Here is a 109392-nt window from a genome sequence, read left to right as displayed (position 1 = left end):
TCTGCAGAGTTGTCGGGGATGCTCTCCCCGATCCAATCTGCGAGTTGTTCGACAGACGCGAGAGTGACGGGCTCAGCCATGTGGTCCTCCTTACGGTGCGAGCGCGACCGACACGGCGCGGTTGGCGTCGAGCGTGGTCGCACCGAAGAAGGTGTCGACGACGCTCTGGTCCTCGAGCTGCAGCGGGTTGTAGTGCTGGATCCAGCGCAGCGCGTAGCCGTCCTGAGCGACGGACGCGGAGAATGCGGCACCGTCAGGCTGGCGGGAGGGGCGGGTGACGTGCGCGAACGCGTCACGGTGGTACGCGACGCCGAAGTCGCTCGGGAGCGTCGGGTCGGCGACGATCGTGAAGCCGAACAGGCGACCGATCGTTGCGTTGCGAAGCACCTCGGACGAACCGGACTCGTTCACCTTCTGGAGGAGGGTGTCGGAGAGGATCGCTGCCTCGATGTCGGACCCGACTGCGAACCAGCGGTCAGCGGCCGGGATCTTGCGCTCGTTGAGCACCTGACGGGCCTTGATGAGCACCTGGCGGATGTTCGAGCCGTCCGGGGCGACCGCGGGGATCGACGCGTCGGTGACGATCGCGGTCATCTCGGAGATCAGCGGGGCGGCGAGGGCGTCCACGACCGACTCGGCCTGCGGGCGCAGCACCTGGCGGGTCATGTCCTCGAGGGTGAAGGTGGCGAAGTCGTCGGGGAGACGAACTGCGTTGTACACCTGGTCCTCGAGCGTCACGGGGAACCATGCCTGCGTGATGTCGTTGAACTGGATCGCCGCTCGAGCGTCACGGTTCGCCTTGGTGTAGACCTTGGCGTCGCCGGCGCTGATCGGGCCGAGAACGTTGACGGTCTGACCTCGACCGGCGACGAACTCGTTCGAGAAGTCCTGACGGACGGTGCGGGGCAGGTTGGTGAGGTAGCGCAGGGACGAGAGCGTTGCACGCGCCGCCTGCTGCGGGGAAAACAGAGTGATTGCCACAGTGGGCCTCCTTCATGGTGTGAACGCACCCACGGTGGTGGGGCGGGTTAGTGCTCGAAGACGCGCTGAACGACCTTCTCCACGTCGATCTCGGCATCGCCGGACGGGTCACCGGGGCTGCGCAGCTTCTCCTTCGGCTGCTGCGTCGGAGGCTTCTTGGACCCGAAAAGCTCCATGAGCTCTTCGGCGTCCTGAAGGATCTCCTCCTCGGTGGTGCCGGTCAGTCGCTTCACGAGGGACTCGGGGAGCCCGTGCTTCACGGCGACTCGAAGGCGCATGTTGTCCGCCTCCAGGGCGGTCAGCTTCTTCGCGGTCTCGTCCGCGCCCTCAGCCTTCTTCTCGGCTTCGGCGGCGCGCTGTCGCAGGTTCTTGTTCTCGGAGTTGATCTTGCGGATCTTCTCGCGAGCCTTGTCGGGGTCGAATCCAGGATCCTCAGGCTCGTTGGCCGGGTCTTCCGGCTCGTTGGGCTGTTCGGGTTCCTGGGGCTGTTCCGGCTCCTGCGGATCTTCAGTGGGGTTCTGGTCACTCATTTCGCCCTCCTGGGGCATGTCGGGCTGCCACCAGGGCAGCGAGGTGATCCCGAACGGTTCGGGAGGTCTATGTGATGGGCGAATCGCGGAAGCCGCCCTGTCGACGCATCGCAGCGAGGAGCTTCTTCGTGTCGATCGCCTTGCCGTCGCCTGCGACGAGCGCGCGAGCTTCGCCGTACGCGTCCATGTACCGCTCTTCGTCCGCGGTCGGTTCCCACGCGTTCGAGTACGCCGGCTCTGCCGTGCACCCACAGTGCGAGTGGTACTGGATTCCGTCAGCCGCTGCAGCGTCCCGGTAGACAGGACCGCGGGAAGCGAGCATCGCGCAGAACGCGCACGGGTTCCCATCTGTGACGCGGCGCCATCCGACAGCGCGCCTGTCGCGACCCGCCGTGGCCGCGATGGTGAGGCGGCCGCCCATCATGGCCTGGCGGCGGACCATGCCACCGAACTTCGTGAGCGCCGCTTCGAACGCGTCCGCTGAGTCCATGCCCGCACCGATGAGACGCTTGACCCTTGTGGGGCCAGCGAGACTCAGAGCGCGCGCTGTCTCCGTGGGGGCACCGAGAACAACAGCACCTGCAGCCCCGAGCTCAGCCAGCCGATACTCGGTCAGGTACTCGCTCGCGACCCTCTGCGATTCCGCCATACGACGGTTCACCGCGATCGTCGTGGATGCCAGCCAGTACGGCTTCGACCCGTCGAGATCGTCGATGTCGAGGCGGTCCCACAGTGCGCGCGCTTCGATCTCTGCGCGCGCACCGATCTGGATCTGTGCGTCTCGATGAGCGGTGGTGAGTTCCCGACCCTCAGCCGTTGACGCCATTGGACTGCTCATTCAGAGCCGCCGCCAGCTGCTCCTCAGCGGAGGGGTTCGCCTTCTTGTAGGCGAGCCACGCCTTCGCGATCTCCGGTGTGACTGTCGGGATGCGGTCCCACAGCAGCTCCACCGGGATCTTCAGCATCGTCGCCATCTTGCCGAGCGCATCCGCCGCCTGGTTCATCGAGCGTGACTGCAGGTCAGCCCAGTCCGTTCGGATCGAGAAGTCGGCGGCATCCTCGCGCCGTCCCTCGATATGAGCGGACAGCCGAAGCACCTGCTCGTTCGAGTCCCCGAACCCGACCTTGCGTTCGTTGACCTTCAGGTCAGCCATCGCACGGGACTCGGCGATCGCGTCGGCCGACAGGTTCACCAGGTCGCCCGTGAGGGCATGGACGGGGGTCTGCGTGACGACCGCGAGGATCTTCACATCCTCGTCAGTGGCCTTGATCAGCCCGTCAGGCGACGTCTCGTCGAGAGTGCCAAAAGTCACGCCGTCTTCGCCCGTGAGGATGTCGCCCTGACGGAGAAGCAGCTTGACCCGTTCGCGTTCCTCGGGATCGTTCGGCATGTCGAGGCCGGTTGCGGTGCGGACCTTCCACGAGTTGAAATGCTGAACCAGCATCCGGTCGTAGGTGGTCTTGTTGATCCGCTCCGCGACCTGCACGTACGGCTCGACCTCACCGGGGGTGCGCCCCTCGAGGTCGATCTGATTCGAGTACCGAACAGCCGGCGCGACGCCCGCGTTGTGGCGGCGCACCTCGATGAACTCGAGGCGACCGTTGTCGTCGCCGAGGATGTAGACCGCTTCCTCGTCCACGACGTACTTGTGGCTGCCCTTCGCGAGCAGGTAGTACATCGGGTACTCGTCTTCGACGACATCCCCGTACACCGCGTACAAGTCACGAGGAGAACGGCCCTGGAGGACTGCCCCAGTGTCGCCAGGCATGGCGGTGACGTACGCGTATCCGTAGGAGAGCGCCGCCCGGTAGACGGCCCGCTGCCGGGAGTGCATCCGGTTCCGCAACCACGGCTCCGAGATGCGCTCCGTGTCCACCGATCGTGCCGAACGGAACGCCTCAGCAACAAGCTGCTGCGCCACCGTCGTCACGACCAGGGACAGGAACGGGGTCTCGCTGATCTTCGCAAGGTTCCGGTGCTCGCTGGTCGCGTAGTTCGGGATCTTGTCCCGCAACGCGTCCGGCTCCCACCGGTGCCACTTGTCGATCAGGTCAAGACGTCGACGCTGCTCCTGCCATCCCGGGATCAGGACGTCATTGGCGAGCTCGAGCACATCACTTCGCTTCATCACCACACGCGCCCCCCTTGCTTCTTGCCGCTGTTCAACACACGACGGCGGGCCATGCGCGCACCAACCATGCACACTGCGAGATCGATCTTGTTCTTGGAGTCCGCGCGATCCTTCGCGATCGACACGAAGCCCGCCACTGGGTAGCGGCGTGCATTCAGGACGTGCCGGCGCAGACGCGGGTCACCGTCATGGGTGAACTGCCCGTCCTGGATCTCACGGAGAGTGAAGCTGACCGCCTCAGCGATCGCTTTCGAGTTCGTCCGGTCGGTCATGTCGAACTTCACCGCATGACCCTTGCCGCCCTTGGTGCCATACGCCCACACCTTCAACCGGTTCCGGTATCGGCGATGCCAGTCGTCGAACAAGAGATCCCAATACGAGTCCAACGTTTCGTCGTTGAGCGTGTGCGACGGGTCTCCGAAGAACGCGACAACGCGGTACGTCTCGAACGTGTGATCCACAACGCCGTCGACTTCTTCCCGCGGCGCCAACCAGCCCTCGCCACGCTTCCCCGGCGGCTTCTGCCACATCCCGAGCGTGAATACGTGACCGTCAGACATGCGAACACCGACGAGACCGGTCGCATCATCGGACTTGGAGCAGTCGAGGAACATGGCGATCTCCTCGCCGGGCTCCACCACAATCTCTTCGTCCTTCAGCGGATCGAACTCGTTCGGCTCCGTCCACGCATCCTCAGCCGCGGTGACCTGGTTGTACCACTTGCGACGAGACTCGGACGGCGAGTTCAGCGGGTTCAGGATCGACTTGCGGATACGACCGCCAGCATCCAGCCACACCGAGTCGCCACGCACGGCCTCCACGACCGAAGGGGCCGCATCAGCCGTCAGAGGAGCCTCGGGCGGAGCCTCGAGCGAGTCGTACAACAGGCCGTAGTCCATGGCCTTCGCGTCATCGCCCTGAGTGTCGGCCCATGCTTCGCGCTGCCGCTGGCCGACCGAATCTTCGCCCGGCCGGTACGCGTTGCAGATGTCCAAGATGCGCGCTGGAGCGCCAACCTCGGACTTCGCCGCGTTCCCCTCCATCGCGCCAGCCATGTCATGGCCACCGTTGGACGAGTTCCAGTTCTGCGTTTCTGCACGGATGACGAGCTTCGGGCGCCCACCCTCGATTGCGAGAGGTGAAGCTGTCACAGCCTCGATCTGCGCGGAGTCACCGCGAGCCCAGACGTTCTGCTTCCCGATCTGGATGCCGAAGTGACGACGCGTCTCCGCAGGGATCAACCCCGGGAAGATCTTCATCGTGTTCTTCGTCTGATCCAGCGACACCGCCGCGATCTGCACCCACGCGTCGGTGACCTGATGGCCGACCGGCTGCCCGTCCTTGGCCCAGTGATCGAACTCGAGTGGACCCACCAGTGTGTTCGTCGACTCGACGGCCGCGAACGGATCCTTACCCCAGCCCTTCAGTCGCTGCAGCACAGCCGAGTGTGACACGTGCGTGCCGTCCTCGTTCAGCGCATGGAACCACAGCACGAACCGTGCCTGCTCCATCGTGTACTTCCACGGCTTCCCGCGGTGAGTCAGCCACTGGCCGGCGAACGCCAACGCCTCCCACCCAAGCGAACGCTCAGGAAGAAGCCACCCGCCCTCGTACTGCCATGTCGGGCCGACCTTGACCGGCTCCCACTCCAACCCGATAGGGGGCAGAGTGTCCGCCAACTCAGACCGATACCAACGCTTGATCTCCTCGGCCTCATCAGACCGGTTCTTGATGAACGCCGGGGCGGCGCTAAGCAGTTGCGCCATGAGCCGAAGCCCACCGCGACTGAGCAGCCTGACGCTGCTGCGACACCTGCTCGCCGCCCTGCTCGTCAGGGAGCTTCAACTTCGCAAGGAGCGACGAGATCTGCGCCTCATGCGCCCGGATCTCCGCGATCAACGGGTGTACCACGAGCTGGCCGGTCGAACCGAAGGACGTCACGGCGTTGCCGCGCTCCTCCTCCATCGCCACAACCCGATCGGCTGCACGACAAGCCGCCTCGAGCGTCACGAGCTCGTCAGCCCGGAGCGTGTACTTCCCCGTGACCTTCGCCCACAGCGCCTCGCCGGCATCGTTCAGCCCAGTGGGAACACCCAACGTCTTCTTGCGAGTCATCATGCCCTCCTGGGGCGAATCAGCGCCCACCAGGGGCGATCAAACGTTCGGAACTCACCCAACGGGGCGCCGAAAAAACGAGGTCGAAGCGCACGCAGAATCCGAGTCGCTATCTCCAGCGACTCTTTCGGGGCGGTTGGGAGTACCCCCCACCCCTTGCGTTCGCTGGAAGGTTCGAAGGTCAGTCGGGAGTGTCTTCGGCCTTCTTGGCGCGCCCCTTGACCTCTTCTGCGTATCCTGCGTCGATGAGGTGTTCGGCGGCCTTGGGTGTGGCGGTGATGGTGTCGCCTGCCTGGTTGCCGCCTGCGTTGCGGGTCAGCTTGATCTTGACGCTCATGTCAGTCTCCCTGGGTGTTGTTCGCTCGGCTTGTACCGTGCTGTCTTGCGCTCGCGGTTGCGGGCTGCGGTCTCTCGGTTGGTCTTGGCCCAGTGGCACGCACCGCTCAGCCACTGAAGGTTGCTCATGCTGTGGTCATCGCCCGGGATGATGTGGTCTGCGTCGCTGCCCCATCCTCGGCACTTGGGTGCGTGGATGGTGGCCTGACACTTGCCCTTGGCTCTGGCCTTGACTGCGGCCCTGACCTGGGGCCAGTCGTGCGGTAGGCGTTGCTTGCGGTCTGAGGTTGACCACGCCATGTCAGTCGTCTTCCCACCCGTGCATGGGGCGCATGATGCGGGGGCTGACGTGGTTCTTCCGGGCTGCGACGTTCTCGGCGTAGCACTCGGCTTCGCAGGCCATCATCGCGGCGTATGCGTGGCGGTCGATTCCGCAGAGCTCACAGACGTAGCCGCTCATGATGCGGCCTTCCTCATCGCCTCTTGGTAGGCGTGGAGGTCTGCGGTCAGGGTTACGCGAATGGGCGGCCCTGCCTTGGGCGTGCGCGTGAGGATCAGCGCAAGCGGTACCCACGCGGCGGCGCCAAGCGTGATGCCAGCCAGGATGCAGAGAAGCAGAAGCTCGGCGCTCATGGTTCGTCCCCGTAGGCGTGGTCGATGCGTGTTGCGAGGGCGGCGAGGTCGTCCTCGATGCTCACGATGTAGTCGATGAGCTCGGGCTTGGTCATGGCGGTGAGTTCGCGGCGACGCTGCAGGCCGGTCTGCTCCTGTTGGTGGATGCGGTTCACGTCGGCTACATCGCTCACGGTTGTATCACTCCCTTGATCCATGTCCGCGTTCTGGGTGACCAGTCGGCGGGGTCTGCGGTTTCGATGCGGCTGAGGAACCATCCGAGCCAGGGCCATCCGAGGATGTGCCCGAAGATGATGAGCGTCGCGCCGGCGAGGAACGCGAGAAGGATCTTCATGCCCGCTCCCCGCATATCCGTGGGCTATAGCCGTATTGGCTATTCGTGTACGCCGATCAGCGTTCCCCGTTGGAGTGGGGTGGAGTCGAAGGAAAGGTCTGTGAGGCGAGCGGGAATCGAACCCGCAACCGGGGAGGGAGCCGGCACGTCAACCAGTCGTCTCGGCGGAACCCTTCGCGTGTTCGCTAGGTGCCGCTGTTACCGCCACAGGCCGTCGATCGCGTTCGGCCGCTCCCCGTTGTCTGCGGGTCACCTGTGGACTTGCGCGAGGTAGTGCACCGCCTCGCATGACTGATGTGTGCCCGCCGCAGCCGTACTGGCTCGGGCGTGTGTAGTTGGTGAGCTCCCGTCGTGGGGTGCTCTATGTGCCGCGTGTCATTGCGGCGTCCTGCGACCGAGCTAACCGCGACGCTGGGTCAACGATCTGCCGGGAGGAACAAGAAAGCCTCAGACGAGAGGCGTCTGAGGCTGGTTTTTCACACAGTGGTGGAAGGCATCTCCCATCGTACAGGATGAAACTACATGCGTGTAGTTCGTTCTCGCGTGTCGTTTCGCGCCGTGATCTTGGCTGCCTCTGCCTTCGGCACTTCCTCGATCACGCTGTCTCCTTGTCGTTGAGTTCGTCTCGGAGTTCTTCCATGGCGTCGCCGCCGATCCAGACGGCGTCGCAGGCGCGGCAGAGCACCTTGGAGTTCTTCCACATGTGGTCGCTGTCGGGTCGGTAGGTGAGGGCGAGGGGGTTGGTGATCCGCTCCCCCATGTCGTTGACATACTCGCCCTGTCCGCAGACGGGGCAGGGTGCGGTGATCTCGATCACCTTGGGCGGGTTCACCATGGCCCTGATCTGTGCCGCCCATGCCCGGAGTTGCCCGAGGTAGAACTCTTCGGGTTCGTCGCGGGCGAGGAAGGCGGCGTGCCAGGCTCTGAGGTCTGTCACGGCGTCTCGGGTGATCTGGTCTCCGGTCATGCCGGCCATGCGACACCAGTCTCCGATCTGGGAGGTGATGATCGCGGCCTTCTGGAGTGCGTCGCCGTCGAGGACGTTACGTGTGGAGGGTGACCCGCCGGCGCCTGACCCGGAGTTGAGGGACGACGAGACGGCTTCGCGCAGTTGCACGAGGAGCGCATCCTCGGTTGCCCACGTGTAGCCGTCGTCGGTCTGCACCTTCACGGGTTTCGGGAGGGTCAGGTCATCCACTGCGTCGAGTAGTTCGGTCATGAGTCCTCGCTCTTCACGTAGTTGTAGCCCTTTCGGAAGGACTTGATCCATGGGTAGGTGATTGCCCGCCCGTCGTCGATTCGCAGGTAGCTGTCGTAGACCCCTGTCACCTTGACTTCTCGGCCGGTACTCATCCGTTGCCAGACCTGCCCAACCTGGATCTCTTGCTGCTCGGTCATCGGGTTCTCCTTGATAGCCATGCTGCGTACGGTCCGCGGCCGATCATCAGTCGGCGGGTGACACGTGCGCTGATCGAGTAGCCGTCGCCGTAGCGTATGTCGTCGATGTGCCGCTTCTCAGCGGTGCGGATTGCTCGGAGTCGGTTGGTGATCCTCACGTCTCCTCCAGAGTGGTTGCGAGTTCCGTGCTCTCGATTCCCAGTTGCGCTGCCGCAGCACCCAGTCGGGCCATGCCGTCGACGATCTCCGACCAGATCGCTGGGTTGCTCATGGCCGCGAAAGCGGCGGTGATCTCTCGTTCGCGGCGCCGCCGCTTGCGGATCCGTCGACCCTCATGTCGCTTGGCCTTGTTCACGTCTCCTCCTTCGTGTCGTGGCATGCGCACTCACAGGCGCATGGTTGGTCGGTGGTGTTATTCCAGGCGTCGCCCGTACAGGCGGCGCACTTCCCGTCCCTGCAGTCGGGGCTGAGGATGTCGCTCATGCCGTCCACCCCATCAGCCATGCGGTGAGCGATCCGAGAAGGATCGTTGGCGGCAGTGTGATGGCGATGACGGCGAGATCCTTGGACAGGGGGCGCTTCTTGCGGTGGTCACGGTCGTAGGCGCGTATCGCGGCGCGATACTGGGTCTTCGCGAAGTGCCGAGTGCCAGGCGTTGGGGCTGTCCTGACAGCGAGACGTGCGTAGTGGATGCGGTCTGCGGAGATCTGCGGCGAGGCCAAGGATTGAGCTAGCCCCCACTCGTACAGTTCACGATCCATCGGTCTCTCCCCTCTTGATCCAGCGGTCCCACTTCGGGATGACGTAGGCGAGGAGCACGAGCCACGCGAAGAGGCCAGTCCAGACGAGATATCCCCACCATCCACCTCCAGTCAGAAGCTGCACGGTTCCGAACGTCGCCATCATGAACAGCCATCCCGCGACCCCGGATGCCCAGAGTCGAGACTTCATCGTTCGCAGCTTCACTGCTCGGCTCCTTCCTGCTTCACCGGCACCCACTCGCCAGCCCGGATAGTGCGCTGCATCGCCGTCACCCCGCCGACGGTCGCGTGAGCCCTCGCACGCTGCTCGCTCGCCACCGGCACGACGTCGGCGTCCGGGTAGGCATCGAGGCGGATGCCGTACTCGAGCTCGGTCGCTGCCTCACGGAGCACCTCGGCATCACTAGCAGCCTCGATCGCCTCGATGTGCGTGCGGGCCAGGTTGCCCTTGACCCATTCGATGTCGTGCCCGTACTTCGGGTCGTTGATCACCTGCGTGACGTACTCGCTGAGCTTCATCGCTTCTCCCCTTCCTGTCCGACGACACCGACATCGGCTGGCGTGTGAGTGCATCCCTCGGCACCGCGATCACAGATCGTGCACCAGTAGTCCGGTGCGGGCCAATCGGCGTTCATCGCACACCCCCAGCAGCACGCAGAGCGGCGCGCACTGCCATGGGTGGGATGTGGAACCCTCGCAAGTCGATCTCGCGAGATGCGGCATCCACCTGCGCGTCGGACGGTTCGCCCTGTAGCTCGGTACGACGGAAGTCAGCGGCGAGGATCTTGGAGACGATGAGATCGCGCCGGAACTGCGGAATGAGATCCCCCGGCGTGTTCGCTGAAACGTCCTTGATGATCTGGGACAGCGCCTCCTGCTCGTCGTCGGTAGGGGTGAGAGCCTTCTCGAACACGACCCCCGCGATGAAGGCGTTTCGTTCCTGCTCCCGGCTCCACCCTGTCGGGAAAGTCTCCGGGTTGGCCTCGATGTCGGGGTACCGTTGCTCGGCTTCCTTGATCAGCTTCTCGTTGCCGGAGAGGGGGAAAGCCAAACCCTCGGCCTCGTTTGGCTTGTTGTTGCCGGTCTGCTCGGTCACTTTTCGTCCTCCTGGTCTTCTTCGTGGATGCCGAACCGGGTGACCTGATCGCGCTCGGCCGGAGACAGGTGAGGCGCGTCGCCCTGCTCGTAGTAGATGCCGGCGTCTTTCGCCGCCTGGGCGATCAGTCCGAACGGGCGGTCCTCGAACCCTTCGCTCGCACCCGCGGCCGGGGTCACACTGATGGTGACGCCCATGTCCTTGAGCTTCTGCATGTGCTTGTTCAGCTCGGTGCTCATCTGAGTCTTTCCTTCGTGAGTTCGTCGACCCTTTCGGGCCGGTGGGTGATGTCGGTGACGATCAGATCGAAGTGGGCTGTGTCGTCTTCGCGTTTCTCAATGCGGGGTGCGATCTTCACGCACCATTCGGGGCTGTCGTCCGGTACGAGGTGGGCGGACACTCCCCTGTCGGATGCGAGACCATCGGCAGCAACCTTGAGGAGCGGAAACGCGTTGTCCTCGTCCCTCTTCCGGTTGTCGGTGACGACCCACACCAGTTCCACCTGCATGCGCCCCATGGTCGGGATGCCGGCATTGCGGGCGAGGGAGACGACCAGTGCACGCACCTCTGCGGTGGACTTCGCTTTCGGTGCCCAGTGGCCCCGGTAGTTCGCCGACAGCCCCCTGGGTGGTTTGGCGAGCGGCAGGCGCAGAACCCATCTACCGCTCATCAATGTGCTCGCCTCGCGACTGGCACGTACCGCTCCCTGGCGCACGTCCGGCAGACCCTTTCCTTCGCGCCAGATGAGCGGACCTTGATCCGGGTGTTGGCCTCCGTGTAGGCGTGACCGTGAGAACAGTGGGTCCGCTCCCCGAAGTGGCTGCGCCGCGCGCCATGCCGGTCCAGGTCGGCGGAGTTCTCAAGAGGCGTCCCGTATTTCAGGTTCTCCTTGCAGTTGTTCTTCTTGGCGCCGTCGAGGTGTCGCACCTGCAGACCTTTCGGCCTCGGTCCTATGAAAGCCTCGGCAACTAGCGAGTGCACCGTACGCCGCGTCCGCTCGTTCTCGCGACTCAGGGAAACGGTGAGGTAACCAAAGCCCGACGTATACGGCGAGAGGATCCTGTCGCTCCTGGCACCCTTGGTTCCTCTGAGGCGTTTGACGCTCCCCTGATCGCTTATCTCGTAGATCCCCTCGAAACCAGCAATCGGCAGCCACGCCTCGGTTGACGCGTTGGCCCCGTTCATGAAGAAGCCCCCGTGGTTGCGGGGGCTGGGTTGGGGTTGAGTCCGAGGCGTTTGCGTACACCCCAGATGGTGCGGCGGTTGATCTTCCTGACCCGGGTCTGGTTGATGCGGTCGGCGATCTGCCTGTCCGTGAGGCCGTCCGTGTGGAGGCGGAGCACATGGTCGGGGTCGACGCCGTGGTGGGGTGTGAGGCCGAGGGTGTCACGGATGTTGGTTACGGTTCGACGTCCGATTCCGATCTGCGCGGCGATCTCCTTGTCCAACATGCCCTTGCCGTGGAGCTCACGAACGTGGTTGGCATGGGCGGATCCGCTCGTGCGCTGTGACGCCTTCGGCTTCCGGGTTGGGGTCTTGGGTGCCGGGGCGGGCTTGCGGGCGCGTGCGGGCGGTTCGGGCGTCTCGGCGGCGACGATCTCGGCGGGGGTCATCCCTGCGTTGATCTGTCTCCTGAATGCGTAGTCGCCGTTGAACCGAGTGAAGACCGTCTTGCATGAGACGTCGGCGGGGCAGTGCCCAGTCGTGCAACCCTCCTGGAATCCCGCGACGGTGCCGTGCGGGCAGGTGGTGCTGGTGATGATGTCGGCATTCAATTTTCTGACCTTTCAGACTTGATCCGCTGGCGCTTCTTCGCAGCTCGATCTCGCGAGCAGGATCTGCAGTACCGCTCTCTGGGGATCCGCGGGTTGATGTACGTGTTGCTTTCGTTGAACGGGTGACCGTTTAGGCACTCGGTCTTTGCCGCATGTTTCGCTGCCGGGCCTTCGCCACGAAGCGTGTTCTCGCGGGACGTCACGGCCTCGAGGTGCGATGGGTTTACGCAGCGTCTGTTACGACAGAGGTGGTCGAGTTGCATGCCATCTGGGATCGGACCTCGCTCACGCTTGTAGAGCCAGCGGTGCGCTTTCTCGTAGATCCTCTTGCCGTTCTTCCATGCGACGTAGAACGATCCGTAGCCACTGGTGTCAGTAGAACCGGTCCACTCGATGCAGCCAGACTCCGAAGCCTTGGTTTTCTCGAAGAATCGATCCTCCGCAGTTCTCTTCACTCGCCGCGGCGCATCCATGTCAGTACCGCTCCTCGAGCGCTGGTAGTGGAGTTCGCAGAACCCCTTGGCGAAGAAGGCTCCTACGCATCCGCGGTGCTCGCAGATCTTCATGCGATGTCCTTCTCCCGTTCGCCGGCGAGGTATCGCCGCAGCTGTTCGGTCTTCTCCTGAAAGGCGACAGCGAGTGTGTCCTTCACGGGGAGGGCGACGATTCGTTCCCGGTGAAGCCTGCGTCGTCGTGTGGGCGAGCTCTGCAGGTCAGTGATGAAGTCGGTGAACCATTCGTCCGAGAGTCCCCAGTCGGTTGGTCGTCCTGGTGTTGGGGTCATGCTTCCTCCTGAAATGAGAAGAGGCCACGACCCCGGTGTGGGGTGGTGGCCTTGTGAATAGGTCAGCGGTCAGATGAGCGCTGATTCGTGGATGTACTGCTGCACCTCGGCGGGCGACTTGTCGATCGAGCCGATGATGTACCGGGTGGGTGCTCGCGGCGGTTGTGCGATCTTGTTCAGGATCCACATGGATACGTTCACCACGTCGGGCGGCTCGAGCCTCAGTCCGAGCTTGTCGTCCAGATGCCGCCCAACCTTCTCGACGTCGATGCCGTGCTGCGAAGCGAGAACGCTCTTGTACGGCTCAGCAGATTGCTCGTCAGTCGATTCGCTCGCACGTGTATCTAGTGACTGACTCTCTGAAACGTAAGTAGTAGTCATCTGACTCTGACTCTGACTCTGACTCTGCTTTGCTCCGGGTTCGGCTGGGTTACCCCTGGGTTCTTTCAAAACCTGGCTGGGTTTCTGCTGGGTTTCGCTCTTCCGGGGCCTCCCACCCTTCGCGCCGTTCGCCCTGCTCACTTCTGCGAGCCTTGCCCGTTCCGCGTTCGTGAGCTGGTGCTCGTCGAAATCACGGATGACGTAGAAGTCACCGTCGCGGACGATGAGCGGTCTGGATGGGTGGCTGCTGAGGAGCGCGTCGAGGTGTTCGACGGGCCACATGAACTCAGCGTCTGCTGACGAGAACCGGCCATCGTTGCGGGCGAGGCATGCCTCACCGTTCATCTCGAAGAACGTCCACCGCACGTCGACAGGCAGCCTCATCACCTTGGGGTGACGGTGCATGTCGATCGGGAACGTCATGAATGATCGCGGATCACGGGGCATTCCCCATCACCCCCTCCTGTTCAGGCTTGAGGAACGTGACCCAGTGCGTCTTGGCCGCCTTCCCGCTCCTGTGTCCGACGAGCGGACGGTGAGGGGTCAGTGCCAGGATCTGGCTCACGGGGATCTGCGTCTCGTTCCATTTGAAGATGAGAACCCCATTGGGCGTGAGCACCCGGAAGCACTCGGCGAATCCAAGCGCGAGGTCATGCCGCCAGTTGAGCGGATCGAGCTTCCCGTACTTCTTCCCCATCCATGCGTTGTCACCAACGCGGACGAGATGCGGCGGATCGAACACGACCACCCGGAATGACTCGTCGCCGAACGGCAGGGCGCGAAAGTCCATCTCCATGTCCGGGTGCACGCTGAGCGCGCGGCCGTCGACGAGGACGTGGTCTTCTGTGCGGATGTCTCCGAAGACCACGCGGTCGTCTGCCTTGTCGAAGTAGAACATGCGTGACCCCGAAGCGGGATCGAGAACAGGTCTGCTCATCGCAGTTCCTTTCAGTCGAGGCATCGGCATGGCCTGATGCAGAAGCAGTCCGGGCAGACAACCTCACGGGGTCCGATGTCGAACTTGGACCACTTCGGGGTGCACTGGTCGTGCCTGAGTTCGTCGCCATCGTCGTATCGGACGGCGTCGCCAGGGTGGATGCGAGATCCGCACTCCGCGGCACAGGTGCCGTCGTAGCGGGCTGGGAACACATGACCGGGAGTCATGGCGTCACCAGCCGTGCGACCGGTTCGAATGCGCACCACGGTTCACAGCCGTACGGTGTGCACGATCCGGGGCCGTGACCCCACGGCGCGACGAGATAATCATTGACGACGGCGAATTCAGTCTTGCGGAGGCCGAGAGCGCCCTTGTATGGGATCGGTTCGTCGAGTGCTCGCGGGTTGTCGAACACGAGGTGATGCCCTGCGCGCTCAGCCCACTCGGAGCAGACGAGCCAGTCGCCGTCGTGCTGCTGCTTGATGCAGGCCTCGACCGGGTGAGAGTCCACGAGGTCGACGACGCCGATGATGGCGCCGCCAATCAGCGACTCGCGTACGTCCAGCGCTCGCGAATATGCGGTGATGTTCGTCCGCCCCATCGCGCTCCACGCCTCGACGTCGTTCGCCTTCGCGGCGTGGATGAGCACGGGACCGCGGTAATCGCCCGCGATGTTCCGCACGCGGTTCTCGACGTTCTTGCCGCCGTGGATAATGGCCCAAGCCCAGGGCTGGCGAACAGTCAGGATTCTCATGGTTAGTCCTTCAGGTAGATGAGTCCCCAGTAGTGCAGGAACAGTTCTTCGGCGGGGTCGCAACGCCCAGATGGGAGCGACCACCCTTGAGGCGGGTTGGGTCCGTGAGCGAGCCCGTGACAGCCGGTGTGGTTCCCCCACCCGCACAGTGCGACGAGATTCGACAGGGTGTGCTTGCCGCCACGGGACCGGTACTTCCGGTGATGCAGTTCGAGGGGTGCGATCTTGCCGCACCCCTCGCATCTGCCCTGCGCCCGCTCATGCACTGCTGCACGGATCTTCGCGGGTATCGCACTCACGCCCGGAACCCGATGAGCTCGGCCAGGTGATCGGCTTCGCTGAGCCGCAGCGGGCGTTCACCCTTCTCGATCTGGGAGATGGTGGCCTGCGACCACTTGAACCCTCGATCGGTCATCGCGGCAGCAAGTTCCTTCTGCGACATATCTGCCTTCGCTCGCGCGACAATGACGCCAGCGGCGATCTGTCTCTCCGTTCGCGGTTCACGGATCTTGGCCGGCTTGGCGCCGTCGAGGATGCCGAGGTTGCGGAGTGCCCTGGACCGGGCGATGGTATCGGCGGATTCGAGGGGTGAACCGGCAATGATCGCGTTGTCATCCTTCGTGGACCCTTGCGCCCACGCGGTCGCATCGGGTCGCGCCGGAACACCGAGGCTGGGCCGTTCGAGGTAGGCGGCGGCGTTCATCACGTAGGTGACGTTCCCGTCTGGGTGTTCGATCACCCGGTCGATCGTCGCCTCCACATACCCGTTCGGGTGCTGCTCTCGGAATGCGGCGAACCGTTCCGCTGCGGTCACGAACTCTTCATCCATGACCTGTGCGTGAGGTTTCGGGAGACGGGATCTCCTGGTGTCCTCGGGGATGTCGATGCCGTCAGTCATCGTCGATTCCAATCGCTTCGTCGAGCTTCTTCTGGATCGCGTCGATTCGCTTCTGCCAGCCGTCCGCGTCCGCCCGCAGTTGGGCTTCTCGCTCCCGGCACGCGCGAATCGTGGAGGCACTCGGTATGCAGTTGTTCAGGTCGTTGCCCTGCTTGCGGATCAGCACGTAGCAGTGGTTCCGGTTCTCGGTGTACTCGCGCTGCAAGTCCCGCAGCTCCGCAATCTCGCTCATGCTGTCGCTCCTTCGAACTCGTCGATGTAGGCGTTCACGTTCCAGACGGGTGCCTGGAGGATGCCGATAGGCCCACCGGAGCGGGTCTTGTACCCGGGCCACTCCCCCGTCTCGATCGCACGGGCGTACCGTTCACGGGCCTCACGTGCCCGTCTGCGGGCCATGAGGAGTTCGTCGGCTCCGAGGACGTGCACGGCGGTGAGATAGGGCGCGTGCGCCTCGACCACGGCGAACAGGTACGGAAGATTGTCGCCGGTGATGAGGTTGTACGTGTGCTCGTACATGGCTTGCTGGATGTCATATCCGAACCGGAACGCATGGATCGCGAACTCCGATTCGGACGCATCCCCCGCCGTGGTCTTCAGGTCCACGATCCGCGGTCCCAGCCAGTCCAGCCGGCCCCTCAGCGCCACCCCTGTGTCGGGGTCAGTTGCGAACATCGACACCTCAGGGTCACCCGATGCGAGCAACGCCTTCACGGTCGGATTCGACAGCACCGATTCGGCCATGATGTCCACCACACGGGCTGTCACCCGCTTCACAGGGATCAACCCTTCAGCGCGCTTCTCGGACTCGAACGCCTTCGACGCCGCGGTGCGGAGACCGCCCGTCTTGTCGAGAACGTTGTCGAGCTCCTTGCCGTCGTACTCGAACCGTTCCGGTCCGGTCCCGTCCGGGTAGACCGCGATCTGCGCACCCACGCCGAGCACCTTCGAGTGCACTGCGCTTCCAGCGTCGAACGCATCCTTGGGCGCTTCGGGCTGGGTGAGGTAGTGCTGCAGATGCGCGGGCGATTGGAGGATCTTCTTCGCTCCAGTCGAGCTCAGGCCCGGCTGACGGAAATAGACCGCCTCGTCGAGTCCGTAGACCAAGCCGTTGTAGTCCGTCACGATGCGTCCTCCGGCCAGATCTTGCGACCGGTCACGATTGTGAAGTGAACGCCGAGTACAGCTTTCGCCTGTCCAGGAAGGTGCCAGCGGCTCTCAGAGGTGTCGCGCTCCCAGAGGGTTTCTCGCGTTCCGGGATCAGTGTTGAACGCCCACAGCTCTCCGGCTGCGGCCGCTTCCCACGGTTTCCGCTCCGGGTGAGCTTCGAAGTAGGCCCGAGCCGCGAGCATGTGGCCGATGCGATGATCCATCGGGGGTCCGCCCTGGTCTTCCTCGCGGACATAGCCTTTGGTCATGCCGTCGGAATCACGGAGGATCACAAGGTCGAGGTTCGGGCCGAACATGCGCTCGAACGCTTCGTCCGGGTTCGAGTAGACGACGTAGTCGGGGTTCTCAGGCCATCGCCACCGTCCGAGTTCTTCGTCACGCTCATGCTGGAAGAACTCGCGGAGTGCGCGCACCTCTTCGTGACCGAGCCAAGGCATACCTTCAAGCATGTTTTCGCCGCTTCGCGCGCTGTAGATATCGACGCGCTCCTCGGGGGAACCTTCGTGTTCGACGCGGATTATCCCGCTGCTTGATGTGAAGCTGGTCATGTCTGGTCCTTCCAGTAGGTGTGGGGGCAGTCCATCCACACGGTCGGGTGGTGGGTGACGACCACTTCTCCGTGGTCATGGCAGAGCGAGCACGGGGTCACGAGTCTCCGCCCTTCGAAACGCGGTGATCGAACGACCAGACCGCGCCGGGAACGCCAAGGATCGGCGGCACATGCCGACGCCACACGAACCGCAACCAGCGCCATCCGCGGTCATACGTCCACACGGGATGCCATGCGAACCAGCGGAACCACTCGTTGCGGCTCATGAGCAGATCTCGAGACTGACGATGCTGAGGTTCTCGTAGACGGCCTGCTCGCGGGCGTAGTTGAACGCGCGGATCCGGTCGTTGAACACGGCGATCATCACCTCACCCCGGTACACGCGCCACGACCCGTAGGATCCGCGGCGGACTCTCCAACGGTCAGTGGTCATGGTTCTGTGCTCCTATCCGAAGTGCTGCACTAGCTGACTGGAGGTGCCGCTCCAAGTACGCGATCAGAGACCGCAAGGTGGTTGCACTGTCTCGGGCGTTCCCGAGCGCGAGGTTGCATGGGCTGCAGAGGAGTCCACGCACGCTACCGGTGGCGTGATCGTGATCCACGGCGAACAGGCGCCCATCGTTCTCGTCTGTCGTCTTGCCGCATCCGCCGCAGCGCCCGTCTTGCTCGTCGAGCATGCGGTCGTACTCTTCGTGAGTGATTCCGTAGTTCTTTCGAAGCATCCGCGTGCGAGCTGTCCGCCTGAACTTCTCGGGATTGTCGATCCGCCACTGGATCGCCACCTCTTGAGTGCACGCCTTGCACCAGCTCTCACGGGAGTTCCCCGGAATCGTCCGAGATTTGGACCGTTGATAGAAGTCGGTGAGCGGCTTCTCGATGTGGCATCTTCTGCAGGGTTTGCTCTCGTCCATTGCGCTCCTAGAAACACTGCTGACATGCGCAGTGAGGTCGTTCGTCCGGCTGATACACGCACGCCGGCGAGGGGTTGTGTGGTGGCTGTCCCGGTGTTGGGTCAGCGCACTTCGGGCAGTGGGTCACTTCGCGAGCCGCGCGTACTTGGCGGCGTCGTGGAACTCGAACCCGGCATGGACAAGGCAGGCGGTGGCGGTGACAACCAGCGCACCGGACCAGAACCCGTGTCCGAGGGTGAAAAGCAGAACGGCGACCGCAATCGCGACCGCCGCACCGGTGAGGAACCCGAGACCTACGAGGCGTCTCCTCGCAGCCCACCTAGACCACATGCCAGTCATGCCCCGCTCCGAATCTCGTGGATCGCGATCGCTCGACCGGCAGCTCGACGCCGTACGGTGCCGGCCTTGTCGCGGTACGTGCGCATCGTCGCCCGGTCCAAGCAGAACGGGCACCCTTCTTCCACGCCCTCGTCGATCACGTCGTGGTCCTCGCAGAAGTCGTGGTTCTCCATACGCGACGCCAACGCCACCGCGATCGCGCGCCAAGATGCCTCAGCCATTGTTCTGTCTCCGAATCTCGACATCTGCATCTGCATCTGCGCACGGCACGTGCCACCCCTCGGGGTCGCAGTGCCCGAAGCATGCGCGCGGGTCGATCCAGGGCGGACGGGGTGGCGTCGACGGCAGGTCATCAAGGTCGATGCGATAGACCTTCACCCAGCCCTCGACCGGCTCCGTCGAGTAGCCCGAATCCGGCCACTGCTCCTCGGCGATCACGGCAGGGTCGACCCACCGGCGGATGCTCTTGGGCTGGAACTCGTGAGGGGTGAGCACGACGGGGTAGTCCCACTCGGCGAGCACCGCGTTCGCGTGGTCCGCAGCCTTCTGCAGGTCGCCGTACGCCGAGGGAACCACGAACAGCACGTTCCACTCGGTCACCCATGCGTCCGGGATCGTCAGCTTCACATCAGGCATCGTCGTGTCTCCGAATCTCGACATCTGCTGTGGTTCTGCGGATCACGGTGATCGGCGTCAGAATCGCGAGCGATGACGCGTCCATGTCCTTCGTGTTGGCACCGTCGACCGTGAGGCAAGACCACCCAGTCGACGTGAGGTGCCACTCGTCGCCGTCGCCGTCGAGGACTGCGCTGCCAACGTTGAGCGATCGGAGGTCGCGCAGGGCGTGGGCGTAGGTGAGGTCAGGCATCGTGTCTCCGAATCTCGTTATTGGTGGCCTGTCGCCCGCTGCTCTGACAGCTCAGGCATTCCTGCGCCTCTTCCCTGTCATCGGCGCCGGGGCGGATGATGTGGCCGCCCCAACCGAGGCAGTCGGAGCAGCGGGCGTTGGCCGGGATGGCCGGGTTTGGTCTTCGGTTCATCGCTCCCCCTAGGTGCAGGTGAGGCCCGGACGATTCCCCACGTCCGGGCCTCAACGGTTCGGCATCCCACATGCCGGTTCCCACCCCCAGGTGGGAAGAGAAAGGGGCTGGTGTGTGATGCACCAGCCCCTGGGGGTCTCTCGGGAGTTACGTGCGAGTTCCCGCCCGCACGATCACTCAGAACCGATCCCCGCGCGCCCTGCCCGACCACGACGTCGGCGCCGCCTCAAGCGGCCACAGGGCGAACCCACTACTCGGTGGTGGGCTGCTCGACGATCACTTCGAGATAGCCTTTCTCTCCGTCTTCCGCGAACTGCATGGACAGGTCAACTTCGTCAGACAGACTCAGCCCGAACAGGTTGCCGCCGGTCGAATAGATGAGGTTGAGCACACCGTCGATCGCTTCGCGCCGGAACGGGATCTCGGCGAACGGCAGTGCGTCCGCTTCATCGACATGTCGGATGCGGACTTCGAGGTTTGCCATGGGGCACCTTCTTTCTTTGTTGGGAGTGTCCCCGCCTGGTTCTTCGCCAGGCCGACCGATTTCAGGCTCGGGGACGGCCACTAACCCTGTGGCATGGTTCCGGGCGACCAAACCCCGGCCAACGTGACGCATCACCCTGCGTCTTGGTTCCGCCCGTGTTGCTATGGCGGCGAACTGTCGATGTTGTTTCCTTCGACTCCACCCGGTTGCGTTCCTGAGGGGCCTGGGCTGCCTGCCCTACGGTCCATTCGTCCTCGTGCACCACAGGTCACCGGTCCCCCACACGTCTTGTCGTGGGTTCTCCCTGATCCCGTAGCCCCCATCTGGGGGTGTCCGACCCCGTTGGCGTGGGGCCGGCATATCTTCACCGGTTGTGTGTATTGAGTTGTCAGCGCGCACCTGTTTTCGGGTACGCCGAGTAGCGCTACCCCCAGCGACGGGAGTAGGGCCGGATCAGATGACGGGGATCAGCCGGAGAAAGACGCCAAACGCCTCACGACTTGGAGCGCGTGGTGCTTCTGCGCGAGAGTCGCGCTTCGGAAGGTGGAATCATGTGCTACGAGTCCTGCCCAAGCCCTCAGCCAGTCGCGCGCTGCCGCTCCCACACTCGGGTAGTAGTTCCGGTCGGCGCGGAAGGCCAACAGGATCTGGTTGGTCGGGTTGGTTTGCGGGTACAGGACGGAAGCGAACTGAGCCATCAGCGCACCTCCGCGCTCTTGCATGCGTACGGACGACTGTCGCGACGGACGCCAGAACCAGTCACCACAACCGGATCCTTCGCGCGCGACGCCTTGTACTCCCGGTTCGCGGCTCGAACCTCACGGACGATGACCAGACCGGCCCACGCCCACCAGAGGAGAGCAGGGAGCCAAGCCCAGAGAGGCAGGGTGTCGTTCACGACGCCACCTCCTCGGCAACGTCCCGTGCGGGAGCGGGAACAGGAGTGGACGCCACTCCCGCACGGGTGTCAGCCGCATCGGAAGCGACCGACGCCTGTACGGTTGTTCGCAAGACGGCGTTACCAGCACCGTCCTCAACCGAACAGGAGTTCATCTCATGACCGCGAAGAGCGACATCGAGGCGATCAAGAACCAGGCAGACCTCAGCGACGCTGAGCGCATCTGGAAGGCGATCGACAAGCTTGCCGAACACGTCGACAATGCCCCCAGTGTGACCCTGAAGAGAATCAGCAGCGACATTGGGAACCGACTGTCGAGCATGTAGTTCCTCGACCACATCGCTAACGATCCCGAACGAATCAGCGATCATTTTGAACCCATCCGGCTGATCCTCTGCGTGCTCGCGGATACGTTCTCGGATCGTCAAGCCGCTCATGACGCCACCTCCAACGCGACGACGCGGCCGAGACGAACCCGGAGCCGCTCGAGACCCCGAACGGTGACGCGCACCTGAGGTGGGTCGAGCACGAGTTCACCTGTGCGCGGGTGGTGGTGAGACTGCGGCTTCTCCGTCAGATACCCGGCATCCACCGCAGACTGGCGGGCCTTCCACTTCCCGGACGGGGCACGGTAGATCCAGCCCAAACCGCTCAGCTGGCCGAACAGTCGCTGACGACCGGTTTCGACGCCGGCGCGGGCGAGCATCTTCGCCGCATCCGCGACCTCGTAGTCACCAGTCGCGGATGCGAGTTCATCCCATGCCTCAGCGCGGGGCGTGAGCTCGGCGACCTGACGGGTCGACGCTTCCAGCATCTGCTGTGCTTCGATCACCGCGAGGGCGAGGAGGTCCGTTCCGGTCGGCGCCTGGTAGGAACCGGTCTTGCGGATCGTGGGGAGCACCTCGTGCGTCACCCAGCGCTTGAATGCCCTCGCTTCTGGCTTGCGGCTGCCAAGGATGATCGAGTAGAGGCCGGCTTCGTTGACTGCGTTGACCTGGCGACCCTCATTTGAAATGAGGGTGCGTTCGTCCTCGTCCAGTCGGGTGAGTGCCTGAGTCGCGTTGTCGATGTCGAGCGCGTTGCAGACGTCAACCGCGACGAACCAGGGTTCGCCGTCGATCATTGCGACACGGAACGGGAGCTCCTGGAAGTTGAATCTCTCGAGGTCGGTCATGACGCTCTCCTCGAGTACCCGGGCTTCTCGACAGCGAGCGAGCGCAGCCAGAGAAGTCCGTCTTCACGGGCGATGATCGGCTTTGAGTTCGGGTATCTCGCGATGAGGTCGCCCGACTTGATCGCTTCCCGGATCGTGGTGACGCCGAGGTCCGTCGCCTTGGCGAAGTTCTCGATCGAGTACGACAGCTTGTCGAGTTCGGCAATCGCCGTCATGAGGTTGCTCCTTTCAAGAAGCTGTTCGGCTGCAAACGCAGAAAGCCGCCGACATTAACCAGGTCAGCGATCGTGAGTTCGTCACGACCACTGAGACGCGCATCGAGCACGTCACTGGGAATGTCGGCAGCTTGGGCCAGCTTGGGGATAGGAACACCAGAGGTGTTGACGGCGTTGCGCATGTTGGCGACCACCTGTGCAGCTCTTCTGTTTGCGTCCATATGGACAGACTACATGCCCGCACGGGCGCATGCAACCCCGTGCGGGCGGAAAGTTTTGCCAAGTGGACACATATAGCGTCACAATGGACTCATGGCTGACGAAACCTCCCCCGTGAACATCGCGACCGGAAGCGTGCTCAAGGGCGCCGCGCGGGAAGCGGGAAAGTCGCAGGCCGATATCGCCGAAGCGATCGACCAATCCCTCACCACGATCCAACGGATCTTCGCGGGCAAACGGAACATCACGATCACTCAGTTCATCCAGATCGCAGACTTCATCGGGATCGAAGCCGACGACCTACTGGACCGCGTGACGAAACGACTAGCGCAGATGTCGGAGCGTCCCGATAACGTCACAGCACTACCGATGAAGAAGCCGGCTGAGATGACCGACGATGAACTGGAAGCGATCCAGAAGAAGGCAGCGATCAATGACGAAGAGCTTGACCAGGATGAGCAGGAGCTTCCCTAGGGGACGCGCATACGACCCATGGGAACACGCCGACGCTCTCGGCATCGAGATTGTGGTCCGGCCGATCCGCACCGGCCACGAACTCTGGCTCCCCGAATACAACACCCTCATCGTCAACTCTCGCATCCGCGCAGTGCATCAGAGGTCGGCGCTCGCGCACGGAGTGGCACACGCCGAGTTCGGACACGAAGACGACCGCCCGAAACATGAAAAACAGGCCGACCAGTTCGCTGCCCGGAACTTGATCTGTCCGGACGAACTGGCCGACCTGTATCGCTGGTGCCCCGACGAGGGTCGCATCACCGCGGAACTCGGGGTTACTACGCGCCTATTTCGGGCGTACCTGTTGGCCGAGGCGAGCTGAGGAGCTCTGACATCTGAGTCATGGCGCCGCGCAGCCTATCCATGTTGCCTCGGGCCTTGTACGCACGTGTCATCGTGCGAGTCGAGTGCCCGACGATCTCCTGGATGATGTCCTCAGGTACGCCGGCGAGGTAGAGGAGATCGACGGCGGAGTGTCGAAGATCATGCAGGCGGACGTGGCGATCTTCGCCGAAAGACTTGTCGAGGACGCTGTTCCACGACTTCGTGTCCTGGTCGGGATCACGAGGCCGCCCGTTGCTATTCGTGAAGAGCAGCCCCCACGGGTTCGGAGGCGACTCCGCGATATGTCGTGCGAGGATGCTCTGCAGCGGCTCGACGAGCGGGATTACGCGCCAACCAGCTTTGGACTTGGGGCGCGTCAGATAGAGCCCACCCGTCAGATGGCGGTACTCGTAGTCCGACGGGACGATCGGCTTCCCATCGGGTGCACGGCGGATCCGCTGCAGCTGCCATGAGAGATCGATGAAGTCCGTGACTCGGTCGAGCTCGAGTCCAATCACTTCACCTCGGCGTGCACCCGTTAGCAATGAAGTCGCCCAGCGAGCGCCGTCCGGCATCGTCGCTACAGCCGCGAGCAGCTGGATCGATTCGTCGAGGTCGAGAACGTCGAGGGTGCGAGCAGCCTTCCTGGGAGCATTCACCAGCTTCGCCGGGTTGTGGCGAAGGCGACCTTCCTTCATCGCCGTCTCGAATGATGCCGACATGACGCGGTGCGCGTTCAGCGCATACGTCGATGAGAGATCCGCATCGAGAACGTGATCGTGTACCGCGCGAACGTGGCGGGCGGTGATCTTCGTCAGCTTCGTCCGTTCGCCGAGCCCGGGGATGATGTGCTGGGTGACGACAGATCGATAGCCGGTGAACGTCGATGGGCGGACTTCCTTCACGACAACCTCATTGAGCCAGTACGCGAACCACTGCTTGACACTCGTGGAATCCGCGGCGAGCTCACCGTACTGGTCGAGTTCATCGCGCACCTGATTGCGCTTGGCTATGACCTTCGCCTTGTCGACCGATCGGATGAACTTGCGCTGCCGATTGCCGCCCCGTTGAGGCAGCTCGATCACCGCCACCCACCGCCCCTGACTGTCCTTGAACAGCGAGCCTTCACCCTTGGCCCTCATGCGGTGTCACCACCGCGGGCATCTTCTTCTTCCATGAGCGCTCCACATCTGTTGATTGATCAGCCCTACGTGCATCGGTCTTCTGCGGATGTGCCTGTATCGGCTCATCGCTGCTCCCTTCCGGCCAAGGTGGTGCAACCCAAGAGTGCAACCATTGTGCGCTCCCGTGCGGCATCGTGTGACGCCGTATAGGAACGGTATCAGACCGTTCGGCTTGTTTTCAAGTCCATATGGCAACTTCCGTTCGACTGAAAATCGAAAGGTCACCGGATCGATGCCGGTCGGAGCCACACGAGTGATCGTTACAATCACTCCAGAAACCCTCGCCTAGCTTCTACATGGCGGGGGTTTTGCCTTTCCCCGGCGAACCGTCGGCTAGAGCGCGTCCTTGGCCTTCCGAGCCAGGTCCAGAGCATCGGCGGCCGCCTCCGCCCGTGCCGCCGCGTCCTCCCGACTCTGCTCCGCTTCCGGAAGATCGTGCTCCGCTCGGCTCAGTTCTGCGCGGACCCGCGCGAGTTCGTTCTCGAGTTCCGCCGTGCGCTCGGCGAGTTCGCCTTTCCTGGCGCGCAACTCCCGCAGCGCCTTGTCGCGCGTCGTGAGTTCGCGTTCGACCGATGCCTGGGCCTTCTCCGCCGTGGCGACGGCGCGTTCGGCATCCCGGCGAGCCCGCCGCGCCTGCAGCTCATCCACCGGAGGCTGTGCGACGGGTTCGAGCTCGGGCACATCCCCCGCCACGGCGTCGCGGATATCGCTCATCGTCGCCGAGGGATCGATGGTCCGTACCAGTCGTCCGGAAGCGACGGCTGCGGCGGCCGCCGGGTCGAAGAACGCAGCGGAGATGCTGCCCTCCACCGCTTCGAGCGTCGAAGGTGTGACACGCTCTCCCCTGGAGGCGGCCAACTCCCCTGCGGCCTGGGCGAGCTTCCTCGTCAGGACACGACGCTCACGGCCGAGCTTCGCCAGCGCCGGCGCATCCAGATCCTCCTGCGCCTCGCGGAGCTCTCGCGCCAGATCCAGCGCCGCCCCGAGCCGTCCGGCCCGCTCCTGCGCGAACACGTTCACCACCCAGGCCGCGATCGACGGCTTCCGCAGAGCGAGTATCCGAGCAGCGACTTCCGCATCGACTTCGCCGGCACGGGCCTTCCGCGACGAAACGAACGCCCCGGGAGGCCCGGAGTACAGCCCGGCCGCGATCTCCTCGAACGTGGGGTCGGCCATGAGCCAACGATACGCCGCGCCGACGCTGCCCCGTGGAGGATGCGGCGTGCGCTACTCGATGGCGAGATGGTCCGCCCAGTCGGCGCTGACCAGCTTGCGCGTAGGGAATCCGCCGTCTCCGTTGCCGGAGTAAAGGAAGAGCGTACCCGCCGCCGTACGTGCGAGCAGGTCGGCCTTCCCGTCGCCGTCGTAGTCGGCCCCTCCGGTCACCGCGCTGAACTCCACCCATCCGCTTCCGACGACGACGGCGGAATCAGCGAATCCGTTCGTCACCCCAGGGAAGAAGTAGAGCGTTCCGGTGTCGCTCATCCCGATGATGTCGCCGCGCCCGTCATTGTTGAAATCGCCGCCGATCACGAACTGAAACCTCTGCCATCCGCCGCCGAGGGTGATGTGCGACGTGGCGAACCCTCCCGCACCGTCTCCCCGGTAGATGACCAGAACGCCGGCGTCCGAGACGCCCAGGACATCGTGCTTCCCATCCCCGGTGTAGTCGGCACCGGAAGTGACATGTCGCAGGTCATACCACCCGGTGCCGATGTTCACCGGGGCGGCGAACCCGCCGGCGCCGTTCCCCGCATAGAACTCGAGAGTGCCGTCCGTGCGCGCCGCGAGAACATCTCCCTTGCCGTCGCCGTTGAAGTCCGTGCGGGTGACGTGCCTCCGGTCCGCGGCCCAGCCGCTGGCTACGGTCGTCGCCGGGTGAAAGCCGCCGGCGCCCGTCCCCGCGCGAAGACGCAGGTCGCCGTTCCCCGCGACCACCAGGAGATCCGACTTGCCGTCTCCCGTGTAGTCAGCGGGCGGGATCGGAGGGCCTGCTTCCGTGCGGAGGCCGGGAAAGTACAACGGGATGGTGCCCCCGCGCGCCACGTTCGAGAGGCACACGAACCCGTCGTTGACGGCGGTGTAGACCGCTCCGTTGAGACGGACCTCGAAGTGCAGGTGGTAGGCCGGGGAGTTCCCTGTGTTGCCCACGATTCCGATCTGCTGCCCGCGCTCCACACGGGTGCCCGGCGCAAAGGTCCCGGGCGAGGCCATGTGCGCGTAGCGCGTGACGTAGCCGCCCGGATGCTCGACATCCGTGTAGTTGCCGTAGCCGCTGTTCACGGTGCGCGACTTGATCACGCCGCTGTACGCCGCGAGGATCGGCGTGCCGCCCGCTGCCGAGATATCGATGCCTTCGTGCGCACGGTAGTTGCCGCGGCAGCCGTCGCCGACCTTCGACTGGATGTTGCCCGACGCCGGATACACCATCTGTCCATCGGTGGCCGCCGTCGCAGGACCGCTCGCCGACAGCGAAGGCGCAAAGGCTCCGACCGCGAGCGCGATCACGACGGCGACCCCGATGCGACCACGACGCAGACGGGACGGACCCTTCATCTCGAAGTTCCTCTTGTTCGACGGCCCCAGGAGCGCGATGCCCACCGTCGTCACCGTAGCAGTGCCCTGCGCTACACGACCGAGCGCGGCCGGGGCTCCCGCAAATCCGGCTGGGGAGCCCCTGGCCTGCGATCACAGCAGGTCGTACTCCCCGCCGTACGGCACCGCGCTGTCGCCGGTGTCGCGCGCGTCGAACTCCACCGTCTCGACGGATATCACCACCTGAGTCGTGGGCGTCATCAGGACGCTCACCGAACGATTTCCCACCACGACGAACTCGACGAATCCGCCGCCGGCGCGCATCGCTCCTTCCATCCGGCGTCTGAGTTCGGCGATGTCCTGGCCCTGCGCCAGGATGAACTCCGATTCGTTGAGCGCCATCCGCGTACGCACCATCGTCTGCACCCTGCCCTCCGCTCGTTGTCACTCGGCTGTCGTCATGCTGCGACGCTATCGAGGGGACCTCCGCTCGCAGAGGGGGTTGCGCACCGGCCGAAGAAGAGGCAGGCCCCGCCGGTGTAGCGTGCTCTCATGGGCAGACTCCGCTACGACGGGACTTCGGATCCGATCTTCATCGAGGACGCGACGCTGGCGCATCTGAAGATCGTCATCTCGACGAAGCTGCGCCGCCAGGAGAGCTTCATGATGACGTGGCGGCCCGTCAACGACGGAGTCGACAAGCGCGCCACCGTCTGGATCCACCCGGCGATCCCGCTGCAGTTCGGCTATGACGCGGCCGAGCAGCCGACGATCGATCCGCGCCTGATCGCCGAGATGATGCAGGCCCTCAACGCATCAGGCGAGCTGGTCCTCGACCACCTGATCACCCCCGTCTGACGTCGCGCCCGCCAGGGGAGGCTCTGACGAGGATCCGGATACGCTGTGCCCGTGGATGCTCTCCCCTATCTCCTGCTCGGTCTGCCGATCCTCGCGTTGATCATCGGCGGCCCGATCCTGAAGAGCCGCCTGGGGCGCCGGGCCTCCGAGGCAGGCGACAGGGCGGGCAAGAGGTTCGCCGACAAGCAGCTCGACGCAGCCCTCGGCGAGCTCGGCACCACTCTGGTCATCCACGCGGCAGAATCTCGCGTTCGCGAGATCGTGGCGTCGGCGATCGCCGGGAAGCAGCGGGAGTACGTCATCCGCAGCGATGGCGCCTACGGCATCCGGTTCGTCGAGCCCGACGACACGGTCGTCCGGCTCCACCCCGTCACCGAGGGCACCAGGATGCAGGTCGAGACCTTTCGCGAGTATCTCGGCTTTCCGCAGACGGTACAGCTTTGGACGGACCTGCGCGCGCGCGTCTCCTCGGCGGCAGAAGACCGCGAGGTCACGGTCGCCGATGGCAAGCCCGTCGGACACGTGCGCGGCGAGCCCATCGACGACAGGAACGCACGCTGGGTGCAGGACGCCTGATCCGCGGCACATCGCACTCCGACTCCGCAATGGTCCGAAGACGAGGGCGCAACATCCAGCAGACGCAACTAGGCTGGAGGGCGCGCCCTGCCCGCCGGGCCTCCGCCGGGTCATGGTGGTGGCGTGCGCCCTGACGACCTCCTCCGGTCCACACCGTCCCGTTTGTCGGGATGGAGCCGCCGCTCCCGGTGTGGCCACGCCAGAAAGGCAAGAACCCATGAGCGAATCCCCTGGAACCGCCGACCGCGACGGCGAGCGCTCGCCGGACTTCTTCGACCAGCTGATCGAGACCACGCCCCGCGACCAGCAGGGTGCGTTCACCATCGGCTTCCGCGGCTATGACAAGGGCGAGGTCGACGCCGCACTCTCGACCCTTCGCAACCAGCTCAAGCAGGCAGCCGCCGACGTCGCCGAGGCCCAGGCCCGCGAAGAGGAAGCCGTCGAGGCGGTGCGGGAAGAGGAGCGCAAGGCCCGCGAAGCGCTCGAGAGCGAGCTGACCGCCGCGACCGCCAAGGCCTCCGACGCCGAGCAGCAGGTGGCGACCCTCACCTCCGAGCTCGTCGACGCACCGCAGCCCGACGGCGAAGAGGCTCCGTCGCGCCAGCAGTTCGAGGCGATCCTGCGGGTCGCCGAGGAGCAGGCGAACGTGCTCATCCAGAACGCGGCCGTTCAGGCTGACCGTCTGATGACATCTGCGCGTGAGGAAGTGACCGCGCAGCGTGCCGAGGCAGAGGCTGACGCCGAGCGGATCACCGCCCAGGCGCAGCGCGACGCCGACCAGGTGCGTCTGAAGATGGACACCGAGTACACGGCGCACGAGGCGCGAATCGAGCGCGAGGCCGCACATGCGGCGGAGAAGGTGAACCAGGCCGCACAGGAGGCCACGGCGATCCGCACCGAGGCCGAGAAGGGCGCCGCCGCTCTGCGTTCCCTCGTCACTCGCGAGACCACCCAGCTGCGTGCTGACGCCGAGCGCGACGTCCGCGACATGAACGCCCGCGTGCTGGAGTTCGAGGAGACGCTCACCCGCCGCCAGGATGACGCGCAGCAGGAGTTCCTGGTGCTGCACAACCAGGCCGTTGCACACGCCGAGCGGATCACCAACGACGCGAACGAGCAGGTCACCGCATCGCTCGAGCACGCCCAGCGCATCTCCGCTCGCGCCGAGGACTACGAGCGCCTCACCCGTTCGCAGGCGCAGGCGATCGAAGCCGAAGCCCAGGTGCGTGCGCGCGAGACCCTCGAGCGCGCTCGCGCGAAGGCGCAGAAGATCGTCGATTCGGTCACCGGTCACACCACGGCGGTACTGCACGACGCAGAGGACCGCACCCGTCAGCTGCGGTGGCAGCAGCAGCAGCTGTCGAGCTTCATGGCCGAGGTGCGCGAGCTGATCCGCCCCGACGGCATCTTCTCCGACGACTCGCTGCCGACGGAGATCACGGGAGTCGACGCCCAGGTCACCCCCGCCCCCGCGAAGGCCGTCGTCGTCGATGAGGCGACAGAGGAGACCTTCCTCGGCGACGAGGTGCTCGAAGACGAACTCGACGACGACCGTCCCCTCGAGAAGATCACGATCGACGTGGTGGAGACCAAGAAGAAGTCGTCCAAGTAGACGCACGAACGACAGAGGCGCGAGCAGGAATTCCTGCTCGCGCCTCTGTGGTTCCCGGACTGATCGGGCCCGGTGATGTCTGGGACTACGGCCGACCGAACTGCGCCACTGCGGGGCAGTCGAAGGGGTCGGCGCCTGCGGAGAGTCCGACGCGGTTCAGGTACTCGATCACGATCATGTACGAGCGGCCGAGGCTGGTCTCCGTGTACGGCACGTCGTTCGCCGCACAGTAGTCGCGCACGATCTCTCGTGCCTTCGCCAGGTGCGGTCGCGGCATGCTCGGGAAGAGGTGGTGCTCCACCTGGTAGTTGAGACCGCCCATGAGCCAGGTCGTCCACCATCCACCGCTGATGTTGCGGGAGGTACGCACCTGCTTGGTGAAGAAGTCGAGGCGCGCGCCGGGCTCGATGATCGGCATGCCCTTGTGGTTCGGTGCGAACGCGGCTCCCATGTAGACGCCGAACACTGCGAACTGCACGCCCATGAAGGCGAAGGCCATCCCGAGCGGAAGCATCATGAACACGGGTACGAGGATGAGGGCGAACCGCAGCGCGATGATGCTCAGCTCGGTCCAGCGTCCCTTGACGTTCTTCGTCGTGGTGAGGTACTTCAGTCCGAGGAAGTGGAGGTTCAGGCCCTCGAGCGTCAGCAGCGGGAAGAAGAGCCACCCCTGCTTGCGGGTGATCAGCTTGATCAGGCCCTTCGCCTTCGCGGCGTCTTCTTCGAGGAACGAGATCGTGTCGACCTCGATGTCGGGGTCCTTGCCGACCTGGTTCGGGTTTCCGTGGTGCTTGGTGTGCTTCGAGTCCCACCACGAGTAGCTCATGCCGATGCTGGCGATCACGATGCGGGCGAGCTTGAAGTTCGCCGGCCCCGTGGTGAGGATCTGACGGTGCGCCGCCTCATGTCCGAGGAAGGCGATCTGCGTCAGGACGATGCCGAGGCCCGCCGCGATGAGCAGCTGGAACCAGCTGTCGCCGAGCAGGATGAAACCGGTGATGAGTCCACCGAGAGCGACCGCGATGCCGGCAGCCACGAAAATGTAGAACCACTGGGTCCGCTGGAGCAGGCCGGTCTCCTTGACCACCTGCGACACCTGCTTGTATGCCTTGGCCATGGGCGGGAAATCCGCGTTGCCGGAGTACGTCTGACGAATCGGACCCAGCGTTGCCGCGGTCGGTTCGATCTGTGTGATGGAGATGATCTTCTCCTGACGATCGGAGCCCTTGAGCTGTGGAAGCCCAAGGCAGCTGCCCAACGCTTACCTCACAGTAGCCCTAGCTCTATGCGCCTTCGGGAATACATCCGCACCCCTTGACGGAGCACGTTCGGTGTGCGTAATCCGCCGATTTCAGGCGCGGGCGCGGCGGTTCCGGCGGCGCCAGGCCCGCGGCAGCATCGGCGGGAAGACGGGTCCACGCCGGGTGGGGTTGTTCGCGTCTTCGAGCGCGCGGAAGGCGTCGTCGAGCGCGTCGAAGACGCCCAGCTCGGTGCCGTGGTTGTCGCGCACGAGATGCGCGCTGCCGTCGAACTCGACGAAACCGGCGAACTCGCCGCCGCGCGTCGCGACGTGCACATCAGTGTCAGCCTGCTTCCAGGTCAACGGATCGGACGGAGGAAAGGTGGTGGTGCTCATGGTCATGCTCATTGCTGTGTGGCGGACACGCGTGGGCGCTCCGCAAGATGTGAGACCGAGGGCGGATTCCGCACGCATCGATGTGCGCGGTCCGTAATGGCCCTGATCAGTGGCGACGTGGCGGCCGAGAGGGGCGATGCACACACGCTGCACCATAACTGTAGCACACCGTTCCTCCGGCTCTCGAACCACCGTTTCGGCTCAGCGCGACGGCGGCTGGCCACCACCGCCCTCACCCCCGCTCGCAGCTGGGGCGGTCGCGGTGTCGACACCGACGACGAGGGTGGCCGCATACCCGTCACGCACGGTGCCGGTGACGGCGGCCACCTGCTGTGCGCCGGAGTCATCGCCGAAGACGTTGTCGCTCGCCAGCGTGATCTGCGAGAGATTCCTCGCGGATCCGTCGTAGACCGACTCGGCATAGACGGACGTGCATGCCGCTTCCGGAAGCGCCAGTTGCGACGTGGCGACGGCTGCGGTCGAGTCGGTGATCGAGCTGACGTCCGGATACACCTCGAAGTGGATGTGCGGCCAGCGACCCGAATAGCACCCGGGGAAGACCGAGGTGAACGAGACCCTGCCGTCGGCATCCGCCACCTGCACGCCACGCAGATAGGTGACGTCCTCCAGGCCGGAGGAGTACATCGAGTACTCCCCCTGCGCCGTGCAATGCCACGCGTACACTGCGACTCCGTCGAAAGGCATTCCCCCGTTCGCGAGATCGACCACCTGCAGCTCGAACGTGAGCGGTACGCCGTCCGCCGTCGCCCCGCCATCGATCGAGGAGCGGATGTCCTGACGGACGATCCCCGCATCCTCGAGCACATCGGGGCCGTTCGACCCGTCCGCCGGGTACGGCCCCGCCGTCTCATCAGGTATCTCGCCGATGCTAATCCCATCGGCGAGAGAGGCATCCGACGACGATGCGGGAGTCGGGGTGCTGGTCGATCCCCCCGAGGCCGCGGGCGCGCAGGCCGCGAGCACGACAGCCCCGAGGCCTACCCCTGCGAGACCGAGGATCCCGCGCCGGCTCAGCAGCGTCCGGATGTCGAAGGCCGCTCCCTGATCGACGACCTCCTCGTCCGCTCGATCGAGCAGACGGCCCTCGTAGGCAGGACCATCGGGGGTCTGAGTGGGTTCCGGGATGCTCATGAACTGCCTCCTCCTCGACGGATGCCTGGCGTGTGTCCCCCAGGGTCGCGGAGCTTCCGATCAGGAGTCCCTGTTCCCGTTATGCCTTGTCTATGCGTGCGGAGTCCATGCGCGCGGAGTCCACCGGTGGACGAAGCACCAGCACCACCACGATGCCGACGAGGATCAGGGCGGTGAGCGTGACCGGAATCGGCAGGACCGGATCGAGCAGCACCAGCACCGCGCCCAGTGGGACGACCGTGTTCACGACGCGATCCGCGTTCCCCCGGATCGCGATCCACCAGATGCCGAGGAGGAAGATCGCGATCGGAATCGTGACCGTGAACGATGCCTCGATGCTCGACAGGTGGCTCTTTCCGGTCAGGACGTCGAGCTCCACCTCGATTCCTGCGGAGAAAGCGGCGGCCGCCGCGAAGACGAAGTAGTGCGCGTAGCCGTACCGAAGTGAGCGCCCGAAACTCGTGATGGCACGGTGATGCGGCGGCCAGAAGTAGATCCACCACAGCGACGCCGTGACGAGGAGCGTGAGCACCGAGATGGCGATCAACGGCCCGAGACTCTCGACCTTGTCCAGCGCATCGATGATCGCGTTGGCCGAGGCGAGCAGGCTCTCTCCGAGCACGATGAGCGTGAACAGCCCGTAGCGCTCGGTGATGTGGTGCGGATGCCACGGAGTCTGCCTGCGGTACTCGGCGAACACCGGGACGCCGATCTCGATCAGCGCGAAGAGCACGAACGCGGCGATCTGCAGCGGCCCCGCCGGGATCAGGAGGAACAGGATCCACAGCACCTGGACGGCCGCGATCCCGAAGGCGTACCGACGCGTCGCGGACCGCAGCGGGCCCGCCGACCGCGACGCCCGCAGCCATTGTGCGACCATCGCCACACGCATGACGACGTACCCGAGGACGGGGACGGTGAAATCGCCTTCGTTGAACGCCATGGGGATGCCTGCGGCGAAGACGAGGACACCACCCATCTGCACGAACGTCGTGACGCGATACAGCCAGTCATCGGTGTCGAACGACGTAGCGAACCAGGTGAAGTTCATCCAGGCCCACCAGATCGCGAAGAACAGCATCGCGTAGGAGGTGATGCCGTGCAGGAAATGACCCTCGCTGAGGGCATGGTGCAGCTGCGCGGAGGCGATGCTCACCGCCACGACGAAGACGAGATCGAAGAAGAGCTCGAGCGGGCTCGCGGTGCGGTGCGGTTGAGCGGGGTCACGCGGCAGCATCGTTCGAAGCTGGAAGCGTGCAGTCTCGGTGTTCGCGGTCACCGCGACAGGATAGCCCGCTCACGGACGCATCTCGTCGACCTCGTTCATCCAATCAACGGACTTACCTTCCGGTAGCGACGATCTTCCGCTACAGTTGTTCAAGTCTGCAGTGCCTGCTGTCAGCGATCACCGTGTGGGACGGTGAGAACGCACTCCGTGATGTGGGAATCACGGGGGGTTTCAGCAGGACCCGAGGGGTCGGGACGCAGGCGAATGCCGTGAACGTGGGGTTCATGGTCTGGGGAAACTGGGGAATCACATGTCGCACTGGGGATTTTTGCGTACATTCACGGCTCAAGGGGCCTCGGCATGACTTCCGTCGAGGATGCTCTGAGCATCGCTCGTACGGGCTTCGTGCCGGTCGCGGCTCCACGAGCCGCCAAGTCGGTCACGCGCACGGTGGTCACACCGCGCGCTTCGGCGACTCTGGAACGACGCCGTCAGTGGGAGCGTCGCTATCGGATGCGGCTGCGGACCACGGATGCGGCTGTCATCCTGTTCGCGCTCGGTCTGACGGCAGCGATCCAGCTGGCCACCGGCGTCTCCATGGCTGAGGTCCTGCGCGACGGCATCCCGCTCGCCGCGCTGTGGTACCTCATGCTCAGCGCGATGCACACGCGGGACGCCGCGTTGTTCCGCGCCAGCGCCACCGAGTACCGCGGCGTCGTGCACGCCACCGGACTCGCCTTCGGGATCATCGCCATCGTGGCGGTCCTGCTCGCATGGAAGTCGATGCAACTGACGCTGCTGCTGGGGCTGCCCGTCGGTGTACTGACGCTTCTGGTGACCAGGTGGCTGTGGCGCCACTGGCTGCAGACGCAGCGATCCCAAGGGAGGTTCGCCTCCCGAACCCTCGTCGTCGGCAACAGGGACGACGTGGAGTATGTGGTCCGGACGCTGCACCCGATCGGCGCATCCGGGTACCAGGTGGTCGGCGCGACGCTGCTCGACGGCAACGCGCGCGACATCGTGATCGACGACACGCGGTTCCCGGTTCTGGGGAACGTGAACTCCGTGTCGTCGGTCGCCGCCGAAGTCGGCGCCGACACGATCATCGTGGCGAGCCGCCCCGAAGGCGAGCCCGAGTTCGTGAAGCAGCTCAGCTGGCAGCTCGAAGGGACCGCCGCCGAGCTCGTGCTCTCGAGCCGGCTCACCGATGTCGCGGGCCCGCGCATCTCCTTCGCCCCGGTCGAGGGCCTGCCGCTGATCCAGGTGCAGATCCCGACCTACGAAGGCGGCCAGCATCTGCTGAAGCGCGCACTGGACGTCGCGGTGGCCACGCTGGCGCTGATCCCGATCGGACTGCTGGCTCCCCTGCTCGCCCTGCTCATCAAGCTGGACTCGCCTGGTCCTGTCTTCTTCTTCCAGGAGCGGGTGGGCCGCGACGGCCGCCGCTTCAAGATGGTCAAGTTCCGCTCGATGAAGACGGATGCCGAGCAGCAGCTCGCCGCGCTCAAGGAACAGAACGAGGGCGCCGGTCTCCTCTTCAAGATGAAAGACGACCCGCGTGTCACCCGGGTCGGCAAGGTGCTGCGCAAGCTCTCGCTCGATGAGCTGCCGCAGTTCTGGAACGTTCTCATCGGCGACATGAGCGTCGTCGGGCCTCGCCCACCGCTGCCCAGCGAGGTCACTGCTTACGACGGCACCGTCTTCCGCCGCCTCTACATCAAGCCCGGGATCACCGGGCTGTGGCAGGTCTCCGGGCGCAGCGACCTGTCCTGGGACGAGAGCGTCCGCCTCGACCTGCGGTACGTCGAGAACTGGTCCGTGATGAACGACCTGCAGATCATGTGGCGTACCGCCAAGGTCATGGTGCAGCCCAGCGGGGCATACTGATCGAATGAGCAATTCGAACCGCCTCACCATCGCGATGGTGGGGACCAGAGGGGTGCCCGCGGCATACGGCGGATTCGAAACCGCCATCGAAGAGGTCGGGCGACGGCTCGCGGACCGAGGACACGACGTCGTCGTGTACACCCGCGGTTCTGAGAGGCGCGAGAAGGAGTACCTCGGGATGAGGGTCGTGCACCTTCCCGCAGTTCCGGTGAAGCAGATCGAGACGCTGAGCCACACCGGCCTGTCAGCCCTTCACCTCATGTTCCGCCGGCGGCCCGATGCGACCTTCGTCTTCAATGCCGCCAACTCTCCATTCCTTCCCCTGCTCCGACTGCGCCGCGCACCGGTCGCCCTGCACATGGACGGGCTCGAATGGCGACGCTCTAAGTGGGGTCCACGGGGCAAGGCCTACTACCGCTGGGCAGAGCAGTTCGGGGTCCGCACCGCTGATGCTCTGATCGCGGATGCGCCGGGAATCGCCGACTACTACCGGCACCAGTTCGATGTTCCGACCGAGCTCATCCGTTACGGCGCCCCCATCCTCGACCAGCTCCCGCAGCGTGGCGTCACCGAGATGGACCTGACCACCGAGGGATACCACCTCGTCGTGGCCCGCTTCGAGCCTGAGAACCACGTGCTCGAGATCGTCGAGGGGTATCGCGACAGCGACGCGAGACTACCGCTCGTCGTCGTCGGCTCGGCGCCGTACAGCGCGGGATACACCCAGGAGATCCAGCGCGTGGCCGACGGCGACGACCGGATCCGGCTCGTCGGGGGCGTGTACGACCAGGAGCTGCTCGATGCGCTCTATGCGAATGCGCTCACGTACGTGCACGGGCACTCCGTCGGTGGGACCAACCCTTCGCTCCTTCGCGCCATGGGGGCGGCGACCGCCGTGATCGGTTTCGACGTCCCTTTCAACCGCGAGGTGCTCGACGGCAACGGATGGTTCTTCTCCGACGCCGCCGACGTCGCCGAGCACGTGATGGCGGCCGAGGCCGACCCGACCTCGACTGCCGCCCGCGGCACGGCGGTGCGGGAGATCGCCCGCACCCGATTCCGCTGGGACGACGTCGCAGACGAGTACGAGGCGCTCGCGCAGCGGATCTCCGAGCGTGCGACCATCCATCCCTCGGCGCGGCGAGCGAGTCGGCGGTCGGCGGACTGGTCCCCCGCTCCGGCCGAATCGGGGGCGTCATGAGCACCGGCGCGCAGCAGCGCACCGTCCTTCTCGTGCATCCGGGCGCCGAGCTGTTCGGCTCCGACCGCATGCTGCTGGAGAGCGCGATCGGCCTCGTCGAGTCCGGGGCACGCGTCGTCGTGGCCCTTCCGAGTTCCGGACTCCTCGTGAACGAGCTCCGCACCGCCGGCGCCGAGGTGGTCATCGTCCCGATGCTCGTGCTGCGCAAGGTCCTGCTGACCCCACGAGGGCTGCCCAAGCTCTTCCGCGACACGTTCCGCGGCCTCGGTGCCGCCTGGCGGCTGATCGGACGCGTGCGCCCCGATGTCGTCTACGTATCGACGATCATCATCCCGGAATGGCCGCTGGTCGCGCGACTGCGGGGCACCCGTTCCGTGAGCCATGTGCATGAAGCCGAGGCCTCGGGAAGCAAGCTTGTCAACGGCATCCTCTACTCCCCCCACCTGGCCTCTCATCGCACTCTGGTGAACAGCCGCTTCAGCCTGGACACGATCCGAGCCGCGCTGCCCGCCCTCGCCCGACGCTCGCATGTGGTCTACAACGGCGTCGCCTCTCCCCCGCATCCGGTGTCCCCCCGTCCGCGCACCGAGGGCCCGCTCCGCGTGCTGTACGTCGGACGCCTCTCCCCTCGTAAGGGGCCCGACCTCGTGATCGAGGCCGCTTCCCGGCTGCACTCCGCCGGGCGGACCGTCGACGTGACGCTCCTCGGTGCGGTCTTCGAAGGCTACGAGTGGTTCGAACGAGACCTACGTGCTCAGGCGGCAGAAGCCGGAGTATCGGTCGACTTCGCCGGATTCCACACCGACATCTGGCCGTTCCTGGAGAAGGCCGATGTGCTTCTCGTCCCGTCGCGAGTCGACGAGCCTTTCGGGAACACCGCTGTCGAAGGAGTCCTCGCCCTGCGCCCCGTGATCGCGAGCGACAGCAGCGGCCTTCGAGAGGCTGCGGGCGGATACGGCACGGCGAAGCTCGTCACTGCGGGCGACCCCGACGCGATCGCATCCGCGCTGACCGACATCGACACCCGGTGGGATGAGATGGTCTCGACCGTCGCGGACAGCCGCGCCGAGGCCCTCCGCCGTCACGCTCCCGCTGTGTACCGCTCGAGCATCACGGCGCACGTGCTGGGCTGAGGCCTCCCTCAGCCGCGCCGTCAGCCGCGCCGTCAGCCGCGCCGTCAGCCGCGCCGTCAGCCGCGCCGTCAGCCGCGCCGGCAGCACTGCGGCGAAACCGACCGCTAGACCGGCTCGAGGTCTCCCACCGTCAGCCGCTTCTTGTTCCGGACGATGTAGATCGAGAACGGGATCAGCTGGCAGACGACCAGTGCGAAGGCGACGCCGATCAGCGGTCCGGCGATCCCCAGCACGGGGGTCAGCACGAAGGAGAGTGTGATGCCGACGGCCGCCATGCTGAGCGTGGGGATCACCTGGAACCGGATGCCCGGCTTGTCCATGATGAACATGCCCAGGGGGTACACCGCCGCCGTCATCATGATCATCAGACCGAAAGCGAAGATCGTGCTCGGCCGCACCGTCAACTCGCCCTGGGTGATGAACCCGAACAGCCACGGGCCGACGAGCCAGACCATCACGGTCGCGAGCCCGATGGCGACGGCGAACAGCACCGACAGGAGGAACGGCCCCCGCCGGAGGTCACCGTCGTGGCGGCTCTTCGCGAAGTGCGGCCAGAGCGCGAGTCCGCCCGCCATCACGAGTCCGTTCAGGGCGAAGAAGACCTGCCCCGCCACTCCGTACTCGGCGACGTCGGTGGGGCCGCCGAGCTGCGCGATCACGTATCGCTGAGAGCCGACCGCGATCGGATAGGTCACCATCTGGGCGAGCATCGGCCAGCCGACGTCCATCACCCGGACCCCCGGAAAACGCCGAGGGCGCAGGACCATGCCCGCAGCCGCGGGGATCAGAGGCGACGTCGCGCGCGCCGTGATGAGGATTCCGAGCACCGATACGAGGAACGACGCCGAGAAGGAGGCGATGGCCACGAAGGAATGAAGGTTCTCGCCGCCGAACGTGAGCATCAGCCAGACACCGGTCATCGTCAGCGGCGAGATCAGTCCCTGGAGAAGGATCACGACGTGATTGCGGCGCTGCCCCAGCATGATCCGCGCCCACACCCCGAGAGGGATGCCCAGACAGAAGATCGTGACGCAGTAGAAGGCGGCGAGCGAGGCGCCCGGGCGTCCTCCCGCTTCGCCGAACACCAGCTCCCACGCTCCCGTGAGCACGAGAACGGTGTTGATGGCCATCGCCGTGGCCGCGAACATGAGCAGCACCCGGCCGACCGAAGTGAGCTGGTAGCGCAGCTTCTCGTCCGTGCGCACGTTCTCGCTGGTCGCGACGGCGTTGACCAGGACCGCCCCGCTGCCGAGGTCGGTGAAGGTCAGCAGCGAGGGGATGGTGGTCAGCAGCGTGTACAGGGCGAAGCTGTCGACGCCGGCACCGCCGATGATCATCCGGGTCGTGAGAACGCCACAGACCAGCGCGATGACCATCGTCAGCGCACGCGCGCCGACAGCAAGAAGAGAGCCCATACTTACATCGTCACCGGGGCAGGGCTCCCAGCGCCGTGCTGCTGCCGGGGAGTCGTGATACTGATGCGACATCAGACGGCACCGGAACCGCCACAGAGCCCTGGCCGGCTGCGAACGCCGGCAGCAGCGCGAAGCCTCCGTCGACCACCGGCGAGCCCTCGACGAACTGCGACCGTCGATCCTGGCCCGTGGCCGCCGTGAATGCGGCGAGCGTGTCGGTCACAGCGGGGTCCCGCGAGACCGATCCCTTCGACCAGGCGGAGAACCATCGGGGGGTTCCCGGTGCCGTGCGGTGGTAGAGGTTTCCGTTCACGCTCGACACCATCTGGGATCCTGTGTACTGCAGCGAGAAGTCCTGTACGCAGACGAGGCAGTTGCCGGCGCTCTCGGCCACGATGTTGTTCGACATCACGATGTTCCGTGTGATCCAGGATGCCTCCGGCGCGAACCGTGTCCGCGGGTCATGCCCCGGCGTGTTCGGGTCGGATGCACGGCGGGAATCCATCCCGATGCTGACGTTCCGGTTCCCGTTGCCGACCAGCGTGTTGTTCCAGATCTTGACGTTGCCGGAGTTGAGCACCCACAGCCCGAACTCGCCGTTGCGGGCGATGACGTTATCGGCGACGACCGCCCGTTCCGACAGTTCGACCATGACTCCGTGACCGGTGTTGCCGATAACATCGTTCCCGGTGAATGCGATGTCGAGGACGGATTCGTCGAACCACGGTCCGCGGCCGTCATTCCCCGTGAACGCACTGTCCGTCACGGTCACTCCTCGGGTACGGGTGACCTTGAACGCGCCGGAGACCGGTGCGTCGTTGAAGTGCTCCATGTTGTTGCCGACGGAGAGCATCTGGGTCACCCGGAGACCGTCCGCCTGCGATGCGCCTCCGCCGAGCAGGCCGTTGCCGATCAGCGACACGCGCGTCAGCGTCGTTCCCGGCGACCACGAGTAGAAGCCGGTCGTCGAGTTGTCGCGGATCGTGACATCTGTGAGGGAGACGTTGGGGGCAGCGGCGATCACCGTGCCCATCTGCGGAACGCTGGTGGCATATCGGCGCACTCCGATCCCCCGCACCTCCGTACCCGCCGAGCGGATCGAGAGCGCCTGCGTGAGCACGCTCGCCTCGACCGACTTGCCCGTCGGGTTCGTGCCGATCACCAGACGCTTTGCGGAGTCATCGACGAAGAAGGTGCCTTCCGCAACCTGGGAGGCGGAAGCCACCTCACGCAGCTGCACCCCGGCGACCCAGACCTGATCGGGGTGGGCGGCCATGGGGTGGGCTGGGTCGACGAAGCGCCAGTCCGCCTGAGTATTGTCCGGCGCACCCTTCGTGTAGGTCGGGCTCGCGTCGAGAGCCGTGTTCCAGCCGTCGACGATCCACGTGCCTCCCGAGGCCTTCCAGCCGGTGACCGACTTCGCACCGTCGAGCCAGACCGACTCGTTCGGCGCCGGCTGGATCGTGACCCGCTTCTGTGCGGGCACGATGACCTCCTCGTGATAAGAGCCCCCGCGGAGGATGATCGTCCCTCCGTTCGGAACGACGCGAAGCGCGGCAGCGATCGTCTTGACCGGCGAGCTCTTGGTTCCAGAGGCTCCGTCGAATCCTGCCGGAGCGACGTAGACGGCCGTCGCCGGAGCGTCGTAGACGAGCGTTCCCGGGGCCTTGGCACCGGGGTCGCCCCGCACACCCTCCGGCGTGACCGGGGGTACCGGCTCGGGCTCGGGCACCGGCGTCGGCTCTGGCGTCGGCGTCGGCTCTGGCGTCGGCGTCGGCTCTGGCGTCGGCGTCGGCGTCGGCGTCGGCGTCGGCTCGGGCGTCGGCGTCGGCTCGGGTGAGGGAGACGGTGACGGTGACGGCTCCGGAGTCGGGGTGGGCTCAGTCGTCGGGGTGGGCTCCGGAGCCGGGGTGGGCTCCGGAGTCGGGGTGGGCTCAGTCGTCGGGGTGGGCTCCGGAGCCGGAGTGGGTTCCGTGGAAGGCTCCGGCGTGGTGACGGGAGTGGTGACGGAGACGTCATCGATACCGACCGGTACAGCGGTTTGAGCGCCGGAGGAGGTGTAGAGCGCGAAAGCGTACCCGCCCGCGGCCTGGATGCGGCCGTCGGAGTCGTCGGAGTATGTGACCTGCCAGTCGGCAGGCTCCCCAGCACTCGATTCCCACGCCTTGGCGCCCAGCGCGACCGGACTCGTACCGGTGACGCTGAGCGCCACCGTCAACGTGGTGCCGCTCGTTACAGTGAGAGGAAGCCGGCGCTCGCTGAGGTGCTGCACGCGCATGAGGTCGGAGAGCCGGACGACCGACACATAAGCCGAGCCGTCGGGATGCACGCGCACGCGCACGCCGTAGGAGTCGGCACCGGTCACCCGCACCGCCTGGGAGAGGTACAGCGGCCCTCCGACGGGGAGCTCGGGGACCGTCAACGAGAAGCGGCTGTCCACATCTGCCGCCGCGGCTGCGTCGACGGTCGCTCTGGCAGTGATCCCGGGCTTGCGGCTGGCGAGCAAGGCCTGGTCGCCCGTGACGCTCGCCGTTCCTTCCACGACCCGCCACGCCCCCTCGGGGGAGGACCCCCATCCCGAGCCGACCGTACGGTCCATGTCGTCGACGATGACCGGATCGCCCGTCGACGCGGCGGGCTGCGAGAGGAGCACCGCATCGTCGGCCAGCGCCGACGCAGGAGCGGCCGTCAACGCAGCAGTAAGTGCAAGGGCAGCGGTCAGTGCGCCTGCGAGGACCTTTCGAGGTCGCCGCCTGGCCGGATTCGCAGGTTCGCGCGATGCGAGGTCGAGGAACGGAGTGGACACGATGTCACCGTCTTCTGGGGCAGATTCATGATCACCCCGCATCTCCGCCGCAGTTTAGACCCCGGCAGCAAAGAGCGAGTCCCCCTCGCAACTCATGAAGAGTACCTGGCTATCCGGGCAAAGACAAACGGACCACGCATCTCACCGATATACTCCGTCATCCGGCATGGCGCTCCGTATCGCGGGGGTCGTGTCAGTCGCTGTAATACTCGCTGCGGTGTCGATCCGGTCGGGCACGGTTCAGGACCGTGCCGAGGATGCGCGCACCACCGGACTCGAGCGACTTGATGCTCTTGGCGAGTGCGGCGCGACGGGTCTTGGTCGCGTCGACCACGAGGATCACGCCGTCGGTCTGGGTGGCGAAGAGGTTGGCGTCGGCCACGCTGAGGATCGGGGGCGAGTCGATCACGACGTAGTCGTATTCCGCCGCGGCGAAGTCGAGCAGCTGCGCCATGCGTGCCGACGTGAGCAGTTCAGCAGGATTCGGGGGGATGGTGCCTGCGGGCAGGATGTCGAGTGTGCTGTCTGCGACGCTGTGCTTGGCGACCTCGAACTCGACCTCGTCGAGCAGCACGCTCGTCAGACCGATCGACCCGTCGATACCGGCATGCTCGTGGGCGCGCGGACGCCGCATGTCGGCGTCGATCAGCAGCACGGAGTTGCGAAGACCCGCGAGGGTCATGGCCAGATTGACGGACACCGTCGACTTGCCCTCTGCGGGCATGCCGGACGTCACGAGCAGCACCTTCACCCGCGAGGAGACGTTCGCGTAGGCGAGCGCCGAACGGATACGACGGAACTCCTCCGACGTGTGGCCGAGCGGCTCCTGCGCGACCGCGATGCCCCGCATAGCCAGCAGCGGCGACTTGGAGACGACGCCGAGCACGGGATCGCCGCCCGCCTCCGTCAGCGTCTCCTCGTTGCGCATACGCGTGTCGAGCACGCCGATCAGCACCGCGACGGCAAGCCCGAGAACTCCACCGAGGAAGCCCCCGAGAAGAGCATCGCGCGGCTTGCTCGGTGTGAACTGGAACTCCGGCACGACCGCGTCGTCGATGACCTGGGCCGTGATCGTGGATTCGCCCTGAGGGTCCTTGGGCGCGACGTCCTTGACGACGATGATGAGCTGATCGGCCACGGCATCGGCCAGCTCGGCAGCCGCCTCGGCGTCGTCGGTGATTCCCGTGATCCGCAGCGTCACGGTGCTCTGCGGGATCGTGACCTCGATATCACGTGCGAGAGCCCGCGGAGTCGTGTCGAGACCGAGCTCCTCGATGACGGGGTCGAGCACCCGCGAACTCGTCGCGAGCTGAGCGAACGAGAGCATCTGGCTCTGGGTGTAGACCGAGCCCTGATTGAGGTCCGAGGCGCTGGTGCCCTGGTTCAGAGCGAAGTACAGCGAGGTCGTCGCCTGGAAGAGCGGAGTCTGCAGGGAGGCGTATCCGTAGGATCCTGCGGCTCCGACGACGCCGCAGAGCACGATCATCCACCAGAACTTGCGCAACGAGCTGGCGATGACGCGCAGACTGACCCGGCTCTCGCCCATGACTCCCCATTCCCCCCTGAGACTTCGATTCTAGAGGAGTGTTCGATTCCGTGACTTCATGACTGTGCAGAGCGCCGCTCGGCGCCGAGCTGCAGGCGCAGCGGGTCGAGTGATCCCCGTGCCGTCTCCGCAGGCCCCTCACGTGCCCCGCGGAGCGCATCGGCGTCACGGGCCCACGTGATCGCGAGCCCCACGCAGAACCAGAGGAACATGCTGTACTGCGTGATCAGCGCGACCACCACGAGGCTGGGCAGCTGCCCCACGACCGCGATCGACGCCGGGCTCCTGGTCGAGCGTCGCACCGTCAGGATCGCCGCGCAGACGATGGCCGCCATGATCAGCAGGGTCGGAATGTAGCCGTACCGCAGCAGCGTCAGCACGAGGGCGTTGTCGACCGAGCGCGCGAAATAGCCGAGGTAATAGTCTCCCGAGACCAGCGAGTGCCAATCCCCCGGGTTGCCGAACAGCTGCACCTGCTGGAGGAGCACGAGGAGGTCGGTCCGATAGTCCGCGCTGCCTCCGGCCTCGTCACCCGCGGCCCCGAAGACGGAGTCGATGATCGGGATCGCGATGACGGTGCCGATGACACCGGCGGTGACGACTGCCACCCGGAACCGTGTGGACACCCCGACGATCAGGAACGTGGACAGCACCAGGGTGAGCACGAGGGTGAGCTGTCCGGCGCGACTGAACGTCAAGACGGTCGCCACGGCGACGAGCACGATGCCGCCGATCTTCGGGACCAGCCGCCACTTCGTCGCCACGATGAACGCCGACGACATCGCGAGTGCCGCTCCCAGAGCGATCGAATGCCCGAAGGCCCCCTCGACCCTCAGGACCCCGCCACGCTCTTGGAGAGGGCTCCAGGTGTCGTAGATGACGCCGGATCCCGGGATCAGCACGAAGGGGTTGAACGAGGTGAAGAACTCGACGATGCCGAGGACCGCTGCGACGATCGCGACGACGGCGATCGTCGATGTGACCCATTCCGGGGCGATCCGTGCGAGCACGACGCGACCCCAGAGGTACGGGATCACCCACTCGAGCAACGCCGCGACGAGCGACGGGAGATCCACCGTGCCGAAGCCGTACAGTCCGACGATGACGATGACGAACGCCACGACCCAGGCGTCCGCCGCACGCAGAGGCACGACCGACCAGTTGACGATGATCATCAAGGCGGTGAGCAACGTGATCGCCGCCCAGTAGAAGCCCACGTTCACACCGACCCAGAGCGGCACGAAGAAGAGCACGCACGCCCAGGCCACGAATGCGGTGCGCGGCAGCAACCGGAAGACGAACACGACGATGGCCACTGCTGCGATTCCTCCGACGGCGAGGAGCGCGATCGGAACAGCAGTGGCCATGCGTCAGGATCTTACTGGGGCGCGGTGACGCGGAACGAATCGAACGAGACGTTCAGGGGCGCCGTCGAGCTACCCGACCGGTTGCCGCTGAGACCGACGGAACCCGCAGCCAACGGAGTCGCGTCCGTCGCATTGAGCTGCCAGTTCGCCGGCTCGGTGGTACCGGTCGCCCAGATCTTCGCCGAGATGGCCGTCGAGGCGGATCCGGTGACGGAGACCTTCAGGCTGTACGACGTGTTCGCCGCCCAGACGAGTCCGGGCACGGCCTGCGTCAGCAGCACCGTCCCCTCACGGTGAACCACGAGCCACACGGTTCCGTCGGGACGGAGCCATGCACGGGCGAAGTACTTCCCTGCGGCCGTCTGCCTCGCGATGACCCCGATGTAGGCGCCGCCCGCGGCGGGAGCCTGATCGACCCGGAACTGCGTCTCGAGGATCGCGTCGCCGATCGACGTCGTGTTGAGCGTGGCGTGGCGGGTGTCTCCGGCGACCAGGCTCAGCTTGCCCTGACCGTCGGCGACGGTCGCCGCCGCCTGCGATCCCCCGGCGATGCTCCAGGCGCCGCCCGCGACCGCGGTACCCCACCCAGGGCCCGCCGTACGGTCGAACTCGTCGCTCGCAAGCGCGGCGGGGTTGGGCTCAGGCTGCGGGTCGACCGGCGGGGCCGTGACCGTGACCTGCTGCGTGGCGGTGTTGGTCGCCCCCTTGTCGTCGGTCACCGTGAGGGTCACCGTGTAGGTGCCTGCAGCGGTGTAGGCGCGAGAGCTCGTCGCTCCGGTGCCCGTGGAGCCGTCTCCGAAGTTCCAGGCGTAGGAGGCGATCGTGCCGTCCGAGTCGGTCGATGCCCCGCCGTTGACGTTGACGGTCAGTCCCGTCGCGGTCGCCGTGAACGCTGCGGTCGGCGCCACGTTCGTGGGCTGCGGCTCGGGCTCGGGCTCCGGCTGCGGCGCCACCACGCCGAGGTTCTTGAGCGTGTAGTCGTCGAAGCTCACGAGGTTGGTTCCCGTCGCGCTGCCTGCACGGTACGAGAACACCGTCGGTGCTCCGGCGACCTGGAGGGCCGGCGTCGCATCCGTCGTGGAGAGCTGCCAGTTGGCGGGCTCGGCGGCGCCGGCTGCCCACACCTTCGCGCGGATCGTCGTGGTTCCGGAGCCGGTGGTCTCCATGGCCAGGTTGAACGTGCTTCCCGCGGTCCACGTGAGACCGGCGACGGCGGTGCTGGCGATGGCCGTTCCGTTGCGGTGGATCACGAGCCACGTGGTTCCGTCCGCTCGGTGCCATGCGAGTGCCCGGTAGCCGTTGGAACCGGAGCGACGTGCACCCAGTCCCTCGTAGGCGACGCCCGTCGACGGCCCCGAGGCCAGCGAATACGTGATCCGTGCCGACGTGTCGAGGAGCGATGTGCCCTGCAGCAGCATCTCGCGGGTCTCGCCCGGCGTGAGGTTCACCTTGCCGACTCCGTCTGCAACGGAGGTGACAGCGGCCGAACCGCTCATGGGCGCCCAGGTGCCGCCGACATCAGCCGCGCCCCAGCCGCTCGAGACGACTCGACCGAACGAGTCGGACGCCGCGAACACCTGCGCCTGGACGGTCACGGACTTCGTGACCGTCGCCGATCCGCCGAGGCTGTCGGTCACCGTGAGGGTGATGTCATGCGCGCCCGGCTGGGTGTAGGTGTGACCAGCGGTCGCACCGGTACCCGCCGGTGTGCCATCTCCCCAGTTCCAGGAGTAGGCCAGGGTCGCGCCGTCGGACGCGCTCGACCCGGCAGCCGAGACCTCGACGTTCATGCCTGACGCCGTCGACGTGAAGGTCGCGACCGGGTTCGCGTGCGTCGTGACGGCCTCTCGCGTGGTCGTCGCCGTGCCACCGCGGTTGTCGGTGACGGTCAGCGTGACCGTGCGCGTGCCCGCCGAGGCGTACACGTGACTGGCGACCTGTCCTGTCGAGGTCGATCCGTCGCCCCAGTTCCAGTCGTACGACGCGATCGTGCCGTCGGAGTCGGTGGAGGCGGAGGCGTCGGCCGAGACCGAGAGCCCGGTGCCGGTCACCTGGAAGGATGCCGTCGGCAGCGCGTTCGCCGCCTGGACCACGACGGGGTTCTCTGTCGTGGTCGCCAGCCCGTTGCTGTCGGTGACCGTGAGCTTGGCCGTGTAGGTGCCGGCAGCCGTGTACGTGTGCGAGACGGTCTTGCCCGAGGCGGTCGCCGAGTCGTCGCCGAAGTCCCACTTGTAGCCGGCGATCGTGGCCGAGCCGGTCGGCGCGGACGCACTGGCGTCGAACGCCACAGCGAGATCGGTCGGCGTCGCGGTGAACGCGGCGGTCGGCGGCTGGAAGCCCTTGCCGATGCCGTAGTGCGTCTGCACCTGAGCAGCGCTCAGCGCGTAGGGGTAGACGGCGACCTCGTCGAGAGATCCCTTGAAGTACTTGGAACTCGGTGCCGAGGGCCAGCTGGTGATGTTGTCGCCGCCGATGCGCCAGTACCCGACGTAGTTCTCAGCGGTCGTCGCACCGGCAGCAGACGAGACGAGCACGCCGTCGACATAGAGCTTCATGCCGTCTGCACTCTGGGTCGCCACCGCGTGATGCCAGGCGTTGTTGTTGAGAGCGGTGGTGTTCTGGATCGTCTGGGTGCCGCCGTTGTAGGTACCGAAGACGAGGCGCCCGTTGTTCGTCATGTAGAGATGACGGTCGTAGCTCGTGGAGTCACCGGAGGCGGCAGATCCGTATCCGATCAGCTTGCCACCGCTCGTGGTGTTCGTCTTGAACCAGAGCTCGGTGGAGAACTCCGCCGGGGCAGCGACCTTGTCGGTCGTCGAGACACGTCCCGTGGAGGTTCCGGTGAAGGTCGACGCTCCGGTCGCGGTGTTCTCGACACCGGACGCCGATGACGTCACACCCGTGCCGAACACGGGAGTGTTCGCGCCCGCCCAGTCCTGCGCCGCCGTGCCCAGCGGGTAGTAGAGCTGCGGAGAGTCGGCGGAGACCGCGTTGACGTAGCTCGACACGGCACCTGCCGTCACGGTCACGCTCATCGCCTGGCTGCTGACGGTGTTGCCGTTGCCGTCCTTCGCGACGACGGTGTACTCCTGCTGTGATCCCGGAGGCGCCGTCTTGTCTTCGAGGATGACCGCCGGACGGTTCCACCAGGTTCCGTTGGCCGCGGTCGTCGCGATCGGCGTGGCCGTGCCGGTACGACGCAGCTCATAGGTGAGCGTCAGGTCGTCGCGGTCCCAGTTGGCCGGGATCGAGACCCGGACGCGGCCGGGAATGAACGACTGCGCCGTCCCGGTCCAGTTGGCCGCGGAGAGACGGGGTCCGTCCTTGGCTCCGCCGGGAGGGTTCGTCGAGAAGCGTACGAGTCCTTCGAAGCGGCCGTTGTTCACGGATCGGAACTCGCCGCCGATCGAGATCATGTTGCCGGCACCGGTGATGGAGAGTCCGGCCTGGCCCATACCGGTCGTGACACCGACGGCCCAGTCGGGTGTCCAGGCATAAGGCGACGGCGCGGGGGTGCCCGCCCAGTTCTTGTAGGTGCCGCCGGCCGCGGGCTGGTTGCCGAGCGATCCGCGAGCATCGGCGGTGTACGCCTCGGAGTAGCGGTGCGTGCGCGGGCTCTGCTCCGGGTGCAGGTTCATCGTGCCGCAGGCGTGCGTGTGACTCGTCGTGTAGACGACCTTGCCGGTCGAATACACGCCGTAGTGGTCGCCGAGGCAGTCCGCGATCCAGCGGACCTGTCCGCTCCCGGCTTCCGCCGCGAATGTGCCTTCGAGGTTTCCCGTGGCGGCGTCGGCGTAGACCCAGCCGGTGCCGTAGACGGCGGTGGCGTCGGCGGCGAGGCCGAAGATACCGGCCTTGCCCGAGTTGGCACCCGTGTTCGAGCCGTTCTTGACGGTCTGCGGCAGCGCCCAGGACGAGTCCACGGCACCGGTCGTCTTGTCCAGCGCGACGGTGCCGCGCATGGTCAGGTCGCCGTTCACCTGCGAGAAGCGGCCGGCGGCGATGACGTTCTGACCCGCGGGGTCCATGACCATCGCGTCGACCTGGAGGTCGGTCTGCGGCGCCCAGCTCAGCAGGGCGCCGTTGGCGGCGTTGAAGCCGGCGAGGTTCTTGCGGGCGGTGCCGTTGCCCTGGGTGAACAGACCACCCACGTAGACACTCGATCCCGAAGTGGCGAGGGCGTAGACGCCGCTGCCGCCGATCGACGGGGAGAACCCGGGGACGAGCTGGCCGGTCACGGCATCGAGGGCCGCGAAGTTCCAGCGCGCCTGACCATTGACCGAGTTGAACGAGCCGCCGATGTAGATGCGGCTTCCATCGGGCGAGGCCGCGACGGCCTTGATGACGCCGTTCACCTGCGGGGCGAACGAGAGCAGCTGGCCCGTGTTGATGTCATAGGCGAGCACGTTGGAACGCGCGGTCAGGCTCGTGCCGGGGACGGCCAGGGGCGCACGGGCGTTGTCGAACTTGCCCACCGCGTACACGGTCGACCCGATGGTCGCCTGCGCCCAGACGTAGCCGTTGTCGATCTGCACCGTCGGTATCGGATCCGACGTGACGACGTTGTCGTCGCGCTGCAACAGGGGCGGTGGCGTCGACGGGACGTCTGCCGACGCCGCCTGCGCACCCAATGTCGTCATGCCGGCGACGAGCAATGCCGCCGTCACGACAGACGCAAGCGCGCTCAGCGCCCGCCTCGTGGTCGATGTGTTCCCCATAGTGACTCCCCAGCCGCCAGTTTTCTTCTTCGAAAATGAGTTAGTGCAATGAAAGACCGAAAGTGATGCGAGAGAACGTGCGCGTCAGGAGAGCTGGCCGGCGAACGTCGCCACCGGCTCTCCTGCGGCGTAGTTGACGCTGATCTTCACCGAGCGGCCCTGCGTCGGGTCGAGCATGAAGACGTAGGTCCCCGTTGTCTCCGCGCCGGCGGCGAGCTCGCCCTGGAGGGGCTCGTTCGGACCGGCCGTCGTGGATACTCCGATGTCGCCGTCGTCCGTGACGAGGCTGACGACCGCGGAATCGACACTCTGCGCGCGCTTCGAGTCATTGGCCACGGAGAGCGTGACGACGACCGCGGAACCGGCGTACTCGCCGGGTGTCTCGGGCTTGATCGTGGTGGTCGAGATCTTGTCGATCGTGACGACCATGTCGGTGGAGAGGGTGATCGGAGCGTCGAGCGCCCCGCTCTCTTCGGTGAGCGCCGGGCCCTCGGTGGGGCCTTCGGTCTCCGTGTCAGCGGGCGGCGTCCAGTCCGTCGTGCTGGTGCCCTCAGGAGCCGGTGTCTCAGACGCGCCAGGCGCAGCGGTGCAGCCGGCCGTCACGAGCGCGAGCGCCACCAACGGCGCGACGAGTATCGCGCGTAGTGAGCGCGAAGAGCCGTCCCCAGAACGGCATGATGAAACTTTGAACACTGCAGCTCCCCAGAACCCAGATTCCCCGTTCCCAAAGCCCCCTCGGCTTCGGGTCCCCTTCAACCGCGTAGAACGCGGCGTCGGCTAATCGTAGTGCGAGTACCGGAATATCGCAAGTGTTCACTCAGGACGAATGGCGCCGATGTCTTCCGAGCTGAGCGACGATGGTCGCGACAGAGGCCTCGACCTCCGCAACCGTCTCCAGGTGCCCGCGGCTTCCGTGGCGATCGGCGATGCTCGTCGGGTCGACGCTCGTGCGCCCTCCGAAGAGGTGCCGCAGGCGGGTGCCGACTCCTCCGGGCGGGGTCAGTGGAACAGCACGAGAGCGTGCACGGTCGAGATGCGCGACATATTCGGCCACCCGGTCGGGCGCGGACGAGGAGAAGCCTTCGCCGAGGTGGGCGGCTTCCTTGATCGTGAACATCCAGTCTCGGGAGCGGGGTGCCAGTCGCACCAGCTCGCCTCGGATGTCGCGCGACGCCGTGAGCACGATGCTCGCCTGCTCGATCTGCTCGACCGTCACCGGTCGCGCCCGGTGCGCCCGCGCCTGGGACTGCCATTCCTCGTCATCATGCAGCGAGGCCACCATGGAGCAGATCGGGTCGCCTGCGTTCGCCCGGACTCCGGCGCTGCTGACGGAGAGCGGGGAGTCCGCCCCGAGCCCGCGCCTCAGCGCCAGTTCGGCCAACGGCGATCGGCAGACGTTGGCGGCGCACACGACCAGGATCTTCTCGTCGGTCATGCGGCGGCACCGAGCCTTCCGATCTCGCGGAACCACTTGACCGCGGCGAGCGCGAGGAACAGCACGGCGGCGACGCACAGGGCGCCATAGCCGACGAGGAACGCCGGAGTCCATCCCCACAGGACGAACACGAGACACACGAGGCCGAAGTCGGTCGGGAGCAGGATGAGCGAGCGCAGCAGGGTCCCCCCACCGCGCTCGTGCGTCGATGCCACCGCGTGCTTGCCCTTGAGCAGGTCGTTGAGGAGCATGCCGGAGAAGGTGGTCGTGGCGACGATGCTGAAAACGATCGGGATCAGCAGAAGCAGAGGCGTCTCGGGAAGAACCCGGTAGAGCCCGATCAGGACGGCCAGATGCAGCGAGGCGATCTTGAGCGTGTCGATGAAGTGATCGAGCCACTCCCCCTGGGGGCTTCCCCCGCCGCGCAGACGTGCGACCTGACCGTCGGCGGAGTCCCAGGCGTAGCCGAGCACCAGCAGGAGCGCGATCAGAAGGCCCATGGGCACGTTCACCGGACCGAACGCGATGAGTCCGATCGCGACGAAGGAATGCACCGCACTGATGATCGACACCTGGTTCGGGGTGAGTCCGATCCGATACGCGACGGCGGCGAGCACCCGCCCGATGCGACGGTTGACGTACACGGAGTACGCGGGCGCCCCTCGAGCATGCCCCTTCTGCGCACGCGCGAGACGATGATAGGCGTCTACGACCATTTCCTGCCCTTCTGGACCGTTGCGTGGCTCCGCGCGATCCGACGGGCCTCGCGTACACCGCGGAGGTAGGCCCGGATCGGTGCGGCCGACTGGATCAGCTGTCGACGACCGCCTCGGAGGATGATCTCCCTGGCCGTGCGCGGGATGGACCGACGCCAGCGCTGCACGGCCGCGTCGTCGAGATGCCGGACGGCGTACAGCATCCGGTTCCGGATGTTGTAGTAGTAGTAGCCCTCGGACTTGGCACGGGAGGTCTCGGGTTCCGCGCGCTGCGTTCCCCCCTCGTCGTGCACGGCCCTGGCTTCCTCGACGAGAGCCAGGGAACCCCCGGCAGACACGACGCGACGCGAGAAGTCGACGTCTTCCCAGTACAGGAAGTAGTCGTCGTCGAAGCCGCCGCTGAGCTCCCAGACCTCGCGCGTGATCCACAGGCACGCCCCGCTCAGCCACGGTTCGAACGGCTGCCCATCACCGGCCACGCGCTTGCGGCGAGCGCGCATCGTGCCGTCGTCGAGCAGGAGGTCGATACCGGCGAACCAGGTTCTGCCGTCGGAGTCCGTGATGACCGGCGATGCGAGCGTCGTGCGCGAGGCTTCCGCGGCACTGGCGAGTCGGCGCAGCGAGTCGCGATCGATGTGCGCATCCGGGTTGATGACGAGCACGTCGGTCGCCCCCTCGACGAGCGCGCGCGTCACTCCGATGTTGACGCCTCCGCCGAAGCCCGAGTTCGATTCCGGCTCGATCAGCAGCCACTCGTGCGCGTCAGCGACTTCTCTGGCAGCACGCCGTTCATCGGCGTTCGACCAGTTGTCGACGACGACGACGGAAGCGTCCTGGTCGATCGCTCGCGCCTCGCGCTCGACCATCACCAGGTTGCGCTGCAGAAGTCGGGCCGAGGCGTAGTTGACCACGACCACGGCAAGCCGTCCGTGCTCGATTGACACGCGATCCTCCCCCCGGATCCGGATCACGGATCGCCTCGGGTCGCCGGTCGAATTCCCCAGAGTCGCGACCGACGTCGACTCCCAGGACAACGACTATACGCGAGAGCAGGCTCCGGAGACCGGTATCAGGGGTTCACGATACGATGAGCCGGCGTCGGAGTCGAGGCGCGCTACTGCCATGGGGATGGGGCGGATGACCAGGGGACCGGAATCGAACGACATGATCACCGTGACGATCGGCGTACCCACGTACCGGAGGCCGGAGCTTCTGGAGGCCCTGCTCCGCACTCTCCCGGCACGCATCGCCGAGTGCGTCGACCTCGGCATCACCGTGGACGTGCTGGTCGTCGACAACGATCCCGCAGGTTCGGCCCGAGAGGTGGCCGAAGGTGCGGATCTCCCGGTCCGCTACGTCGTCGAACCCGCACCGGGAATCGTCGCCGCCCGCAACCGCATCCTCGATGAATGCGCCGATCGTGATCTCCTCGCGTTCATCGACGACGACGAGATCCCCCGGGAGGCGTGGCTCTCCTCCCTGATCGAGATCTGGCGCGCGCACGGCGCCGACGCCGTGATGGGGCGCGTGATCTCGGTCTTCGACGAAGACGTCGACCCGTGGCTGCTCGCCTCGGGCACGTTCCGACGACCGCCCCGGCAGACGGGCACCGTGCTGCAGGTGGCCGCGGCAGGCAACCTGCTGCTCGATCTCCGTTCCATCCGCCGACTCGGCCTGCGCTTCGACCCGTCCCTCGGGCTCGGTGGCGGGGAAGACACGCTCTTCTCGCGGCAGCTCGCCCGTCACGGTGGCCTGATCGTGTGGTGCAACGAGTCCGAGACCGAAGACCTCGTCGTGGCCTCGCGCCTGAGCCGGTCCTGGGCGGCGCAGCGCGCGTTCAGCTCGGCGAACGCCGGCACACGCATCCAGCTGCAGCTGAGCGACGGGAAGATCCGTCGCGGCATCCTGCGCGTTCAGGCCCTGGTGGGCGGCATCGCCCGGATCGTCGTCGGCGGCCTGCGGAGGGCCTTCGGAGCGCTGACCTCGAACATCACCCACCACGCCAGAGGGACCCGCCTCGTGCACCGCGGCCGCGGCACGATCGCCGCCGCCCTCGGCCGCCGCTACGACGAGTACCGTCGCCCATCGGAGGATGACACCACCATGACCGATCCCGGATCGACCATCCGCGTGATGCAGTCGCTGGGCGCTCCGCGTCCGACGACGAACCCCTACAACAAGATGCTCGACGAGGCACTGGGCTCCACGGAGGGCCTCACGCGCCTGCGCTTCTCCTGGGGGACGGCGCTCTTCGGACGGTACGACGCCTTCCACTGGCACTGGCCGGAGGCGAAGCTGCACGGCTCGACCTGGTGGAAGTCCACGGGCAAGTTCCTCCTCACCGCGGCGCTCGTGTTCCGGCACCGCCTGTCCCGTCGGATCGCCGTGGTGCGCACGGTGCACAACATCGAGCTCCCCGACGACAACGCACCGCGGCTGTGGCTGCTGCGCTTCATCGATCGCCACACCGACTACCGGATCGTCATCAACGAGACGACTCCACTCGCACCCGGCACGCCCCACAGCCTGATCCTGCACGGCGACTACCGCGGCTGGTACGCGAAATTCCCCTCCGCCGAGCGGGTGCGCGGCCAGCTGGGATCGTTCGGCGGGATCCGTCGATACAAGGGGCTGGAGGGATTCATCGACGCCTACGCGGAGGCCGTCACGGTCGAGCCGGCGCTGAGCCTGCGGATCGGCGGACGCCCGTCCACCCCCGAGCTCGGGGACGATCTCCGGGCTCGGACGGCAGACCTTCCCGGAGTGGGACTGCACCTGGACTTCCTCAGCGATGCCGAGCTCGTCCAGCTCGCGACCTCGTCCGACCTCATCGTGCTGGCCTACCGCTTCATGCACAACTCGGGCAGCGTCCTCGCCGCCCTGTCGATGGACCGCCCGGTGCTCGTCCCCCGCAACGAGGCGAACGAGGCCCTCGGACGCGAGGTCGGCCAGGAGTGGGTGCTCATGTACGACGGCGACCTCGACGCACCGACGGTCGTGGAGGCCTGGCGTGCTGCGACCACGCTCACAGGCGCGCCGGATCTCTCCCGACGCGACTGGGCCGACGCCGGCCGAGCCCACGCCGACGCATTCCGTGCCGCTGTGCGGGTCAAGCGTCACCGCACGAAGCAGCGCTAGAGCCCCTTCCCGCCGGAAGCGCGCGGTCAGGCCGTGGGCAGCAGCCCGCGCACCAGCGACGCGACCATGATCTGCGTCGTGAAGTGCCGCTCCACCTCGTTCCGGCCGTTCCGCCCGAGGTCGGCGGCGTATGCCGGGTCGTCGAGCAGCCGGAGCAGCGCGAGGGCGAGCTCAGCGGGATCCTCCGGAAGAACGAGGTGGCCGGTGCGCCCCTCGCTCACGTACTGATGCATCCCCGGGGTGTCGGTGACGACGACCGGACGCGCCGTCGCAAGCGCCTCGAGTGCGACGGTCATCCCGGAGGCATGAAGGTTCGGCCTGGTCGGTATGACGACCACGGTCGCCGTCGCGTAGAGGTCGCGCAGTTCGGCGTGCGGGATGTGCCGGACGACCTGCACCCCCTCGGGCGGGTCGAGGTCCGACCGGGTCTGCACCACCACCTCGGTGTCCGGGCGGATGGCGAGCACACGTGCGAGCGCCGCGAAAAGGGTGGCCGGATCGCGATCCCTGTCGTTGCCCACGCTGACGATGCGCGGCTGTGTCGGGAAAGGCCGTGGGGCGAAGAACTCGCTGTCGATGCCGAACGGCACGGCGAAGACCCGCGTCGATCCGCGCCCCAGCATCGTACGCAGGGGCTCGACCTGCGCCTCGCTGAGCACCCACGCAGCCTCTGCCCGTTTCAGCATGCTGACCATCCGTGTCGGTGCGGCCCCGGTCTCGGCCATGTCCGTGAGCCAGATCACACCGGTGGCGAACCGGGCCCTCGGGTGGGTCGTCTGCATCCGGTACGCCGTGTTCTCATCCCAGGTGAGCGCGAGTCCGTCCACGGGTCGCGGTCCCATGGAGAATCGTGCGCGAGCCCGAGCGACGCGGCCCGGCGGGGCGAGATCGACCAGCTCGACGGCGGCATGGTCGCGCAGGGCGTCGAGGCCGTACGGCCAGATGCTGGGCACCTCTCCCCTGGCGTGACTCTGCTCCCAGGTGCGCGCCGACTGTTCGGCACGATGCGCCCAGGTGAGAGACAGGGAGGGACCGCCCTCGGATTCCACGAGCCCACTATGGACCTCGCCGGTGCATCCTGGCAAGAGAAGAGTCGCCGGGAGACACGGGGAAGCGAAACCCCGGCACGCGCCTAGAGCTCGCCCGGCTTCATCACCTCGACGTCGATGGCCCTGATCACGCGCTGCGCCGCCGTGTCGGTCGGCGGCTCGGCGCCCACCGTCTCACCCTTGCGCCGCCGCTGGGGCGCGTACACCACAAGCGAGTGGAACAGGAACCGGGCGAAGAACGCCACGATGAGCGAGAGGCCCGTCGCGACGACGCTCGAGATGTGCCACGACTCCACCATCAGAGCCATCACCGGGATCCGCAGCGCCGCCTCGACATTGTTGAAGGCGAAGGAGCTGGCGAAGCGGATGCCGAGGCCGCGGGCGTCCGTCCGCATGTCGGCGAAAACGAAGCGCTCCTGCAGCACGAAGTTGCCGATGATCGTGACCTCGGCACCGATGATCGCCGCCCAGATGTACGGCACTCCCGCGGAGGTCAGCGCCCACATGATCCCGAGGTTGGCTGCGGCGCCGATCACGCCGATCAAGGCGAACAGCGACATCTTGCCGAAACGCAGTCGTGCGAGGTGCTCGAGGAACATCGCCCCCTGACGCAGACTCGCCTTCGACGTGCCGTGACGGCGCTCGGCGAACTCCATCGGCACCTCGGCGATGCGCAGGTCGTTGCGGGCGAGGATCTCGAGCAGGATCTTGAAGCCCCGCGGTTGGAGCGTCGAGAGGTCGAGACGACCTCGGTCGACGAGGAAGAAGCCCGTCATCGGGTCGGTGCTGCGAGCGAGACGGATCGGGAACATCGCCCTGGTCAACCACGTCGCGACACGGGAGACGCCGAAGCGCACCGCCGTACCGAGACCACTCGTGTCACCCCCGCCGATGTAGCGGGAAGCGGCGACGACGTCGGCATCCCCCTGCGCGTACCGGGCGAGCAGGACGGGGAGGAGTTCGGGGGGATGCTGGAGATCGCCGTCCATCACGATGCAGACGTCGGCGGCCGCGGCCTCGAGCCCGACGACGACGGCGCCGCCCAGCCCTCCGGTGTTCTCGGAGCGATGGATCACGCGCACGGGGATCGGCGCGTCGCCCGCCACACGGTCGACCTCGGCCGCGGTGTCGTCGGAGCTGTCGTCGACGAACAGGATCTCGGCATCCCAGCCCTCGAGCGCCACCGCGGTGCGCGCGACGAGCTCGGCGACATTGTCGCGCTCGTTGAACGTCGGCACGATGACCGTGACCGGTGTCCCCACGTCCGCCCCCTGTCCCCCCACGCGCATCGCGTGCGGCCTCCATCGTTCCACGGGTTCCTATGCGGAGGGAAACCCGAACCTGCTAGACTTTCGAACCGCGGCTGTGGGAGTCGCGAAGCGGGTGGGGATCCGCTTACTGGGGAATTACTGATCTGGGGAGATCATGGGGACGCGTATCGGCTATGCCGTTGGTGCTTTCGACCTGTTTCACGTCGGGCATCTGAATCTACTTCGTCACGCCAAGCAGCACTGCGACATTCTGATCGCAGGCGTCGTCAGCGACGAGATGCTGCGTCAGGTGAAGGGCATCGAGCCCGTCATCCCGACGGCGGAACGTGCGGAGATCGTGAAGCACATCTCGTTCGTCGACGACGTCTACGTCGAGACGACGCCGTCGAAGATGGACTCATGGCGCGACGTGCAGTTCACGCACTTCTTCAAGGGCGACGACTGGCGTGGCACCGACAAGGGTCTGCGCTTGGAGCGAGAGTTCGCCGAGGTCGGGGTCGAGGTCGTGTACTTCCCGTACACGGCGCACACCTCGAGCTCGTCGTTGCGCCGCGCACTCGACGCGATCACCGCGGGCGCGAACGCTCCCGCTGTCGCCTCAGTGCGCTGAGGGCCTGAGCAGCCCGCCGTCGAGCGGGCGGTTCACCCTTCTGCCGTCGCACGGGTCAATTGGCCACGCCGAGGAGGCTGCGCGCCATGCGCGCCACGTGCGGAGGAGTGTGCGGCCCGAGCCACACCGTCCACTGCGACGGCGGTTCGCTGCAGGCCCACTCGACGCACCAGGCGTGCACGGCGTTCGCGAGCCGTTCGCCACGTGTGTGCGCCCTGGTGCCGTCGCCGCGCACCAGCCAGCGCACCGACACCCCATCGGGGACGTCGATGTGTCGGAACTGGATGCGCGCCGCAGCCTCGAGGATGACGACACCCTGCGCGTCCCACGGAAGCCGCGCGGCGATGCTCGCGATGAACCCGGCATCGGCCGCGTCACCGGCGATGAGCACGGCACCCTCGATGTCGTCCCAGTCGGGATCTTCCAGGTGCTCGCATGCGCCGCTCATGCCCCCAGTCTAAGTAAGGGCACCCTTACTTACAAGAGATGGGATCGATTCCGGGCATCGGCCCGACCGCTCCGACGGCCCTAGCCCTCTCGCCCGCACCACGTCAACGGCCTGTTCCGCGCCGACGACGAAGAAGCATCCTGCAGGGGTGAGAAGGACATCGTCACTCCGCGCCCGCCCCCGCCGCCGGACGGCATCGATCACCGCTGCGCTGCTCCTGGTGCTCTCTTTGAGCGGTTGCGGGCTCGCGGTGCCCGCAGACCCGGACGGAACTCTCGAAACGGTCTCCGGAGGCGAGCTCCGCGTCGGCACGGCACCGGACGGCGACCTCGTCCGGATCGAAGACGGCGAGCCGACCGGGAGCATCGTCGACCTCGTCGACGGGTTCGCCTCCCGCATCCATGCCGAGACCGACTGGACCGTCGCCTCGGAGGAGACTCTCGTATCGATGCTCGAAGACGGCGACCTCGACCTCGTTGCCGGCGGCATCACGAGCGAGACCCCCTGGGTGGACAAGGCCGGCGTCACCCGCGGCTACCGTGGCATCGAAGGCGCCGACGGCCGGGAGATCGTGATGCTGGTGCCTCTCGGCGAGAACGCGTTCCTCTCCTCTCTCGAACGCTTCCTCGACGAGGAGGTCGGCGGATGACCGAGACCGGGCAGTTCGGCCGCACGAGCCTGCCCCCGGAGCAGCAGCGGGCGATCCGGAGCGCGGTGCGCTGGGAGATCTTCACGATCGTCTACACGTCGATCACGATCGCCGTGATCGCCCTGGTGGTCGGTGAGTCCCAGGCCATGCGGACGGCGTGGATCGAGGACATGCTCTCCCTCATCCCGCAGTTCGCCTTCCTCGCGGCACTCCTCTTCGTGCGTCGTCGCCCCACCAGGAAGCACCCGTACGGTCTGCACAGGGCGATGGGAATCGGGCATCTCGTCGCAGGTGTCGCGCTGCTCGCCGTCGGTCTGAACCTCGCCATCGAGGCCGTCACCGGGCTGATCGCCGCCGAGCATCCCACGATCGGCACCGTGCAGCTGTTCGGCCAGACCCTCTGGCTCGGCTGGCTCATGGTCGCCGTGATGGCGGTCGTCATCGTGGGACCCGTGTTCTTCTACGGACCGGCGAAGTCGAAGCTCGCGCCTGTGTTGCACAACAAGCTGTTGTACGCCGACGCCGACATGGCGAAGGCCGACTGGCAGACGACGGTCGCCTCGATCGTCGGCGTGCTCGGCGTGGGTGTCGGCCTGTGGTGGCTCGACGGAGCGGCCGCTCTCTTCATCTCGCTGGGCATCATCTGGGACGGCTTCCGCAACACCCGGACGGCCGTGGTCGATCTCATGGATCAGCGCGCACGCACCTACGACAGCAAGGAGCCGCACCCCCTAGCCGCCGACATCGTGTCATATCTGCGGAGCCGTCCCTGGGTCGCGCAGGCTGCGGTGCGAATGCGCGACCAGGGGCAGGTGTTCCACATCGAGGCGTTCGTCGTGCCGCACCGCCGCAAGGTGAAGGTGACCGACCTCAGCGCGGCCGCCGAGGGGATCGCCGACATCGACTGGAAGATGCAGGACGTCGTCGTCATCCCGGTCGAGCAGCTTCCCGAGGAGGCGGACACCGGGCGCTGAGCACCCAGTCCACACTCAGCGCCACCTCATCCGCGCGGCCGTAGGCTGGATGCATGACTTCTCCTGCCTCCGACACCATCACGATGTTCGGCGCCGACTGGTGCCGCGACTGCATCCGCACCAAGAAGCAGCTCGACGCCCTCGGGGTCGAGTACACGTACGTCGACCTCGTCGCGGAGCCGGCCGCGGCAGACGTCGCGAAGGAGATCTCGGGGCGCACCAACATCCCCGTGGTCGTGTACCCCGACGCCTCGCATCACGTCGAGCCGTCGAACGCCGACGTCGAGTCGAAGCTGCGCGAGCTCTCGCTGATCTGATCCGACGACATCGCGCCGCTACACTGGCGCGATGAGCACCGAGGCTCGGCCCGAACGAGCATCCGTCCGTCTTTCTCCGCGCACGATCGTGCTGTACGCGATCGGCTCGCTCGGGACCGGCGGCTATGCCACGTTGCCCGGGCTCGTACTGACGTACTTCCTCACCGACAACCTCGGTGTCGCCGCTCTCGCCGCGGGACTGATCGTGACGGCGGCGAAGATCTGGGACGTGCTGATCGACCCCCTGATCGGGGCCGCCTCCGACCGCCAGCTTGCCCGCACCGGCTCGCGTCGTGGCTTCATGGTGACCGGCGCACTCGCGCTTCCTCTGTTCTTCGCCCTCACCTTCGCCGTGCCGCCGGCCTGGGGCCCGGTAGCCGGAGCCATCAGCGTGCTGCTGGCTTTCCTGGCGACCGCGACGGCATTCAGTCTTTTCCAGGTGCCGTATGTCGCTCTTCCGGCTGAGCTGACCGGCAGCTACGACGAGCGCACGCGCCTTCTCGGGTGGCGGGTGGTCGTGCTCACCGCGGCGATCCTGCTGTTCGGCGCCGGCGGTCCCGCGCTGCGCAATGCCGGAGACGACCCCGTCAGGGGATACCTCCTGATGGGCATCGCCTCCGGCCTCGTGATCGGCGTCGGGATGCTGATCGCCTCCCGGACGGCGGATGTCGCGGCGAAGCGCACAGCGGCGGCATCCCCTGCCACGGTCGTAGCGGCGTCGACCTGGCGTAATCAGTACATGTCGGGCTTCCGCGCACTCGGACGCAGCCAGCCCTTCCGCGCGTTGCTGGGCACCTTCGTGCTGCAGGCGCTCGCGACGGGAACCATGCTCGCCGGCGCACAGTACGTGGCGACCTGGGTGCTGCGATCCGAGGACGCAGTGACCTTCGTCTTCGTCGCCCTGGTGGGTCCGGCTCTGCTCGCGACCCCGGGGTGGACCGTCATCGCGAGACGGGTCGGCAAAGAGCGGGCGTTCGCGATGGCCAGCGTCCTGTTCACGGCTGCCGCAGCATCGCTCGTCTTCGCCGTGTGGGCGCCGGGGGCATGGATCTACGCATCCGTCGCGGTCGCCGGCGTCGCCTATGCAGGACTCCAGTCGCTGCCGATGGCCATGCTCCCCGATGTGATCTCCCACGACGAGCGCACCAGCGGATCGGGTCAGGCCGGCACCTTCACCGGCATCTGGACCGCGGGCGAGACGGTCGGATTCGCACTCGGCGCGACCGCCGTATCACTGACCCTCGCGGCGACCGGCTATGTCTCGACGGTCGCCGGCACCACGGTCGAACAGCCGCAGGCGGCGGTCACGGGCATCGTCCTCAGCTTCAGCGTCCTGCCCGCCGTTCTCATGGCCGCCAGTCTGCTGACGCTCCGCCGCTACCGCCTGCGCCGCGCGGACATCGATGCCGTCGCGAACTCCGACGCCTAAGCTGGGATCCCGTCCGAAGGAGACGTCGATGACTTCTGCGAGCACAACCGCCACCTCCGATGCGACCGCGAAGCGTGCGCCGAAAGCCGAGACCCCGGAGCTGGGTGAAGGCGAGCGTGAACGGCTCGACTCGGCGATCGACGCCCTCCAGACCGGAGCGCGCACCTGGTCGGCCCTCACCGTCGCCCAGCGCGTGACGCTGCTGCGCGCGGTGCGCACGAGCGTGGCCGCGACGGCAGAGGACTGGGCGAACACGGCTGCCGCATCGAAGGGCCTCGACGCCCGGCATCCGCTGCGCGGCGAGGAATGGCTCAGCGGACCGTACAGCGTGCTCGGCGCGCTCGACGCCTACATCGAGACGCTCTCCCGTCTGGCGGACGGCACCAATCCCCTCGAGGGCATCGCGATCGACCGCGCACCGGGTGGGCGCACCCGTGTGCACGCCTTCCCGCTCACCGGAATCGACAAGTTCCTGCTGTCGGGCTTCTCGGGCGAGGTCTGGCTGGAACCGGGCATCACCCCAGGCGCCGCGCGTGCGTCTGCCGGCCTCGCGCAGCGCACACCCACCGAGTCGGGCGGAGTCGGGCTCGTGCTCGGCGCGGGGAACGTGACATCCATCCCGGTGCTCGACGTGCTCTACGAACTACTCGCCCACAACCGCACCGCGCTGCTCAAGGTGAACCCCACGCAGGATGCCCTGGTGCCGGTGTACAAGCGCGCACTCGCACCGCTCATCGAGCCCGGCTTCCTGCGCATCGTCCGCGGCGGGCCCGCGGTCGGCGCCTACCTCACCGGACACCCGGGACTCGTGCACGTGCACATCACCGGATCCGCTGCCACGTTCGACACGATCGTCTGGGGCCCGTCGAAGGGCGATGGCGCTGCGGCGACGAAGAGGCGTCGGCGCGAGAACCGTCCGCAGTTGAAGAAGCCGATCACGGCCGAACTCGGCGGCGTCTCCCCCATCATCGTCGTGCCCGGAGCCTGGACCGACGCCGACCTCACCTACCAGGCCGAGCACATCGCGACCATGCGTCTGCAGAACTGCGGCCACAACTGCATCGCCGGCCAGGTCGTGATCATGTCGTCGGACTGGGACCAGGCCGACGCTTTCCGCGCCGCCCTGCGACGCGCGTACGCCAACGCGCCGGAACGCCCGATCTGGTACCCGGGATCCCCCTCGCGGATGGAACTCGCGACCGACGCCTACCCCGACGCACTGGTGCTCGGCGACCGGCTGCTCGTCGAGATCGACACCGACGACGACCCGACCGCGCTGGAGACCACCGAGTACTTCGCACCGGTGCTGGGCGTCGTCACCGTGCCGGGTACCGGCCAGGAGTTCCTCGACGCCGCCGTGGCCCACGCGAACGACCGGCTCCAGGGCACCCTCGGCGCGAACCTGCTGATCGACCCGGCGACCGAGAAGTCGCTCGGGGCCGACTTCGAGCGGGCGATCGCGGCGCTCCACTACGGATCCATCGCGATCAACAGCTGGACGGCGTTCGGATTCATCACCCCGACTCTCACGTGGGGCGCGTTCCCCGGTGGAACCATCGACGACGTGGGCAGCGGCATCGGTGTCGTGCACAACGCGCTGCTGCTCGACGGTGTGGAGCGCTCGGTGCTCCGCGGCCCCTTCCGCCCGTTCCCACGGTCGCTGCCGATCGCGAACGGCGGCGGGCGCGTGACGATCCTGCCGAAGCCGCCGTGGTTCGTCTCCGCGCGCACCGGTGCGGCCGTGAGCGAGGGGTTGACCCGCTACCGGGTGGACGGCAGCATCACCGGTCTCGTGAAGACGCTGGCCAAGGCTCTGCGGGCCTGAGGGCTGCGCGGAAGAGGCTTCAGCGGGCGAACCTGTCGGTCGCAGCTCTGAGCGCCTTCTGCGTGCCGGGCTCCGTGGCCGCATGGCCGGCGTCGTCGACCACGACGAACTCCGCCTCCGGCCACGCGCGGTGCAGGTCCCATGCCGTCATCATGGGCGTGGCGATGTCATGTCGACCCTGAACGATGACCGTCGGGATTTGGCGGATGACGTCGACACCGGCGATCAGCTGTCCCTCTTCCCACCAGCCGCGGTTGATGAAGAAGTGGTTCTCGATGCGGGCGAACGCCGTGGCCTTCTCCGGATCGGACATCGCCTCGATCTGCGCGACGTTCGGAGTGAGTGTGACGGTCGCGGCCTCCCACGTCGACCAGGCGACCGCTGCCGGCACATGCACGGCGGGGTCGGGGTCGAACAACCGGCGGTGATATGCCTCGATCATGTGCGACCGCTCCAGCACCGGGATGGGCGCGATGAAGCTCTCCCAGAGGTCGGGGAACAGTGCGGCAGCGCCACCCTCGTAGAACCACTCGAGCTCGACGCGACGCAAGGTGAAGATCCCCCGGAGCACCAGCTCGGTCACCGCATCCGGGTGCGCCTGCGCGTAGGCGAGGGCGAGAGCACTCCCCCACGATCCGCCGAAGACCTGCCACTTCTCGATGCCCAGGTTCTTGCGCAGCAGCTCGATGTCGGCGATCAGATGGGCCGTCGTGATGTGGCGGAAGTCGGCATTCGGAGCGCTGGCGTGCGGGGTGCTGCGTCCGCAGCCGCGCTGATCGAGCAGCACGATGCGGTATCGCTTCGGGTCGAAGAACTGCCGCTGCCACGGTGACGTCCCACTTCCGGGGCCGCCGTGCAAGAAGACCACTGGTTTGCCGTCGGGGTTTCCGCTGACCTCCCAGTAGACGCGGTGACCGTCGCCGACGAGCAGTTCCCCGGTCTCGTACGGTTCGATCGGTGGATACAGTGCATCCTTGTTCTTCATCTTCGGTCCCCCGGCCGGTCGTGCTGACTACTTCGTCAACGGTAGCGGACGTTCTTCCACCCGCCCCGGATCACGGATCCAGTTGCGCGGCGGGAAGGGTCAGCACCTGCCCGCAGACGCTCAGTCCGTTCTGGTAGCCCTCGGCGAACCAGCGCTGTCGCTGTTCGCTGGAACCGTGCGTCCAGCTCTCCGGATTCGAGAACCCGGACTGCTCCTGGATGTGGTCATCGCCCACGACGAAGGCGGCGTTCAGCGCGTCGACCCGCTGCGCCTCGGTGGTCGGCTGCAGATAGGGGACGCCCTCCTTGTCCTTCTGCTCCGAGATCCGTCCGATCCAGGCACCGGCGTAGCAGTCGGCCTGCAGCTCGGTGCGCACGCCGTTGCTGCCAGGCCCCGTCCCGTTGTTCGGGTAATCGTCCATGACGCCGGTGATCCATTGGATATGGTGGCCCCACTCATGGCCGACGATGTACAGCTGTGCGAGGTCGCCGGCGGATGCGCCGAACTGCTGCTGCATGAGCTGGAAGAACGTGGGGTCGATGTAGACCGTCTCGTCACCCGGGCAGAAGAACGGCCCGACAGCATTGGATGCCGTCCCGCAGGCGGTGCTCGTCGACCCGTCGACCACGATGAAACCCGGCTTGCGGTAGCCCTCGACGTTGTCGGCCCAGAACGCGTCGAGCGCGACCTGCGCGCCCGCCATGCGGCAGTCGACATCGGCGTTCGCCTGCGCACCGGTGTCGCAGTTCTCGATGGCCGATCCGCCGGCGGGCTCGCTGCCCCCGCTCGGTGCCCCGCCACCCAGCAGGCCAGTCAGGTCGATGCCGAGCAGAGGTCCGGCGATGAGCGCGATGATGCCGAGCACGCCCACACCGACGCCGCCCGCGATAGCTCCGTTGCGGCCGCGTCGACGCGTGGTGTTGCCCGAGATGTCGGCATCGGGATTGAAGGTCATGCGTCGAGGGTACTCCGAGCAGAAGCATGTCGAACGGACGTAGGCTCGGGGCATGACGACCACGATCACCATCACCGGCGCGGGCGGACAGATCGGCTATGCACTGCTGTTCCGAATCGCGGCCGGCGACCTGCTCGGACCGGATGAGAACGTGCGGCTGCGGCTGCTGGAGATCCCGCAGGGACTCGGTGCCGCGGAGGGCGCAGCACTCGAGCTGCAGGATGGTGCGTTCGGTCTGCTCGAGCACGTCGAGGTGACGGATGACGCCGCGGTGGGCTTCGACGGCGCCGACCTCGCCCTGCTCGTCGGCGCCCGCCCACGAGGACCCGGAATGGAGCGGGCCGACCTGCTCGCGGCCAACGCCGGGATCTTCGGACCGCAGGGCGCCGCCATCGCGGCGAACGCGGCATCCGGCGTGCGCGTCACGGTGGTCGGAAACCCCGCCAACACGAATGCGCTGATCGCCGCGGCCTCGGCCGACGGGGTGCCGGCCGAGCGCTTCACCGCCCTGACGAGGCTCGACGAGAACCGCGCGCGAGCCCAGCTCGCACTGACGCTCGGAACCCCGGTCCACACCGTGCGCCGCGTGCCCATCTGGGGCAATCACTCGGCCACGCAGTTCCCCGACATCTCGCACGCGACGGTCGGCGGCCGGCCCGTCACGGAGGCGCTCGAGCAGATCGTCGGCGACGTGCCGACGTGGCTCGAGCAGACGTTCATCCCGCGCGTCGCGAAGCGCGGGGCGGAGATCATCGAGGTACGCGGATCGTCGTCCGTGGCATCCGCCGCGAGCGCGACGATCGACCACGTGCGCGACTGGGTGCAGGGCACGGAAGACTGGACGTCGGCCGGCGTCGTCTCGCACGGCGAGTACGACGTTCCGGAGGGTCTCATCTCCTCGTTCCCGGTGCGTTCCGTCGACGGTGCGTGGCAGATCGTCGATGGACTCGAGTTGAGCGACTGGGCGCGCTCCCGCGTCGATGCCTCCGTGTCGGAGCTCGTCGAGGAGCGCGAGGCGGTGCGTGCACTCGGGCTCTTGTGAACCCGGTCACCGCGAGGCACAGCAACAGGGCAGAATGGATGCCGGAGGTGCGCGATGAGCGAGACGATTGATCCCACGAAGACGGCTGCCGTCGACGAGGCTCTGACGAGCCCGCTGCACCTGCCGCACGACGCCGCGGCATGCCCGAAGTGCTTCACCGAGCTGCAGCAGAACCGCAACTTCTGGACCGCCCGACCGGACGGGTCCCGCCTGGTCGGCCTGGTCGTCGCCCGTGAAGGGCTGCCCTCTGTCGTCGAGCAGCGTGAGGACCTCACCCGCTTCGGCGTGCCGATCGAAGGCTTCCGCCACCCGGCCCCCGACATCCTCGAGAGCTGGAACGACCGCCTCGCACGCTTGATCTCGACGCTGCAGACCGGCGACGTCGTCGTCGTCGTGAACATCAAGGCGCTCGGGCTCGATGCCGACGAAGGCGCGCGCACGGTCACCGAGCTGCGCAAGCACGGCATCATCGTGAAGGTTCTCAATCACGATGCGCGGCACCTCGCTGACGCCGCGGCCGCCCGCTGAACTCCCGGCAGCTTCCGGTTCCCTCCTCCGCCCAGGCCGCCCGCGTCCCTAGAACTCCCCGGACCGCAGACGGGCGAGTGTGCCCGCACCGATCTCCGCACGGGCCTCGGGACGGTTCGCGTAGAACGTGACGAGCTCGGCTAGGAGGACCGGGTCGCTGGCGAGGTCCGTGACCGCCCAGGATGAGGGCCGCACGCTCGCCGTCCGCAGGAAGACACGGTTGCGTTCGAGGGAAGCACCGGTAACGTCATCCCATCTCAGGGTCGCATTGTTACGCGGGATCCGCAGGTCGAGCCCCTCGGGCCGGAGTATCAGACGATGTGCCGCAGGGGCGCGAAACCAGAACCATGTGCCGGCGATCATCATGATCAGGCCGATCAGGAGAATGCCCAGAAGCGTGCGCATCGTGACCGTGTCCGGGGACGACGTGAAGACACTCCATACCCCGCTCGCGAGGAGGATCCCTCCGACGGGAGCGAAGGCGCGCAGTGGCCGGATGATCGCACGGACACCGGCGAAGACGACCTCAGGACCGGCTACCGAGACCCGAACGATCCGCGTGCGAGGTACTCGGATGTGGGTCACCAGCAGCCAAATTCCCACAGCGACCGCGGCGAGAACCCCGGCACCCACCAGCTTCAACGCTGGCGCCGGGGCGGCGAACAGGATCATGCTGAACAGGAGCGCGAAGAGGCTGAACACGGCCGCAAAGATGACCAGCCCCGTCGTCGCTCGTTGCTGACCTTGCCAGCCAGTATGACCGCGGACCCAGATAGTCTCCGAGTTCGTCTTCTCCTGCTGTGTCACCCGAACAGACCCTTCCACGCCTTGCCGACATTGTGTCCGACGTCGCCGACGAAATCGCTGGTGTTCTCCCACGCGTCCTCGGCGAAGTCGGCGGTCGCGTCCCAGCCGTTCGCCAGCCCGGCGTCGATCGCCTCCCGAACATCCTGCGGTACCCAGCTCTCATACGCCCAAACCGCACCGGCGCCGACCGCGAACGCGGCACCGGTGGCCAGCAGCGCCGTACCCCACACCGGGGCGGTGATGACCCCGGCCGCTGCGAGCGCCCCGACTCCTGCGGCGGCTCCGGCACCGGCGAGTATCTGGATGCCCGTGGCCGATGGGTCGTCCCCGGACGACATCGCGGACCCGAAGCTCCAGGCGTCGATGCCCCATCCCACGAGCGGAAGGGCTCTGCTCGCTCGGGCGAAGCCCCGCGCCAGGTCTTCGGCTTCATCCGCCGCCCAGCGCATACCGCTCGGATTGGCCGCCTCGGCGGCCGCCTTCACAGCGGGGTTGCCCGAGCGCAGTTCACGAACGAAGTCCGATGCGCCTTCACGCAGTTGTCCCGCGTGGGTGACCAGGTCAGCCGCCGTTCCCTCCCAGGCGAGCTTCTGCCCCTCGAGATAGACCTTCGGCAGCTCCCCACCCGCTTTCCCGAGACCGGCGAGGATCTTGTCCGCCGTGGAATGGCTCGGCATGCTCCCGAGGAACCCGTCGAGGTTCTCACTGATCCAGACCTCGAGCTCGCCCCACCAGGAGCCGACATCGGCGGCGATCTCGTTGTAGAGCTCGATGCGGTCGAGGTGCTCCTGCCACTCGTCCCAGTAGGGGTCGTCCCGCGACGTGGGGCACACCGGGATCAGGGACACCGGACGGCCGATGATCATGCCGTTGACCGGGAGCCCCGCGGCCCTGGCGTTGTCCCGGTGCTTCGCGAAGTCCTCCCTCATCCGCCGCAGCTGCCCGGCGTATGACCGGAGCTTCTCGGCGGAGTCTCGTGCCAGCCCCGCCATCTCCTTCGCGGCGTCGGTGGTGCGCGAGAGGATCGTGACGTAGTCGTCGGCCGACTCCCCGTACCAGTGCCCGCGCACCCCGGTCGGAATGAAGGTCGTCACGTTCGACGAGGCTTCGGCGGCGTCCTTCAGGTCGGGGTCGAGCCAGTCCGCCGCCGCCTGCACCTGGTCGGCGTCGCCGTACGTGGTCGTATCGATCGTCATCAGAGGTCCTCGACGATGGCCGCCACCGGGTCGAGCTGGTCGATCACGTCCTGCTCGTTCGTCTCCGCGTCGTCGGCGATGGCGCGGACGATCTCTCCGAGGGTGCCGTTGATCCGGTAGAGGGCGTCGACACCCTCCCCCACGCGTTGCATGATCGCGGCGACCGCGTCGGATGCGAGTCCACCGTCGACGGCCGTCGGGATGCCGGAGAGCTTCGTCTCGATGAGCTCGACCGCCTCCTCGTGCATCTCCGCGTGGACGGCCATGACCTCCGGGTCCATCGCGATTCGGCTCATGCGATGGCTCCGTTGCGGCGATAGGACGCCGGCACATCGAGGTCGAAGATCACGACGTCGTATGGCTGCGCCTCCTTGATCTGACCGAGGTCTTCGGTGCGCACCAGGGCCCAGGGCTGCCGCTCGCCGGCGAGCTCCAGCAGCCGGTCGAGAGCGGTGTAGGCGAGTAGCGCGCGCCGCCCGTCCTTCAGCTCCCGGATCTCGACGAGCTGCTCCTCGGGCGTGGACCTCACGCTCAGGGGCAGGTACAACACGGGCGGGACCATCGGCGGTGCGGCCGGCGTGGGTTCGAAGGTCATCTCGGTCTCTCCTCGGTTGTCACTCGTAGCTCGGCGGGACCCACAGCAGCTGCGCGGCGACCAGGCCGCGGTCACGGCTGACGATCTGCGCGCGGCCGGGGATGGCCGGGACGGCCTTGACCTTGCCGATGAGCTGGCCCTCCTCCGGGTTGCCCGAGAGCAGGATGCCGGTGGCGCCGAGGTCGGTCATGCGCTGGATGATCGGGTCGTACGCGGCACGGCTCGCCCCACCCGTGCGGCGGGTGAGGATCACGTGGAGACCGAGGTCGGCTGCCTGGGCGAGGAGCGGTGCGAGCACGGCGACGGGGTTGCCCTGCGACGTCGACACGAGGTCGTAGTCGTCGATGAGGACGAACCCTTCCGCGCCCTTCCACCACGACCGGCTGCGCAGCTGATCGGGTGTGACATCGGCACCGGGGATGCGGCTCTGGAAGAACTGCGCCAGCTCGCTCATCCCTCCCTCGGTCATCTCGTGCGACGTGAGGTAGGCGCCCAGGTACTCCTGCGGGATCTCTCCCAGCAGCGCGCGGCGGTAGTCGACCACGAAGATCTTCGCCTCGGTCGGCCCGTACAGTCGGGTGATCTCATGCACGACGCCGCGCAGCATCGAGGACTTGCCGGAGTCAGCGTCGCCGTACAGATACAGCAACGGCTCGGCGACCGGGTCGATCGAGAAGGGAGCGAGGTTCGCCTCGTCGATGCCGAGCAGGATCTCGCGCGGCTCGGAGCCGTCGGGTGAACCCGCGGCTGCGACGGCGCGCAAGTCGGCGTGACTGATGCGGGACGGCAGCAGGCGCAGCTTGGGTCCGGCGGGTCCGTGCCACGCGCCGGCGACGCGGGCGACCAGGTCGTCGATGCCGTCGGCGAGCGAGGAGGCGTCGTCGACGCCGTCCACCCGTGGCAGCGCCGTGAGCATCTGCAGGCCGCGGTCGTTCAGACCGCGACCGGGGATGGCCGTGACGTTCTCCGCCGCCTTGCGGTTGACCTCGGAGTCGGTCGGGTCGCCGAGCCGAAGCTCGATCCGCGTGCCGATGAGGTCCTTGATGTTGGCGCGGATCTCCATCCAACGCGCCGCGGTGATCACGACGTGCACGCCGTAGGTCAGACCGCGCGCGGCGATCGCCTGGATCTGCGGCTCGAGCATCTCGAACTCGGCGCGAAGCGTGCCCCAGCCGTCGACCATGAGGAAGATGTCGCCGTAGCCGTCGTCAGCGAGGCCCTGGGCGCGGCGCTGACGGTACGCGTCGATCGAATCGATGCCGTTCTGACGGAAGTACACCTCGCGGGCGTTGAGGAGGCTCGTGACCTCGGCGACCGTGCGCCGGACCACATCCGGCTCCGACCGCGTCGCAACGCCGCTGACATGCGTGAACTTCTGCAGACCGGTGAAGCTGCCGCCACCGAAGTCGATGACGAAGAACTGCACCTCCTGCGGGGTGTGCGTCAGCGCCAGGGCGACCATGGTGGTGCGCGCGAGCGTGCTCTTGCCGCTGAGAGGCGCACCGACGATCGCCATGTGTCCGGCTGCGCCACCGAGCGAGACGGCGAGGTTCTCGCGACGCTGCTCGAGGGGCACGTCGACGATTCCGAGCGGCACGGTGAGCGCGCCGGCACCACGCCAACGCGGGGAGACCAGGCCCAGCGATGGGTCTTCGACCAGGTCGCCGAAGAGCTGGTCGAGCGTGGCCGGCGTCTCCAGCGGCGGCAGCCATACCTGGTGTGCGGCCGGGCCGCGTCCGCTCATCATCTCGACGGCGATCTCGAAGGTGTTCCGCTTCTCCTCCGGTTCGGCGTCGACGACGACCTCCGGCTCATCCACCGGTGCCTCAGCGCGCCAGACGGGTGCGGCCGTGAAGAGCTCGACCGCGGTGGACCCGGAGGTCTGCCCCGACCCCGAGGCGGCGCGACGGCGGCGGCGGGGCGGCGGACCCGACACGTACGCGGCGCGGAACTGCGTCATCGTCTCGGTGTCGGACTTCAGGATGCCGGCGCCCGGCTGCGTGGGCAGGTGATACGCGTCAGGGACGCCGAGGACGGTGCGCGATTCCGCGGCCGAGAAGGTACGCAGACCGATGCGGTACGAGAGGTGCGTGTCGAGGCCGCGCAGCTTGCCCTCTTCCAGCCGCTGCGACGAGAGCAGCAGGTGCACCTGGAGCGAACGGCCGAGACGACCGATGTTGACGAACGTGTCGACGAACTCGGGCTTGGCCGACAGCAGTTCCGAGAACTCATCCGCGACGATGAGCAGCGCGGGAAGGGGCGCGAGGTCGGTGCGTCCGCCGCGACGAGCCTTCTCGTAGTCGGCGACGTTGGCGAAGGGCCCGGTCGCGCGGAGCAGCTCCTGACGGCGCACCATCTCACCCTGCAGCGCATCCTGCATGCGGTCGACGAGAGAGATCTCCTCACCGAGGTTGGTGATGATCGCCGAGACGTGGGGCATGTCGGCCATGCCGGCGAACGTCGCCCCACCCTTGAAGTCGACGAGCACGAAGTTGAGCTGCTCGGGAGAGTGGGTCATCGCGAGCGCCAGCACGAGCGTGCGGAGCACCTCCGACTTGCCCGATCCGGTCGCACCGATGATGAGACCGTGCGGCCCCATACCCTGCTGGGCCGATTCCTTGATGTCGAGGATGAGGGGGCTGCCGTCCTCGGTCTGACCGATGGGCACCCTCAGGCGATCCCGTTCGAGGCGCGGCGACCATGCCGCGTCGAGGTCGAGGTCGCGCACGTCGGGAAGACCGAGCAGCTCGACGAGCTCGGCCTGATCGGTCGCACTCTTCTTCTTGGTGATGGTCGTGCCACCCGAGTACAGCGCGATCAGGCGCCGGGCTGTGGCTTCGGCCTCGACGATGCTGATCGCGTCGGCCTCGAAGGGGCGGGCGGGAACCTGCAGGCTCACGAGCTCGGCACGCGCACCCTTGCCGCCCGCTTCGAAGGCGATGCGGAGCGCGTTCGGATCGTCGAGGTCGCCCCAGCGCGCCGGGAGGTCGATCACGGTCACGCCCTGCACGCCCTCACCGCTGACGAGCATGTCGTTGAACGAGGTGGTCGCCCCGTCGGTGACGATCACGATGTGCGGTGCCTTGGCACCGGAACCGTCACGGACGAAGCGCGAGCGCTCCCGCACCTCGGCCGGCAGCATGTCTTCGAGCTCCGACAGCTGGGAACCGATCATGCGCGCGGCGCCGAGCCCGTCCCTGACGGTGCGCGAATGCGTGTGCGGCAGCCATTTCGCCCATTCCCACTGCGGGAGGACGTCGGGGCCGGCGGCAATGACGATCTGGACGACGTCGGGGTCGTGCATGGTGGCCACGTGCAGCAGCATCGCCCGCGCGAGTGCTCGCGTCTCGTCTTCATCGCCGGTGATCTCGATGCGGGCGTAGTCGCGCAGCGTCACGCCCAGCGAGAGGTTCTTCTGGATCTCGTGCGTCAGCATGAAGCGGTGGGCGGCGGACGCCGCGACCGGGTCGAGCTGGGCGAGAGGCGGCAGCTCCGGGGCCTCGAGCGTGATGCACAGCTGCTGGTCGTTCATGCCGACGCGCACCGAGAGGAAGTCGGGGTCGTTGACACCGCGCTCCCACACACGCGTGCGCTCCTCGGCGATGTACGGGAGGGTCTCCGGTGCGGGGAGGTGCCAGTTCGCGGCACGCCTCTGCTGCCGGGCCGCGACGCGGACGGTCTGTCGCAGCTCGGTCAGGTAGGCCAGGTATTCCCGGCGGGCGCCGAGCGTCGCCGCCTGCCGCTGCGAACGCTGACGCCAGCCGTTGACGGCGACGAATCCGAGCGACGAGAGCAGGAACATGCCACCGGTGAGCAGACCCGTGACCGACTGGTTCGACATGGTGACCATGACGATCGCGCCCACGCTGCCGAGCATGGGCAGCAGCGAGCCGAGGATTCCCATGCCGCCGTCGTTGGGCTGCAGCTCCGGCGGCGCCTGGACGGGGAGCTTCCCGGAGGGGACGCGGGGCGGGGCGAGACGGGGTCCTGTCATGCTCTCTCTCCGGCGCTGCTGTCGGTGCCCAGCAGGAGGCTGATGGTGAAGCTGCGGTTTCCGATGCGCACGCGGTCGGCGTCGTCGAGGAGCACGCGCTCCCCGGCGACGAGCTCGGTCGTCTGACCGTCGTCTGCGCGGATGTCGGAGCCGTTGGTCGAACCGAAGTCGGTGACCCAGGTGCGACCGCGCGAGTGCTCGATGCGCAGATGCGTCTTCGAGACCGACGCATCGGGGTCGGTCACGATGATGAGCCGGTCATCGTGGGCGCTGGCGACAGGTGCCCGGCCGAGGTTCGCGGCGAGCGGGAGGGCCAGCTGCACCCGCTGTCCCGTGTCGAAGATCAGCAGCAACGCTCCGGTCTCGGATGCCGTCGCCGCAGCATCGGCGCCGCCGGCCTGCGGCGCGGGCGTCGGGGCGACAGTGAACAGCGGCTTGTCCGTTCCCGGTGCGGTCGGCTCCGGCGTCGCAGTGCGGTGGGATGCGGCGCGGGCGTCGGTGGGCTCGGAGTCTTCGTCGATCACCGCGGAATGCGCGCCCAGCGGCACGACCTGCGGCGGGGCCAGCGACTCGACGGCGTCGGCGGCAGGTGGCTGCGGCTGCGCCTCGACCGCGGCAGAGGCGGGCACGGAGACCACGACAGTGCCGGCGACACGATCGGCCCACGACTGCCGCCGCCCGCTGCGGTCCCACGCACCGGACGCAACGATGACCCAGCTGCCCACTGCGACGAGGAACCCGGCACCGGTGATGATGCCGCGCACGAGCTGGCGGCCGACACCCGGCGAGAAGGGCCGGTCGACCCGAGCGGTGCGGAGACGCAGCACCGCGTTGCCGAGCGTGATGCCGGTTCGCGCTTCGAGGACCCAGAAGAAGATCGCGAGCTCGAAGACGGCGAGCCCGGCGAGCAGGGGGCTGTGAGAGATCATGAGGACGATGGCCGCGGCGAGCACGACCACTGCGGCATCGAGCGTGAAGGCGGCGACGCGCAACCCGGTTCCCGCCGGAGCACCGGCGAACGCCGGCCCGAGTCCCTCTGCGGGCTGTCGCGCGGTCGTGCGTCGGGATTCGATCCGGGTCGGCGATGGCGGATTCTGCGCCTGCTGCAGTGGGGCCCCGTCGACGCCGGGAGGCGCCGCGATCAGCGCAGGGGGCAGCGCCGGGATCTCGCCCGGCTGGCCGCCTCCGGGTTGCATCGGAGGGATCGGGCCACTGCCCGGCCAGGGCTGTGGTTCGCCGTTCCCGCTCATCCGGCCATCATTCCACGAACGAGGGCGAGGGCATTCGCGTAGAGCAGCGCGGAGGGCAGCGCGAGTGCGACCGCGAGCCATTCGAATGCGTCGCCGAACCTCGACCAGATCAGCGAACTCGCGCCGCGCGAGACGGGGATGACGACGGCGACGGCCACGAGCCCCACGCCGAACAGCACGGCGGCGCCGAGCACCTGGAAGCCCGCACCGAGCGCGGTGGCGGCGTGGATGCCGGCGACCAGGAATACGACCGCGGCGGCGGCGCGCGGGAACCAGCGCAGGATGCGCGATGTCGTATGCCGCGGCGTGAGCAGGAGCGCGAGGCCCAGACAGCAGAAGAGAGCGATGCCGCCGGAGACCACCAGGGGGTCGTCCGGCCATGGACGCAGGAAGGCGATCGGCGCCATCAGGGCGGCGACGACGCTCAGCACGGCGGTCCCGGCGATGAGCCGCGCGGACGAATCGTCGACGACGGCGGTGATGCGCTCCGGCCGCAGCAGTCCGACCGACTCGGGGATCGCTCCGCGCACGGTCCACCGGCTGGTCATGAAGTGCTTGTAGTCGATGAAGTAGCCCTCGGGAAGGTTGACGAGGCTGCTCGGAAGCGCTCGCAGGCCCAGGGGGATGAGCCCGAGCGAGATCGCCGCAGCCTCCGCCTGGCCCCAGCGCATCAGCAGGGCGAGGCCCCAGACGGCGGCAAGGGCGACGAGCAGCACGGTCGCTGTGCCGGCGGCAGCCCGCATGGGGCGCACCTTGGCGGTGACGGCGATGATCGCGGTAGTGGTCCCCGCCGCGAGGAAACCGGCTGCGGCCGAGAGATGCGCACTCGCTTCGAGGTCGGCGGGGATCAGGAGCGCGCCGGCCGCGAACGAGAGGAGTACCGGGGCGAGCACGCCGAGGATGCCGCGCACCCCTGCCGCAGAGTCGCGACGCGCCCACGCCACCGCGCCGCTGATCGCACCGGCTGCCACCAGGAGCGCGATCAGAAGTCGGAGCAGCGGATCGCCCGCACCCTGCGCGAAGACGGCGACGAGCAGCAGTCCGGCGACCGCCAGCATCCACCATCGCGCGCCGTGGTCGGCACGGGTGGAGCCGGTCGTCGTGCCTGCGGGACGAGCCTGCGGGGCCAGGGCCGTGCGGTCGATGAGCGCGTAGAGGCCGCCGTCGACGAGGTCTTCGCACTCGGTGTCGCCCGGAATCTCGAACCCACCGGGGCCGATGGTGACGAAGCGATCAGCCGTCGACAGCCCGCTCAGGATCAGCGCGTCTTCGAGGGTCTCGTCGAGCGGGAGCGAGAGATCGATACGACGATCCTCGCTCTGGAGCACGATACGACGCCGCTCTACGATCTCGACTGACACACCTGCACCCTATCCACTGTGCGGGACATGCGTCGTGCGGCGACGCTGCGCGATGTTCCCGGCGTCACGACTGCTCCGTGTTCACGGCGTCGATGATCTCTCGCGCACCGTCCATCGTGAAGCGCACATCATCACCGACGGTCACCGAGACGACACCCGGAACAAGGCGCTCCATCATCGAATCGAGGTCGATGTCCTCGTCGTTGACGTCTACGACCCCGAGTTTGAGTTCATCGATCGGCAGATCGTTCTCATCCACGATGATCTGCAGAATCGACGCGAGTTCAGCGTCTGTAAGTTCGTCATCATCGAGATATACATTCACCGCAAGGTAGTGGTTGAAGCCGGACACCGCCTTATCCGCACCCGCCTTCGCGATCCCGATGTCGGATGCAAGCAGCGCCGCAGGGATCTCCTCCACCTCATCGTCAGCAAGATCACCCGCGATGAATGAGCAGCCGGCGAGCGACGCCATCAACGTGACTCCGAGCAACACCGCGGCAACGTTGCGGCGCAGAATGTGCGGGCGCGAGGGCCCGCGCATCAGTGCTCCACCCCCGAATACACCTGATGATCGATGACCTGTCCGCCGAGTTCCGCCAGGTTCCACGGGTCTTCACCGTCGTTGCTCGATCGGTACTGCTCTTCCGATGCGGAGACGGAGTCCGCATAAAGAGGATTGCGCGTCACGACTGCTCCGACCCCACGGCATCGATGATTTCGCGCGCCCCGTCCATCGTGATCCACACGATCGACGATGAGGAGACCTCGACCACTCCCGGGACGACGCGCTCCATCATCGATTCCACATCTATGCCGACACCGTCGACATCATCGACACCGAACCTGATGCTGTCCGTCGGAAGGTCGTTCTCGTCCACGACGATCTGCAGAATCGAGGCAAGCTCCTCGTCTGTCAGCTCGGCATCGTCGAGATCCACGCCGACCCAGAGGTCGAAGGAGAGTCCGTTCGTCGCTTTCACCGCGAAGGCTTCGGTGACGCCGATGTCGGACGCCAGCAACGCCGCGGGAATCTCCTCGACCTCGTCCTCCGCCAAGTCGCCCGCGATCAACGAGCATCCGGTGACCGACATCAACAGTGCGACGCCAAGCAACCCCGCTCCGAGGCGGATACCGTGCCGTTTCAGGTGAGCGATCCGATGCATCAGTGCTCCACTCCCGAATACACCTGATGATCGATGACCTGTCCGCCGAGTTCCGCCAGGTTCCACGGGTCTTGGCCATCGTTCTGGGAACGATACTGCTGCTCCCATGCATCAACCGACTGCGCGTAGAAGTCGTTATCGTGCGCATCGAAAAGGTGCTTCCCGGGAGGATCGGGCAGCGTGATCTGGTGCATATTCGACGGCAAGACGGTGATCGGCGAGTTCGGGACGTCGATCGGTGCGATGCCGGGCAGACCCGGCAGCGCGATCGCGCTTCCGTCGGTCATCGGCACAATGTCCGATGCATGCTGGAAGGCGTACACGGGGATGTGCGGCGGCACCGCGAAGTTGTCGACGGGCGAGCCGTTCGTCACCACCCCGATCGGCTTGTAGGGGAAGGTCGGATCGGCGGCGAGGTTGACCGCCATGATGCCGCCCTGGCTGAAGCCGGTGAGCACGACCTCCGCCCCCGCGGGTATCCCCGCTTCCTTCATCGCCTGCAGGACGGCACGCTCATACTGTCCCCGGAAGATCGGGTTGTCCATCATGAGTGCGAGGTTGCTGTCGCGGTCGTTCATCGCACCATGAGGTCCATCGAACTCCCAGGGCTGCGTCGATGGCAGAGACACCACCCAGTGGGTCGATCCGTCGGGAGCAAGAACCTGTTTGATATCGATGACCGTCGAGTCCTGTCCACCCATCGCGTCTGTCCACGAGTTGACCTTTACGAGATCAGACAGCGAACCGAGTGAAGTGATCTTGTGCGCTTCGATGTACGCGTTTCGCTGCTCCTCCGTGGAGAGGTCATCCGGATCGATCTCCCGCATGTCGACATCCGTATCGAGGAAGTCGTCCAGCACGTTCCCTCCGAGCACTCCGAGCGGGCCGCCGAACAGCACCCCGACGATCGGCATCATGTCGGCGATCACACCACGCAACTGCTGAAGCGCGTCGCCGATGAGCGGTGCGAGTTTGTACAAGAGCTGCGCGAGTGACACGACGGCGCTGATCAGGCTCTTCACGAGCGCCCCGCCTACCGTGATGAAATCGGAGGCCGACTTCGCGAAGCGCTCGATGTCCTGCAGCTTCGACATCGGGTTCAGCGACCATCCGAAGAGGTCATCGGCGAACCGGCTGAGGCGTCCCAGGAAGTCGCAGATCAGCACCCGGGTCGACTCGATGATCTGCGAGACCATGCGGACGGCGCTTGCGGTCGCGCCCGTCCACTGCACACCGTCTTCGGCGACGGAGATGAGGTCGGTGAAGCGCTCACGCAGGGCTCGGATCATGCGTCCATCGAAATCGACGAGCGTGCGCTCGGCTCCGCGCAGCACAGTCAGCACAGACCCGAGCGCACGTTCGGAGTCCTCCCAGCGTGAGGCGAAAGCGCCGACGGTGCCCGGGTCGCCGAGCAGGTCATCGAACCACTCCCGGAGCGGGGCGATGTACTGGATGAGAAGCCCCGCGACGCCAGGGATGCTGGCGCAGTCCGCCTGGGCGGAGGTGTATCCCGCAGCGCCGGCAGCCCAGGAGCCGGATCGCACCTGACCGCTGACGGCGGCGACCGCCGTCACAGGGCCAGCCCCTCGATGGCGCGGAACGTCGTCACCGCTGTCTCCTCGATCTCGCTGAACTGACCGGCAGTGGCCTGCAGTGCCGCGGAGGTCATGGCGGACAGCGCACTCGCGGTCACGAGCGTCGACCGCGAGGCGTCCGCGAGGCCCGACACGGCGGGGCCGAGCATCGGTCCGCACATGGCGCCGAACGCCTCGACTCCCACGCCGCTGCCGGCGTTGGCCGCGGCGGCTCGCAGGACGTCTGCGGCATCCGCGAGCGCGCGCACGTGCGCCTGAAGAACTTCCGGATCGATGATGATCTGCTGATTCGCTGCCGCTGTCATGGCTGTCCTCTCTGCCAGGTCGAGGGTCTCAGCCACCGAGGGCGCGCTGGCCCGCGAGGTCGGCTTCCGAATACGACGTTCCGAGGTCGGCGAGTGTCGTCGCGATGGCGTCGACGAGCTCCGCGCGCTCCCGCATCGACAGGTCGAAGCGACCGTGTGCGGAGTCGAACGCCGACTGGGCGTCACCGGACCAGGAGCCCCGCAGCACACCGGCGACGGCCATGAGCTGCTCCAGCGCCGCGTCGATGTTCACGGAGGCATCTCCGATCGACCGCGCGGCCGCTGCGAGGCGCGACGGGTTGACCTCGAGCGCCGACATCAGCGGTAGCCCAGAAAGCTGTCGCCGGGCGCCGGGAACGCGGCGTCGACGTCGCGTCGGACCGCATCGACCAGGCCGGAGTCAGCGCCGAGCGTCTGCGCCATCGATTCCAGCACGATGTCGGCCGCGGCACGCTGCGCCTTGGCGATGGTCGCCGTGATCACCGCTCCGAGCGCCGCGGCGTCGTCGGCCGCCGCGCTGGAGAGCCGCACCGCGGTGATTCCGCCGGTCGGCTGCGCCACCACGGTGACCCGCCCGTCCGGCGATGTCACCGTCGCCGTCACCTGAGTCGCCTCGGCGGCTACGCGCGCAGCTTCACCCGCCCGCACACGCGACTGCGCGATCTGCGCATCGATCTTCGCGTTCAATGCCTCCATCGACGCCAGAAGGTCATCGTCCCCCGACATTGCGTTCCTCTCTCCGGTCGGCTCGAATGAGCCCTGCTTCCTTCGCACGCGGCCCCCCGACCGCGTCAATGTGTCAGGTGGTGGGCTCGTCGCGAGATCCAGCCCTCGCGCCCTTGGCGCGGGGACCGACCTCTTCGTCATCTTCGAGCTTCGGAGCGATGGGACCACCGAGGCCTGACCGCTTGGCCTTCTCCTCCTCGTCAGCGCCACCGGCGCCGCCCATCATGCCCATGCCAGGACGGCCGCCCGCACCGGCTGCGCCCGAGGAACCGGTGCCTGCCGCACCCGCACCGCCGACACCGCCTGCACCACCGACGCCGCCCGTACCCGCGGCACCGCCGACACCGCCCGCGCCGCCGAGTGCGGAGTTGCCGAGCAACCCGCCGCCCGCCTTCAGACCCGCACCGGATGCCGCGCCGAGACCCGAGCCGCCGAGGCCGCCCATGCTGCCGAAGCCCGCGATCTTCGAGCTCGCAGCGATCGCTGCCGCACCCGCGCCGCCACCGACGATGCCGCCGAGACCTCCGCCTCCGGAGCCGCTACCGCCGGGAAGCAGTCCGCCACCAGGGCCGACGGGGTAGCCACCACCGGTTCCCGCGCCGCCACCGGATCCACCGGGTAGTCCGGGCAGCACGCCGCCACCGGGAGAGTCGACCGAAGGATCCTTGCCGCCCGGGAGAACGGGGCCATCGCCGCCCGGATCCACCGGATGCCACCCCCCAGTCCCCGGTCCGCCGGGAAGAGTCGGTGTCGTGGGGGACGTCGGGACCGGCGGCTGGTACTCACCGACGCCACCGGTGGGCGGCTGGTAGCCGCCCACCCCCGGAGCGGATCCGGAGGGACCGCCGCCGACTCCCGGCGAGTTAATTCTCGGGGCGTCAACCTGCGGGCCGCCGATGGGCCCGTCATCGATGTTGTCGTCGTCCGATCGGATGAACCCGATGCTGCTGAGCTCGTCGGAAGCTGCACGGAGATCGCGTGTGTGGTCGACGAGGGACTTCTCGACGTTTTCCACGATCTGCCGTGCCGCTTCCTCACGCTGATTACCCAAAAAGTCGCCGATAGCATCCAGCGCGCTGTCGGCAGCAAGCGGCCCAAGCACAGGATGGATCACGAACGACGCCCCCTTCGCCGCGTTTGCCCAGAACGGGTCGACCGACGCCGAGGGAAGCTCCGCTGACGCCGCGGTACGTCTCGCTTCGTTTCCCGCTCCGACGGAGGAGTCGATAGCGCTGACGAGATCGCGGATGTCGCTGAATTTCAGACGGATTTCGTCGATGTCCGCGGTCGCGCGCTCGGCGGCGGTGCCCGTCCACGATTCGGAAATGCGGACCTTTGAGAGGGCCGTATCAAGTGAACTCAATGCGTTCATGAGCGCCGACGTCTTCGGGATGATCGAATCCGACAACGTGCGGATGCGGTTAAGCTCCGCCTCGTATCCGCCGCCTTGCTTACCCGCCATGGTTGCCCCCTTGTTCGGTGGTCTTTCGTTGTGAGGATCGTGTCAACACGATCGCGAGGATGATGCCGCCGATGACCAGCAGCACGAGAACGATCCCGCCGCCGATGAGCCACGGCACCATCGCGGAAGCTTCGGACGGCGGCTCTACCGCACCAGGCCCGGTGGTCGGGCTCGCCGTCGAGTCGCCCTCGCCGAGCGCCGCCTTTGCCTCATCCACCATCAACTGAGACGGCGAGGCATTGGGGTCGTCGGCGTCGAAGATCGGGTTCACATCGGGATACTTGGTCGGGTCGACAGCCAACATCCCGGTGAGAGACGCCGCCCCGTACCCAGTGCCGGAGTTCCATTTCGGATCGTGCTCGCCTTTTGTGCCCGTGTTGTGGATCAGGCTCTGGATCAGTTGCCCTGCCGTAGCCTCGGGATACTTCTGCTTCACCACGGCCAGCATCCCCGCCACAATCGGCGTTGCGAATGACGTCCCCGACCCCAGTTCCTGCGCATCCCACGAATCCGATGTGCCCTGCAGCAGCAGATCCAACCCGGGCGCGGCAATGACGACGTCATCGCTCACGTTCGGCGTCCCGTTCACGCCGTTCTGGATCTTGCCGTCCTCACCGAACGCCTGCACAGCCACCACACCGTTCAACGCGGCCGGCCAGAGTGCGATGCCGTCCTCGTTCGGCATACCGGCGACCACCACCACGTCACTGGCGTGTGCTTCGGCGACGCCCTTCGCGACGTCTGTCAGACTGCCGATGGAGATGGAGATGATGTCCGCGCCATCCGCCACGGCATCCGAGATCGCGTGATCGAGCCCGAACCGACCATCCTCTGCGAGCGTGGTGCCGTCCTCCTGCAAGCACTCCGCATCATCGTCACCGCCGACCCCGTCGAGCACACCGCCGGAATTGTAGAACAGCAGTTCCACCCCTGGCGCTACCCCTTTCACTGGGGCACCCCCGGACGGTGCTTCCCCCGTGCCCACGATCATCGACACGACGTTCGTGGCGTGGGACGCAGCAACATAGTCGGTCGACACCGTCGGATACGGAGCGCCAGAAGGATCAAAACAATACGACGGCTCGCGCACCGTCACATCGGCCCCACGGAGACCGACCACGTCGGGATTGATCTGACTATCGATCACCGCGACCTTCACCCCAGAACCATCGAGACCCGCATCATGCGCAGCTTGAATGTGGGCCCGGTCGAACCACCACAGCCCCGAATCCGCGGTGCCGGCAACCGCGGCCGACGGCACCATGACCGCGACCGCGAGCCCTGCCACCCCGACGATTGCTGCGAATCCACGATGCGCACGCCTCATCAGAAGTCGGCGTCCTCGGGCTGGTCAATGGAGCTATCGGTGTCGACCCGACCTCCGCTCGCGGACCCGCCACTCGTGCCCGTGGCGGTACCAGTCCGTGCGGGCGTACCCGCCTGTTCGACGGCCGAATCCAGAAGCGACACGATCAGCTTCGTCTCGTCAGCGAGCGCGGCGTCCTGCTCCGCGATCTCGAGGACAGCAGCCCGAATCGTGTCGTGGGTGTTCTGCAGCTTCTCCAGTGCCTTCTCCGTGGCCACGCGCATCGCAGAGGCGGCACTCAACACCGCTCGGTGAAACTCGCGCGTCGTGTCCGACACATCCCCCTCAGCTACGCCCACCTCAGCCGGACTCGGGAACTCCTGCAGTTCGCGTAGAAGTCGCTTCAGCTCGGCGAACACTCCATCGAAGTCGACTGCGATAGCCATCGACGCCCCTCCTTGTTTACAACGGCGAATCCCGTGACATCTGCTGTACCGTCCGGTCACTCGCCGAAAAGCACAGCAGACGGCGCGGGTCCGACGCATCTCTGCGACGGACCCGCGCCACGGGTCAGGCCCCGAACCGCCCGGCAGCCGACTTGTCGGTCTGCACGTACTGGCCCGAGATCTCCTCGGTCTTGCCCGCGATCTGCGTGAGCAGCTGCTGCATCTCACTCAGCGAACGGTTCCACTTGGCCTGCGCCTGGTCGTATGCCTGCTGTGCGGCACCGTCCCAGGAAGCCCGCAGCTTGCCGACCTCGGACTCGAGACGGTCGAGCTCGGAACGAATACCCTGCGACCCGCTGCGGATCTGCGCTGCCAGAGCGTTGACCTGCTCCGGGCGAACTGACATTGACTGCATCATGTTCTCCTTGAAATCTCTGTGGTCTACGCTCAGGAACCCATCATCGAGCCGAGGCCCGAGATGGTCTGCTGGTGCGCTTCTTCGGTCGCGGCCTGGTCACGCTCGGTGCCTGCGAGGGCATCTTCGAGCGTCACGAGAACCTCGTTGAGCTGACGAGCCTGCTCGTCCCAACGCGACATCAGCGTGGTGAACGATGCGGCAGCCGCACCCGTCCAGAATCCACGCAGCTGCTCGATCTCACTGCGGACCTTCTTGGTCTGCTGGTCGATCCCGGTCTTGGTCTCCCGCACCGCCTGGGCTCCGCGACGCAGAGCCCCTTCTTCTGCGGAGATGACATCAGCCATAACTCACTCCCTCCGGTCCACTTAGGACACACGTGCGGGGGAGCGCATCCCTGATCTGGGACGACTTCGAAACAACCCCCCACGAATCTGTTTCAGGAGCCAGGGTAGAACAGATCCCAACGAATCACCACAAGCGAAGACGGATCCGCGACGATATTTGTGCCTTCGATGGAGAAATCGGGCCGAATGAGCGCCGTAGGGTGTGCGGTGTCGCCGGATGCGGACCCCCACTCTCGTTGACGGATGCAGCCGCCCGCAACCCTCAGGGTTCGGTAGTCGGCACAGTGACGGCACCTTCACAGGTGATCGATCCCGACAGTGTCGCGGGATGCCGCTCGGCATCATCGGCCGTGACATTCACATCGTCACCGGGCTCCCATCCCTCGACCAGGGAGACTTCACCTTCCGACGTGCCGACGGTGAGCACGGTGCCTGATGCCGAGAGATCGAGTTCGGTGCCTTCGAAGAGCACCAGCCCCTCATCGCTTGCGGTGCCAACCGATCCGCGGCGGTCGCTGTCGAGCCGAATCGAGAATCGCCCTTGCGGATCATTCGAGATCGCAAGCCCGTGCACACTGCCCACGTCGCAGGTGATCTGGTCGGGGGTGAGCGTCGATGTCCGCTCCTCGCCGTCCACCTCATAGGTCACGGTGAGTGCCGTCGCAGCTCCGGGAGCGCACCCTACAAGTGTCAGGACCATCAGCGCTGTGACGAGGAAGACCGCCGTCGTCCGCTGCGTCACCGTCGTGAACGCCGCGGCAGGACGATCGCGAGGATGATGCCGCCGATGACCAGCAGCACGAGAACGATCCCGCCGCCGATGAGCCACGGCATGAGCGGCGAAACACTCCGAGGCGGCATCTCCACGTCCGATGTCGATGTGGGCGACGGCTTTACGCGGTCGAGCGCCGCTGCGGCCTCGTTCACCTGGCTCTGATTCGGGATGGCAAGAGAATCCTCCGAATCGAACAGAGGGTTCACATCCGGGTACTTCGTCGGGTCCACCGCGAGCATCCCTGTGAGAGACGCCGCGCCATAACCCGTGCTGTTGTTCCACTCCGGGTCGTGCTCACCCTTGGTACCTGTGTTGTGCAACAAGCTCTGGATGAGCTGGGCACCAGTCGCATCCGGATACTTCTGCTTAACCACAGCGAGCATGCCCGCCACGATCGGCGTCGCAAACGAAGTGCCGGAGCCGAGCCGCTGCTCCTCCCAGGAGTTCTCCGTCCCCTGCAGCAGCACGTCGACCCCTGGGGCTGCGATGGCAACATCGTCGCTCACGTTCGGAGTTCCTGACGGACCGTTCTGGATGTGCCCGTCCTCACCAAACGCCTGCACAGAGAGCGCACCGTTCAAACCCGCGGGATAACCCGAGAGACCGGAATCGTTCGGCATCGCCCCGAGCACGATCACCCCTGCTGCATATGCCTTCGCGACATCCTTTTCGATGCCGGTGGCTCCGTCGGCGGAGACCGAGATGATGTCCGCGCCAGCGTCAACCGCATCCGAGATCGCGCGCGCCATCGCGGTTCGCCCCTGGTCGTCACGGACTTCTCCGTTCTCGAGCAGACACTCCTCGTCGGCGCCCCAGATGCCCCCTACGACGCCATCACGGATGCCGCTGCCGCTGTAGTAGAGCACCTTCGCGCCCGGGGCCACACCTTTGATCGGCCCACCTCCATCCGGGGAATCTCCGGTTCCGAGGAGCATGGACGCCACATTCGTTCCATGAGACGACGCGAGATATTCCGTTGACGTCGCCGTGTACGGTTCCCCACTCGGATCGTGGCAGTAGGACGGCTCCACAACCTCAAGATTCGCGCCGCGCAAACCGACCACATCCGGATTGATCTGGGAATCGATGATGGCGACCTTCACCCCGGCCCCATCGAAGCCCGCGTCATGCGCCGCCTGAATGTTGCCCCGATCAAACCACCACAGACCCGACTCCGCCGTCGCGGCGACCGCGGCCGACGGCACAACAGCCACCAAGCCCACCACCACGGCCCCCAGCGCCGCCGCGAACCGACTTGACCCGCGCGCCATCACTGCTCTCTCCACGAAAATGCCACGCCCCGCACGATCCCGATCCGCCGCTCCGGCACCGCGACCATGGCACACTCCCTCCGGTCCGCATGCGGACACACGTGCAGGGAGCGCATCCCAGAACGGGACGACTTCGAAACAACCCCCCACGAATCTGTTTCAGCATGCAGGCTAAGCCAGATCGGGGTGAATCGCCAGAATGCTGTCACCGCCTGCGGCCGGAGATGTGGGTCTCTCGCGAGTGAAACGAGGCGGGACGCAGTCCTCCCCCGTGCGGATCCGTGTCGCGATTCGTGACTTCGATGGAGAAATCGATCCTCTCGGCGGCTACGTGCTGTCGTGCACCTCAACTAGGGTGAAAGGCGGAATGCGCAGCCACCGGATCTCCTCCGGTCCGGCTGCACACCATGGAGGGGGCATCGTTCCATGACTCAGAGCAGCGCAGCGGCAGGTACCGTGCTGCGGCTTTCCGTCGTCAGCGACGACCGACGGCTCGATGTCGGCGTACCGTCGCAGGTTCCGCTCGTCGAGATCATCCCGGGATTCGCCCGCAGTCTCGGCGTGCTCGACCCGACTCTCACCCACGGCGGATACGCACTGCAGCGCGCCGACGGCACCGCACTCGACCCTGCTCGTGGTGCTGCCGCCCAGGGCGTGCATGACGGCGAGCTGCTGACCCTGGTGCGCGGCGGGCTGATGCACGAGCCGCGCATCTATGACGACGTCGTCGAAGCCGTCATCGACGCCACGGCCGAGCAGCATGGCTCATGGACTCCCGCCGACAGCTCGCGCACGGCGCTCTTCGTCAGCCTCACGTTCCTCTCCCTCTGTGCGCTGCTCCTCGTGGCCACGCCCCCGACTTCTCTGATCCCCGCGATCATCGCCGGTTCCGGTGCGGTCGTGCTCAGCGTCGCCGCCGCCGTCCTCATGCGCCTGCACCAGCCCGAAGCCGGGCACGCTCTCGGGCTCACCGCCGCGGCCTACGGCGGACTGGCCGGCTACCTCGCGGTGCCGACGCAGAGCATCTGGGGATGGCCCCTCGCCGCGATGGGACTCGGCCTCGTCATCGTCGGCGGACTCGGACTCGCCGTCACGCAGGACAAGCCGGAGATCCACCTCGTCCCCATCGCACTCGGCGCCTCGATCGGCATCACCGCCACAGCTGCCGCCGTCTTCGGCGACCCGCTCGCGCCGTACGCCATCATGCTCGCGACCACAGCCCTGCTCGCGAACGGCATCCCGTGGCTCGCACTCAGCTCCACCCGCATCCGGGTGATCTCGCCGCAGAGCGATGCCGAGATGTTCGCCGCGCCCGTGCCGATCGACGCCGACGAGGTCAAGCGCCGCGCCGCCGCGGGCACCCGCACGCTGATCGCTCTCCGCGCCGCGCTGGGGCTCGCCGCACTGATCGCGACACCGCTCGTCGCGGCCAGCGGGGTCTTCGGCGCCGTGCTGTGCGTGCTCGCCTTCGTCGGGATGATGTTCCAGTCTCGCCAGATCCACGCCCGCCTCGGAGTGCTCGTGCTGATGGCCATCGGGGCGATCGGCCTGGCCGCGACCGGCGTGACCGTCGCCCTCGCCCTCCCGGACGTGCGCACCTGGATGCTGCTCATCCTGGTCGTGGCGACCGTGATCCTCGTCGGACTCACCCTGCTCACGCCCAAGGCGCGCCTGCGGCTCACGCGTCTCGGCGACACGGTCGAGATCCTCGCTCTCGCGCTGCTTCTCCCCCTCGGCGTCATCACGGCGGGGCTCGTCTGACCGATGGCGACCAAGAAAGATCTCATCGAAGCCCAGGGCTTCAGCAGACGACGGCTCCTCTCCGCCTTCACCGGCGGAGCACCCGGAGGCAAGGAACTCGACCCGGCGAAGCCGCTGCGCGCCGTGGTCGCCGGCGTCGCCCTCACCGTCGGCGTCATCCTCGTCGGAGTGTTCTGGGGGATCATGCAGCCCGGCCTTCCCGGCGACTGGCAGAACAACCGTCTGATCATCGCCACCGACACCGGGGCGCGCTACGTCTCGGTCGAGGGCACCCTGTATCCGGTGATCAACACCGCCAGCGCCCACCTGTTGATCCCGGCCGGCGAGTTCAAGGTCGTGCGCACCGACCAGTCAGCACTCGACGGCATCCCCGTCGGAAGCTCGATCGGCATCCTCGGTGCCCCCGACGATCTGCCCGCGCCGAGTGCCCTCATCAACTCGTCGTGGACCGCGTGCGTCGACGACTCCGCCGGCACGGCCGTGTCGCTGTCGAACGACCCGATCGCCGACGTCTCGAACGGCACCGGTACCGTGGTGCAGCGCGGAGACGAGCTGTTCGTGATCGCCGACGGCCTCCGCCACGCCGTGCCCGCCGACGACGCGAACGCCGTGCTGCGTGCAGTGGGTCTCGGCACCAGCGACGTGTATGAGGTCGACGGCCGCTGGCTGAACCTCTTCGACGCCGGTGCAGACCTCGAGCCGATCCGTCTCAACGCCGTCGGCGCCTCCGTTCCCGGCACCGACCTGACAGCCGGCACGATCGTGCACGTGCAGGGCAGCCCGGCCGACGAGCGCTACGTGGCCCTCGCCACAGGGGAGCTCGCGCGTCTCAGCCCGCTCGCCTACCAGCTGTATCTGCTCGGCAGCGGAGAGGAAGCCGGCGCCGAAGAAGAGGTGTCGCCCGCCGAGGTCGCCAACGTGCCGACCGTTCCGAACGCGGGTGGCGACGACTGGCCGACACAGCCTCTGACGACGCTCGCGGCGGGCGAGACCCCCTGCGCCGTCCTCGGCGACGACGCCCGCACGGTGCTCGGTGCGACGACCTCCGAGCTGCCGGAAGAGCGCAGCCGCGTCGACGTCGCCGTCGGCGGCGGCGCCCTCGTACAGGTGCGCGGCGCGTCAGACGATGCTGTCGGCATGGCTGTGCTGGTCGACGAGTCGGGCACCGCGTACGCGATCCCCGGAGCGGTCGTCGAGCCGGATGCCGAGGAGGCCGCGAGCGACGCCATCGCCCAGCTCGGCTACTCCCCCGCCGACATCGGACGTGTCTCGAACGCGTGGATCGAGTTCTTCGCCGCGGGACCGGCCCTGACCACCGAGGCCGCGAGAGAATCGCCCGGATCCGGGACGAAGTGATGCGTCGACGCGCCGCCCTCGCGACCCTCGTTCTGGGCGCAGCCGTGTTCGGCACCCCCGCCTCCGCGCTGGCATCGACCTCCGCTCCCGCCTCCATCGTCTCGGCGGCGACCGGTGCCTGCGAGCCCGGAAACGTCGTGTTCACACCCGAGGCTCCTGCCGCACTCGCCGCGCTCGGCGCCGAAGACGCGAACCGCCTCGCCACCGGTGCGGGCGTCGTCGTCGCGGTGGTCGATTCAGGGATCGATGCCGGCAACCCTCACCTCGCCGGAGTGGTCGTCGGTGGCATCGACCTCGTCGGCGACGGCGAACGCGGTGACGGGATGAGCGACATCGCCGGACACGGAACGGCCATCGCGGGTCAGATCGCCGGCCAGCCGGTCGCCGGGTCCGGCGTGGTCGGCCTCGCCCCCGACGCCCGCCTGCTGTCGGTGCGGGTCTTCCGCAGCGATTTGCCACAGGACGTCGACAAGGGCTTCGGTCCCACGTCGGAACGCATCGCCAACGGCATCCACTGGGCTGCCGACAACGGCGCCGACATCATCAACGTCTCTATGTCACAGGCATCGAACTCCGACGACCTCCGCGCCGCCGTGGAGCACGCCGCGGCGGTCGGAGCACTGGTCGTGGCGAGCGGGGGCAACAGAGCATCCGACGCCGAAGCCGAAGACGGACCCCGCTACCCCGCCGCCTACGAGCAGGTGCTCGGGGTCAGCGCCGCTGACGCCAACGGCCTCGCCACGGACGCCTCGATCCACGGCCCGCAGGTCGGCGTCACGGCTCCTGGAAGCAACGTGCTCACGTCCGCGACCGGTGGCGGCGACTGCCTCTTCGCCTCCGACGCCCCGGCGTCGAGCTTCGCGACCGGATATGTGAGCGCCGCCGCTGCGCTGGTCGCCGAAGCGCACCCGGAAGACCCTCCCGCCGGCTGGGCCTACCGCCTCACCGCGACCGCCCTCCGCGCAGATGCCGACAACCGCGACGACGTGAACGGGTGGGGATTCATCCAGCCCTCCGCCGCCATCCAGCTCCTGCCCGACGCCACCACCCGAGGGCCCGTCAGCCCCTTCTTCGACACGGCCGACAGCGCGGTGCGCCCGCCCGTGGCGACCGTCGACCCCGACCACGGTGCGTCGCCGTTCGCCCTCACCCGCGAGGCCACGCTGTTCGCAGCGATCGGCGGGGCAAGCCTGCTCGGCGTGCTCGGCATCCTCATCGTGCTGCGGCGACGCAAGGATGTCCCCGCGGAGGATCCCGCGGCATCGGAGCGCTCTGGTGGACTCCTCGAACGGCCGGAGCCGGGCGACGCCGCCGGTCAGTTCGACTGACACGACCCCGGGAGGGACCCGCCGAGGCCCTCACCGATCAGTAGGGCCCGCCGAGGAGTCGTCAGCTGCCTTCGAGCGCTCGGCGCCGGACAGACGCGATCCCCAAGACCCGAGCGCCGGCGACAGTCAGAACCCCCGACAGCAGAAGGAGGATGAGAGCGGTACCGGCCCCGCCCTGGCTCGTCATCGCGGAGCTGATCACGAACGCTGCCATGCTGCCGATCACACCGACGAAGAAGACGATCGCGAGCAGCCACATCACCACGCCCAGGCGAACTTCCTTCCCCGGCACCGGATTGGCAAGCCGAAACCCGCACCGGGCGAGCAAGAAGGCAGCCGCAGCAACGGCGGCCGCGACCAAGCCCACGCCGAGAAGAGCACCATCGGTGAGTGCACCGGCAAGGGAGGCGACAGCCATGATCGAGACGAGGACACCCACCACGAGCGAGATGATCGCGGGAATTCTCGGTCGCGCCCGGGAACTGGGGCTCATTTGTCTTGTCTCGCCTTCACTCAGACCGCGGCTGCTCCGGTCAGTTCGACCGACCGCCCTGGCGAGCGATCCGCACGAGACGGAAACCGACGATCGTCACGACGACCGCCAGCAGCAACACGATGATCGCCACCGCGACGCCGTTCTGACTGGCGACCGCGGAGCTGAGAACGAACGCTCCCATGCTGCCGATCACACCGATGATCATCGCGAGGAAGGCGAGCAGCATCAGCGGGCCCGAAGCAGGAAGTCCTGCCGAAGCGGATCGAGCGAGTTGGAATCCGTAGCCCGCGAAGAGGAACGCGATGACGGCGACGACCGCCGCGATCAGCCCGCCACCGAGGAGAGCACCGTCAGCGGGAGCGTTAATGAGGGAGATGATCGCCACGACCGCGGCGATCACACCGACGACGAGCGCGACGACCGCGGGGATCCGCGGCCGGGCCACGGGCACAGCTGCACTCATCATGCGGTTGCGATCGACGGCCAGGTGGTGATGCCCGCCGACGTGGATGTCATCGTCGTCCGCGCCTGACCTGCCGACACGTAGAGGATCGCGACACCGGCGCCCGCAGCGACCAGGAAGCCCGCGATGCCGAGACCCACCAGCACGGGCACTGCGGGCAGACCGATGATCGTGCCCGTGGCGACGGCGGCACCGGCCAGCGCACTGAGAAGAGTGATGATCGCGACGGCGACCGCACCCCAGAACACGGTGATGGCCACGGCCAGGCCGCTCATGGCGTTGCCGATGTTCTCGGCATAGTCGGACATGATCGACGTGTTGGCGCGCCGCTGCGGCTCCAGCGACTGCTGGTACTGGTCCGCCGCTCGTCCTGCCCACCGGTCGTCCACGGACAGATTCGCGTCGACGATCGTGTCGTTGATACGCGACACCTGCCCGCCCATCTTCTTCCATCCGTCGGCGGCGCCGTTGAGGACGAAGGGATTACCGACGTAGCTCAGCTTGTCGGCCAGCCAGTCCCACATCTCCTTGATCTTCTGCATGGTCGTGTCCCACGCGTCCTTCACGCGGTCCGCGATCCAACTCAGATAGACCGGGATGGTGCGCAGCACCGCGTTGATGAGGCGCACGATCTCGTCGAGCTTCTGCTGAATCTTCTCGAGCAGCTCGAGGACTCGGTCAATGATGGGGTTCATCTGTCTTGTCTCGCCTTCGCTCAGACTGCCGGCTGCCAGATCCGATAGAGCTCAGATTGGGTGATGTCCTCGTACCGCTCGAAATCATCGCGCACGGCGCGCAGCGCGTCGGCACCCTCGCTCGTCCGACTCGCGCCGTCGGAGAGGAGCTGCTGCACGCGCGTGTGCATCTCCGCATACGTGTCGGCGAGGTCGATCGCCGCGAACGAGAAGGCTCCGCGGTTCACCTCGATCCCCGAGAGGTCGTTCGCGCTCGACTGGAGCGTGGCTGAGGCCTCGTCCCAGATCGATGCATCTTTCGTCAGCGCCTCGAAACTGAGTGCGATCTCCGGATCCATGTCATTCCCTCCCCGTGATGAACGCCACGAAGGCGTCAGGATCGTCGATGTAGCGGCCGTACTTCTCGAGCGGGCTTCCGTCCAGCGGACCAGCCTCACGCGCAGACGCGGTCTTGTCGAACGCTTCGCGCAGGGTGTCGTTGAGCTCGCGGGAGATCTGCGCACCCGATGAGTTCGCTGCCCAGTTGGGCGACAACGAGACCGCGACGAGCTGGCCACCTGCGGCGAGTTCGACGGTGAGGTGGCGCGAGAGCGGTGCGACTTCCTCGGTCTGTCGTCCCCGGCTGAGGGCTCCCGCGAAGGTCTCGTCGAGGTTGGCGGAGACGTCGTCGAGGAAAGCGAGCATGTTCTCCAGCGCCTGCTCCACCGCCGGGGTGCTGTCGGGCTGCGCCAGAAGCGCCTCCTGCAGCTTGCCGGCCACCGAGTCCTGCGTCGACGGAATCGGGGAAGCTCGATGCTCCTTCTCGGATGCGTCGCCGACGTTCGTCGCCCACGCCTCGATCCGAGCCGCATTGAGCGCCTGGAACGCCGCGACGATACGGTCTCCGAGCGCCGAAGGCTCGATCCCGTCGCGCCACCGATCCGCGATGTCGAAGGACAGCAGACCTCGCTCATCGAGTCGAGCCGTGATCAGACCCGACTCATCGCTGAAGGAATCAGGCAAGGCGCCGTCGGCCGCTTCCGCGTACATCTTCGCTTCGCGGTCGACTTCATCGCGCAGCTCATAGAACCGCTCTGCATCGTCGCTCATGGACGTTCCCCCCTCAAGGCCATTCCCGTCCACCCTACGCGACGGCCGCGCTCTGACGAAGGCTTATCGGCCGAAGACATCCGACCCGTTCACCGCGCCTCTAACCGAAGACGACGAACCCGAGTGCCACGAGACCGGCCACCGATACGACGCACGCACCGGCAGCGGCGCCGAGGGTGAGCAGACTCCAGCGCTGCCCCTGCTTCGCGACGGACGGAAGCCCCGGGTCCTCGACGCGGGTGGGTGCGGCCGCACCGACCACGACCGGCGGAGCGGCGGGAGTGAGCGGAGCCGGGCGCGGCTTGTAGATCGCGGGAGCCGGGCCGTCGGTAGGGGCCGCGAACGACTCGACGCGCCGGGTGGCCGTGGTCTTCTCCTGCTCGGCTTCCTCGGGGCCCGCCACATCGACGCGTTTCCGCCGCAGGCGACGCGCCGGTCGGGAGACGACGACGGTGGCTTCGTCGGGAGCGTCGGTCTTCGGTGCTGCCGATCGGTCGACCACGACAGTGGCCTCGTCGAGCAGGTCCGCTTCGACCTCTTCCACGGGCGCGTCGACAACCTCGGGCTCGGCATCGGCCACGGCCGGCGGCTCGGTCTTCGCGCGATTCACCACGATGGTGGCCTCGTCTGCGTCTGCGTCTGCCGGCGGCTGCCCCTCGGCGGCATCGGAGACCGCACCGGCGCGACGCCGGTCTCGACGGCTCAGGACGACAGTCTCGTCGCCCTCCCCCGCGGTCTCGTCGCTCATCGTGCCCGCACCGGGATCGTCGTGCCCTCGAGCATCGAATCGGTGAGCGCGGATGCGGCGATACGACCGCCCGTGCTGTCGTCGGGGCGCGTGCGGGCGCCGCCGGAGACGACGTCGATCACGATCACCGAGACGTTGTCGCGGCCGCCGGCCTGCAGGGCCCGACGCACCAGCGCCGTGGCTGCGGTCTCGGGTCGTCCGTTCATCGTCAGCGTCGCTCGGATGGCCTCGTCGCTGACCTCTCCGCTCAGGCCGTCGGAGCAGAGCAGCAGACGCTCGCCGTCGACGACAGGCAGCAGCCAGCTGTCCGCGGTGCTGTCGGGCGCGCCGATAGCACGCGTGATCACGTTGCGCTGCGAGAACGACGCGAGGTCCTCCGCGCGCAGCTCACCCGCGTCGACGAGCTCCTGCCCGAGGGAGTGGTCGATCGTGACCTGGGTCAGCTCGTTGCCGTGATGCCGATAGACCCGGGAGTCGCCCACGTTGAAGACGAGCCAATGCGGCGTACCCTCATGCTCCAGGAGAGCGACGCCCGTCACTGTGCTGCCGGCTCCGCGTTTGTGCTCGGCCGCGATGTCTTCGACGACAGCCGCCGCACGGCTCAGCGCATCACGGACGTCGTCGATCTCCACGGCCCGTCCCCGCAGCGGCTCGAACGCCGCGACGACGGCCGCGCTCGCTCTGTCGCCCGCCTCGTGCCCACCCATGCCGTCGGCCACGAGGAAAACCGGCGATGCGTCCAGCACCGAGTCCTCGTTCGCTGTGCGCTTGAGTCCGGTGTCGGTCAGCGACGCGACGTTGAGGACCACGGAGGAGATCATCACGAATCGCGCTCCGCGACGACGTGCATGCCGACCTCGCCCAGGATGAAGCGCCCCGTGCCGATGACGCTCTCCCCGGGGTCGAGGAGCATCTCCGCGCCATCGTCGGCGACGACCACGACGCCGTTCGTGGCGTGCAGATCGGTCAGACGCCACTCGTCCTCCTGCACGACCAGACGGGCATGCGTCTTGGACAGCGTGCGGGTGGTGTCGGAGATCGCCAGACGCTGCTCGCCGGGGTCGCCGACCGGGTTGCGCCCGATCACGACGCTCGCGCCCGAGAGCGAGAACCGCCGGCCGTCATCCAGCACCAGCACGCGTCGCACGCCGCGCTTGCGGGCGACGACGACCGTGGCGTCGAGATCGTCATCCGTCGGACGCGGCGTGACGACCGTCTCGTCGACCTCGGGGGTGAGCCCGCCGGGTGCAGCGGCAGGCGGCGCCACCGGTACGAACGGCGCCGCGGGCGCGGACGGTGCGGCCGGCGCGAACGGTGCAGCGGGCGCTGCGGGGGCGACAGCGGCGACCGGGGTGATCGGCTGCTCGGGAGCGAGCATCGACGCCACGGGTTCGGCTGCGGGCGAAGGGGCGACGGGCGAGGGGGCGACGGACACGTCGGGAGCCGGGCGGATCGTCGGCGCCTGCGGCTCGGCATCGTGGATTCCCCCCTCCCGGAACGACGGCGGCACCGAGCGCACGACGCGCTGCGGCGGCTCGACAGGCGCTTCGGGAGCAGAAAGCTCGGGAGCAGGCGCTTCGGGAGCAGATACCTCGGGAGCGACCGGCTCGACGTCGGCAGGCGGCGCAGGTCGCGGGACCGGCTCGAACACCGACGTCGACGGATGAGCGGAGGGGACCTCGATGAACAGCGGGGGTGCCGGGGGCTGCGGGGCCTGTACTTCGGGAGCAGAAACCGGAGCTTCGGAAGCAGCGGGCCGCGCTTCTGGAGCGGCAGGCTGCGGGAGGCGAGGCTCCGCAGGGACGCCACCCATGGCGGCCATGATCCCCGTCGGCGGATGCGCCTCCTCCGGCGCGGACGGGAGCGGTGCAGAGTCCGGCTGCGCGATCGGGGCGACCTGCTCGAACGCGACCGACGGCTGCGGTGCGGGCGGCTGCGGTGCGGGCGGCTGCGGTGCGGGCGGCTGCGGTGCGGGCGGCTGCGGTGCGGGCGGCTGCACGGGCGGGGGCGCGAACGATCGAACGGGAGGATCCGCGACCGGTGGCGGCGAGACGAACTGCTGCTGGGGCGGCTGCGGCGGCGCTCCCCAGGCAGACGGCGCCGGCGTGGTCGCGCCAGGTGGCACCGCCGCTGCGGCGTCCGTCCCGACCGCGCGGGACGGTGGTGCGTAGTCGGGGAAGACGAGCGCCGGAGCGTCCGCCGCGCTGCTGCCGGATGGCGCCAGCGAGGGGATCGTGTAGCCCGAGGCATCCCGCGCGGGCGCGGCAGCGGGAGGAGCACTGCGGCGCGGTCCGGGCTGGAGGGCTGCCAGACGGTCGCCCTCCGGATACGGCGCCGCTCCCCAGGCGAGCACCGTCGCCCAGACAGGCGGCAGCAGGATGGCGAGGACGGTCATGCCGGCACCACGACCGAAGCGCTTGTTGATGCGGTGGGTGGCGACGATCTTCAGGTAGAGACCGTAGAGCTGCACCAGGGGGATGAAGTAGAACACCACCGACCAGGCCGGGATGCCCCCTCGCGCCAGGATCTCTGCCTCGTTGAGAACGGGGACCCACCCCTTCCACCCCTCACCGTCGATGCGCGGGAACAGGCGTGACAGGGCGAATGCGTACCAGACGTAGACGGCGATGCCGATGAGCAGTCCGAGACCGCCGAGGATGACGAGCACCGTGGCGAGGCCGCTGTCTGCGGGCGCGGTCATGAGTCCCCCTTCTTCCGGTCGCCGAGCGAACCGGTCAGTCCGAGCGTACCGAGCACGGGCCCGGCACCGGGAAAGCGGATGCCGCCTGCGGTCCGCGCCCTGACGATGAACGATGTCGGTCGCACGCGCATGATCAGCCGGTGCCACCACTTTCCGGTGTGCGAGAGTTCCGTCCGTTCGGCATCCACGATCTTCCACGCGGCGGTCGCGTCGTCATTCGTGGGCGGATGCTCGGCGAAGACGGCTCGATCGACGAGCACGGCCAACCGCGCGGCCGCCGGTCGGTCGGTCGACTGCGCGCGCTGTGAACGCGTCCCCTGCGACTCCATGTCCACACCATGGTCGGCGTACACGTCGGCGAGTTCTTCCCAGGCCCCGGCGAGGCGCACCTCGGGGTCCTCGGCGGTGCGACGGACGCGGGCGCGCTGCCGCTTGGCGAGCAGGAGCACCAGGAACGGGAGTGCGAGCAGCACCAGTGCGAGGAGGCTGAGACCGACGGCGGAGAGGATCGGCAGCAGGATCGCCAGCACCTCGGACTGCGGTTCCTCGAGCGGCGGTGCGTCGTTGTTCGAGTCACTCTGCGCCTGAGGAGGATCCAGAGCCTCGGAGCGCGGCTGCTCGGGCACGGTCGGGTGCTCGGGAAGCTGCTCGCCCTCGGTGATGGAGCTCGGCAGCATCGCGTACTGGGGCGTCGTGTCGAGGGCAGTCCACTCGCCTCCCGAGCTGCGCACTTCGACCCAGGCGGTCATGTTGGCCCCGGTGCACACCTGCGCGCACGACGGAATCCCCGGCACCTCTTCCGCAGAGCCGAGTCGTGCGCCGAGCACGACACGCGAGTCGAGGCCCCAGTGCTCGGCGAGGAGCGCGGCCGCCACGGAGAACTGCTCGTCGTCTCCGACAGCCGACACGAGCAGCTCGGGCGCGGCATCCGCTCCGGCCCTCCGCTCCTGCTCGATCAGCTCGGTGAACAGCTCCTCGATGCGGGCGGCGGAGTGACCGGCGTAGCTCGGAGCGAACGCGTAGCCCTCCGACTCCTTGAGCGACGCGATCCAGCCCGCGGCCGCCTCGTCGTCGAGCAGCGCGTGGCTGAGGTACCCGCGGTCGCGGAGGCGATCGATGAGTTCGAGGTATCCGGCGCCGGTGCGGGGTTGCTCCTGCATCTCGGCCCACTCGACGAGCGCCGGGTAGAGATCCGCGTCGAGGTTCGATACCCCGCCCTGGAGCGCGGTCACGTCAGTCGGCTTCCCCGGAGCATCCAGGAGCACGGTGTAGCGATCGCCGGGCACGAGCCCCTCCCCGCCCCCGGGCGCCTCGGCGACGGTGATCGCGGTGTCGCCCCCGGCGTTCACATGGAACCCGTCGGCGAGGTCATCCGCACGGGGGCCGGAGAAGTCGGGCGCCTCGGCGAGACCGGCCGGCGCCGGGACCCAGATGCCACGGTAGGCCTCGCCGATCGTCACGCCGAGCGTCACCCGGCCGGTCGCGGGAAGCGCGGTGCGGGGCAGACGACTGAAACGATCGTCCGCGGCGACGTGGAAGTCTTCGCCGTCATAGGAATCGAGGGTGACCAGGCGGACGCGGTCGAGGGCACCGGCGTCGCCCTCGAGCTGCAGAACGGTCGCATCGAGCCGGTCACCGGCGAACCAGGAGCGGTAGGAGCTGAGCGGGCTGGGTTGCTGCTGCACGACGATCATGGGCTCGATCTCGTCGCGGAGCACGGAGCGGTCGGACCAGCCCGCCGCCGCCGGAGCGATCGCGAACCCGGCGATGAGCGCGACCACGGCGAGGGCGGCCGAGAGCAGATGGCGACGCACGGTCAGCCACGCCGGAGTCGCACGACGGGAGATGTTCGCCGCGGCCACGGCACGCAGGGCTTCCGCGCGCTGCAGCCGCGCGCGACCGACGAGCCAGGCCACGGAGGAGACGAAGAGCGCGACACCGATCAGCCACTCGCGCGGGGCCGGAAGACTCACTCCCATCACGGCGACGGCAGATGAGGTGCCACTGATCCCGAACGCGATGCCGAAGACGCTCATCGCCGCCACGACGGGCACGGCGATCGTGGCGCGTCGCCCGGACTCGAGCACGAGGAGGGCGGCGAGGAACGAGCCGAACAGCATCACGACCAGGAACGGGATGAGGACGGCCTGGTACTCGCCCAGCGGCGGGTTCAGCGTCAGCATCTGCTTCCAGCCGACGACGACTCCGAGCACGGCATCGCGAAGACCGCCGAGGAAGGCCGGAACGGAGGAGAGCGCCGACGGGATGGCGAGGGGTACCGAGACCACCAGGTACACGCCGACGGCGGCGAGCACGGCGATGAGCGTGCCCCAGCGCAGAGCACGGGCCGCCACGGCGACGCCGATGCCGAGGATGCCGCCGACGAATCCGACCACCAGCGCGCGGGGCGACTCGTACACGGGCCAGGCAGCGGCGGTCGCGAGCAGCACGCCGACCACCACGTATCCCAGCGACCAGAGCGTCAGCGCCGACGGGACGACGGTGCGGCGCGACCGCGCGATACCGCGCTTCTGTCCCGCGGCGCTCACCGGAGGGCTCCCCGGGCGAGCATCTGCGGAAGGTCTCCGAGGGCGCCGAGCGTCATCACCGCGAGCTCTCGCGCCGTGCGCATGGTCGGCTGCTCGCCGAGCTCGCTGCGCACCGCGACGGCTTCGACGGCCGCCGGAAGCTTCACCGCGGCATGGCGGAGCCTGTCGAGCGGCATGCGCGAGCCGGTGAGCAGGAAGCCGATCGACAGGTCGGGATACGACTGCGCGGTGAGGGCGGCGACGGCTTCGAGCCGCATGACGCGATCCGCCGGATCGATCGTCGATGTGGCGTCGAGCAGAGCCTTGGGCGTGACCGTCGGCAGGGTGCGGATCGAGAGCACTTCGGCACGGCTCTGCTCCGGGATCTCGTTGCTCACGGAGAACAGCACATCGCGACCGTCGCGCACGCCCTGCAATGCGAGGGACGCTGCGGCGCTGACGGTGTTCTCGAACTCGTCGTCGCTCTCGTAGGACTCGGCGTCGAGGTCGAGGATGATGGCGATGCGCGCGTGCCGCGACTCCTCGTACTGGCGCACCATGAGCTTGCCCGTCTTGGCGGTGGACTTCCAGTGCACGTGCCGCTGGGAGTCGCCGACGACATACTCGCGCACGGCGTGGAAGGAGAGGTCGGCATCGACCAGCGTCGTGCTCGGCGTGCCTTCGAGGTCGCGGATCAGCCCGGCGCTGGTGCTCGGGAGGCGCACGGTCACCGGATGCACGTGAATGCGTTGCACATCCGGCCAGCGCAGCTCACGCCGCAGGATGCCGATCGGGTCGCCCCGGGTGATCGTCATCGGGCCGACGTCGATGACGCCACGGCGGTGCGCGGCGATCGTGAGCTGTTCGCGGTGGTGGGCTCCCGGACGCAGCAGAGGGACGTGCGCCTCGACGAGCCCCTCCCCCACCGGCACGTCGACGATCCCGGGCAGGGAGAGGCGGACGCCGTTGTTGCGCACGTCGAGGGTGGCGCCGATCTCGGCCCCAGCGACGACGCGATCGCGGTCGAGGGCGAGGTCGATCCGGTAGTCATGGGCGCCCAGGATGAAGGGGACGCAGGCGAGCAGCAGCACCAGGGCGATCGCTGCAACGGCCCAGGCCTCGACCCACCCGAAGAGCAACCCCGCAGCGACGCCGAGCACGAGGGCGACGGCCACCAGCATCCCCGCCGCGGTGACCGTCTCGCGCACCCACGCGACGGCCGCTCTCGCCGCGCGACCGGTGTTGCGGGCCGCGCGGCGCACACCGAACACCGCTCCGCGCACGGGGCCGCGACGCGTCGTGTCGTACCGTGTGACGGTGCTCGTGCGCGTCGACGTGCTCGTGCGTGCCGCCGTGCGGGTGACGCGGGATTCGGTGCTGAAGCTCACGCAGTGCCGTTCTCGCGCGGCGGTTCGACGTCGAGAAGGATCTGTCCGATGACAGCAACGGCCGTCACTCCGTCGAACTCGGCTTCGGGCTCGAGCACGAGACGGTGCGCGAGCGCCACCACGGCGAGCTCGCGCACGTCGTCGGGCGTCGCGAACGTGCGACCGTTCTTGGCGGCCCACGTCATGACCAGGCGGGAGAGCGCGAGCGCACCTCGGACGCTGGCGCCGAGACGCACCTCGGACGCGCGACGGGTCGCATCGACGATGCGCATGATGTAGTCGGAGACGAGCGGGTTCACGTACACGCCGCGCGACATCTCGCCCATCGTGAGGATGGTGTCGGTGCCCACGATGCCGTCGAGCACCTGCTTCGGTCGACCCGCACCCTGCAGGATGCGCATGGTCGCCGCCTCGTCGGGGTAGCCGATCGACGTCTTGATCATGAACCGGTCGAGCTGCGCCTCGGGCAGACGGTAGGTGCCGCCCTGCTCGATGGGGTTCTGCGTCGCCATCACGAGGAACGGCGCGCCGACGGGTCGGGTCACGCCGTCGACGGTGACGGTGCCCTCTTCCATGACCTCGAGCAGCGCGGACTGGGTCTTCGGGCTCGCGCGGTTGATCTCGTCCGCGAGCACGATGTTCGCGAACACGGGACCCGCGTGGAACTCGAAGGCACCTTCCTTCTGGTCGTAGACGGTGATCCCCGTCACGTCGCCGGGAAGAAGGTCAGGGGTGAACTGGATGCGCGTGCTCGTTCCGTTCACCGTCTGGCCGACCGCGCGGGCGAGCGCCGTCTTGCCGGTCCCGGGGAAGTCCTCCAGGAGCACGTGCCCCCCGCTGACGGCAGCGGCGAGCACCAGCTCGACCACATGCCGCTTGCCGAGGATCGCCTGCTCGATGTTGCCGGTGAGGATCGAGAACGTCTCCGCGAACCAGGATGCCTGTTCGGGAGCGATGGTCACAGGTGCGGCTGAGGTGGCTGGCATAAGGCAAGAGTATTGGTCATGGGCGCGCTCGACGTGCGACCCGCGTCAGGGACACACACCCGTGACGCGATGGGTGATCGGGGACAGGGTGGCATAGGCACCGTTCCAGGTGAGCTTCACGTCGATGGCACCGGGGGTGTCCACCACCGCGGTCGACTCGAGGGTGTACGCCCCGCGAGCGGCACCCGACACCGTCACGACATCTGCTTCGCGCGCCGGCATGCAGGGTCGGAACACCGCGTTGACGATGGTGGGAGCCGTCGTCGCCGTGATGTTCACCGGATCAGAACACGATCCGGCCTGCGTGGCATGGCAGGCGCGCGCCCGCACCTGGCCGGGCGACGCGTCGGGGTTCAGGGTGAAGTCGGAGCGCCTCTGACCGTACATCTCGTACTCCGGGACGAATCCGTCTTCGACGTCGATGCGCGGAGCCGACGCCAGTCCGTAGTCGTACCGGTTGCCGTCGCGCGTGGGCGAAGTCGCCACCTTGTAGGTCGTGTCGCCACCGGGTCCGTTGACGAACTTGAACGTGAACTCCGACGTCGTCGACGACTCCGCGACGCCGTAGCCGTTCGATGCGCATGCCTTGACGTAGTACACCTGGTACTGCTGGAGGCCCTGCATGGAGGGCGAGGAGGACTGCACCTCCGCCCCCGAGATGGAGAGACGGCCGTTCCCGTCGGCGCTGCAGCTCACGTTGCCCGAGCGCCATGCCACATAGACGACATCGATCCCCAATGCGCTCCCGTTGGCCTGTGCGGCGATGCCGGAGACGTTCACCGAGGTGTTCGAGACCGCCTCCGCGTGCGTCGAGCCGGGTTCGAAGTACACGGTGCCCGCGGCCGTGACCGATGTGCGGAAGCCGCCGCCCTCGTTCCCGCCGCCGGTGGGCGGCTGGAACTGGCTGATGGGGACGATCGTGATGGTCTGCGCGCCGGGGGTCAGCACGATGTCCGCGGACGTCGTCGCGCCGTTCCGGTTGATGACCTCCCCCGTCTCCTCGATTCGGAAGGACAGCGCGTCGTCGGTGGCGTCGATCGACAGCGCGACGGCTCCGCGTCCGCGGTCCGACGTGCCGGGTCGATACACCGGCGACGCCGTCGCGTTCGAGACCACCGGAGCCGCGTAGGCCCAACTGGTGTGCGGTGACGTCGACGCCGACGTGCCGACGGCGTTCACCGCGGCGGCGGTGAACGCATGGGGTGCGCCGTTGACCAGACCGTTCACGGTGCACCGGTACACGCCGCCCGCCGGACTGCAGGACGCGTTCGCGGGAGATCCGTCCTGGAGGATCGTCACGCCCGAGACGGCGGGATGCGCCCGACCTGCCTCGCCGAGCGGAACCTCGAGCACGACGGTCGTGCGAGTGAACCCGACGGTCGTGACGCTCGCCGGTGCCTGCGGGAATCCCTGGAGGTCGAGAGTGAGGGTTCCCGTTCCGGTGCGGCCCTGCGCATCCGACACGACGAAGGGGATGACGCACTGTCCTCCGGGAGCCTGCCCGCCGCCCGGCCAGCTCGCCGTGATGGCCCTGCTGCCCGACGCCGAGATCGAGGCGACGTCGCAACGCGCGCCTGCTCCGAGCGAGACCAGCCGCAGACCCGACCCCGGCTTGCCGGCGAAGGGGTCGTACTCGCCCGCGACGTCGACGACGTCGATCGAGCAGTTCGGACTCGTGACGATGCACTGCTTCGTGAAGGTCGCTCCGCGGGGCGCATCCGGCGGAGCCGCACCCACGACCAGGCGCACGGATGCGGACGGCTGGCCATACTGCGCCACCGTGACGCTGATGTTCTCGGCGTTGCCCGGCCGCGCATCGGCCCGAGCCTCGACCGTCAGCTTCGACCCGTTCTGAGTGACGATGAACGCGGATCCGGAGAACACGATCCGATACTCGAGCGACCCGACATTGCCCTCACGACCGCCCTCCCAGGCGGCCATGTTGGCGTAGAGGTCGATGCTCTCCGTCGCCCCGGGAGCGATCGTGTGCGCGATCGAGGAGAGCAGCAGCTGCGGCTCGGCGGGACGGATGCTGATGGGCACGTCGATGTACGACCAGCGCTCCTGGCCTTTCAGCCGCACCGGCACCAGGCAGGTGTCCGACCACGGCGCCTCACGCCCGGCACGGTACACGCCGCTGCCCGAGCCCTCCGCGGCGCAGGATGCAGCGGCACGCTGGGCGGTGAACTGCCCCGTCCCGACCTCCACGGCATCCGAAGACGACAGGTCGACGTACTCGCTCACGGGGAAGGAGGCGGACGCGTCCTCATCCACCACGACCGGGGTGGATCCCGGTTTGAGCTGCACCTGCATGTCATCGAATGCGGGGATGCGGAGGAAGCCGTAGGCGACGACGTCGCGCCCTCCCGACTTCCCGGTGAGCTGGAACGGCACCAGCGCGCCGTCTTCCGGGGCCGTCCCCGCGATGCGGTTGCCCTGCACCGTGTAGCCCGGCTGCTCTCCCCACAGACTCAGTTTGAGCGACGAGGCGTCGCCCGAAGGCCAGCTCACGCGGTCGGTGACGACGTCGATCCCGCGATCGGCGAGATCGTCGCGGTCCCGTGCGGTGAGGACGGTGTCGGCCACACTCGGCTGGTCGGTCACGGCGCCATCCGTCACCGTGACGACGATGAGGCCCTGGGCCGTGCTCCCGGTCCGCTTCGACTTCACGGTGTAGAAGTACGAATTGGTGCCCGCCGTCTCTCCGGCGCGCAGCACCACCCGACCGTCCTTCAGCGAGGTGTCGGAGTCGATCAGCGCGTTCAGTCGCTCATACAGCGGATTCCCCTTGACCGGGGGTGCGTTGGGGACCAGCTCCGTGATCTCGAGCTCGCTCTGCGCGGGGTCGAGATCATTCGAGCGCGGATCCAGCACGATGGGGGTTCGGGAGCCCGCTTCGACACGGACGTAGTCGCTGAACGTCACTGGCGCGGCATCTTCGACATCCGCATCGAGCACGCCGATCCGGACGACACCGCTTCCCTCTTCGCCCTGCGGGTCGCGCACGGTATAGCGGAACGAGACCTGACCGCCCGATACGCCGGCGGCAGGCGCCCGGTAGACGATGGCCTCGCCGCTCGCCGAGATCGTCGCGGTTCCTGCGCCCTTCTCCGGCTGCTCGACCCCGGCGAGCACCACCGCGTCGCCGTCGCTGTCCATCCCTGTCGCTGGCACACGGATGGACACCGTCTGCCCGCTCAGGACACGGCCGGTGAGGGTCGTCGGCGTGGGAGCGCGGTTGGTGCCGGGCGGGAGCACCGTGACCGTCACGATGCCGTTGTCGGACAGCGACGGGTTGCGCTCCAACGAGACGGAGTACGTGAGCCGGTAGGTGCCAGGGGTCGACGGGGCCAGGTACCGCAGGGCGTTGCGGTCGGCGAAGACCAGCTCGTCGGGTTCGCCCGAGCCGGTCACCTCCGGGAGCACGACGAGCGGCTCGCCCCGGGGAGCGACGTCGTTCGCCGCGACGTTGATGCGGGTGAGCGAGCCGGCTCGCACCGTCACTGCATCCGGGAAGACGATCGGCCGTGTGACGCTCGACGGCGGAGCCAAGAAGACCGTGACGGTCCCCTCCACGGCCGCACCCGATCCGTCCGCGACGGTCACGGTGGCCTTGCCGATGACGCCCGGCTCACCGCTCTCCGTCGTTCCGTTGACCCGGATGCTCTCGTTGCCGACGACGCGCACGTTGAGCTGCGGCGTCGAGCTCTCGGCGCCCGACAGCATCAGGACCCGGCCGCTGGTGTTCTGCACCGCTCCGAGGATGTCGACCGTCGTGTCCTCGCCCTCGCGCACGAACGCGGTGAGCGGCGCCATCGCGAGCCCCGAAGATCCGTCGACCGCGGTGATGCGGATGACCGCCGACTGCTCGGCCTGGGTCGAGACATCCTGCGCGGTGTACGTCACCACGTACTGACCGGGTTCGGCGACCGTCAGCTCGACCGTGCCCGCAGCGGCGTTCGGCGTCACCTCCAGACCCTGGGCCGTGGCGGCCGTCTGCACGGCATCGACCAGTCGATACGATCCCGATCCTCCGGAGAGGTGATCCGAGATCCGGATGGACTGACGTTCCCCGACGCGGGCGGTCAGCGCGACCGGCGACGCCTGAAGCGCCGGGCTTCCGGTGACCTGGACGTCGAGGGTCTTCTCCGCGGTCGCACCGTGCACGTCCTGCACGACGACGGTGACCGAGACCACCGCATCCGCGGCGTTCGGGTCGGTGTGCCGGATGGCCACGCGGCCGTCGGCCATCGGCACCACCATCACCGGTGCGGAGGCGTCGGTCTCGTAGGCATCGCTGAGGACGAAGGCGTCTCCTTCGGGATCGACCCATCCGGAGAGCGCGGAGACGACCGTGCTCCCTCCGGCGAGGAGCTGCGGCGTCGGCCATTCCTGCTTGCAGGCGTCGACCCCGCACCACACCGGTGCCGAGTTCACACCGGGGTCGACGACCGTCAGCGTCACGGTCGCCGGCGGGGACACGGCGGCGCCGTCGGTCACGGCGTAGGTGAAGCTGGTCTGACCTGACCCGGCCTTCACGTTCACGACCAGCGACTGCCCGTTGGCGACGAGAGTCAGCTCTCCGAAGGCGGGGTCGGCGAGTCCGCCCGACACCGAATCGGGATCGATCGTCAGGACGTCCTTCTTGTTCGGATCGTGGTCGTTCAGCAGCACGGGAAGGATGACCTGCTCGCCGGCACGGACGCCGAACGCATCGTCGACCGCGACGGGCGGGAGCTGCTCCGCCACATCCTCGACGATGATCGTGCCCTCCTGCTGCTCCGTGTCGTCTTCGATCTTCCACTGCTCGAGGGGGATCAGCACGCCGTCCGGCGCGTTCCAGATGAGGCCGGTTCCGGTCTCGGTGAGAACCGCGCGATCGCCGTTCTCCTGGAAGACGGGTTCGATCGTGGCGGAGTCGAGAGTCTCATCCGGCACGCGCAGGGGCACCGTCTCGCCGTCCGTCCACAGGGTGCCGCCGCCCGTGTCGAGCCACGCCGCGTAGGTCTTTCCGCGGACCGTGACCGGTGCCGCCGGGACGCCCGTCGCCTCGGCCACCCGCTCGGCCTCGCCCGAAGCGAGCCCCACGGAGACGAGGCCGTCGGAGTCCGCGACCATCAGCGCGTCGCCCGATGCGGCACCGCCCTGCAGCCTCGCGTCCTCCGCCACGTCGAGCTCGACCGGCTCGTCCCTGCCGGAGAGCCACAGTTCGGCGGAGCCCGAGCGCAGCATGGCCCAGCGATCGCCGATGACGGTGAGCGCCAGCCCTTCGCCGGCCTCGGGCGCATCGGGCACGGAGGTCGAGTCGCCGAGGAAGCGGTGCTCGTCGATGTCGAAGCGCCGCACGGCCGCCTCGTCCGCGGAGTACAGCACCAGCAGGCCTTCGGGTGACAGACCGATCGCATCCGCCGTATAGGTCGGCGGGTCCTCTCCCTCTTCGACCTCGACCTCCGCGAACGGATCGACGAGGGCGGTGCCCGCCCCCGGCTCGAGCGTGGACACCGAGACCTGTCCGGTGTCGGTCCGATATGCCACGTACGGGCCGGCGGAGAGGATTTCCCGGGTACCGGCGGGAGTCGGCTGCGACGCGAGCGGCGTCCCCTCCTCGGAGGAGTCGGAGAGCAGATCGGCGGGGCTGGCGGGGTCGACGTCCCACCGCTGCCTGTTGCCCTGCGCGTAGAGCACCGCGGTCGAGCCGCTCTGCCAGACCGCTTCGGGGTCATCGACGTTGCGGACCGTGTCGATCTCGGCGAGCTCGGTGTTCACCCGCGCGTACTGACCGCTGTCGCGCATGACCCACACCGACGATTCGAGGCGCGGGACCTCCTGCGACTGGTAGCCCTGCGCCGTGACTGCGAGCGTGACGACCACCCCGAGTGTCGCGACTGCGGAGATCGCCGCGATCAGCCGGCCCCGCGAACGCGGCTTCGTCTCCGCCCGCTCGCGGTCGCCGATCGCCATCAGAGGACCCCCGTGAGGAACAGGACGGCGGTGCCCGCACCCGCGATGACGGCCGCGCCGATGAGCGCGCCGATGACACCGATCAGCAGCGGCGAGCGCCCACGACGGCGTGGATGAGAGGGAAGATCGTCGCGCTCCCGCGATGCGACCTGCGGGCGAGCGGCGCGCACCGCCCGCCGCGAATCCGGGGCGACCGTCGTGATCACGGGTCCGCGGACGGTGGAATCGGAGAAGCTCACCGGGGCGGCTGCGGCCCACTCCGCGGAGGCCGCCTCGAATGCGGTCGGGGAGATGCCGAGTTCGTACTGCGCCCAGCGCAGGCGCTCGGCGAACTCCGCCATGGTGGCCGGGCGCTTGGCAGGATCCCGGTGCATGGCCGCCGCGAAGATCTCGTCGATGATCGGGGGGATCCCCTCGACCGGCACCGCCGTGTAACGGGCCTTGATGATCCGCTCGGTGAGCTGGTCGCGGGAGTTCGAGCCCCGATCGGGTCGCTCGAAGGGACTGCGTCCCGCGAGCAGGGTGTACAGCGTCGCCCCGAGGCTCCAGATCTCACTCGGCACCGACCCCGACACGCGTTCCTGCAGCACCTCGGGAGAGCTCCACGGCACGGACATCGCGATGGTCTCGCCATCGCCTTCGTCGAGCACGGCGGCGGCGATCCCGAAGTCAGCGAGCACCGGGGCGCCGAGCGAATTGACGAGCACGTTCGACGGCTTGATGTCGCGGTGGAGCAGCCCTGCACGATGCACGGTCTCGAGCGCGCCCGCCATGCGCACACCGATGTCGAGAACCTCCGCCAGAGGAAGCCGCGCCTTCTTGTAGCGAGCACTCATCGTGTCGGGGCAGTACTCCATCGCGAAGTACGGGCGGCCGTCTGCCGAGATCGATGCCTGGTAGATCGTGACGATCGAGGGGTGCGCGCTCAGCCGGGCGGAGATATCGGCCTCGACGTTGAACGTGCGCAG

122 protein-coding genes (2 of these 122 only partly in view) are annotated in these 109392 nt (G+C 67.3%); 20 read left to right on the top strand and 102 right to left on the bottom strand.

What is annotated here, in order from left to right; genetic code table 11:
* The 46 genes from ACFVWL_RS10440 to ACFVWL_RS10215 all read right to left on the bottom strand — a co-directional run.
* Nucleotides 1–80, bottom strand: the 5' portion of a protein-coding gene (locus ACFVWL_RS10440) for a hypothetical protein (protein WP_387182070.1). 379 nt of this gene lie to the left of the window's left edge; 80 of the gene's 459 nt are visible here — the first part of the coding sequence; it begins with the start codon at nucleotides 78–80; its stop codon lies off the left edge, out of view.
* Between the two features lie 10 nt (nucleotides 81–90).
* Nucleotides 91–981, bottom strand: coding sequence for a hypothetical protein (locus ACFVWL_RS10435; RefSeq protein WP_387182068.1), 891 nt, complete (start codon nucleotides 979–981; stop codon nucleotides 91–93).
* A gap of 47 nt (nucleotides 982–1028) precedes the next feature.
* Nucleotides 1029–1511: a hypothetical protein gene (locus ACFVWL_RS10430; RefSeq protein WP_387182066.1), complete on the bottom strand. Its 483-nt coding sequence runs from the start codon at nucleotides 1509–1511 to the stop codon at nucleotides 1029–1031.
* 67 nt (nucleotides 1512–1578) lie between these two features.
* On the bottom strand, nucleotides 1579–2337 hold the full coding sequence (locus ACFVWL_RS10425; protein WP_387182062.1) for a hypothetical protein: 759 nt from the start codon (nucleotides 2335–2337) through the stop codon (nucleotides 1579–1581).
* Nucleotides 2321–3640, bottom strand: coding sequence for a phage portal protein (locus ACFVWL_RS10420; protein ID WP_387182059.1), 1320 nt, complete (start codon nucleotides 3638–3640; stop codon nucleotides 2321–2323). The genes ACFVWL_RS10425 and ACFVWL_RS10420 overlap by 17 nt, the downstream gene beginning before the upstream one ends.
* Nucleotides 3640–5409, bottom strand: coding sequence for a terminase (locus tag ACFVWL_RS10415; protein WP_387182056.1), 1770 nt, complete (start codon nucleotides 5407–5409; stop codon nucleotides 3640–3642). Before ACFVWL_RS10415 ends, ACFVWL_RS10420 begins: the two co-directional genes overlap by 1 nt.
* Nucleotides 5393–5758, bottom strand: coding sequence for a hypothetical protein (locus tag ACFVWL_RS10410; protein ID WP_387182053.1), 366 nt, complete (start codon nucleotides 5756–5758; stop codon nucleotides 5393–5395). The genes ACFVWL_RS10415 and ACFVWL_RS10410 overlap by 17 nt, the downstream gene beginning before the upstream one ends.
* Nucleotides 5759–5939: 181 nt before the next feature.
* Complete coding sequence (locus ACFVWL_RS10405) at nucleotides 5940–6095, bottom strand: hypothetical protein (protein ID WP_387182050.1); 156 nt, start codon at nucleotides 6093–6095, stop codon at nucleotides 5940–5942.
* Between the two features lie 300 nt (nucleotides 6096–6395).
* The gene (locus tag ACFVWL_RS10400) at nucleotides 6396–6554 is read right to left on the bottom strand and encodes a hypothetical protein (RefSeq protein WP_387182047.1); all 159 of its coding nucleotides are present in this window, start codon (nucleotides 6552–6554) and stop codon (nucleotides 6396–6398) included.
* Nucleotides 6551–6727 (bottom strand): hypothetical protein, encoded by a 177-nt coding sequence (locus ACFVWL_RS10395; RefSeq protein ID WP_387182044.1) that lies wholly within the window; start codon nucleotides 6725–6727, stop codon nucleotides 6551–6553. Before ACFVWL_RS10395 ends, ACFVWL_RS10400 begins: the two co-directional genes overlap by 4 nt.
* Entirely contained in the window at nucleotides 6724–6900 is a 177-nt protein-coding gene (locus ACFVWL_RS10390; protein ID WP_387182041.1) for a hypothetical protein, read from the bottom strand. Before ACFVWL_RS10390 ends, ACFVWL_RS10395 begins: the two co-directional genes overlap by 4 nt.
* Entirely contained in the window at nucleotides 6897–7061 is a 165-nt protein-coding gene (locus tag ACFVWL_RS10385; RefSeq protein ID WP_387182039.1) for a hypothetical protein, read from the bottom strand. The genes ACFVWL_RS10390 and ACFVWL_RS10385 overlap by 4 nt, the downstream gene beginning before the upstream one ends.
* Nucleotides 7062–7656: 595 nt before the next feature.
* Nucleotides 7657–8280: a hypothetical protein gene (locus ACFVWL_RS10380; protein WP_387182037.1), complete on the bottom strand. Its 624-nt coding sequence runs from the start codon at nucleotides 8278–8280 to the stop codon at nucleotides 7657–7659.
* Complete coding sequence (locus ACFVWL_RS10375; protein ID WP_387182035.1) at nucleotides 8277–8459, bottom strand: hypothetical protein; 183 nt, start codon at nucleotides 8457–8459, stop codon at nucleotides 8277–8279. The genes ACFVWL_RS10380 and ACFVWL_RS10375 overlap by 4 nt, the downstream gene beginning before the upstream one ends.
* Before the next feature lie 154 nt (nucleotides 8460–8613).
* Entirely contained in the window at nucleotides 8614–8814 is a 201-nt protein-coding gene (locus tag ACFVWL_RS10370) for a hypothetical protein (protein WP_387182033.1), read from the bottom strand.
* 124 nt (nucleotides 8815–8938) lie between these two features.
* Nucleotides 8939–9220 (bottom strand): hypothetical protein, encoded by a 282-nt coding sequence (locus ACFVWL_RS10365; protein WP_387182031.1) that lies wholly within the window; start codon nucleotides 9218–9220, stop codon nucleotides 8939–8941.
* Nucleotides 9210–9410 carry a hypothetical protein gene (locus ACFVWL_RS10360; protein ID WP_387182028.1) on the bottom strand — a complete coding sequence of 67 codons (201 nt, stop codon included), beginning with the start codon at nucleotides 9408–9410 and terminating at the stop codon, nucleotides 9210–9212. The genes ACFVWL_RS10365 and ACFVWL_RS10360 overlap by 11 nt, the downstream gene beginning before the upstream one ends.
* Nucleotides 9411–9421: 11 nt before the next feature.
* Nucleotides 9422–9739 (bottom strand): hypothetical protein, encoded by a 318-nt coding sequence (locus ACFVWL_RS10355; RefSeq protein WP_387182025.1) that lies wholly within the window; start codon nucleotides 9737–9739, stop codon nucleotides 9422–9424.
* Nucleotides 9740–9851: 112 nt separating this feature from the next.
* Entirely contained in the window at nucleotides 9852–10316 is a 465-nt protein-coding gene (locus tag ACFVWL_RS10350; protein ID WP_387182023.1) for a hypothetical protein, read from the bottom strand.
* Nucleotides 10313–10555: a hypothetical protein gene (locus tag ACFVWL_RS10345; RefSeq protein WP_387182020.1), complete on the bottom strand. Its 243-nt coding sequence runs from the start codon at nucleotides 10553–10555 to the stop codon at nucleotides 10313–10315. Before ACFVWL_RS10345 ends, ACFVWL_RS10350 begins: the two co-directional genes overlap by 4 nt.
* Nucleotides 10552–10986, bottom strand: coding sequence for a hypothetical protein (locus ACFVWL_RS10340; RefSeq protein WP_387182018.1), 435 nt, complete (start codon nucleotides 10984–10986; stop codon nucleotides 10552–10554). The genes ACFVWL_RS10345 and ACFVWL_RS10340 overlap by 4 nt, the downstream gene beginning before the upstream one ends.
* Nucleotides 10986–11501, bottom strand: coding sequence for an NUMOD4 motif-containing HNH endonuclease (locus ACFVWL_RS10335; RefSeq protein ID WP_387182015.1), 516 nt, complete (start codon nucleotides 11499–11501; stop codon nucleotides 10986–10988). Before ACFVWL_RS10335 ends, ACFVWL_RS10340 begins: the two co-directional genes overlap by 1 nt.
* Nucleotides 11498–12091, bottom strand: coding sequence for a hypothetical protein (locus ACFVWL_RS10330; RefSeq protein ID WP_387182013.1), 594 nt, complete (start codon nucleotides 12089–12091; stop codon nucleotides 11498–11500). The genes ACFVWL_RS10335 and ACFVWL_RS10330 overlap by 4 nt, the downstream gene beginning before the upstream one ends.
* Complete coding sequence (locus tag ACFVWL_RS10325) at nucleotides 12088–12657, bottom strand: HNH endonuclease signature motif containing protein (RefSeq protein ID WP_387182010.1); 570 nt, start codon at nucleotides 12655–12657, stop codon at nucleotides 12088–12090. The genes ACFVWL_RS10330 and ACFVWL_RS10325 overlap by 4 nt, the downstream gene beginning before the upstream one ends.
* Nucleotides 12654–12875 (bottom strand): hypothetical protein, encoded by a 222-nt coding sequence (locus ACFVWL_RS10320; protein ID WP_387182007.1) that lies wholly within the window; start codon nucleotides 12873–12875, stop codon nucleotides 12654–12656. The genes ACFVWL_RS10325 and ACFVWL_RS10320 overlap by 4 nt, the downstream gene beginning before the upstream one ends.
* A 69-nt stretch (nucleotides 12876–12944) precedes the next feature.
* Nucleotides 12945–13679 carry a hypothetical protein gene (locus ACFVWL_RS10315; RefSeq protein ID WP_387182004.1) on the bottom strand — a complete coding sequence of 245 codons (735 nt, stop codon included), beginning with the start codon at nucleotides 13677–13679 and terminating at the stop codon, nucleotides 12945–12947.
* 13 nt (nucleotides 13680–13692) lie between these two features.
* A complete protein-coding gene (locus ACFVWL_RS10310) occupies nucleotides 13693–14193 on the bottom strand; it encodes an SAM-dependent methyltransferase (protein WP_387182001.1) in 501 nt (166 codons plus the stop codon).
* 223 nt (nucleotides 14194–14416) lie between these two features.
* Nucleotides 14417–14947, bottom strand: a complete 531-nt coding sequence (locus ACFVWL_RS10305; RefSeq protein ID WP_387181998.1) for a hypothetical protein — start codon at nucleotides 14945–14947, stop codon at nucleotides 14417–14419.
* A gap of 2 nt (nucleotides 14948–14949) precedes the next feature.
* Nucleotides 14950–15213: an HNH endonuclease gene (locus ACFVWL_RS10300; protein WP_387183600.1), complete on the bottom strand. Its 264-nt coding sequence runs from the start codon at nucleotides 15211–15213 to the stop codon at nucleotides 14950–14952.
* Between the two features lie 29 nt (nucleotides 15214–15242).
* Nucleotides 15243–15845, bottom strand: a complete 603-nt coding sequence (locus tag ACFVWL_RS10295; protein ID WP_387181996.1) for a helix-turn-helix domain-containing protein — start codon at nucleotides 15843–15845, stop codon at nucleotides 15243–15245.
* Entirely contained in the window at nucleotides 15838–16077 is a 240-nt protein-coding gene (locus tag ACFVWL_RS10290; RefSeq protein ID WP_387181993.1) for a hypothetical protein, read from the bottom strand. Before ACFVWL_RS10290 ends, ACFVWL_RS10295 begins: the two co-directional genes overlap by 8 nt.
* Nucleotides 16074–16967 carry a PD-(D/E)XK nuclease-like domain-containing protein gene (locus ACFVWL_RS10285; protein ID WP_387181989.1) on the bottom strand — a complete coding sequence of 298 codons (894 nt, stop codon included), beginning with the start codon at nucleotides 16965–16967 and terminating at the stop codon, nucleotides 16074–16076. The genes ACFVWL_RS10290 and ACFVWL_RS10285 overlap by 4 nt, the downstream gene beginning before the upstream one ends.
* Nucleotides 16964–17560 carry a hypothetical protein gene (locus ACFVWL_RS10280; RefSeq protein WP_387181986.1) on the bottom strand — a complete coding sequence of 199 codons (597 nt, stop codon included), beginning with the start codon at nucleotides 17558–17560 and terminating at the stop codon, nucleotides 16964–16966. Before ACFVWL_RS10280 ends, ACFVWL_RS10285 begins: the two co-directional genes overlap by 4 nt.
* A gap of 97 nt (nucleotides 17561–17657) precedes the next feature.
* Nucleotides 17658–17828, bottom strand: coding sequence for a hypothetical protein (locus ACFVWL_RS10275; RefSeq protein ID WP_387181983.1), 171 nt, complete (start codon nucleotides 17826–17828; stop codon nucleotides 17658–17660).
* Nucleotides 17825–17995, bottom strand: coding sequence for a hypothetical protein (locus ACFVWL_RS10270; protein WP_387181981.1), 171 nt, complete (start codon nucleotides 17993–17995; stop codon nucleotides 17825–17827). The genes ACFVWL_RS10275 and ACFVWL_RS10270 overlap by 4 nt, the downstream gene beginning before the upstream one ends.
* Nucleotides 17985–18284, bottom strand: coding sequence for an endonuclease VII domain-containing protein (locus tag ACFVWL_RS10265; protein WP_387183597.1), 300 nt, complete (start codon nucleotides 18282–18284; stop codon nucleotides 17985–17987). Before ACFVWL_RS10265 ends, ACFVWL_RS10270 begins: the two co-directional genes overlap by 11 nt.
* Before the next feature lie 312 nt (nucleotides 18285–18596).
* Nucleotides 18597–18812, bottom strand: a complete 216-nt coding sequence (locus ACFVWL_RS10260; protein WP_387181978.1) for a hypothetical protein — start codon at nucleotides 18810–18812, stop codon at nucleotides 18597–18599.
* A complete protein-coding gene (locus tag ACFVWL_RS10255) occupies nucleotides 18809–19033 on the bottom strand; it encodes a hypothetical protein (protein WP_387181976.1) in 225 nt (74 codons plus the stop codon). The genes ACFVWL_RS10260 and ACFVWL_RS10255 overlap by 4 nt, the downstream gene beginning before the upstream one ends.
* On the bottom strand, nucleotides 19026–19448 hold the full coding sequence (locus ACFVWL_RS10250) for a hypothetical protein (protein ID WP_387181973.1): 423 nt from the start codon (nucleotides 19446–19448) through the stop codon (nucleotides 19026–19028). Before ACFVWL_RS10250 ends, ACFVWL_RS10255 begins: the two co-directional genes overlap by 8 nt.
* Entirely contained in the window at nucleotides 19441–19680 is a 240-nt protein-coding gene (locus ACFVWL_RS10245; RefSeq protein ID WP_387181971.1) for a hypothetical protein, read from the bottom strand. Before ACFVWL_RS10245 ends, ACFVWL_RS10250 begins: the two co-directional genes overlap by 8 nt.
* Nucleotides 19681–20102: 422 nt before the next feature.
* Nucleotides 20103–20336, bottom strand: a complete 234-nt coding sequence (locus tag ACFVWL_RS10240) for a hypothetical protein (RefSeq protein ID WP_387181969.1) — start codon at nucleotides 20334–20336, stop codon at nucleotides 20103–20105.
* A gap of 697 nt (nucleotides 20337–21033) precedes the next feature.
* Nucleotides 21034–21234, bottom strand: a complete 201-nt coding sequence (locus ACFVWL_RS10235) for a hypothetical protein (protein ID WP_387181966.1) — start codon at nucleotides 21232–21234, stop codon at nucleotides 21034–21036.
* Nucleotides 21231–21671 carry a hypothetical protein gene (locus tag ACFVWL_RS10230; RefSeq protein ID WP_387181964.1) on the bottom strand — a complete coding sequence of 147 codons (441 nt, stop codon included), beginning with the start codon at nucleotides 21669–21671 and terminating at the stop codon, nucleotides 21231–21233. The genes ACFVWL_RS10235 and ACFVWL_RS10230 overlap by 4 nt, the downstream gene beginning before the upstream one ends.
* Complete coding sequence (locus tag ACFVWL_RS10225) at nucleotides 21668–22408, bottom strand: BRO family protein (protein ID WP_387181961.1); 741 nt, start codon at nucleotides 22406–22408, stop codon at nucleotides 21668–21670. Before ACFVWL_RS10225 ends, ACFVWL_RS10230 begins: the two co-directional genes overlap by 4 nt.
* A complete protein-coding gene (locus tag ACFVWL_RS10220; RefSeq protein WP_387181957.1) occupies nucleotides 22405–22623 on the bottom strand; it encodes a hypothetical protein in 219 nt (72 codons plus the stop codon). The genes ACFVWL_RS10225 and ACFVWL_RS10220 overlap by 4 nt, the downstream gene beginning before the upstream one ends.
* Nucleotides 22620–22844, bottom strand: coding sequence for a hypothetical protein (locus ACFVWL_RS10215; RefSeq protein ID WP_387181954.1), 225 nt, complete (start codon nucleotides 22842–22844; stop codon nucleotides 22620–22622). The genes ACFVWL_RS10220 and ACFVWL_RS10215 overlap by 4 nt, the downstream gene beginning before the upstream one ends.
* 91 nt (nucleotides 22845–22935) lie before the next feature.
* Here ACFVWL_RS10215 and ACFVWL_RS10210 point away from each other — a divergent pair, with 91 nt between their 5' ends.
* Both ACFVWL_RS10210 and ACFVWL_RS10205 read left to right on the top strand, forming a co-directional pair.
* The gene (locus ACFVWL_RS10210; RefSeq protein ID WP_387181951.1) at nucleotides 22936–23316 is read left to right on the top strand and encodes a helix-turn-helix domain-containing protein; all 381 of its coding nucleotides are present in this window, start codon (nucleotides 22936–22938) and stop codon (nucleotides 23314–23316) included.
* Nucleotides 23276–23680, top strand: coding sequence for an ImmA/IrrE family metallo-endopeptidase (locus ACFVWL_RS10205; RefSeq protein ID WP_387181948.1), 405 nt, complete (start codon nucleotides 23276–23278; stop codon nucleotides 23678–23680). The genes ACFVWL_RS10210 and ACFVWL_RS10205 overlap by 41 nt, the downstream gene beginning before the upstream one ends.
* Here the strand turns inward: ACFVWL_RS10205 and ACFVWL_RS10200 are convergent.
* The 4 genes from ACFVWL_RS10200 to ACFVWL_RS10185 all read right to left on the bottom strand — a co-directional run bounded on the left by ACFVWL_RS10200 (nucleotide 23637) and on the right by ACFVWL_RS10185 (nucleotide 27818).
* Nucleotides 23637–24773 carry a tyrosine-type recombinase/integrase gene (locus ACFVWL_RS10200; RefSeq protein WP_387181945.1) on the bottom strand — a complete coding sequence of 379 codons (1137 nt, stop codon included), beginning with the start codon at nucleotides 24771–24773 and terminating at the stop codon, nucleotides 23637–23639. The two genes, ACFVWL_RS10205 and ACFVWL_RS10200, sit on opposite strands and share 44 nt — an antisense overlap.
* Before the next feature lie 426 nt (nucleotides 24774–25199).
* On the bottom strand, nucleotides 25200–26042 hold the full coding sequence (locus ACFVWL_RS10195; RefSeq protein ID WP_387181942.1) for a transposase: 843 nt from the start codon (nucleotides 26040–26042) through the stop codon (nucleotides 25200–25202).
* Between the two features lie 51 nt (nucleotides 26043–26093).
* A complete protein-coding gene (locus ACFVWL_RS10190; RefSeq protein ID WP_387181939.1) occupies nucleotides 26094–27422 on the bottom strand; it encodes an FG-GAP-like repeat-containing protein in 1329 nt (442 codons plus the stop codon).
* 132 nt (nucleotides 27423–27554) lie between these two features.
* Nucleotides 27555–27818: a hypothetical protein gene (locus ACFVWL_RS10185; RefSeq protein ID WP_387181936.1), complete on the bottom strand. Its 264-nt coding sequence runs from the start codon at nucleotides 27816–27818 to the stop codon at nucleotides 27555–27557.
* Nucleotides 27819–27953: 135 nt separating this feature from the next.
* Between ACFVWL_RS10185 and ACFVWL_RS10180 the strand changes: the two genes are divergently transcribed.
* The 3 genes from ACFVWL_RS10180 (at nucleotide 27954) to ACFVWL_RS10170 (ending at nucleotide 30447) form a co-directional block, all read left to right on the top strand.
* Nucleotides 27954–28259, top strand: coding sequence for a hypothetical protein (locus tag ACFVWL_RS10180; protein ID WP_387181933.1), 306 nt, complete (start codon nucleotides 27954–27956; stop codon nucleotides 28257–28259).
* A gap of 51 nt (nucleotides 28260–28310) precedes the next feature.
* Nucleotides 28311–28835, top strand: coding sequence for a hypothetical protein (locus tag ACFVWL_RS10175; protein WP_387181931.1), 525 nt, complete (start codon nucleotides 28311–28313; stop codon nucleotides 28833–28835).
* A 217-nt stretch (nucleotides 28836–29052) separates the two neighbouring features.
* Nucleotides 29053–30447 carry a cell division initiation protein gene (locus tag ACFVWL_RS10170; RefSeq protein WP_387181929.1) on the top strand — a complete coding sequence of 465 codons (1395 nt, stop codon included), beginning with the start codon at nucleotides 29053–29055 and terminating at the stop codon, nucleotides 30445–30447.
* Nucleotides 30448–30532: 85 nt separating this feature from the next.
* Here ACFVWL_RS10170 and ACFVWL_RS10165 read toward each other — a convergent pair whose 3' ends face one another.
* The 4 genes from ACFVWL_RS10165 to ACFVWL_RS10150 all read right to left on the bottom strand — a co-directional run bounded on the left by ACFVWL_RS10165 (nucleotide 30533) and on the right by ACFVWL_RS10150 (nucleotide 34472).
* A complete protein-coding gene (locus ACFVWL_RS10165; RefSeq protein ID WP_387183594.1) occupies nucleotides 30533–31651 on the bottom strand; it encodes a fatty acid desaturase family protein in 1119 nt (372 codons plus the stop codon).
* A gap of 147 nt (nucleotides 31652–31798) precedes the next feature.
* Entirely contained in the window at nucleotides 31799–32083 is a 285-nt protein-coding gene (locus ACFVWL_RS10160; RefSeq protein WP_387181926.1) for a hypothetical protein, read from the bottom strand.
* Nucleotides 32084–32284: 201 nt separating this feature from the next.
* Entirely contained in the window at nucleotides 32285–33235 is a 951-nt protein-coding gene (locus ACFVWL_RS10155) for an intradiol ring-cleavage dioxygenase (RefSeq protein WP_387181923.1), read from the bottom strand.
* A 79-nt stretch (nucleotides 33236–33314) separates the two neighbouring features.
* Entirely contained in the window at nucleotides 33315–34472 is a 1158-nt protein-coding gene (locus tag ACFVWL_RS10150) for a low temperature requirement protein A (RefSeq protein ID WP_387183591.1), read from the bottom strand.
* A 351-nt stretch (nucleotides 34473–34823) separates the two neighbouring features.
* Here ACFVWL_RS10150 and ACFVWL_RS10145 point away from each other — a divergent pair, with 351 nt between their 5' ends.
* The 3 genes from ACFVWL_RS10145 to ACFVWL_RS10135 are packed head-to-tail and all read left to right on the top strand — an operon-like array spanning nucleotide 34824 to nucleotide 38684.
* Nucleotides 34824–36350: a sugar transferase gene (locus ACFVWL_RS10145; RefSeq protein WP_387181920.1), complete on the top strand. Its 1527-nt coding sequence runs from the start codon at nucleotides 34824–34826 to the stop codon at nucleotides 36348–36350.
* Between the two features lie 4 nt (nucleotides 36351–36354).
* The gene (locus tag ACFVWL_RS10140) at nucleotides 36355–37551 is read left to right on the top strand and encodes a glycosyltransferase (RefSeq protein ID WP_387181917.1); all 1197 of its coding nucleotides are present in this window, start codon (nucleotides 36355–36357) and stop codon (nucleotides 37549–37551) included.
* Complete coding sequence (locus ACFVWL_RS10135) at nucleotides 37548–38684, top strand: glycosyltransferase (protein ID WP_387181914.1); 1137 nt, start codon at nucleotides 37548–37550, stop codon at nucleotides 38682–38684. Before ACFVWL_RS10140 ends, ACFVWL_RS10135 begins: the two co-directional genes overlap by 4 nt.
* 104 nt (nucleotides 38685–38788) lie before the next feature.
* On the opposite strand, the gene ACFVWL_RS10130 is transcribed toward ACFVWL_RS10135, so the two are convergent.
* The 9 genes from ACFVWL_RS10130 to ACFVWL_RS10090 all read right to left on the bottom strand — a co-directional run bounded on the left by ACFVWL_RS10130 (nucleotide 38789) and on the right by ACFVWL_RS10090 (nucleotide 53631).
* On the bottom strand, nucleotides 38789–40099 hold the full coding sequence (locus ACFVWL_RS10130; protein WP_387181911.1) for a lipopolysaccharide biosynthesis protein: 1311 nt from the start codon (nucleotides 40097–40099) through the stop codon (nucleotides 38789–38791).
* A gap of 10 nt (nucleotides 40100–40109) precedes the next feature.
* Nucleotides 40110–42791, bottom strand: coding sequence for a right-handed parallel beta-helix repeat-containing protein (locus tag ACFVWL_RS10125; protein WP_387181910.1), 2682 nt, complete (start codon nucleotides 42789–42791; stop codon nucleotides 40110–40112).
* Nucleotides 42792–43098: 307 nt separating this feature from the next.
* Entirely contained in the window at nucleotides 43099–44451 is a 1353-nt protein-coding gene (locus ACFVWL_RS10120; protein WP_387181907.1) for a polysaccharide biosynthesis tyrosine autokinase, read from the bottom strand.
* A 56-nt stretch (nucleotides 44452–44507) separates the two neighbouring features.
* Nucleotides 44508–45818, bottom strand: a complete 1311-nt coding sequence (locus ACFVWL_RS10115) for a hypothetical protein (RefSeq protein ID WP_387181904.1) — start codon at nucleotides 45816–45818, stop codon at nucleotides 44508–44510.
* An 11-nt stretch (nucleotides 45819–45829) separates the two neighbouring features.
* Complete coding sequence (locus ACFVWL_RS10110; RefSeq protein WP_387181901.1) at nucleotides 45830–50536, bottom strand: PKD domain-containing protein; 4707 nt, start codon at nucleotides 50534–50536, stop codon at nucleotides 45830–45832.
* Nucleotides 50537–50620: 84 nt separating this feature from the next.
* A complete protein-coding gene (locus tag ACFVWL_RS10105) occupies nucleotides 50621–51154 on the bottom strand; it encodes a DUF4352 domain-containing protein (RefSeq protein WP_387181899.1) in 534 nt (177 codons plus the stop codon).
* A 199-nt stretch (nucleotides 51155–51353) separates the two neighbouring features.
* The gene (locus ACFVWL_RS10100; protein ID WP_387181896.1) at nucleotides 51354–51971 is read right to left on the bottom strand and encodes a hypothetical protein; all 618 of its coding nucleotides are present in this window, start codon (nucleotides 51969–51971) and stop codon (nucleotides 51354–51356) included.
* The gene (locus ACFVWL_RS10095; protein WP_387181893.1) at nucleotides 51968–52687 is read right to left on the bottom strand and encodes a CDP-alcohol phosphatidyltransferase family protein; all 720 of its coding nucleotides are present in this window, start codon (nucleotides 52685–52687) and stop codon (nucleotides 51968–51970) included. The genes ACFVWL_RS10100 and ACFVWL_RS10095 overlap by 4 nt, the downstream gene beginning before the upstream one ends.
* Nucleotides 52678–53631, bottom strand: a complete 954-nt coding sequence (locus tag ACFVWL_RS10090) for a glycosyltransferase family 2 protein (RefSeq protein WP_387181891.1) — start codon at nucleotides 53629–53631, stop codon at nucleotides 52678–52680. The genes ACFVWL_RS10095 and ACFVWL_RS10090 overlap by 10 nt, the downstream gene beginning before the upstream one ends.
* Nucleotides 53632–53824: 193 nt before the next feature.
* Between ACFVWL_RS10090 and ACFVWL_RS10085 the strand changes: the two genes are divergently transcribed.
* Complete coding sequence (locus tag ACFVWL_RS10085) at nucleotides 53825–55825, top strand: glycosyltransferase (RefSeq protein ID WP_387181888.1); 2001 nt, start codon at nucleotides 53825–53827, stop codon at nucleotides 55823–55825.
* Nucleotides 55826–55851: 26 nt separating this feature from the next.
* Here the strand turns inward: ACFVWL_RS10085 and ACFVWL_RS10080 are convergent, their stop codons facing one another.
* The gene (locus tag ACFVWL_RS10080; protein WP_387181886.1) at nucleotides 55852–56874 is read right to left on the bottom strand and encodes a glycosyltransferase family 4 protein; all 1023 of its coding nucleotides are present in this window, start codon (nucleotides 56872–56874) and stop codon (nucleotides 55852–55854) included.
* 83 nt (nucleotides 56875–56957) lie between these two features.
* Nucleotides 56958–58136 carry a glycosyltransferase gene (locus tag ACFVWL_RS10075; protein WP_387181883.1) on the bottom strand — a complete coding sequence of 393 codons (1179 nt, stop codon included), beginning with the start codon at nucleotides 58134–58136 and terminating at the stop codon, nucleotides 56958–56960.
* 163 nt (nucleotides 58137–58299) lie between these two features.
* On the opposite strand from ACFVWL_RS10075, the gene ACFVWL_RS10070 reads away from it, so the two are divergent.
* A complete protein-coding gene (locus ACFVWL_RS10070; RefSeq protein ID WP_046746655.1) occupies nucleotides 58300–58755 on the top strand; it encodes an adenylyltransferase/cytidyltransferase family protein in 456 nt (151 codons plus the stop codon).
* Nucleotides 58756–58810: 55 nt separating this feature from the next.
* Here ACFVWL_RS10070 and ACFVWL_RS10065 read toward each other — a convergent pair whose 3' ends face one another.
* Nucleotides 58811–59203 (bottom strand): SIP domain-containing protein, encoded by a 393-nt coding sequence (locus ACFVWL_RS10065; RefSeq protein WP_017831448.1) that lies wholly within the window; start codon nucleotides 59201–59203, stop codon nucleotides 58811–58813.
* 148 nt (nucleotides 59204–59351) lie between these two features.
* Between ACFVWL_RS10065 and ACFVWL_RS10060 the strand changes: the two genes are divergently transcribed.
* From ACFVWL_RS10060 to ACFVWL_RS10040, 5 genes are read left to right on the top strand one after another with little or no spacing between them, the layout of a single operon-like run.
* Nucleotides 59352–59852: a hypothetical protein gene (locus ACFVWL_RS10060; RefSeq protein WP_387181879.1), complete on the top strand. Its 501-nt coding sequence runs from the start codon at nucleotides 59352–59354 to the stop codon at nucleotides 59850–59852.
* Nucleotides 59849–60826 carry a cation transporter gene (locus ACFVWL_RS10055; RefSeq protein ID WP_387181876.1) on the top strand — a complete coding sequence of 326 codons (978 nt, stop codon included), beginning with the start codon at nucleotides 59849–59851 and terminating at the stop codon, nucleotides 60824–60826. The genes ACFVWL_RS10060 and ACFVWL_RS10055 overlap by 4 nt, the downstream gene beginning before the upstream one ends.
* Before the next feature lie 53 nt (nucleotides 60827–60879).
* Nucleotides 60880–61143: a glutaredoxin domain-containing protein gene (locus tag ACFVWL_RS10050; protein ID WP_017831447.1), complete on the top strand. Its 264-nt coding sequence runs from the start codon at nucleotides 60880–60882 to the stop codon at nucleotides 61141–61143.
* Between the two features lie 31 nt (nucleotides 61144–61174).
* Nucleotides 61175–62572, top strand: a complete 1398-nt coding sequence (locus ACFVWL_RS10045; RefSeq protein WP_387181871.1) for an MFS transporter — start codon at nucleotides 61175–61177, stop codon at nucleotides 62570–62572.
* Nucleotides 62573–62600: 28 nt separating this feature from the next.
* Entirely contained in the window at nucleotides 62601–64397 is a 1797-nt protein-coding gene (locus tag ACFVWL_RS10040) for an aldehyde dehydrogenase family protein (protein ID WP_387181868.1), read from the top strand.
* Between the two features lie 19 nt (nucleotides 64398–64416).
* Here the strand turns inward: ACFVWL_RS10040 and pip are convergent, their stop codons facing one another.
* A complete protein-coding gene (gene pip / locus ACFVWL_RS10035; protein ID WP_387181865.1) occupies nucleotides 64417–65382 on the bottom strand; it encodes a prolyl aminopeptidase in 966 nt (321 codons plus the stop codon).
* A 70-nt stretch (nucleotides 65383–65452) separates the two neighbouring features.
* The gene (locus tag ACFVWL_RS10030) at nucleotides 65453–66337 is read right to left on the bottom strand and encodes a neutral zinc metallopeptidase (protein ID WP_387181862.1); all 885 of its coding nucleotides are present in this window, start codon (nucleotides 66335–66337) and stop codon (nucleotides 65453–65455) included.
* Nucleotides 66338–66389: 52 nt separating this feature from the next.
* On the opposite strand from ACFVWL_RS10030, the gene ACFVWL_RS10025 reads away from it, so the two are divergent.
* Together ACFVWL_RS10025 and ACFVWL_RS10020 are read left to right on the top strand one after the other, a co-directional pair.
* Nucleotides 66390–67379, top strand: coding sequence for a malate dehydrogenase (locus ACFVWL_RS10025; RefSeq protein ID WP_387181860.1), 990 nt, complete (start codon nucleotides 66390–66392; stop codon nucleotides 67377–67379).
* 54 nt (nucleotides 67380–67433) lie between these two features.
* Nucleotides 67434–67907 carry a dehydrogenase gene (locus ACFVWL_RS10020; protein WP_387181858.1) on the top strand — a complete coding sequence of 158 codons (474 nt, stop codon included), beginning with the start codon at nucleotides 67434–67436 and terminating at the stop codon, nucleotides 67905–67907.
* A 48-nt stretch (nucleotides 67908–67955) separates the two neighbouring features.
* On the opposite strand, the gene ACFVWL_RS10015 is transcribed toward ACFVWL_RS10020, so the two are convergent.
* The 21 genes from ACFVWL_RS10015 to ACFVWL_RS09915 all read right to left on the bottom strand — a co-directional run bounded on the left by ACFVWL_RS10015 (nucleotide 67956) and on the right by ACFVWL_RS09915 (nucleotide 86939).
* Nucleotides 67956–68609 carry a hypothetical protein gene (locus ACFVWL_RS10015; RefSeq protein ID WP_387181855.1) on the bottom strand — a complete coding sequence of 218 codons (654 nt, stop codon included), beginning with the start codon at nucleotides 68607–68609 and terminating at the stop codon, nucleotides 67956–67958.
* Nucleotides 68610–68710: 101 nt separating this feature from the next.
* Nucleotides 68711–69910, bottom strand: coding sequence for a hypothetical protein (locus ACFVWL_RS10010; protein ID WP_387181852.1), 1200 nt, complete (start codon nucleotides 69908–69910; stop codon nucleotides 68711–68713).
* Nucleotides 69910–70206 (bottom strand): hypothetical protein, encoded by a 297-nt coding sequence (locus ACFVWL_RS10005; RefSeq protein ID WP_387181849.1) that lies wholly within the window; start codon nucleotides 70204–70206, stop codon nucleotides 69910–69912. The genes ACFVWL_RS10010 and ACFVWL_RS10005 overlap by 1 nt, the downstream gene beginning before the upstream one ends.
* Complete coding sequence (locus ACFVWL_RS10000) at nucleotides 70203–70505, bottom strand: SAV_915 family protein (protein ID WP_387181846.1); 303 nt, start codon at nucleotides 70503–70505, stop codon at nucleotides 70203–70205. The genes ACFVWL_RS10005 and ACFVWL_RS10000 overlap by 4 nt, the downstream gene beginning before the upstream one ends.
* A gap of 19 nt (nucleotides 70506–70524) precedes the next feature.
* On the bottom strand, nucleotides 70525–74499 hold the full coding sequence (eccCa, locus tag ACFVWL_RS09995; protein WP_387181843.1) for a type VII secretion protein EccCa: 3975 nt from the start codon (nucleotides 74497–74499) through the stop codon (nucleotides 70525–70527).
* Nucleotides 74496–75749 (bottom strand): RDD family protein, encoded by a 1254-nt coding sequence (locus tag ACFVWL_RS09990; protein WP_387181841.1) that lies wholly within the window; start codon nucleotides 75747–75749, stop codon nucleotides 74496–74498. The genes eccCa and ACFVWL_RS09990 overlap by 4 nt, the downstream gene beginning before the upstream one ends.
* On the bottom strand, nucleotides 75746–77110 hold the full coding sequence (locus ACFVWL_RS09985; protein ID WP_387181838.1) for a hypothetical protein: 1365 nt from the start codon (nucleotides 77108–77110) through the stop codon (nucleotides 75746–75748). Before ACFVWL_RS09985 ends, ACFVWL_RS09990 begins: the two co-directional genes overlap by 4 nt.
* Nucleotides 77111–77174: 64 nt before the next feature.
* On the bottom strand, nucleotides 77175–77654 hold the full coding sequence (locus tag ACFVWL_RS09980) for a hypothetical protein (protein WP_387181837.1): 480 nt from the start codon (nucleotides 77652–77654) through the stop codon (nucleotides 77175–77177).
* Nucleotides 77654–77800 (bottom strand): hypothetical protein, encoded by a 147-nt coding sequence (locus ACFVWL_RS09975; RefSeq protein ID WP_387181834.1) that lies wholly within the window; start codon nucleotides 77798–77800, stop codon nucleotides 77654–77656. Before ACFVWL_RS09975 ends, ACFVWL_RS09980 begins: the two co-directional genes overlap by 1 nt.
* Nucleotides 77797–78276 (bottom strand): hypothetical protein, encoded by a 480-nt coding sequence (locus tag ACFVWL_RS09970; protein ID WP_387181831.1) that lies wholly within the window; start codon nucleotides 78274–78276, stop codon nucleotides 77797–77799. The genes ACFVWL_RS09975 and ACFVWL_RS09970 overlap by 4 nt, the downstream gene beginning before the upstream one ends.
* The gene (locus tag ACFVWL_RS09965) at nucleotides 78276–79850 is read right to left on the bottom strand and encodes a hypothetical protein (protein ID WP_387181829.1); all 1575 of its coding nucleotides are present in this window, start codon (nucleotides 79848–79850) and stop codon (nucleotides 78276–78278) included. Before ACFVWL_RS09965 ends, ACFVWL_RS09970 begins: the two co-directional genes overlap by 1 nt.
* Nucleotides 79847–80176 (bottom strand): hypothetical protein, encoded by a 330-nt coding sequence (locus ACFVWL_RS09960; RefSeq protein WP_387181827.1) that lies wholly within the window; start codon nucleotides 80174–80176, stop codon nucleotides 79847–79849. Before ACFVWL_RS09960 ends, ACFVWL_RS09965 begins: the two co-directional genes overlap by 4 nt.
* A gap of 28 nt (nucleotides 80177–80204) precedes the next feature.
* On the bottom strand, nucleotides 80205–80495 hold the full coding sequence (locus ACFVWL_RS09955; protein WP_387181825.1) for a WXG100 family type VII secretion target: 291 nt from the start codon (nucleotides 80493–80495) through the stop codon (nucleotides 80205–80207).
* Complete coding sequence (locus ACFVWL_RS09950) at nucleotides 80495–80902, bottom strand: YbaB/EbfC family nucleoid-associated protein (protein ID WP_387181822.1); 408 nt, start codon at nucleotides 80900–80902, stop codon at nucleotides 80495–80497. The genes ACFVWL_RS09955 and ACFVWL_RS09950 overlap by 1 nt, the downstream gene beginning before the upstream one ends.
* A 73-nt stretch (nucleotides 80903–80975) precedes the next feature.
* Complete coding sequence (locus ACFVWL_RS09945) at nucleotides 80976–82364, bottom strand: hypothetical protein (RefSeq protein WP_387181819.1); 1389 nt, start codon at nucleotides 82362–82364, stop codon at nucleotides 80976–80978.
* A complete protein-coding gene (locus ACFVWL_RS09940) occupies nucleotides 82354–83652 on the bottom strand; it encodes a S8 family serine peptidase (RefSeq protein ID WP_387181816.1) in 1299 nt (432 codons plus the stop codon). The genes ACFVWL_RS09945 and ACFVWL_RS09940 overlap by 11 nt, the downstream gene beginning before the upstream one ends.
* Nucleotides 83653–83690: 38 nt before the next feature.
* Nucleotides 83691–84116, bottom strand: coding sequence for a hypothetical protein (locus ACFVWL_RS09935; RefSeq protein ID WP_387181813.1), 426 nt, complete (start codon nucleotides 84114–84116; stop codon nucleotides 83691–83693).
* Nucleotides 84117–84240: 124 nt separating this feature from the next.
* A complete protein-coding gene (locus ACFVWL_RS09930; protein ID WP_017831421.1) occupies nucleotides 84241–84522 on the bottom strand; it encodes a WXG100 family type VII secretion target in 282 nt (93 codons plus the stop codon).
* A 41-nt stretch (nucleotides 84523–84563) separates the two neighbouring features.
* Nucleotides 84564–84878 (bottom strand): WXG100 family type VII secretion target, encoded by a 315-nt coding sequence (locus ACFVWL_RS09925; RefSeq protein ID WP_017831420.1) that lies wholly within the window; start codon nucleotides 84876–84878, stop codon nucleotides 84564–84566.
* A gap of 262 nt (nucleotides 84879–85140) precedes the next feature.
* Nucleotides 85141–85515 carry a hypothetical protein gene (locus ACFVWL_RS09920; protein ID WP_387181810.1) on the bottom strand — a complete coding sequence of 125 codons (375 nt, stop codon included), beginning with the start codon at nucleotides 85513–85515 and terminating at the stop codon, nucleotides 85141–85143.
* 101 nt (nucleotides 85516–85616) lie between these two features.
* On the bottom strand, nucleotides 85617–86939 hold the full coding sequence (locus tag ACFVWL_RS09915) for a S8 family serine peptidase (RefSeq protein WP_387181807.1): 1323 nt from the start codon (nucleotides 86937–86939) through the stop codon (nucleotides 85617–85619).
* A gap of 411 nt (nucleotides 86940–87350) precedes the next feature.
* On the opposite strand from ACFVWL_RS09915, the gene eccD reads away from it, so the two are divergent.
* Genes eccD through ACFVWL_RS09900 form a run of 3 tightly spaced genes read left to right on the top strand, consistent with a single transcriptional unit; the run spans nucleotide 87351 to nucleotide 91369 of the window.
* On the top strand, nucleotides 87351–88685 hold the full coding sequence (gene eccD, locus ACFVWL_RS09910) for a type VII secretion integral membrane protein EccD (RefSeq protein WP_387181805.1): 1335 nt from the start codon (nucleotides 87351–87353) through the stop codon (nucleotides 88683–88685).
* Between the two features lie 3 nt (nucleotides 88686–88688).
* Nucleotides 88689–90041, top strand: a complete 1353-nt coding sequence (gene eccB / locus ACFVWL_RS09905; protein WP_387181803.1) for a type VII secretion protein EccB — start codon at nucleotides 88689–88691, stop codon at nucleotides 90039–90041.
* Entirely contained in the window at nucleotides 90041–91369 is a 1329-nt protein-coding gene (locus ACFVWL_RS09900) for a S8 family serine peptidase (RefSeq protein WP_387181800.1), read from the top strand. Before eccB ends, ACFVWL_RS09900 begins: the two co-directional genes overlap by 1 nt.
* A 61-nt stretch (nucleotides 91370–91430) precedes the next feature.
* Here ACFVWL_RS09900 and ACFVWL_RS09895 read toward each other — a convergent pair whose 3' ends face one another.
* From ACFVWL_RS09895 to ACFVWL_RS09835, 13 genes are all read right to left on the bottom strand, one after another.
* Nucleotides 91431–91862: a hypothetical protein gene (locus tag ACFVWL_RS09895; protein WP_387181797.1), complete on the bottom strand. Its 432-nt coding sequence runs from the start codon at nucleotides 91860–91862 to the stop codon at nucleotides 91431–91433.
* A gap of 40 nt (nucleotides 91863–91902) precedes the next feature.
* Nucleotides 91903–92328, bottom strand: coding sequence for a hypothetical protein (locus ACFVWL_RS09890; RefSeq protein WP_387181794.1), 426 nt, complete (start codon nucleotides 92326–92328; stop codon nucleotides 91903–91905).
* Nucleotides 92328–93023 (bottom strand): hypothetical protein, encoded by a 696-nt coding sequence (locus ACFVWL_RS09885; protein ID WP_387181791.1) that lies wholly within the window; start codon nucleotides 93021–93023, stop codon nucleotides 92328–92330. Before ACFVWL_RS09885 ends, ACFVWL_RS09890 begins: the two co-directional genes overlap by 1 nt.
* Nucleotides 93024–93043: 20 nt before the next feature.
* A complete protein-coding gene (locus ACFVWL_RS09880; RefSeq protein WP_387181789.1) occupies nucleotides 93044–93361 on the bottom strand; it encodes a hypothetical protein in 318 nt (105 codons plus the stop codon).
* A gap of 1 nt (nucleotide 93362) precedes the next feature.
* Nucleotides 93363–94112, bottom strand: a complete 750-nt coding sequence (locus ACFVWL_RS09875) for a hypothetical protein (RefSeq protein ID WP_387181786.1) — start codon at nucleotides 94110–94112, stop codon at nucleotides 93363–93365.
* A gap of 100 nt (nucleotides 94113–94212) precedes the next feature.
* Entirely contained in the window at nucleotides 94213–94860 is a 648-nt protein-coding gene (locus ACFVWL_RS09870) for a hypothetical protein (protein WP_387181783.1), read from the bottom strand.
* Nucleotides 94857–95681, bottom strand: a complete 825-nt coding sequence (locus tag ACFVWL_RS09865; protein WP_387183588.1) for a PP2C family protein-serine/threonine phosphatase — start codon at nucleotides 95679–95681, stop codon at nucleotides 94857–94859. Before ACFVWL_RS09865 ends, ACFVWL_RS09870 begins: the two co-directional genes overlap by 4 nt.
* Nucleotides 95681–97561 carry a DUF5684 domain-containing protein gene (locus ACFVWL_RS09860; RefSeq protein ID WP_387181781.1) on the bottom strand — a complete coding sequence of 627 codons (1881 nt, stop codon included), beginning with the start codon at nucleotides 97559–97561 and terminating at the stop codon, nucleotides 95681–95683. Before ACFVWL_RS09860 ends, ACFVWL_RS09865 begins: the two co-directional genes overlap by 1 nt.
* Complete coding sequence (locus ACFVWL_RS09855) at nucleotides 97558–100110, bottom strand: transglutaminase domain-containing protein (RefSeq protein ID WP_387181778.1); 2553 nt, start codon at nucleotides 100108–100110, stop codon at nucleotides 97558–97560. Before ACFVWL_RS09855 ends, ACFVWL_RS09860 begins: the two co-directional genes overlap by 4 nt.
* Nucleotides 100107–101477 carry a DUF58 domain-containing protein gene (locus tag ACFVWL_RS09850; protein ID WP_387181775.1) on the bottom strand — a complete coding sequence of 457 codons (1371 nt, stop codon included), beginning with the start codon at nucleotides 101475–101477 and terminating at the stop codon, nucleotides 100107–100109. The genes ACFVWL_RS09855 and ACFVWL_RS09850 overlap by 4 nt, the downstream gene beginning before the upstream one ends.
* Complete coding sequence (locus ACFVWL_RS09845) at nucleotides 101474–102439, bottom strand: AAA family ATPase (RefSeq protein WP_387183587.1); 966 nt, start codon at nucleotides 102437–102439, stop codon at nucleotides 101474–101476. The genes ACFVWL_RS09850 and ACFVWL_RS09845 overlap by 4 nt, the downstream gene beginning before the upstream one ends.
* A gap of 69 nt (nucleotides 102440–102508) precedes the next feature.
* Nucleotides 102509–108424, bottom strand: coding sequence for an Ig-like domain-containing protein (locus ACFVWL_RS09840; protein WP_387181773.1), 5916 nt, complete (start codon nucleotides 108422–108424; stop codon nucleotides 102509–102511).
* Nucleotides 108424–109392, bottom strand: partial view of a serine/threonine-protein kinase gene (locus ACFVWL_RS09835; protein ID WP_387181770.1) — the 3' portion only. Its footprint extends 165 nt past the window's final position; the window shows 969 of its 1134 coding nt (coding positions 166–1134); its start codon lies off the right edge, out of view; it ends in the stop codon at nucleotides 108424–108426. The genes ACFVWL_RS09840 and ACFVWL_RS09835 overlap by 1 nt, the downstream gene beginning before the upstream one ends.

This window comes from Microbacterium sp. NPDC058269, from assembly GCF_042881445.1.
In the GTDB taxonomy this organism is placed as follows: domain Bacteria; phylum Actinomycetota; class Actinomycetes; order Actinomycetales; family Microbacteriaceae; genus Microbacterium.
The sequence above is the reverse complement of the archived record's forward strand: the minus strand, read 5'-3'. Positions and strand labels throughout refer to the sequence as shown.

What these genes read in the sequence shown, in the direction of transcription:
- ACFVWL_RS10395 (WP_387182044.1), bottom strand. Translation starts at nt 6,727, where the DNA reads ATGAGCGCCGAGCTTCTGCTTCTCTGCATCCTGGCTGGCATCACGCTT.
- ACFVWL_RS10415 (WP_387182056.1), bottom strand. Translation starts at nt 5,409, where the DNA reads ATGGCGCAACTGCTTAGCGCCGCCCCGGCGTTCATCAAGAACCGGTCT.
- ACFVWL_RS09990 (WP_387181841.1), bottom strand. Translation starts at nt 75,749, where the DNA reads ATGAGCGGGAACGGCGAACCACAGCCCTGGCCGGGCAGTGGCCCGATC.
- ACFVWL_RS10305 (WP_387181998.1), bottom strand. Translation starts at nt 14,947, where the DNA reads ATGAGAATCCTGACTGTTCGCCAGCCCTGGGCTTGGGCCATTATCCAC.
- ACFVWL_RS10225 (WP_387181961.1), bottom strand. Translation starts at nt 22,408, where the DNA reads ATGACCGACCTCGAGAGATTCAACTTCCAGGAGCTCCCGTTCCGTGTC.
- ACFVWL_RS10360 (WP_387182028.1), bottom strand. Translation starts at nt 9,410, where the DNA reads ATGAAGTCTCGACTCTGGGCATCCGGGGTCGCGGGATGGCTGTTCATG.
- ACFVWL_RS10270 (WP_387181981.1), bottom strand. Translation starts at nt 17,995, where the DNA reads ATGACCACTGACCGTTGGAGAGTCCGCCGCGGATCCTACGGGTCGTGG.
- ACFVWL_RS10325 (WP_387182010.1), bottom strand. Translation starts at nt 12,657, where the DNA reads ATGAAGATCTGCGAGCACCGCGGATGCGTAGGAGCCTTCTTCGCCAAG.
- ACFVWL_RS10025 (WP_387181860.1), top strand. Translation starts at nt 66,390, where the DNA reads ATGACGACCACGATCACCATCACCGGCGCGGGCGGACAGATCGGCTAT.
- ACFVWL_RS10145 (WP_387181920.1), top strand. Translation starts at nt 34,824, where the DNA reads ATGACTTCCGTCGAGGATGCTCTGAGCATCGCTCGTACGGGCTTCGTG.
- ACFVWL_RS09930 (WP_017831421.1), bottom strand. Translation starts at nt 84,522, where the DNA reads ATGTCAGTTCGCCCGGAGCAGGTCAACGCTCTGGCAGCGCAGATCCGC.
- ACFVWL_RS10365 (WP_387182031.1), bottom strand. Translation starts at nt 9,220, where the DNA reads ATGGATCGTGAACTGTACGAGTGGGGGCTAGCTCAATCCTTGGCCTCG.
- ACFVWL_RS10130 (WP_387181911.1), bottom strand. Translation starts at nt 40,099, where the DNA reads ATGGGCTCTCTTCTTGCTGTCGGCGCGCGTGCGCTGACGATGGTCATC.
- ACFVWL_RS10140 (WP_387181917.1), top strand. Translation starts at nt 36,355, where the DNA reads ATGAGCAATTCGAACCGCCTCACCATCGCGATGGTGGGGACCAGAGGG.
- ACFVWL_RS10030 (WP_387181862.1), bottom strand. Translation starts at nt 66,337, where the DNA reads ATGACCTTCAATCCCGATGCCGACATCTCGGGCAACACCACGCGTCGA.
- ACFVWL_RS10245 (WP_387181971.1), bottom strand. Translation starts at nt 19,680, where the DNA reads ATGCCTGACCTCACCTACGCCCACGCCCTGCGCGACCTCCGATCGCTC.
- ACFVWL_RS10410 (WP_387182053.1), bottom strand. Translation starts at nt 5,758, where the DNA reads ATGACTCGCAAGAAGACGTTGGGTGTTCCCACTGGGCTGAACGATGCC.
- ACFVWL_RS10085 (WP_387181888.1), top strand. Translation starts at nt 53,825, where the DNA reads ATGACCAGGGGACCGGAATCGAACGACATGATCACCGTGACGATCGGC.
- ACFVWL_RS10265 (WP_387183597.1), bottom strand. Translation starts at nt 18,284, where the DNA reads ATGCTTCGAAAGAACTACGGAATCACTCACGAAGAGTACGACCGCATG.
- ACFVWL_RS10280 (WP_387181986.1), bottom strand. Translation starts at nt 17,560, where the DNA reads ATGACCAGCTTCACATCAAGCAGCGGGATAATCCGCGTCGAACACGAA.
- ACFVWL_RS10185 (WP_387181936.1), bottom strand. Translation starts at nt 27,818, where the DNA reads ATGGTGCGTACGCGGATGGCGCTCAACGAATCGGAGTTCATCCTGGCG.
- ACFVWL_RS10050 (WP_017831447.1), top strand. Translation starts at nt 60,880, where the DNA reads ATGACTTCTCCTGCCTCCGACACCATCACGATGTTCGGCGCCGACTGG.
- ACFVWL_RS10110 (WP_387181901.1), bottom strand. Translation starts at nt 50,536, where the DNA reads ATGGGGAACACATCGACCACGAGGCGGGCGCTGAGCGCGCTTGCGTCT.
- ACFVWL_RS10195 (WP_387181942.1), bottom strand. Translation starts at nt 26,042, where the DNA reads ATGGCCGACCCCACGTTCGAGGAGATCGCGGCCGGGCTGTACTCCGGG.
- ACFVWL_RS09890 (WP_387181794.1), bottom strand. Translation starts at nt 92,328, where the DNA reads ATGAGTGCAGCTGTGCCCGTGGCCCGGCCGCGGATCCCCGCGGTCGTC.
- eccCa (WP_387181843.1), bottom strand. Translation starts at nt 74,499, where the DNA reads ATGACAGGACCCCGTCTCGCCCCGCCCCGCGTCCCCTCCGGGAAGCTC.
- ACFVWL_RS09860 (WP_387181781.1), bottom strand. Translation starts at nt 97,561, where the DNA reads ATGACCGCGCCCGCAGACAGCGGCCTCGCCACGGTGCTCGTCATCCTC.
- ACFVWL_RS09875 (WP_387181786.1), bottom strand. Translation starts at nt 94,112, where the DNA reads ATGAGCGACGATGCAGAGCGGTTCTATGAGCTGCGCGATGAAGTCGAC.
- ACFVWL_RS10230 (WP_387181964.1), bottom strand. Translation starts at nt 21,671, where the DNA reads ATGAGCGGCTTGACGATCCGAGAACGTATCCGCGAGCACGCAGAGGAT.
- ACFVWL_RS10155 (WP_387181923.1), bottom strand. Translation starts at nt 33,235, where the DNA reads ATGAGCATCCCGGAACCCACTCAGACCCCCGATGGTCCTGCCTACGAG.
- ACFVWL_RS09870 (WP_387181783.1), bottom strand. Translation starts at nt 94,860, where the DNA reads ATGAGCGACGAGACCGCGGGGGAGGGCGACGAGACTGTCGTCCTGAGC.
- ACFVWL_RS10400 (WP_387182047.1), bottom strand. Translation starts at nt 6,554, where the DNA reads ATGAGCGGCTACGTCTGTGAGCTCTGCGGAATCGACCGCCACGCATAC.
- ACFVWL_RS10255 (WP_387181976.1), bottom strand. Translation starts at nt 19,033, where the DNA reads ATGGCTGAGGCATCTTGGCGCGCGATCGCGGTGGCGTTGGCGTCGCGT.
- ACFVWL_RS09935 (WP_387181813.1), bottom strand. Translation starts at nt 84,116, where the DNA reads ATGGCTATCGCAGTCGACTTCGATGGAGTGTTCGCCGAGCTGAAGCGA.
- eccD (WP_387181805.1), top strand. Translation starts at nt 87,351, where the DNA reads ATGACTCAGAGCAGCGCAGCGGCAGGTACCGTGCTGCGGCTTTCCGTC.
- ACFVWL_RS10055 (WP_387181876.1), top strand. Translation starts at nt 59,849, where the DNA reads ATGACCGAGACCGGGCAGTTCGGCCGCACGAGCCTGCCCCCGGAGCAG.
- ACFVWL_RS10115 (WP_387181904.1), bottom strand. Translation starts at nt 45,818, where the DNA reads ATGGCCACTGCTGTTCCGATCGCGCTCCTCGCCGTCGGAGGAATCGCA.
- ACFVWL_RS10420 (WP_387182059.1), bottom strand. Translation starts at nt 3,640, where the DNA reads ATGAAGCGAAGTGATGTGCTCGAGCTCGCCAATGACGTCCTGATCCCG.
- ACFVWL_RS09900 (WP_387181800.1), top strand. Translation starts at nt 90,041, where the DNA reads ATGCGTCGACGCGCCGCCCTCGCGACCCTCGTTCTGGGCGCAGCCGTG.
- ACFVWL_RS09970 (WP_387181831.1), bottom strand. Translation starts at nt 78,276, where the DNA reads ATGCATCGGATCGCTCACCTGAAACGGCACGGTATCCGCCTCGGAGCG.
- ACFVWL_RS10405 (WP_387182050.1), bottom strand. Translation starts at nt 6,095, where the DNA reads ATGAGCGTCAAGATCAAGCTGACCCGCAACGCAGGCGGCAACCAGGCA.
- ACFVWL_RS10430 (WP_387182066.1), bottom strand. Translation starts at nt 1,511, where the DNA reads ATGAGTGACCAGAACCCCACTGAAGATCCGCAGGAGCCGGAACAGCCC.
- ACFVWL_RS10065 (WP_017831448.1), bottom strand. Translation starts at nt 59,203, where the DNA reads ATGAGCGGCGCATGCGAGCACCTGGAAGATCCCGACTGGGACGACATC.
- ACFVWL_RS10425 (WP_387182062.1), bottom strand. Translation starts at nt 2,337, where the DNA reads ATGGCGTCAACGGCTGAGGGTCGGGAACTCACCACCGCTCATCGAGAC.
- ACFVWL_RS10210 (WP_387181951.1), top strand. Translation starts at nt 22,936, where the DNA reads ATGGCTGACGAAACCTCCCCCGTGAACATCGCGACCGGAAGCGTGCTC.
- ACFVWL_RS10335 (WP_387182015.1), bottom strand. Translation starts at nt 11,501, where the DNA reads ATGAACGGGGCCAACGCGTCAACCGAGGCGTGGCTGCCGATTGCTGGT.
- ACFVWL_RS10180 (WP_387181933.1), top strand. Translation starts at nt 27,954, where the DNA reads ATGGGCAGACTCCGCTACGACGGGACTTCGGATCCGATCTTCATCGAG.
- ACFVWL_RS10150 (WP_387183591.1), bottom strand. Translation starts at nt 34,472, where the DNA reads ATGCTGCCGCGTGACCCCGCTCAACCGCACCGCACCGCGAGCCCGCTC.
- ACFVWL_RS10135 (WP_387181914.1), top strand. Translation starts at nt 37,548, where the DNA reads ATGAGCACCGGCGCGCAGCAGCGCACCGTCCTTCTCGTGCATCCGGGC.
- ACFVWL_RS10040 (WP_387181868.1), top strand. Translation starts at nt 62,601, where the DNA reads ATGACTTCTGCGAGCACAACCGCCACCTCCGATGCGACCGCGAAGCGT.
- eccB (WP_387181803.1), top strand. Translation starts at nt 88,689, where the DNA reads ATGGCGACCAAGAAAGATCTCATCGAAGCCCAGGGCTTCAGCAGACGA.
- ACFVWL_RS10250 (WP_387181973.1), bottom strand. Translation starts at nt 19,448, where the DNA reads ATGCCTGATGTGAAGCTGACGATCCCGGACGCATGGGTGACCGAGTGG.
- ACFVWL_RS09960 (WP_387181827.1), bottom strand. Translation starts at nt 80,176, where the DNA reads ATGACAGCGGCAGCGAATCAGCAGATCATCATCGATCCGGAAGTTCTT.
- ACFVWL_RS10315 (WP_387182004.1), bottom strand. Translation starts at nt 13,679, where the DNA reads ATGACGTTCCCGATCGACATGCACCGTCACCCCAAGGTGATGAGGCTG.
- ACFVWL_RS10260 (WP_387181978.1), bottom strand. Translation starts at nt 18,812, where the DNA reads ATGACTGGCATGTGGTCTAGGTGGGCTGCGAGGAGACGCCTCGTAGGT.
- ACFVWL_RS10005 (WP_387181849.1), bottom strand. Translation starts at nt 70,206, where the DNA reads ATGAGCCGAATCGCGATGGACCCGGAGGTCATGGCCGTCCACGCGGAG.
- ACFVWL_RS10190 (WP_387181939.1), bottom strand. Translation starts at nt 27,422, where the DNA reads ATGAAGGGTCCGTCCCGTCTGCGTCGTGGTCGCATCGGGGTCGCCGTC.
- ACFVWL_RS10290 (WP_387181993.1), bottom strand. Translation starts at nt 16,077, where the DNA reads ATGAGCGAGATTGCGGAGCTGCGGGACTTGCAGCGCGAGTACACCGAG.
- ACFVWL_RS10275 (WP_387181983.1), bottom strand. Translation starts at nt 17,828, where the DNA reads ATGAGCCGCAACGAGTGGTTCCGCTGGTTCGCATGGCATCCCGTGTGG.
- ACFVWL_RS10385 (WP_387182039.1), bottom strand. Translation starts at nt 7,061, where the DNA reads ATGAAGATCCTTCTCGCGTTCCTCGCCGGCGCGACGCTCATCATCTTC.
- ACFVWL_RS09880 (WP_387181789.1), bottom strand. Translation starts at nt 93,361, where the DNA reads ATGGATCCGGAGATCGCACTCAGTTTCGAGGCGCTGACGAAAGATGCA.
- ACFVWL_RS09925 (WP_017831420.1), bottom strand. Translation starts at nt 84,878, where the DNA reads ATGGCTGATGTCATCTCCGCAGAAGAAGGGGCTCTGCGTCGCGGAGCC.
- pip (WP_387181865.1), bottom strand. Translation starts at nt 65,382, where the DNA reads ATGAAGAACAAGGATGCACTGTATCCACCGATCGAACCGTACGAGACC.
- ACFVWL_RS09980 (WP_387181837.1), bottom strand. Translation starts at nt 77,654, where the DNA reads ATGCGCGGGCCCTCGCGCCCGCACATTCTGCGCCGCAACGTTGCCGCG.
- ACFVWL_RS10205 (WP_387181948.1), top strand. Translation starts at nt 23,276, where the DNA reads ATGACGAAGAGCTTGACCAGGATGAGCAGGAGCTTCCCTAGGGGACGC.
- ACFVWL_RS10375 (WP_387182035.1), bottom strand. Translation starts at nt 8,459, where the DNA reads ATGACCGAGCAGCAAGAGATCCAGGTTGGGCAGGTCTGGCAACGGATG.
- ACFVWL_RS10340 (WP_387182018.1), bottom strand. Translation starts at nt 10,986, where the DNA reads ATGAGCGGTAGATGGGTTCTGCGCCTGCCGCTCGCCAAACCACCCAGG.
- ACFVWL_RS10095 (WP_387181893.1), bottom strand. Translation starts at nt 52,687, where the DNA reads ATGGTCGTAGACGCCTATCATCGTCTCGCGCGTGCGCAGAAGGGGCAT.
- ACFVWL_RS10355 (WP_387182025.1), bottom strand. Translation starts at nt 9,739, where the DNA reads ATGAAGCTCAGCGAGTACGTCACGCAGGTGATCAACGACCCGAAGTAC.
- ACFVWL_RS09865 (WP_387183588.1), bottom strand. Translation starts at nt 95,681, where the DNA reads ATGATCTCCTCCGTGGTCCTCAACGTCGCGTCGCTGACCGACACCGGA.
- ACFVWL_RS10010 (WP_387181852.1), bottom strand. Translation starts at nt 69,910, where the DNA reads ATGACGATCGATACGACCACGTACGGCGACGCCGACCAGGTGCAGGCG.
- ACFVWL_RS10345 (WP_387182020.1), bottom strand. Translation starts at nt 10,555, where the DNA reads ATGAGCACCGAGCTGAACAAGCACATGCAGAAGCTCAAGGACATGGGC.
- ACFVWL_RS10220 (WP_387181957.1), bottom strand. Translation starts at nt 22,623, where the DNA reads ATGACGGCGATTGCCGAACTCGACAAGCTGTCGTACTCGATCGAGAAC.
- ACFVWL_RS10120 (WP_387181907.1), bottom strand. Translation starts at nt 44,451, where the DNA reads ATGGGCGAGAGCCGGGTCAGTCTGCGCGTCATCGCCAGCTCGTTGCGC.
- ACFVWL_RS09895 (WP_387181797.1), bottom strand. Translation starts at nt 91,862, where the DNA reads ATGAGCCCCAGTTCCCGGGCGCGACCGAGAATTCCCGCGATCATCTCG.
- ACFVWL_RS09840 (WP_387181773.1), bottom strand. Translation starts at nt 108,424, where the DNA reads ATGGCGATCGGCGACCGCGAGCGGGCGGAGACGAAGCCGCGTTCGCGG.
- ACFVWL_RS10310 (WP_387182001.1), bottom strand. Translation starts at nt 14,193, where the DNA reads ATGAGCAGACCTGTTCTCGATCCCGCTTCGGGGTCACGCATGTTCTAC.
- ACFVWL_RS10160 (WP_387181926.1), bottom strand. Translation starts at nt 32,083, where the DNA reads ATGAGCACCACCACCTTTCCTCCGTCCGATCCGTTGACCTGGAAGCAG.
- ACFVWL_RS09885 (WP_387181791.1), bottom strand. Translation starts at nt 93,023, where the DNA reads ATGAACCCCATCATTGACCGAGTCCTCGAGCTGCTCGAGAAGATTCAG.
- ACFVWL_RS10170 (WP_387181929.1), top strand. Translation starts at nt 29,053, where the DNA reads ATGAGCGAATCCCCTGGAACCGCCGACCGCGACGGCGAGCGCTCGCCG.
- ACFVWL_RS10045 (WP_387181871.1), top strand. Translation starts at nt 61,175, where the DNA reads ATGAGCACCGAGGCTCGGCCCGAACGAGCATCCGTCCGTCTTTCTCCG.
- ACFVWL_RS09945 (WP_387181819.1), bottom strand. Translation starts at nt 82,364, where the DNA reads ATGGCGGGTAAGCAAGGCGGCGGATACGAGGCGGAGCTTAACCGCATC.
- ACFVWL_RS09955 (WP_387181825.1), bottom strand. Translation starts at nt 80,495, where the DNA reads ATGTCGGCGCTCGAGGTCAACCCGTCGCGCCTCGCAGCGGCCGCGCGG.
- ACFVWL_RS10215 (WP_387181954.1), bottom strand. Translation starts at nt 22,844, where the DNA reads ATGGACGCAAACAGAAGAGCTGCACAGGTGGTCGCCAACATGCGCAAC.
- ACFVWL_RS10380 (WP_387182037.1), bottom strand. Translation starts at nt 8,280, where the DNA reads ATGACCGAACTACTCGACGCAGTGGATGACCTGACCCTCCCGAAACCC.
- ACFVWL_RS10000 (WP_387181846.1), bottom strand. Translation starts at nt 70,505, where the DNA reads ATGACCTTCGAACCCACGCCGGCCGCACCGCCGATGGTCCCGCCCGTG.
- ACFVWL_RS10070 (WP_046746655.1), top strand. Translation starts at nt 58,300, where the DNA reads ATGGGGACGCGTATCGGCTATGCCGTTGGTGCTTTCGACCTGTTTCAC.
- ACFVWL_RS10020 (WP_387181858.1), top strand. Translation starts at nt 67,434, where the DNA reads ATGAGCGAGACGATTGATCCCACGAAGACGGCTGCCGTCGACGAGGCT.
- ACFVWL_RS10100 (WP_387181896.1), bottom strand. Translation starts at nt 51,971, where the DNA reads ATGACCGACGAGAAGATCCTGGTCGTGTGCGCCGCCAACGTCTGCCGA.
- ACFVWL_RS09950 (WP_387181822.1), bottom strand. Translation starts at nt 80,902, where the DNA reads ATGTCGGGGGACGATGACCTTCTGGCGTCGATGGAGGCATTGAACGCG.
- ACFVWL_RS10295 (WP_387181996.1), bottom strand. Translation starts at nt 15,845, where the DNA reads ATGACTGACGGCATCGACATCCCCGAGGACACCAGGAGATCCCGTCTC.
- ACFVWL_RS10240 (WP_387181969.1), bottom strand. Translation starts at nt 20,336, where the DNA reads ATGGCAAACCTCGAAGTCCGCATCCGACATGTCGATGAAGCGGACGCA.
- ACFVWL_RS10320 (WP_387182007.1), bottom strand. Translation starts at nt 12,875, where the DNA reads ATGACCCCAACACCAGGACGACCAACCGACTGGGGACTCTCGGACGAA.